Genomic DNA, 114576 nt, shown 5'->3' with positions numbered 1-114576 from the left:
CGACGAGAAGGTGCTGGACGTGCTCGCCTCCTGCCGCTTCGTGAACGGGCCGGAAGTGAGCGCCTTCGAGGAGCAGCTCGCCGCCTTCGCCGGCGCCAAGCATGCCGTGTCCTGCTCCAGCGGCACCGATGCACTGGCCCTGCTGTTGATGGCCTGGGGCGTCAAGCCCGGCGACGCGGTGTTCTGCCCGGCCTTCACCTTCTGCGCCACCGCCGAGGTGGTGCCCTATGTGGGCGCAACCCCGGTGTTCGTGGACGTGAAGGCAGACACCTTCAACATGGACCCCGACAGCCTGGAGCAGGCCATCGCGGTGGCCATTGAGCAGGGGCTGACCCCGCGCGTGGTGATCCCCGTGGACCTGTTCGGCCAGCCGGCGGACTATGACGCGATCCTACCCATCGCCGAGAAGCATGGCCTGAAGGTGCTGTGCGACACCGCGCAGGGCTTCGGCGGCACGTGGAACAACAAGCGCACCGGCTCCATCGGCGATGCCACCGCCACCTCCTTCTTCCCGGCGAAGCCGCTGGGCTGCTACGGCGACGGCGGCGCCATCCTCACCGACGACGCGGAGCTGGTCACCGTGCTCAAGAGCCTGCGCGAGCACGGCCAGGGCGTGGACAAGTACCAGAACGTGCGCATCGGCATGACCGCCCGCCTCGACACCATCCAGGCGGCGGTGCTGATCGAGAAGCTCGCCATCTTCGAGGAGGAGATCGCGGCGCGTGACCGGGTGGCCCGGCGCTACAACGAACTTTTGAAGGATGTCGCCACCGTGCCGGTGGTGGATCCGCGCGCCACCTCGGTATGGGCGCAATACACCATCCGCCTCGCCCCCGGCGTGCGCGACGGCCTCGCCGACCGGTTGAAGGCCCAGGGCGTGCCGACGGCGGTCTACTACCGTCTGCCCATGCACCTGCAGCCGGCCTACAAGCACTACCCATCCGCCGGCGCCATCCTGCCGGTGTGCGAGACTTTGGCGGAGGAGGTCATCTCCCTGCCCATGCACGCTTATCTGGACGAGACCACGCAGGACCGCATCGTCGCCGCGGTGAAGCAGGCCCTCGCCGAAGGCTGAGACAGCCCACTCACGCAAAGACCGCCGGAAGCAGCAGCTTCCGGCGGTCTTTTTGTTTGTGGTGACGGTCCGGCTCAGTCGGTCACGTCAGCCCCGGGCCTCACTTGCCGCGCTTGAAGCTGTTCCAGGTCTTGGTGATGACCCGCTGCACCGCCGGCTCGTTGGTGGTCACGATGAACAGCCGGTCGAACGTTTCCTTGTCCGGGTAGATGGACGGGTTGTTCAGGATATCTTTGTCGATGAACTTCTGCGATTCCAGGTTGCCGTTGGCATAGGAAATGAAATTGGAATTCTTCGCCGCCACTTCAGGCCGCATCATGTAGTTGATGAAGACAAGGGCATTGTCGATATTCTTTGCATCCTTGGGGATGGCGAAATTGTCGAACCACATGAGCGCGCCCTGCTTCGGGATCACATATGCCACGTTCACCGGCGGCTTCTTGGTCTTCTTCGCGGCCTCGGCGGCGCGGGTCTTGGCCTGGAACACGTCACCCGACCAGCCCACCGCCAGGCAGATGTCGCCGCGCGCCAGGGCGTTGATGTAGCCCGAGGAATCGAACTTCTTGATATAGGGGCGGACCGACATGAGCAGTTCGCCGGCCTTGGCGATGTCGTCCGGGTTCTTGGAGTTTGGATCAATCCCCAGATACTTCATGGCGGAGGGGATCACCTCCTCCGGGCCGTCCAGGAAATAGACGCCGCAATCCTTGAGCTTGGAGAGGATTTCCGGCTTGAACACGATGTCCCACGTATTCATGGGAATATCGCCGAGCCGTTCCTTCACCTTGTCCACGTTGTAGCCGATGCCCGTGGTGCCCCACATGTAGTTGACGGCGTGAGCGTTGTCCGGGTCGTAGACGGCGAGGCGCTTGGTCACCTCGGGCCAGGCGTATTGCAGGTTCGGGATCTTCGACTTGTCGAGGGTCAGGAAGATGCCGGCCTTGATCTGGCGCTGCAGGAACGAGCCGGACGGCACCACCACGTCGTAGCCGGTCTTGCCCGCGAGCAGCTTCGTCTCCAGCACCTCGTTGCTGTCGAAGACGTCATAGCGGACCTTGATGCCGGTTTCCTTGGTGAAATCCTCCAGCACCGTCGGATCGATATAGTCGGACCAGTTGAAGACGTTGAGGACCTTGTCCTGGGCCGAGGCCGCGCCGGCCCAGCCCAGCGTGGCACACATGATTGCCGCTACGAAATGACGACGCATCCGCCGTTCTCCTCTGGAAAGGGGGTCATGTTTTGCAAGGTTGCCCTAAAGGTGCCCCCCTGGACCCAAGGCTATGTCGTCGGGCGAGCCCCCTCAACAGGAAACGCCGCGCTTCACAGATACGTTTCGTACTCCAAAGGAAGAATGACCCTGCGGAAGGCCGCCAATTCCTCCCGTTTCATGGCCGCATAGATGCGCCGGTAGTCCACGCCGAAGGTGCGGGCGATGAAATCGGAGGCGGCAAAGCGGTCCACCGCCACCTCCATGTCTGGGGACAGGGGCTCGCCAATCTGCTCGTAGGCGTTGCCTTCGAGCGGCGGAGGCGGCTCGATGCCCCGCTCCAGCCCGTCCAGCATGCCGGCGAGGATGGCCGCGAGCACGAGGTGGGGATGGGCCTCCGCCCCGGCGATGCGGTGCTCCAGCCGGCGGGCGTGGCGCGGCCCGTTGGGCACCCGCACCGCCACCAGCCGGTTGTCGAAGCCCCAGCTCGCCGAGGTCGGCGCATAGCTGCCCGGCACCAGGCGGCGATAGCCGTTGAAGCTGGGCACGAAGATCAGCGTCGCATCGGCCATGCTGGCGAGCAGCCCGCCCGCGGCATGGCGCAGGGCGGTGTCCCCCACCCCGTCCTCCCGGGCGAACAGGTTGCCGCCGCCATGCTCCATCAGGCTTGCATGGACATGCATGCCGTTGCCGGCGAAATCCGCCAGCGGCTTGGCCATGAAGGTGGCCTTCAGCCCGTGGCGGCGCGCCACGCCGTCGATCAGCCGGCGCAGCAGCACCGCATCATCGGCGGCACCCAGCGCATCCACCTTGTGATAGAGATTGACCTCGAACTGGCCGGGAGCAGCCTCCGAGATCACGGTGTCGGCCGGCAGGCCCTGCGTGACGCAGGCGGCGCGCATGTCGTGCAAGACCTCGGCGAAGGCGTCGAGGTCGGACATGGCATACATGTTCTGCCGCGCCTGCCCCGTGGCCTGGAACACCGGCTCGGGCGGCCCGCCCGGCACGTCGGACGGCTTCAGCAGGTAGAATTCCAGCTCGAAGGCGACGCAGGGCGAGAGCCCCCGCGCGGCGAAGCGCTCCACCACGGCGGCAAGTTGCTGGCGCGGATCGAGCTTCCACGGCCTGCCGCGGGCCGAGCCGTCGGGCTCGTGCATGGTGATGAGCACCTGCGCGGTGTGGCGCGACGCCCAGGGCACCGGCTTCAGCGTGCCCGGCACCGGCCAGCACAGGCCGTCCTTGTCGCCGGTCTCCATATGGATCTCGGAGGCCTCCACCTCGCAGCCCCAGACATCAAGGCCGAAGATGGAGAGCGGGATGGCGACCCCGTCCTTCCAGATCTTGCCCATGGCATGGCCTGGAATCCACTTGCCGCGCAGCACCGCCGAGGTGTCGGGCAGGAGCACCTCCACCACCTCCGGCACGCCGAAGGCCGTCACATATTCCGCCGCTTCATCCGCGCCCCCTGGGGCCGCGGCATGGTCGGGTCGTCCGCCTGGAGCCTGGACCTGCATGACACTCCATTCAAAAAAACGTCGATTTCCTGTTCATCCAAGCGCGAAGCTCGGGAACCTTCAAGCGCGACGATGATTATGCACCTGGAGCGGTACTGGGCACATGGCGGGCAGGGCCGCCAGATCGGCGCTCGCGGGACAAGGAACGTGACCACCACATGACCAGGGCGGGACGAAAGCGCGGTTCACTGTCATCGGCGCGGCTCAAGGATGCGCCAGGCGGCCCAGGACCTTCCTTCGCGGAGGCACCATGGCGCTGGTGATGCACGCCACCCGCACTCCGGTCGCCGGGCTGCGCCTTCCTGGCCCGACGCTGCTGCTCATCCTTGGATTTGCGGTTCTCGCGTCCATCAGCGCCATGTCGATCACGCTGGTGTACCGGGCGCAGGACGACGCCCACAGGGTGAACCATACCCTGCGCGTGATGAACGCGATCTCGCAATTGCAGATCATGATCCGGCGGGCGGAAAGCGCCGAGCGCGGCTTTCTCATCACCGGCGGCGAGGGGTTCCTGCGCTTCTACGAGGACTCCAAGGCCCGCGCGCTGCCGACCCTCGACGAGATCGGCGCCCTGACGTTGGACAACCCGGTTCAGCAGGCCCGCGTCGCCGAGGCGCGGCCGCTGCTTCAAAGCCGGTTCGAATCCTTCGAGCGCGGCATCGCCTTGCGCCGGAGCGGCGACGTGGAGGGCGCGCAGGCGGATCTGAAGTCCGACCGCACCGAGGGCGCCATGACCCGCCTCGGCACGATGCTTGTGGAGATGAAGGCGGCCGAGACGCAATTGCTTGGCAGCCGGGACACGGCTTCGCGGCACAGCGCCAGCTGGCTCACCGCCGTGAGCGCCGGCGGCTTCGCCGTGGTGCTCGCCCTCGGCGGCGTTGCGCTCTACCTCAACCGGCGGACCATCTCGGCGCTGGAGACGGCGCAGCAGGACCTGGAGGCCGTCAATGCCGGCCTGGAGCAGCGGGTGGCCGCGCGCACCGCCGACCTCAAGGAAGCCAACGACGAGATCCAGAGCTTCGCCTACATCGTCAGCCACGATCTGCGCTCGCCGCTGGTGAACATCATGGGCTTCACCAGCGAGATCGAGGCCATGCGCACCGACCTGTTCGAGCGCCTCGCCCAGTTGCGCCAGAGGGCCGGCGAGGGACCGGAGGCGGACGGGGAGCTTGCCGCCGATTTCGAGGAGGCCCTCGGCTTCATCAAGACCTCCATCACCCGCATGGACCGCCTGATCCACGCCATCCTCGCCCTGTCGCGGGAGGGACGGAAGGAATTCATGCCCGTGGACGTGGACGTGGGCGAGCTGATCGCCAACATCGCCGGCTCCATGGCGCACCAGACTCAGGAGGCGGGGGCGCAGATCCGGGCGGGGCGGCTCCCCGTCATCCACTCCGACCGCCTGGCGCTGGAGCAGATCTTCACCAACCTCCTCGACAACGCCCTGAAATACCGGCGCGACGGCGTACCCGGGCTGATCGAGGTGAGCGCCGTGGACACGCCCGGCTTCGTCACCTTCACGGTCAAGGACAACGGCCGCGGCATCGATCCCAAGGATCGCGGCCGGGTGTTCGAGCTGTTCCGCCGCTCCGGCCGCCAGGACCGGCCGGGAGAAGGCATCGGCCTTGCCCATGTGCGGGCATTGGTGCGCCGCATGGGCGGGCTGATTTCACTGGATTCCACGCTGGGCGAGGGCTCCACCTTCAAGGTCACGCTGCCGCGCCGCCTGCCGACGGACAACGGAAAAAAGAACAATGACTGAACACGTCACCATCGTGATGGTCGAGGACGACGAGGGCCATGCGCGCCTCATCGAGAAGAACATCCGCCGCGCCGGGGTGCGCAACGACATCCTCCCCTTCACCGACGGCACCAGCGCGGTGCAGTTCCTGTTCGGCGCGGACGGCACCGGGCGCGACCATATCGGCCGGGCGCTGCTGGTGCTGCTCGACCTGAACCTGCCGGACATGACCGGCGTGGAGATTCTCGCCCGCATCAAGCAGAACGAGCATCTCAAGCGCTCGCCCGTGGTGGTGCTGACCACCACCGACGACAAGGTGGAAATCCAGCGCTGCTATGATCTCGGCGCCAACGTCTATGTGACCAAGCCGGTCAATTACGAGAATTTCGCCAACGCCATCCGCCAGCTCGGGCTGTTCTTCTCCGTCATCCAGGTTCCGGAGACCGACTGATGGACGGCTCCGCGCCCGAACCCTCCACCCCGCTCCAGGACGGCACATCCGCGCCGCCGGCGCCGCTGCGCGTCCTGTATGTGGACGATGACCCGGCGCTCGGACGCCTGGTGCAGCGCCAGCTCGGGCGGCTCGGGTTCGAGGTGGTGCTGGCTGGCTCGGGGGAAGACGGGCTGGCCCTGGTGGCGGCGGAGCGCTTCGACGTGGTGGCCCTCGACCATTACATGCCAGGCCAGGACGGCATCACCACCCTGCGCGCCATCCGCGCCCTCGATCGCCCCCCGCCCGTGGTCTACGTCACCGGCGCCCAGGACGGCCGCCTCGCGGTGGCGGCGCTGAAGGCCGGGGCAGCCGACTATGTGGTGAAGGAGGTCCAGGCCGATTTCATCGAGCTGTTGCGCGCCGCCTTCGTGGCGGCGGTGGAGCAGGTGCGCATGCGCCGCGCCCACGAGGCGGCGGAAGCGGAGATCCGCGCCGCCCGCGACCGCTTCGAGGCGCTGGCCGCCGAGCGCGCGCTGCTGCTGCGCGAGATGAACCACCGGGTGGGCAACTCGCTGCAGATCATCGTGTCGTTGCTGAACGTGCAGGCCAGCGCCACCGAAGACGGAAGGGTGAAGGAGGCGCTGAACTCCGCCCGCAACCGCGTCTCGGCCGTGGCACAGGTGCATCGCCGGCTCTATACGTCCGACCAGATCGCCACCGTCGCCCTCGACCAATATATCGGCTCGCTGCTGGACGACCTGCAGGTGTCGGCCCACCGGGACCTCGGCGGCATCACCATCACGCTGGATGCGGACCCGATCCATATCGATCCCGACCGCGCCGTGGCGGTGGGCATCATCGCCACCGAGCTGGTGATCAATGCCATGAAATACGCCTATCCCGGCGGCGAGGGCGCGGTACGGGTGGCGCTGAAGCGTCAGGGCGAACGCATCGATTTCACGGTGGAGGATGACGGGGCGGGCATGGCGGCCCCGAAAGCCGCGGAGACCGGCGCGATTGCGTCCTCAGGGCTCGGCACCCGCATCGTGCGGGCCATGTCCACCAAGCTGGGCTGCGAGCCCACCCTGGATGCGCGGGAGACGGGCACCTGCGTGCGCCTCACCTTCCGCCTCGCCGAGCACGCCTGACGGCCCCGCCGGGTGGCGCCGGCGGATTTCAGACCATCGGCGACGGTCTTCGAGCAATGCCAAGTGGGCACGCTCAGAGGTACCGCGCGGGCTTGACCGATGGCCCGTGAGCAAAGCTCACGGGCCATCGGTCTCAGATGCGCGGAACGATGATCAGCCGTTCCACCGGCTTGCCGCCGAGGAGGTGGGAGGTGACGATCTCGTCGATGTCTTCCGGGGATTTGGGCGTGTACCAGATGCCCTGCGGATAGACGACCATGATGGGGCCGGCCTGGCAGAAGCTGAGGCAGCCCGAGGAGGTCATGGCGATATCGCGACGGCCCGACGCCTCAAGCTTCTTGGCGAGACGGTCCCACAGCGGCGCCGCACCATTGGCCCCGCACGAGCCGCGCGGATGCTGCGGCGGCCGCTGGGTGAAGCAGCAGAACACGTGGTGCGTATAAACCTGCGGGATATCGAGGACTTCGCTTTCGGCAGCTTCGGACATGACGGCTCACGGCTCGGTGGGGGCTGGTCTGGAGCCATTCAAAATGCGTGCCGGAGCCGTGGACGGCTCAAAAGTCCGTTTATCGCCAATATATTGGTGCGGTACGGCCCGACCCTCGGGCGGGTAGGCGCGCCGGCCAAAGCCGACAAGGGCGGGAATGCGACATGGGAGGTCCCCACCCGCCCCTCCCCGCAAGCGGCAGAGGGGTGGGGCCAGCACCTCCCCACTCGTCACCCTCCGGCTTGACCGGAGGGTCCATCTCGCCGCGTTGCCCCCGTCGTGTTATCCCGGCCGGGCCATGGGCCTTCCGGTCAAGCCGGACGGCGACGGTGCTCTATCGTGTTAAGGCGCAGCCCCCTTCGTGCGGAAGGCTCACCGGGCCAGCCCCCCGCACCTCGCGACAGGGCCTCCGCCCGGCTTCGCTCACTCTCCTCCGCTCACTTGGCGGTGAAGAGCGAATCCAGCTTGGCACCGGAGGCGAAATGCTCGGCCTGGAGCTTCTGCCAGCCGCCGAACACGTCCTCCACCTTCACGAGGCGGATCGGCGGGAACTGGGCCTTGAACTCATCGGCAACCTTGGGGTCCACTACCCGGTTGAAGCCCTTGGCGGCCACCGTCTGGCCGGCCGGCGAATAGAGGAATTCGAGATAGGCGGTAGCAGCCGCGCGGGAACCGCGCTTGTCCACCACCTTGTCCACCACCGCCACCGGGAACTCGGCGAGCAGGCTCACGGAGGGCACCACCGTCTCCAGCTTGCGGTCGGGGTAAAGGCCCTCGATGGTGCGGGTCTCGGCCTCGAAGGTCACCAGCACGTCGCCGGTGTCGCGCTCCACGAAGGTGGTGGTGGCGGCGCGGCCGCCGGTGTCGAACACCGGCACGTTGGCCAGCAGCTTCTTCACGAAGGCATCGGCCTTGGCGGCATCGCCCTTGAACTGCTCCAGCGCGAAGGCGTAGGCGGCCAGATAGGTGTAGCGCGCATTGCCCGAGGTCTTCGGGTTGGGGAAGATGACCTTCACGTCGTCGCGCACCAGGTCCGACCAGTCCTTGATGCCCTTGGGGTTGCCGGCGCGCACCAGGAAGGCGGGGAAGGAATAATAGGGCGAGGCATTGTTCGGGAACTTGGCCTGCCAGTCCTTGGCCACGAAGCCGGCCTTGGCCAGCGTATCCACGTCGATCACCTGGTTGAAGGTGACCACGTCCGCCTCCAGCCCCTCGAGGATGGCGCGAGCCTGGCGCGAGGAGCCGGCATGGCTCTGGTTCACGGTCAGCTCCTGCCCGGTCTTGCCCTTCCAGAACGGGATGAACTCGTTGTTCACCGCCGTGAACAGCTCGCGGGAGATGTCGTAGGACACGTTGAGCAGCGTGTTCGGCCCCTGCTGTGCAAAAGCCGGCAGAGTGCCGAGCGGCGCCGTGGCGGCGCCGGCAAGCGCGAGAGCAAGAACGGCGCGGCGGCTGATCATGAGGCTTCTCCCATCCACATTTCACAATCGGTGAAATGCATAATTCACATGAGATATGCATAGCATGTGAAATTTGGGATGTGAACCGCCCTTACGGCAGGTCTGCGCCGCTGTGGATGGAAACGGAGGGGCGGCACCGCCAAAGCCAGCACCGCCCCACGCGCCGTCACAGCCCAAGCAGCGCCATGCCGGCCTCGGGATAGCGCGTGCCCGCCACCGCCTCGGGGGCGAACAGGGCGTCGAGGGTGGCGATCTCCTGCGGCGTCAGGCGGATGGCGGTCGCCGCCACGTTCTCCTCCAGGTACTTGATGCGCCGGGTGCCGGGGATGGGCACCACGTGCTCCTGCTTGCCGATGATCCAGGCCAAAGCGATCTGGGCGCTGGTCGCGCCCTTAGTCGCCGCGAAATCGGCCAGCGCCTCGGTGAGCTTGAGATTCTGCGCCAGCGCCGTCCCGGTGAAGCGGGGGTTGGCGCGGCGGAAATCGTCCGGCGCGAGGCTGTCGGGGCTGGTCACAGCCCCCGTGAGAAAGGAGCGCCCCAAAGGACTGTAGGCGACGAAGGCGATGCCCAACTCGCGGCAGGCGTCCAGCATCTGCGCCTCCGGATCCCGGCTCCACAGCGAATATTCGATCTGCACCGCGCTGATGGGATGCACCGCGTGGGCGCGCCGCAACGTCTCCACCGAGCATTCCGACAAGCCGAGGAAGCGCACCTTGCCCGCCTCCACGAGGCCTTTCATGGCACCCACCGTCTCCTCGATGGGCGTCCTGGGGTCCACGCGGTGCTGGTAATAGAGGTCGATGGTGTCGATGCCGAGCCGCCCGAGGCTGGCATCGCAAGCGGCGCGCACATAGTCCGGCGTGCCGGAAATGCCGAGGCGCTCGCCGTTGGGCCCGCGCACATTGCCGAACTTGGTGGCGAGGATCACCTTGTCGCGCCGGCCCTTGAGGAAGCGCCCGAGCAGACGCTCATTGTGGCCGACGCCGTACATGTCTGCGGTATCGAAGAAATTTATGCCCAGATCGAGGGCGGCTGCTAGGGTTGCCAGCGACTGGTCGTCGTCGCTGGGGCCGTAGAATTCGGACATGCCCATGCAGCCGAGGCCGATGGCGGACACGGACAGACCCGAGCGACCGAGAGGACGGTGGTCCATGGGGGACCTCATGAAGATGAGAGGGAGCGCAAACGGCGCGACAAGCGCTGGCCGTGGATGTAAACTACACCGTACCGTTTACTTTTGTCAATGAGCCGCGCCGAAGCCGCATCCATGCCGACGCCCCCTGCCCCCGCCATTCCCCCGCCGGCCGCCGAAACGACGACCACGGGTGCGACCAGGCCGCGCCGCGACACCCGCGGAACCGCCGCCCGCATCCGCGCCGCGGCCCGCCGCCTGTTTCTGGAGAAGGGCTATGAGGGCACCTCCATGGACGCGGTGGCCGCCGCCGCACCGGTGTCCAAGCGCACGCTCTACCAGCACTTTCCCGGCAAGGCCGACCTGTTCGGCGCGGTGATCGACGAGGCCTGGTCCCACTTCACCCGCGCGCCGCTCATCCCCAGCGAATCCACGGGCGACGCCCGCGCCGTGCTGCGGGCCTATGTGGCCCGGCTGACGGAGCACTGGGCGCGGCCTGACGTGATCCCGCTGCTGCGCCTCGTCATCGCCGAGGCGCCACGCTTTCCAGAATTGTCGCAGGCCTATTTCGCGGCCGGCAAGGAGCCGGCAGTGAAGGGGCTTGCCGCCTATCTCGCCGCCCTCGTCGCCGAGGGCCTGCTGCCGGCGGGGCGCGATCCGCAGCTCATGGCGGCGCAGTTTCTCGGCGCCATCAAGGAGCCCCTGTTCTGGCCGCGCGTGCTCGGCGTGCCGGTGGCATTCGACGCCACGGAGGCGGTGGAACGGGCCATCGACGGGATACTCGGGACGATATAGGCATCTATATACCGCCTCAAAAGCCCTTCCCTTGCTCCTTCAGGCGCCGGCTGCTAAGAGCCGCGCCATCCGCGGACGCCGCGGCATCCCATCCCACCAGCAACAGACAGGACGGTCCCCCATGGCGATCGAGCGCACCTTCTCGATCATCAAGCCCGACGCCACGCGTCGGAACCTCACCGGCGCCGTGAATGCCGTCATCGAGACCGCCGGCCTGCGCATCGTCGCCCAGAAGCGCATCCTGATGACCAAGGCCCAGGCCGAGACCTTCTACGCCGTGCACAGCGCGCGTCCCTTCTTCGGCGACCTCGTGTCCTTCATGACCTCCGGCCCGGTGGTGGTGCAGGTCCTCGAAGCCGAGAACGCCGTTGCCAAGTATCGCGAAGTGATGGGCGCCACCAACCCGGCCAATGCGGCCGAGGGCACCATCCGCAAGCTGTTCGCCGAGTCCATCGAGGCCAATTCCGCCCACGGCTCCGACAGCGTCGAGAACGCCGCGGTGGAAATCGCCCAGTTCTTCGCCGGCAACGAAATCGTCGGCTGAGCGCACAAGTCCCGGCGATGCACCCGCATTTCCGGGACCTCGCTTGAGGCGGTAACAGGCTCGGATGCCGCAGCGCGCCAACGAATGATGCGCTGCGGCATCCGGTTTTACTTGAGACCGGACCTAAGGGCAGGTTAGCGTAGCGTCAAAATCCATAATACGGCGCACAAGACGCAGGATACCACCCGCAGAAAGCGGGGGAACCAAAGGCCCGGGGTGGGTAACATGTCGCTCGATTCACCAGTGCTGTGGCTCGCGCTGCTGCAAATCATATGGATCAACGTTCTTTTGTCGGGCGACAATGCGGTGGTGATCGCGCTGGCATGCCGGTCGCTGCCGGAAAAGGCGCGGCGCATGGGCGTCGTGCTCGGCGCCGGCATCGCGGTGGTGCTGCGCATTCTCTTCACCGGCATCGTCGCCACGCTTCTGGCCCTGCCGTGGCTGAAGCTGGTCGGCTCCCTCGCCCTCATGTGGATCGCGGTGGACCTCGCCGCGCCCAACGAGGGCGGCGATGAGGCCGTGGAGGCCAGCGACAGCCTGTGGAAGGCCGTGGGCACCGTGGTGGTGGCCGACGTGGTGATGAGCCTCGACAATGTGGTGGCGGTGGCCGCCATCGCCGACGGCAACTGGCTGCTCCTCACCTTCGGGCTCGCGATCTCCATCCCTCTCATCATCGCCGGCTCCTCGCTGGTGATGGCGCTCATCAACCGCTTCCCCCTCCTCGTCTGGGCCGGGGCGGCGCTGCTCGGCTGGGTGGCCGGCGACATGCTGCTGGGCGACGTGGCGGTGATCGAGCGGATCGGCGCAGAGACCACGGAGCATCTTCACCGCATCGTCGCTGCGGCGGGGGCCGTGATCGTCGTCGCCATCGCGTTCGGACTTCACCGCTGGAAAGCGGCCCACGGACACACCGACGCCGCAGCCTGAAACAATCGTAGGAAACCGGGGGCCTGGCGGCCCCTTTTTCTTGACCTCACAATGACGTAACGTCATCCAAAGGTTCGCCTCGACTTCCGCTTAGGAATGAGACACGCACACCTGTTGCGGGCGCGTGGTGGTTTACCGCGCTGCATGGAGTGAACGATGGATTTTACCGCCCCCACATTCTGGGTCTCGCTGCTGCAGATCATCTGGATCGATCTCTTGCTGTCCGGCGACAATGCGGTCGTCATCGCGCTGGCCTGCCGGTCGCTGCCGCCCAGCCAGCGCAAGTGGGGCATCCTGCTGGGCGCAGGCGCGGCCGTGGGGCTGCGTATCCTGTTCGCCCTCGCCGTCACCGTGCTGCTGGGCGTGCCGTTCCTGAAGGTGGCGGGCGGCCTGCTGCTGTTCTGGATCGCCATCAAGCTGGTCACCGACAACGACGGCGACAGCCACGAGGTGGCGGCCTCCGACAGCCTGTGGAAGGCGGTGCGCACCATCGCCATCGCCGACGCGGTCATGAGCCTCGACAATGTGGTGGCCATCGCCGCCGCCGCGCGCGGCCATTGGGAATTGTTCGTGTTCGGCCTGTTGCTGACCATCCCGCTCATCATCTTCGGCTCGCAGCTGCTGCTGCGGCTGCTGACCCGCTTCCCCATCCTGATCTGGGCCGGCGCGGCGCTGCTGGGCTGGATCGCCGGCGAGATGCTGGTGGGCGACGTGATGTCCCTCAACGCCCTCCAGCACCTGGACCCGTCGCTGGTGAAGGTGGACGACCACGGCATGCACCCGGCCCCGCTGCCCCATTATCTGGCAAGCGTCATCGGCGCCGCCATCGTGCTGGGCGCCGGCTACGTACTGCGCAACCGGGCGCGGGCCATCGCCCAGGCCGGGCACGGCGCCTGACGCCGGAGCCGAGCCGGCGAGAAAAGAGGGGGCGACGGCGGCCGTCGCCCCCTTTATCCTGAGGGCATGAACGTGCATGCCCCGAACACGTCCCCGCAGGCCGCCGCCACGGCGGCCCGCCCGGTCCAGACGCGCGCCTCCGTGTGCCCCCACGACTGCCCCTCCACCTGCTCCCTGGAGGTGGATGTGATGCCCGACGGTCGCATCGGCCGCGTGCGCGGGGCCAAGGCCCAGAGCTACACAGCCGGCGTGATCTGCGCGAAGGTGGCCCGCTATGCGGAGCGGGCGAACCATCCCGAGCGCCTCACCCATCCGCTGATGCGCACCGGCCCCAAGGGCTCCGGCCAGTTCACCCGCATCTCGTGGGACGAGGCCCTCGACCGCATCGCCGAAGGCCTGCTTGAGGCGGAGCGAGCCCACGGCGCCCAATCGGTCTGGCCCTATTATTATGCCGGCACCATGGGCCTGGTGATGCGCGACGGCATCAACCGGCTGACCCATGCCAAAGGTTATTCGCGCTTCTTCGCCACCATCTGCGTGAACCCGGCCTGGAGCGGCTACATGGCGGGTGCCGGTCGCATCTCCGGCGCCGACCCGCGCGAGATGGCGGCCTCCGACCTGATCACCCTGTGGAGCACCAACGCGGTCGCCACCCAGGTCAATGTGATGACCCACGCCATGCGCGCCCGCAAGGAGCGCGGGGCGAAGCTCGCGGTGGTGGATGTCTATCGCACCCCCACCATGGAGCAGGCGGACATTCCCCTGCTCATCCGTCCCGGCACCGACGGGGCGCTTGCCTGTGCGGTGATGCACGTGCTGTTCCGCGACGGCCATGCCGACCGCGCCTATCTCGACCGCTACGCCCGCGACAGCGAGGCGCTGGAAGCCCACCTGAAGACCCGCACGCCGGAGTGGGCCGCCGCCATCTGCGGGCTCTCGGTGGAGGAGATCGAGGCCTATGCGCGTCTCGTGGGCACCACGCCCCGCGCCTTCTTCCGCATCGGCTACGGCTTCTCCCGCTCCCGCAACGGGGCGCTGAACATGCATGCGGTGGCCTCCATCCCGGTGGTTGCAGGCAGTTGGCAGCATGAGGGCGGCGGGGCGCTGCATTCCCTGTCGGGCACCTATGGCTGGCGCAAGAAGATGATCGAAGGGCTGGACAAGCTCGATCCCCGGACCCGCCAGCTCGACCAGTCCCGCATCGGCCCCGTCCTCATGGGGGAGGAGGACGCGCTGGCCGGCGGGCCGCCGGTGAAGGCGCTGTTCATCCAGAACACCAATCCGGTGGCCATCGCCCCGGACCAGGAGAAGGTGCGGGCCGGCTTCCTGCGCGAGGACTTGTTCGTCGCCGTGCACGAGCAGTTCATGACCGACACGGCGCAGATGGCCGACATCGTGCTGCCCGCCACCATGTTCACCGAGCATGACGACCTCTACCAGGCCGGCGGGCACCCCCACATCCAGCTCGGCCCGAAGCTGGTGGAGCCGCCGGGCGAGTGCCGCTCCAACCATGAGGTCATCGCCGCCCTGGCCCAGCGCCTGGGGGCGGAGCATCCGGGCTTCGCCATGAGCCCGCGCGACCTCATCGACTGGACCCTGCGCGAGAGCGGCCGCGCTCCTGTCGACCAACTGGAGAAGGCGCGCTTCATCGAGGTGGCCCAGAGCTTCGAGGACGCGCACTTCCTCAACGGCTTCGGCCACCGCGACAAACGCTTCCACTTCGCCGTGGACTGGGCCAACCTCGGCTTTCCGGCCCCCGCCAAGTTCGGCCCGGTGGCGGACATGCCGTCTTTGCCCGACCACTGGGCGGTGATCGAGGAGGCGACGGCCGAGCACCCGTTCCGCCTCGTGACCGCGCCGGCGCGGAACTTCCTCAATTCCTCCTTCACCGAGACCCCCACCTCCGTGGCGCGGGAGGGCGAGCCTGCCCTGTTGATCCATCCGGAGGACGCGGCGGCGCTGGGCGTCGCCACCGGCGACCTCGTGGCGGTGGAAAACCCGCGCGGGCGTGTAGTGCTGAAGGCGCGGCTGTTCGACGGCGTGCTGCGGGGCGTGGTGGTGTCGGAGCAGATCCAGCCGGCACGCGCCCATCGCGAGGGCCGCGGCATCAACACGCTGACGGGCGCTGATCCGGTTGCCCCGGTGGGCGGCGCCGCGTTCCACGACAACCGCGTGCGGGTGGAGAAGCTGGCGGACTGACCTCGAATAGCCCCTCTCCGCCCGCGGAGAGGGGGCGCCTCACACCGCCGGCACCACCAGCGGGGCGAGCCCGCCCTTGGCGCCTTCGATAGCGACGCGCTCGTCCTCGACCGTCAGCCGGCCGGCAGCGAGCAGTTCCAGGCCCTTGGGGTAGATCACGTGTTCCTGGGTCAGCACCCGGTCGGCGAGCACGTCCGGCGTGTCGCCGGGCTCGATGGGCACCACGGCCTGCAGGATGATCGGCCCCTCGTCCATCTCCGCGCGGACGAAATGAACCGTACAGCCGTGCACCCGCACCCCGGCCTCCAGCGCACGCTCGTGGGTGTGCAGGCCCTTGAAGCTCGGCAGCAGCGAGGGATGCACGTTGATCATGCGGTTGCGCCAGCGCTCCACCAGCCACGGCGTCAGCAGGCGCATGAAGCCGGCGAGGCAGACGATCTCGATGCCTTCCGCCTTCAGGTGCGCATCCAGCGCCGCGTCGAAAGCGAGGCGGTCGGAATAGCCCTTGTGGGAGAGCACCAGGGTCGGGATGCCGTGCTCCTTGGCAAAATCCAGCCCCGCCGCATCGGCACGGTTGGAGAGAACCAGGGCGATCTCGGCGGGGAAATCCTCCTGCTCGGCCGCGCGCACCAGGGCTGCCATGTTGGAGCCCCGGCCCGAAATGAGGACGGCGGTGCGCCGCGGCGCGTCGCTCGACCCTGCGCTCACGACGCGAATCCGAAATGGGTGGAGCCCTCGTAGGCGACATGGGGGGCGCCCTCGCCGGGCTCGATGACGCCGAGGCGGATGACGCACTCGCCGGCATCGGCGAAGGCGTCGGCCACGGTCTCCTCGTCCTCGGCCGGCACCACCACGGCCATGCCGACGCCGCAGTTGAAGGCGCGCAGCATCTCTTCCGGCGCCACGGCGCCCACGGTGGAGAGCCAGCGGAACACCGGCGGCACCATGAGGTTGGTGAGGTCGATGCGGGCCAGCGTGCCCTTGGGCAGCACCCGCGGCAAATTCTCGGTGATGCCGCCGCCGGTGATGTGGGCCAGCGCCTTCACCGAGCCGGTGGAGCGGATCACCGACAGCACGCTCTTCACATAAAGACGGGTGGGGGTGAGCAGGGCGGCGCCCAGCGTCTGGCCGGCCTCGAACGGCGCGGGATCCGACCAGGCGAGGCCCGAGCGCTCGACCACGCGGCGCACCAGCGAATAGCCGTTGGAATGCACCCCGGCGGAGGCGAGGCCCAGGATCACGTCGCCCGGCGCCACATCCTTGCGGGGCAGCAGGTCGCCACGTTCCACGGCGCCGAGGGAGAAGCCGGCGAGGTCGTAGTCGCCGTCCTTGTACATGCCCGGCATCTCGGCGGTCTCGCCGCCGATGAGGGCGCAGCCGGCGTCCTTGCAGGCGCGGGCGATGCCGGCGACGATATGGGCGCCCACCTCCGGCGCCAGCCGGCCGGTGGCGAAATAGTCGAGGAACAGCAGCGGCTCGGCGCCCTGCACCACCAGGTCGTTCACGCACATGGCGACAAGGTCGATGCCGATGGTGTCGTGCACGCCGGTGTCGATGGCGATCTTGAGCTTGGTGCCCACGCCGTCCGTGGTGGCGATGAGCAGCGGGTCGGCAAAGCCGGCCGCCTTCAGGTCGAACACCCCGCCGAAGCCGCCGATGTCCGCGTCGGCGCCGGGGCGCGCCGTGGCCTTCACCAACGGCTTGATGAGATCGACCAGGCGGTTGCCCGCGTCGATGTCCACGCCCGCGTCGCGGTAGGAAAGTCCGTCCTGAGCCATGAGGTCCTCGTATCTGGCGCGGGGCTTAGCTTTGAATGCGGGGCAAAGCAAGGCAGCGCGTGCAACGGGGCCATGCGCCCCCGGTTTATGCGCCCGGTTTGCGCGCCAGCTTCACGCCCCCGGCCGGCAGGCCCTCACCATGTCCGCCACCGCCTCCACATCCTTGCGGGATGGCAGGGTGCGGCGCCAGACCAGGCCGATGGTGCGCGCCGGCACGGGATCGGGAAAGGGCAGCAGGCGCACTCCCGCCATGCGGCCACCCTCCGCACGCACGAACAGGTCCGGCAGCAGGGTGATGCCCTGCCCGTTCGCCACCAGTTGCGCCAGGGTGGCGAGGCTGGAGGCGCCGAAGCGGCGCAATTGCCGGGCATCCGCCTTGCGGCAGACGTTGAGCGCCTGGTCACGCAGGCAGTGGCCGTCCTCCAGCAGCAGCAGGTCGGCGGCGAGGATGCTGTCGGCGGATGCCTGCGGCCCCGGGAAGTCCGCCGACGCCTCCGGTACCGCCAGGACAAAGCGGTCCTCGAACAGGGCCATGGCTTCCAGCGCGGGATGTTCCACCGGCAGGCTCAGGATGACGAGGTCGAGGTCGCCCTGGACGAGGTCCGCCACCAGATGCTCGGTCTGGCTCTCCCGCAGCGCGATTTCCAGCCCCGGATGGCGGCGCGCCATCTCGGGCAGCAGGCGCGGCAGCAGATAGGGGGCGATGGAGGCGATGACCCCGAGCCGCAAGCGCCCCTCCAGCAGCCGGCCGCTGTCACGGATGGTGCGCTCCATGTCGGCCAGCGCGGCCAGCACGCCCCGCGCCCGGCCGGCCGCCTCCTCCCCCACCGGGGTGAGGCGCACGCCGCCGCGCCCGCGCTCCAAAAGGCGCACGCCCAGCATCTCCTCCATCTCGCGGATCTGCATGGACAAGGCCGGCTGGGTCACCGCGCAATCCTCCGCCGCCCGGCCGAAATGGCGATGCCGGGAGAGGGCCTCGAAATAGCGTAGCTGACGGATGGAGAGCACCTGATCAGATTATCTGATCGATGTTTGAACGCAATCTGATTTGTACTCACTCCAAGAGGCGGCCATCCTGCGGCACGGTTTTCGCCCGGGGAGTCGGACCCGTTCAGGACGCCTGACCGGCAAGTTTGCGTTCCTCAGGCCTTTTCAGGGAGCCCATTCATGACGCGACCCACACTCACCACCACCGCCGGCAACCCCATCGCCGACAACCAGAACTCGCTGACGGCGGGCGAGCGCGGCCCGGTGCTGATGCAGGACTACCAGCTGCTTGAGAAGCTGGCGCACCAGAACCGTGAGCGTATCCCCGAGCGCGTGGTGCATGCCAAGGGCTGGGGCGCCCACGGTACCCTCACCATCACCGGCGACATTTCCAAGTACACCAAGGCGACGGCGCTCCAGCCGGGCGCGCAGACCCCCATGATCGCCCGCTTCTCCACCGTGGCCGGCGAGCTGGGCGCGGCGGATGCCGAGCGCGACGTGCGCGGCTTCGCCCTCAAATTCTATACGCCGGAAGGCAATTGGGACCTGGTGGGCAACAACACGCCGGTGTTCTTCGTGCGCGATCCCTACAAGTTCCCGGACTTCATCCACACCCAGAAGCGCCACCCCAAGACCAACCTGCGCTCGCCCACCGCCATGTGGGATTTCTGGTCCCTGTCGCCGGAGAGCCTGCACCAGGTCACCATCCTGTTCTCCGACCGCGGCCTGCCCGTGGGCGTGCGGAACATGAACGGCTACGGCTCGCACACCTATTCCTTCATCAACGCGGCGGGCGAGCGGTTCTGGGTGAAGTTCCACTTCAAGACCCTGCAGGGCCACAAGCACTGGACCAACGGTGAGGCCACCGAAGTGGTGGGCCGCACCCGCGAATCCACGCAGGAAGACCTGTTCGGCGCCATCGAGGCCGGCGACTTCCCCAAGTGGAAAGTGCAGGTCCAGATCATGCCGGAGCTGGATGCGGAGAAGACCTCCTACAATCCGTTCGACCTCACCAAGGTGTGGCCCCATGGCGAGTATCCGCCCATCGATCTCGGCGTCCTGGAGCTGAACCGCAATCCGGAGAATTATTTCGCGGAGATCGAGCAGGCGGCCTTCTCGCCGTCCAACATCGTGCCCGGCATCTCGTTCTCGCCGGACAAGATGCTGCAGGCCCGCATCTTCTCCTATGCGGATGCGCATCGCCACCGCATCGGCACCCATTACGAGCATCTGCCGGTGAATGCACCCAAGTGCCCCGTCCATCATTACCACAAGGACGGCGCCATGCGGTTCTTCCCGCAGCTGACGGGCAGCACCGACGCCTATTACGAGCCCAATTCGTTCAGCGGCGCGAAGGAGGACGCCAGATACGCCGAGCCGCCGCTGAAGATCTCGGGCGATGCCGAGCGCTACAACCACCGCATCGGCAATGACGACTTCTCCCAGCCGCGGGCGCTGTTCGAGCTGTTCGACGCCGGCCAGCGGGCGCGCCTGTTCTCCAACCTCGCGGCGGGTATGTACGGCATCCCGCAGGAGATTGCGGACCGGCAGATCGCGCTGTTTACGCAGGTCCACCCGGAATACGGGGCGGGGGTGCGCGCGGCACTGGAGCACGAAACCCGCCAGAAGGCGGCGGAGACCGCCCAGCAGCAGAAGAATCCGTCGGGTCCCGTCGCCGCCGAGTGAACGGCCGGGAAGGTGCGGGGGACGCCGGGCAGTTCGCCGCCCGGCGTCCGGAAAGGGGATGGGCTCCGGCCCATCCCCTTTTTGATTCGCAGACGTTGTCACGGACGCTCAGGCACCGCGCAGGCTGATCAAGCGCTGCCTACGCTCAGGCGCCGCGCGGGCTGAACGTGGCCTTCGCTCAAACGCCGCGCGGGCTTGTTGCGTCTACGCTCAGGCGCCGCGCGGGCTTGGAAGGAGGAGGCTCAGTCCTCCAGCACCTTCAGCTTGAACAGCAGGCCGGCAAGATAGGCGCCCACCAGCGGCACCACGATGAACAGCCAGAGCTGGCCGATGGCCTTGCCGCCGGCGAACAGGGCCGGGCCGATGGAGCGGGCCGGGTTCACCGACACGCCGGTGACCGGGATGAACACAATGTGGATCATCACCAGCGACAGGCCGATGGCGAGGCCCGCCGCCTGGGTGATGCCGGCCTTGGACGTGGAGCCGAGGATCACCACCAGGAACACGAAGGTGCCCACCAGTTCCGCCACGATGGCCGCGCCGAGCCCGAAGCCGCCGGCATAGCCCTCGCCCCAGCCGTTCTGGCCGAGGCCGGGGGCCTTAGCCACGTCGAAGCCGGAGAGCTTGCCCGAGGCGATGAAGAACAGGATGGCGGCGCCGGCAATGCCGCCCAGCACCTGGGCGATGATGTAGAAGGGCACCTCGGAGGTGGGCAGACGCCCCGCCGCCCAGACGCCGACAGTGACCGCAGGATTGATGTGGCACCCCGACACATGGCCGATGCCATAGGCCATGGAGGTAACCGCAAGGCCGAAGGCAAAAGCGATGGCGAGCATGCCGATGGGCGCCGAGACATAGCCCGTCAGCACCGCCGAACCACACCCGAACAGCACCAGCACGGCGGTACCGATGAACTCGGCCACATATTTGTTCATGCCTACCCCTCCCAGAACGGCGCACCGGTCAGCCCGGAATTTCAGGCATGGCCCGCGTGCTCCCTCTCCCAAGTGTGGAGCCGGATTCACCCATCGGGCGCAGGGTGCCCTGATCGGATCCGGATCCGGCGCGCAAGATCTCATCAGGCCGGCGCCCCCGCCCAGCGAAATCCGCATCAGGGTTAAGATCAAGCCCACAACCCCAAAGCACCGGAGCTCTCCACCGTATCTTTCCGCGAGCGCGCGACATGGGGGCCGGGATGGGGTCCGGGGTGGGGTCCGGGGTGGGGTCCGGGGCCTGCTCGCGGAAAGATGAACAAATCCTGACCGAGCAGATGCACCCGGTTCAGGTCGGCAGGCGTAAGACACGAGCACGCATCCTCCGTTGGGGGGACGACCGGGGGGTCGGGTCGTCCTATGCCCAGCGAAGAGACGCGCTGTGAAACGCCAATCCCCGGAGCGATGCCGTGCGAAACGGGGGGCGGTTCGGGTGAAGGGAACGCGGCACGACGACAAGACGGATCCGGCCAGATCAGGTCTTCCAGCTCTGGTGTTCCTGGCCGGCGAATCTGCCTTCTGACGAGAACTTGTTCGAGAGACAGCCATGAAACGGTCTTCCATCATCGCCATGGTCGGCGCCACGCTCGTTGCAGCGAGCCTGTTCGGCGGCGACCTCGTGCGGGCGTTCCCGGCCGTGGGCCCGGACGCCGTGGTTGCCACCGGCGGCGCGCCCTACCGGTGGCACGGCTACTGGAGCACCACAGCCGCCGAGCCTGCCGGCACCGGCAGCCTCTGCCCCTTCCGCAAGACCCTATCGGTCTCCTGGGACGGCCCCCAGCTCAAGTGGCAGCGCGCCTGCGGCGCACCGGCCTGACCGGCCGACAGACGGGCGGCGACCCTTCCAGCCCGATCCGCCCATGGGATCGGGAGAGGGATGGGGCCGGCGCCCACCGACATGTGAATGGAACGGTGGTTTGCGCCACAGCAAGGTACCGCTGACGCTTGCCTGCGAACATGCTAGTCCTCCCGCCGTCCCGACGGACTTGGAAGGAAGTGACTTCATGACGCGACTTTGGACCGGCGTCTCGGCCGCCGTCCTCTCCGCCGCCCTGCTCTGGAGCACAAGCGGCCAGGCCCAGCCCGCACCAGCTCCCCAGGGGCAGGATGCAGCCGGCCAGCAGGCGCCCCTGGCGTGGCCGCGGGACTTCACCCTCGCCGGCGATCAGGTGCTCCAGCTCTACCAGCCCCAGGTCGACAGCTGGACCGGCGACGTGATGTCCGGCCGCGCGGCGGTGGCCATCGGTCCCAAGTCCGGCACCCCCACCTACGGCATGGTGCGATTCTCGGCGCGCGTCGCCGTCGACAAGCCCGCCGGCCTCGTCCACCTCGCCACCATCTCCATCGAGGGGGTGGAGGTGCCCACCGAGCCGGCCAAGGCCTCCCTCATCCGCTCCACCCTCCAGTCGCGCCTGCCCGCCAACGGCATGACCGTGCCGCTTGACCAGTTGCAGGCGAGCTACGCGGTGAACCAGGAGCTGGCCAAGCTCAAGTCCCAGCCGGTGGACAACACCCCGCCGCAGATCCTGTTCGCCACCAGCACCACCGTGCTGGTGCCCGTGGCCGGCACGCCGGTGCTGCGGCCCATCTCCGGCGCGCCCACCTTCCAGCGCGTGGTCAACACCCGCCCGCTGCTGCTGCTCGACGAGGCCGGCACCTATCATCTGGAGGCCGGCGGCCACTGGTATGAAAGCCCCAACCTCACCGGCACCTGGATCCTCACCCCCCAGATTTCGGATGCGCTCTCCGCCGCCGCCAAGGCCGCGGCACAGGAGCAGGCCGCCGATCCGCTGCTGGACGGCAAGGGCAAGCCCATCAACCCGGCGCCCGCCATCCTCGTCGCCACCCAGCCGGCCGAGCTGATCCAGTCCAACGGCCCGCCGCAGATGCTGCCGGTGGCCGGCACCAATCTGCTCTCCATGAACAATGCCGACCACGCGGTGTTCATGGAGACCACCTCCAACACCTACTACATCCTGCTGTCCGGCCGCTGGTTCCGTGCCCCCGACCTCAAGGGGCCGTGGGCCTTCGTGGCGAGCAACGCGCTGCCGAAGGATTTCGCGAAGATCTCGCCCAACGATGCCAAGGCCAACGTGCTGGTCTCGGTGGCCGGCACGCCGCAGGCGAAGGAGGCGGTGATCGCCGCCACCATCCCGCAGACCGCCACCGTGAAGCGGGACGTGCCCCTGAAGGTCGCCTTCGACGGCGCGCCGCGCTTCGAGCCCATTCCCGGCACCGGCCTCAACTACGCCATCAACACCCCGACCCCGGTGATCCAGCTCGATACCGAGCGCTATTATGCGGTGAACGACGGCATCTGGTTCGTCGCCGAGACCGCCACTGGCCCCTGGCGCGTGACCGACGTGGTACCGGACGTGATCTATACGATCCCGGTCTCCTCGCCGCTGCATTACGTCACCTATGTGCGGATCTATGCCTCCACCCCGGAAGCGGTAGTGGTGGGCTATACACCGGGCTACATGGGCGTGGTGGTGGCGCCGGGCGGCACCGTGGTCTACGGCACCGGCTACACCTGCCCGGGCTATGTGGGCACCTACTGGGCGTCCTGCCCGGTGACCTATGGCGTCGGCGCCGGCTTCGCGCTCGGCGTGGCGGACGGCTTCGCCTTCGGCTTCGCCGCCGGCTGGCCGTGGGGCGCGGCGGTGACGCCCTATTGGGGTCCGTACTGGGGCGCCGGCTATGGTCCCTACGCAGGACCGTGGGGCGGCCACTGGGGCTATACCAACATCAATCAGGCCAACATCTACGGCCGCTGGGGCGGCGCCGCCACGGTGAACCACGCCTGGGGCACCACCTGGAACGGCACCGAATGGTCCGGCCGCGACTGGCACGGCACCACCGGGGGAGGCACCGGCTTCACCGGCCGCTCGGGCGCCGCGTTCAATCCCTACACCGGCAATTACGCCGCCGGCGCCGAGAACGCCCGCTACAATCCCACAACCGGCGCCCGGGGCGAATCCCGCGCCGGGGTGGAAGGCAACGCCTACACGGGCAATGCCGCCGCAGGCCGCGAATCGGCCGGCTATAACCCCACCACCGGCACCGGCCACGCCTCCCAGACTGCCGTTACCGACCATGACGGCAAGGTGAGCGTGGACAGCCGCGGCGTCGCCGGCAACGTCAAGACTGGCAATGCGGTGGCCTGGAACAACGGCCATGTGGCCGTGGACCACGACGGCCATGTCTACCAGAACACCGATTCCGGCTGGAAACAGCACACCAACTCCGGCTGGCAGAACGTGGATCGCACCGCCGACACCAGCCGCCTCGACGACGAGGAGCGCGCCCGCTCCGTGAGCCAGCAGCGGGTGTCAAGCTACGGCGGCGCGCACTACGGCGGCGAAAGCTACGGCGGGGGAGAGCGCTTCGGCGAGGGCGGCGAGCGTTACGGCTCGGGCGGCTTCGACCGGGGCTTCGGCGGCTATGGCGGCGGCGAACGCTTCGGCGGTGGCGGCTTCCGGGGCGGCGGCGGCTTTCGTCGCTGAGCCAGACGGACGGGCAAGCGAGAAGCGTGCCCGTCCCCAAAACTCCAGCAAAACAAACGCTCCCCGGCCTCCAGCCCGGGGGGCCCTCTATCATCAAGATATCCACCCGGGCGCGACCCTGACTGGGCCGATCCGCGCCTCTATGCTGCCACCCGCGCAGGACGGCTTCAGCTTCAGGCCGCGGCCCGCTCGCGCCGGCTTTCGCCGGAAAGGATGCGCTGCACGTCGCTCGGGGCGAACTCCTCCGGCACGGCGCACAGGCGGGTTTTGACCGCGAAGCGGGCAAAACGGGGATCGGCGGTGGCCACCGTGAACGGAATGGCGAGCACATAGCCCGCCAGCACCGGCGCTGCCCACACGATCAAGCCGGGGGACACCACGGCGAGCCCCGCCGTCACCGAAAGGCCGAACACCGTCTGCGGCCAGAAGGCGCGCGCCGCCGCCATCCAGCTCACCCCATGCCCGTCGCGGGCCTGCGCCATCCAGCCGGAGCGCGCGCGGCCCAGCAACAGGCGAGCGATCTCCAGGGTCACCGCCAGCGCGGTGATGGCCGAGAGCAGGAACGAGAACACCAGCTCCACCGCCACCGACGCCGCAAAGCGCCCTGCCCCGCCATAGCGCGCCACCCCGCCCGGCGTCAGCGCCACGTCGGCGACGCCGGCAAGCTTCGGCGCCAGCGCCATCAGCAGCATCCCGCCATAAAGGCCGATGGCGAGGCCGGCGGGATAATCCGGCATCCCCGCCGCCTGCGCCGCCGCGAACGGCAGGAGCGCGATCAGCAGCGGATGGGCCGGCACGGTCACGAACATGAGGATGGCCCAGACCAGCTGGAACCGGCTCATGGGCTTGAGGCTGGCGCCAAAACCGGGCTGCGCCAGCAGCCGCAGATATTGTAGGTTGCCGAGGCACCAGCGCAGGTCGCGCGACACGAAATCGGTGACGGCCGGCGGGTTCTCCTCATAGCTCTCGCTCTCCACCGGGAGCACCCGCACCTCGTAGCCGGCGCGGCGCATCAAGGCCGCCTCCACCTGGTCATGGGATAGGATCGGGCCGCCCAGGGGCGGGGCGCCGGGCAGGTGCGGCAGATGGCAAAAGGCGCGGAACGGGGTGATGCGGATCAACGCGTTATGGCCCCAGAACGGCCCGCACTCCCCCGCCCACCAACTCGCCCCCAAAGTGTAGCAGCGCATGCCGTGGCGCATGCCGAACTGGAACATGCGGGCAAAGGCGCTCTTCGCCGGCAGCCCCACCACAAGGCTCTGCAGGATGCCGAGGCGGGGATGGGCTGCCATCAGGCGCGCCATGCGCAGGATGGTGGCGGCGCCCATGAGGCTGTCGGCATCCAGCGGCAGCATGAAGTCGTAGCGCGCGCCGGCGGTGAGGCAGAAATCGCGGATGTTGCCGGCCTTGAAGTCAGTGTTCTCCGGCCGACGGCGATAGAAGATACGGGAAACCCCCTCCTCGCTCCGCCATGCGGCCATCTCCCTCTCTTCCGCCGCCGCGATCTCGGGGCGCGAGGTGTCGCTGAGCACATGGAAATCGAACAGGGCGCCGTGGCCGCTGGCATCAAGGTCGGCCTTCACCGCCCTGAGGCGGGCCAGCGCGCGCGCGGGATCCTCGTTGCGCACGGTGAGCAGGATGGCGGTGCGCGCGGTGAGCGGCCCCTGCGGCTCCGGGGCGAGGAAGGGCGCCGCCGCCTCCACCCCGCGCCGGCGCCCGTGCAGCAGCGCGAGACCGGTGATCGCGTTCCAGAACCCGATGGCGTTCCACGGCGTTATGGCGAGGGCGCACAGGAGGATGAGACCATCCACGAGGGTAAATCCGCCATGGATGCCCAGCGCGGCGACCCCCGCCAGCACCACCAGCAGCGTCAGAGCGTTGGCCGCCAGCATGAACAGCCGGCGCCGGCCGAGCGCCGCCATCGGCTGGAGCAGGGCCGGGGTGAAATCGGCGGCAGGGCTCACTTCAGGCGGTGGACCGGACCTCGAAGACATGCATAGCTCCAACTGCCGGACCCGGCTCAAGGCTGAAAACGCATCCCGCACCCGCCGCCAGCAAGGCCGCAGCAGACCCCTGAAGCGCTATACGAAAGCGACGGCATGACAGCCCTTGATGCGTCAAAATGTCTCAAATCCGTCGAGGGCCGGGCACTGTGGACCGTCGGCCCCGGCGCAGCGGCCCTACGCACGGAAGAGCTGCCGCCCCCCTCCCTCGACGAAGCGCGGGTCGCCACCGTGTGGAGCGCCATCAGCCGCGGCACCGAACGCCTCGTGTTTCAGGGCCTCACCGATCCCGTCCACCGCGACCGCATGCGCGCGCCGCTGCAGCAGGGCGACTTCCCCTTCCCGGTAAAATACGGCTATTGCGCGGTCGGCCGGGTGGAGGCGGGTCCAGCCGCATTGGAAGGCCGGCTGGTCTTCGCCCTCGCCCCGCACCAGACGCGCTTCAACGCTCCCGCGTCCATGCTGACGCCGCTGCCGGAGGGCCTGCCGCCGCGCCGCGCGACCCTTGCCGCCAACATGGAAACCGCCCTCAACGCCCTGTGGGATGGCGGTGCCGGCCCCGGCGATCGTATCGTGGTGGTGGGGGCGGGCCTCGTGGGCCTGCTGGTCACCTATCTCGCCGCCCGCCTGCCAGGGGCGGAGGTCACCGCCATCGATCCTGATGAGAGCCGCGCGGGGCTGGCGCGCTCCTTCGGCGCCGCCTTCGCCCCCTCCAGCGCGGGGGTTGCCGATGCCGACCTCGTCTTCCACACCAGCGGCAGCGGCGCGGGGCTGGCGACGGCGCTGGCCTGTTGCGGCGAGGAAGCCCGGGTGGTGGAGATGAGCTGGTATGGTGACAAGGGCGTGAATGCGCAGCTCGGCGGCGCCTTCCACCACCGGCGCCTGCAGATCGTCTCCTCGCAGGTGGGCATGGTGAGCCCCGCCCGCCGCCCGCGCTGGAGCCACCGGCGGCGGCTGGAGAAGGCGCTGGCCCTCCTCGAAGACCCCGCCCTCGATGCGCTCATCACCGACGAGGTGGCCTTCGACGATCTGCCGCAGGCCCTGCCGCGTATCCTTGCGGACGGGGCGGCAGGCATCGCCACGGTGGTGCGCTACAAGTGACGCCGATGGCACCGGCTTCGGGCACGCGCTGCGCGGGCCTGCCCCGGAACCCACGCAAGGGAGTTATGCATGTATGCGGTAGAGGTGCGGGACCACATCATGATCGCCCACAGCTTCAAGGGCGCCCTGTTCGGCCCCGCCCAGGCGCTGCATGGCGCCACCTTCGTGGTGGACGTGGCCTTCTATCGCCGCGAGCTGACGGTGGAGGGGGTGGTGGTGGACATCGCCCGCGCCCACGATGCGCTCAAGGCCGTGCTCGGCCCGCTCAACTACAAGAACCTCGACGAGGTGCCGGACTTCGCCGGCCGCAACACCACCACGGAAGTGCTGTGCCGGCACGTCTTCGACAAGATGGCCCAGGCGGCGCGCGCCGGCGAACTGGGCGCTGGCAGCGAGGCGCTGACCCGCATCCGCGTGATGCTGCACGAATCCCACGTGGCCCGCGCCTGGTACGAGGCCGACCTCGCCGCCGACGACGCCTCCCTCCAGCTTTTGTCCTGAGATCCATGCCCGTCGCCTTCGTCCACCCCGGCCCGCTGGACACACCTACCGGGGGCTATGCCTATGACCGGCGCGTCATCGCCGAGCTTCAGGCCACGGGCCTCGACATCGCGCCCCTTAGCCTCGACGGCGCCTTCCCCACCCCGACCGGGGCCGAGGTGGACGCGGCCCTCGCCCGGCTCGCGGCAACCGCGCCGGACACCATCCTGCTGGGCGACGGCCTCGCCTTCGGCGCCCTGCCGGCGGACCGGCTGAAGGGGCTGGGCCGTCGCCTCGTCGCGCTGGTGCATCATCCGCTGGCGCTGGAGACGGGGCTGCCTGCGGATCTGGCCGAACATCTGTTCCAGAGCGAGAAGGCGGTTCTGAACGCCGCCGATGCGGTCATCACCGTGAGCCCCGAGACCGGCCGTACCCTGGTGGCGCGCTATGGCGTTGCCCCCGAGCGCCTGACATTGGCCGTGCCCGGCACCGAGCCCATGGCCCGCGTGCCCGCCGATGGCGAGCCGCCGCGCCTGATCGCCGTGGGCTCGCTGACCCCGCGCAAGGGCTACGACATCCTGTTCGATGCCCTCGACCTGATCGCCGACCTCGATTTTTCCCTCGCCATCGCCGGCGCCGCCCATCTCGATCCTCCCACGGCGGAGATGGTGGCGGCGCGGGCGGCGGCGGCCCCGCGCGGCAACATCCGTCTGCTCGGCCAGCTCGATCGCGCCGACCTCGATGCCGCCTATGGGGAGGCGGACATCTTCGTGCATCCCTCGCTTTATGAGGGCTATGGCATGGTGCTGGCGGAAGCCATGCGGCGCGGCCTGCCCGTGGTGTGCACCACCGGCGGCGCGGCGGGCGAGACGGTGCCGGACGGCGCCGGCCTGAAGGTGCCGCCGGGCGATGCGGCAGCCTTCGCGGACGCCCTGCGCAGCCTCATCGCCGATCCGGCCCGGCGCCGGGCCTTCGCCGACGCGGCCTTCGCCGCTGGGCAACAATTACCCTCCTGGGCCGACACCGCCGCCACCATCGGCCGGGTGCTGGCGAACACGAGCCGCACGTGACCCTTCCCATCCCCGCCACCTTCTCCGACGACTGGCTCTCGCTCCGCGAGCCGGCCGACCACCGCTCCCGCAACATGGCGCTGGAGGCGGAGCTGGCGCGCTATCTGGAAGAGGTGGAGGAGCAGCGCATCGTCGATCTCGGCGCCGGCTCCGGATCGAACCTCAGGGCGCTGGCGCCGCGCCTTGGTCCACGCCAGCACTGGGTTCTGATGGATCACGACGGCGCTCTCGCCGAGGCCGCCCGCACCCGCCTGAAGGCTTTCGCGGACAGCTGGCGGAAGACGGGCGACACGCTGGTGCTTGCCCTGGGCGCGCGGGAGATCCGGGTGGACTTCGCCATCGCGGACCTTGCCCGCGATCCCGCCGCGCCGCGCGCCTTCGCGCCGCATCTGGTCACCGCCTCGGCGTTCCACGATCTGGTCTCGGCGCAGTGGTGCGAGAGCTTCGCGCAGGGGATGGCCGGCTCGGGCATCCTCGTCCACGCCGCCCTCATCTGCGACGGGCAGGATGCCTGGGCACCACCCCATCCGGCGGACGCCGCCATCGCGGCGGGCTTTGCCGCCCATCAGGGCATCGACAAGGGCTTCGGCCCGGCGCTCGGACCCGACGCCGCGCGGGTGCTCGGCGCGGCGCTGGCACGGGTGGGCTATGAGGTAGGGCAGGCACAGAGCCCGTGGCGGCTCGTTCCCGGCGACCGAGCGCTGATCCAGAAGCTCGCCGCCGGCACGGCCGCAGCGGCGGTGGAGAGCGGTCGCGTCGATGCGGCCACCGCGCAGGACTGGGCGCGCCACCGGGCCGATGCGGAGGCCTGCGCCATCGGCCATCTGGACGTTCTGGCGGTGCCGCGTGCCTGATCTGGCGCGGCGCCGGTAACGCCTTCAGCTTTATGATCCCCACTCGGACGGTGGGGACCGCCGGGCTGCCTCACCGCCTCGCTGCGGCAGCCCGGCTATCACACAAAAGGCGAGAGCGGTTTCCGCTCGCCCTGGCTCACGGAAAACGCTCTAGACTCTCGTCTTGACGCGTTTTCTTCACGCGAACCGGTGCCCACTTCGCTTGAAAACGCTCTACGCGCCCTTGAGGGCGGCCTGGAGCTTTTCTTCCTGCTCGGTGGACAGGCTGGTCTGGAGCACGGTGCCGCCAAACTTGGCCATGTCGGCCACCACCTTGTCCGCGGTCACCTTGCCGACGAGCACGCAGAGCGCCGCCTGATTCGGGCCAAGGGCCGAGCTGGCCTGCTTGATGAAGTCGTCGTTGATGCCCACGTCGGTGAACTTTCCGGCGAGGGCGCCCGCGCCGGCGCCGATGGCCATGCCCAGGAGCGGGTTCAGGAACAAAAGCCCGACGAGGCCGCCCCACAGGCCGCCCGACGCCGCACCGGCAAGGGTCGTGTTCAACAGCTGGTTCAGCTTGATCGAGCCGTCTTCCTGCCGGACCGCCACCACGGCGTCGCCCAGCTCGATCAGATATTCCTTCTGGAGCTTCAGAAGCTCCTGTCGGGCGGCCTCCGCTTTGGCCTCAGACTCATAGGCAATGATAACGAGGTCGGCCATGTCACTCTCCAAGGCAGTGCATCCGGGTTCGTATCGGACCCGCCGCACCGCCATACAGGGCATGTCCGCGCGATACGCAACCCCCGTCGACCGCCGAGGAATGTCCGGCGCGCCCTTCGTCACGAAGACAGGCCGGCCGCGCCCGAGGCCGGCTCCAAAGTCAGGTTGCTGGCGCGCATGGTGCGGCGGCCCTTCAAGGATAAGGCCGCCGGCAAGAGGAGCGCGGCCGCCCAGTCACTGACCGGCGATGATCGCCTCCAGCCTTTGCTTGAGGGCCTGCGGGATCTCCACCCCGGTGGCCGCCGTGCGCAGGCGGGCGCCGGCCCGCCGCGCGCCGGGCAGGCGTGCGCCTTCCTGATCGGCGATGGCCGCGAACAGACGGGCGAGCCGACCAGGCGCCGCCGGTCCCGCCAGTGGCCCCGGATCGATGGCGATGAAGAATTGCCCCGTGCGTGGCGAGCCGCCCGCATTGTCGGCGAAGGACGAGGCCTCGATGGAGAGATTCGCCCCCGTGAGCCAGGCCGCCAGCACCTCCACGAGGAGCGCGAGCCCCGCGCCCTTGTGCCCGCCCATGGGCACCATGCTGCCGCCGGCCAGCGCGGCCTTGGGATCGGTGGTAGGGCGTCCGTCCTTGTCGAGGGCCCAGCCGAGGGGGATCGGTTCGCCGCGCTGGTCGTGCACGACGATCTCGCTCTTGGCGACGACGCTCGAGGACTGGTCGAGGACCAGCGGCTCCTCCCCTGCCCGTGGCACCGCGAAGGCGATGGGATTGGTGCCGAACACCGGCGTGACGCCGCCCACCGGGGCGATGGAGGCCGGCGCGTTCACGAAGCCGAGCGCGACCAGTCCCGCCTTGGCGATCCGCTCCACGTGATAGCCCACCACGCCGCAATTGTAGGAGTTGGTGACCGCCAGCGCGGCGATCCCCTGCCCCCGCGCCGCCTCGATCAGGGCCGGCAGCCCGAGGTCGATGGCCGGATGGGCAAAGCCGTCCGCCGCATCCACCAGGACCTGCCCCGGACGGGGCCGCGACAGGGCCGGCACAGCCTTGCCATCGATCTTGCCCACCTTGGCGTGGGCGCAATAGGTGGGCAGGCGGGCGAGGCCGTGGCTATGCACGCCCTCCGCCTCCGCCGCCACCACGGACGCCGTGACGGAGAGGGCATTGACGCTCGACACCCCGGACGCGACGAGCGCGCGGAAGGTCAGGTCCTCCACCTCCTTCAGGGTGAGGGCCGCCATCGGGATGGAAGGAGATTGGACCGAAGCGTGCGCGCTCATGCGGCCTCTCCGGTGATCTTGCGCGCCTCGGCATCGAGCGCCACCGCGCCGTAGAGCGTGCGCGCGGCCTCCTCGGTCACGAGGCCCTCGGCGAGGTCCTCGGCGAGCCGCGCCGGGTCACGGTCCTCGGGCTTGCCGAAGCCGCCGCCGCCGGAGGTCTTGATGGTCACGGTGTCGCCGGCCGCGAGCGCAATGCCGGAGACCTTGGAGTTGAGGCTCACGGCGGTGCCGTCTGCCTTCGTCACCGTGGTGGAGGAGAGCGAGCCGGGCTTGCCGCCGTTGATGCCGTAGGGCGGGAAGCGGAAGCGCTCGAAATTGGTGGAGAGCGAGCCTTCCGGCGCCTCCAGGCGGAATTCACGCACGAGGCCGAGCCCGCCGCGGTTCTCACCCGCGCCGCCGCTGTCCGGCAGCAGGCCGTAGCGGGTGAACACCACCGGATACTTGGCCTCCACCATCTCGATGGGGGCATTGGTGTTGTTGTGGAGGCCGCAGGACAGGGCGCTTGCGCCGTCGCCGCCCGCATGGCCGCCCCAGCCGCCCACCTCGATGTCGAAATACACCTGCCGCCGGGCGTCCGGCCGCACGATGGAGACCGCATAGACGTAGGAGATGGCGTAATAGGCCGCCGGGATGCGCTCCGGCGCGATCTGGGCCAGCGCCCCGAACACGCAGGTGGCGATGCGGTGGTTCACCACCATGCGGCCAGCCACGGGAGCGGGGAATTGCGCGTTCACCACGCTGCCCTCGGGCAGCGCCACGGTAACCGGCCGGTAGCAGCCGGAATTGGCCGGAATGTCCGAACCGAGCGCCGCGAGCAGCGCGTAATAGACCGCCGAGCAGGTCATAGCCGGGGTGTTGTTCACCGGGCCGCGCACCTGCGGGCTGGAGCCGGCGAAATCGAAGGCGATGGTGTCGCCGCTCTTGGTGATCTTCACCTCGAGACGGATGGGCTCCTGCGACTGGCCGTCGTCATCCACCGTCTCCACGAAGGAGGCTGTGCCATCCGGCAGGGCGGCAATGGCCGCGCGCATCATGCGCTCGGAGCCGTCGAGGATGGCAGACATGGCGGCCGAAAGCGTGCCGCTGCCGTACTTGCGGGCGATGCGCGACACCGCTTTGGCGCCGATGCCGAGCGCCGCGATCTGGGCATTGAGGTCGCCACGGGTCTCTTCCGCCTGGCGCACATTGTAGAGCAGCATCTCGAACACGCCGGTGTTCAGGATGCCCTTCTCCACGAGGCGCAGCGGGGGAATGCGGATGCCTTCGTGGAAGATCTCGGTTGCCGCCGCATAATAGGAGCCGGCCGCGCCGCCGCCCACGTCCACGTGGTGGCACAGGGTGCCGACGATGGCGACGCGCTCCCCGTCCACGAACACCGGGCGGAAGGTCTGGATGTCCGGCAGGTGCTGGCCGCCGGCATAGGGATCGTTGGTGACGATGACGTCGCCCTCGTTCCAGCTGTCCAGCGGAATGAACTTTTCCAGCACGGTCTTCAGGCAGTCGGACATGGAGTTGAGGTGCACCGGGATGCGCGCCGACTGGGCGATGTTGCGGCCCTGGGCATCGAACACGGCGGTGGAGAAATCGAGGATCTCGCGCACGACCGTGGAGCGGCTGGTGCGCCAGATGGTGATGCTCATTTCCTCGGCGGCGGCGACCAGCGCGTTGCGGATCACTTCGAGGCGGACGGGATCGATGGGGCTCATGATGGGTCCTCAAGCTCTCAGTGACGCTGGGTGCGCTCGGCAACGAGGGCGCCCGTGGCGTGGGAACGGATGGTCCAGCCGGCCGGCAGGTAGGTGGCGGTGTAGACCTCCTCCACCACGGCGGGGCCGGCGACGCCTTCGGCGGTCACCGCCTCGCGGGCGACCACGCGGGTCTCGACGAAGCCGCCGCGGCCATAGACCGGGCGGATCTGCTCCGCGCCCGCCACCGCGCCGGTAGCCGGCGCCGGGGTGGGCTTGGCGAGGCGGCCTACAGCGGAGAGGCGCAGCGCCACCACTTCCACCGGCACGGCCGGCTCGTCATAGGAGAAACGCTGGCGGTGCAGGGCGTGGAAGGCTGCTGCCGCCCTGGCGATGCCTTCGGGCGAGAAGTCCGCCTCCGGCAGTTGCACCCGCAGGTCGAAGGCCTGGCCCTGGTAGCGCAGGTCCAGCGCCCATTCGAAGGCGCGGTTCGCGGCGGCCACGCCGTCCTCGGCGAGCAGCCGGTCGCCGTCTTTGGCCAGCGCCACCGCGCGATCGGCAAGGCTCGGGCCGATGTCGGCGAGGAGGCCGATCTGGGTGGAGGCGAGGTCGTGGGTGATATCCGACCACAGGATGCCCCAGGCCGACAGAGTGGAGGCATGGGCCGGGAAGATCACCTTGTTCATGCCCAGCTCCTCGGCCACCTCGCAGGCATGAACGCCGCCGGCGCCGCCGAAGGAGAGCAGGGCGAAGTCTTCCGGGTCCATCCCTTTCTCGAACAGCGAGAGGCGGATGGCGGTGGCGAGGCTGGAATTGGTGACGGCGATGACGCCGGCCGCCGTCTCCTCGGGGGACAGCTTCAGCTTGCCGGCCACATCCACTGCGGCCCGTCCGGCGGCGTCACGGTCGAGGCCCATGCGGCCGCCCATGAAGCTTGATCCATCGAGCCGGCCGAGCAGCAGGTTGGCGTCGGTGACGGTGAGCCGCTCGCCGCCGCGGCCGTAGCAGGCCGGGCCCGGCTCGGCACCGGCGCTGTGGGGGCCGATGCGCAGGCGTCCGCCGTCATCCACCCAGGCGATGGAACCGCCACCGGCGCCGATGGTACGCATCTCGATCATGGGCAGGCGCACGGGCAAGCCGTCCACGTCGCCCTCGTTGACCATGGAGACGACACCGTCATGCACCACCGACACGTCGAAGCTGGTGCCGCCCATGTCCACGGCCACGAGGTTGGGCTCGTCGAGGGCGGCGGAGAGGCGCCGGGCCGCCGCCGCGCCGCCCGAGGGGCCGGAGAGCAGCAAGCGCGCCGGCTCGCGGCCCGCCTTGCCGAGGCCCGCCACGCCGCCGTTGGACTGAACCAGATAGACCTGGGTCTGCGGCACCTCTTCCTTCAGCTTGCCGGCGAGGCGGTCAGTATAGGTCTTCACCACCGGCACCAGGAGCGCATTGAGCAATGTGGTGGACATGCGCTCGTATTCGCGCAGCTCCGGGGAGATGTCGCAGGACAGGGAGACTTCGACGCCCGGCAGCAGCGCCCGCAGGATCTCGCCGGCCCGCCGCTCGTGCACCGCATTGGCGTAGGCATTGAGGAAGCACACCGCCACCGACTTCACACCCGATTGGATCAGCGCGCCGGCCAGCGCCTCCACCGCGGCCTCGTCGAGGGCGGTGATGATGCGCCCGTCCGCGCCGATGCGCTCGGGCACGCCGAAGGACAGGCGCCGCTTCACCAACGCCGGAGGGGGCGAGGCGGTGATGGCGTAGACATCGGTCCGGCCATGGCGGCCGATCTGCATCACGTCCTCGAAGCCGGCGGTGGTCACCACCGCGCCCAGCGGCAGCTTGCGTTCCAGCACCGCGTTGGTGGCGATGGTGGTGCCGTGCAGCAGGTACTGCACCTGGTCGAGGGAGAAGCCGAAGCGCTCGCTCGCCTCGCGGATGCCGGTGAGCAGGCCGATGGAGGGATCGGACGGCGTGCTCGGCGTCTTCATCTGGTGGATTTCGCCGGTCGCCGCATCGAGGATCTCGATGTCGGTGAAGGTGCCGCCAATATCGACGGCGATGCGGATGGGCGCGGTGCTCATGGGATGTCTCGATGCCGGAGTTCAGATGAGGCCTTCGGCGGCAAGGCCGTCGACGAGGGAGGCGAAGGCGGCGCGCACCATGTAGAACTGGGCGCCCACCACGGTGACGGACACGCCATGCTCACGGGCGAAGGCGCGTTCCGGGGCGGTCCAGCAGGGCATGACCCAGGGCTTGCCGGCGGCCTTGGCGGCAGCGGCGATGCGGGCGATGTCCAGCTTGTCGGCGTCGTTGAATGTGTAGCGCAGGTTGCCCGCGGCCATGGACAGGTCGGTGGGGCCGGCGAACAGGCCGTCCACGGTGGGAAGCTGGGCGATAGCCTCCACGTCGGCGAGGGATTCCCGGCTCTCGATCATGGGCCAGCAGGCGGTGCGGGCGTTCTCGTCGGCGCCGTAGGTCGCGCCGGCGGGGCCGTAGCCCACGGTCCGCCCGCCGGCATAGGAGCGCACGCCCAGCGACGGATATTTCGTCGCCGCCGTGACCGCCCGAGCGTGGGCGAGGTCGCCGATATGGGGGATGATGATCGCATCCGCGCCGAAATCGAGCGCCTGCTGGATCGGCTCGGTGAGCGGCCCCAGCACCTTGGCATAGACCTTCATGCCGAGCGCCCGGCAGAAGGGGATGACCCGGTCGAGGTCGTCGAGGTTGAAGGTGCCATGCTCGATATCCAGCACCACGGCGGTGAAGCCGGCGTCCCGCGCGATCTCGATGTGCGGGAAGGTGGGCGCGGTGAGCCAGAAGGCAAATGTCGCGAGCGAACGGGTCACGGAAGACTCCAGGGCGCGGGGTAAGCTCTCCCGTTCCCGCGCAAGGCGGGTCGGGCGAAGGGCGGGATGGCGAAAGCAGGGTGAGGGGGAGGTCCGGCGTCAGCCGCCGGGCCGGCCTGCGGTCATTTGACGAAGGTTCGGGTGAGGCCGACGGTGCGGTCCACCACCACCACGACCACGAGAGTGAGCACCACCAGCAGCACCGAGATGGACGCCGCCATGGGGTCCGCCTGCTGCTCCACGTGGTGATACATGGCCACCGGAAGGGTGGAGAGGCGCGGGCCGGTCATGAACAGCGACAGCACCACCTCGTCGAACGAGACGAGGAAGCACAGCGCCGCCGTGGACACGAGCCCGGAGCGCATCATGGGCAAGGTCACGCGGAAGAACACCGTGAGCGGCCGCGCCCCCAGGGTGGAGGCGGCTTCCTCCACCGGCAACGGCAGGTTGGCGAGGGCGGTGCTGAGCACCCGCACCGCATAGGGCAGCGTCACCACCAGATGGGCGGCCACCAGCCCCTGGAAGGTGCCGAGCAGGCCCAGCGGCGCGAATACCAAGAGGATGGCGAGGCCCAGCACGATGGTGGGCAGCAGCAGCGGCGCCGAGAACAGGTTGGAGAGGATTTCCGCGCCCGGCAGCTTCAGCCGCACCAGCGCATAGGCCGCCGGCAGGCCGACGGCGAGCGACACCAGGGTGACCACCACGGCCAGCGCGAGGGAGACCCAGAAGGCGTTCATCATGGCCGGGTTGGCGAAGATGGCGCCATACCACTTCACGCTCCAGCTCTCAGGCGGAAACGCCATGTAGGCATCGCCGCTGAAGGAGATGGGCACGATCACCAGGAGCGGCGCCAGCAGGAACACGAACATGGCGCCGGCTGCGATCTTGAGGGCGGGGGAGACGGGGCGTTCGTCCATGGATCCCTCCTCAGGCGATGCGCCGCAAGGCGCGGCTGTAGAGAACGAGGGCGACGCCGAACACCACGAGCACGATCATGGAGAGGGCGGCGGCGAGCGGCCAGTTCAGGGTCACGATGGCCTGGTCGTAGATCTCGGTGGCGAGCAGGAACACCCGCCCGCCCCCGAGCAGCTTCGGCGTGACGAAGGACGAGATGGCGAGCACGAAGCACAGCAGCGAGCCCAGCGCCATGCCCGGCGCGGTGAGCGGCACCACCACCCGCCAGAAGGTCTTCAGCGGCGTGGCGCCAAGGGTCAGCGCCGCTTCCTCAAGGCGCGGGTCCAGGCGGCCGAAGCCGGAGAGCAGCGCCAGGATCATGTAGGGCATCAGGATCTCGGTGAGGCCGATGATGACGCCCGTGAGGTTGAACATGAGCCGCGGCGGCTCGGCCATGCCGAGGGCCATCAGCGCATGGGCGACAAGGCCGCGATCCGAGAGGATGGCGATCCAGCCATAGGTGCGCACCACTGCCGAGGTGAGCAGCGGCGCCACCACCAGCACCATCAGCACGGTGCGCCACAGCCCGCTGGAGCGGTGGAGATAGAGCGCGATGGGATAGGAGGCGAGCAGCGTCAAAAGCGTGATGAAGAGGCTGACGCCGACGCTGCTGGCGATGAGATCGAGCGTGAAGCTGTCCTGCAGCGTCGCGCTCCAGGTGGCGAGGCTGAACACGTCGGTGAGCGCGCCGGTGGCGGTGGATTCCCGGAACGACATGCGCAGCAGGTTCATCACCGGCCACAGGAAGCCGATGGCGTTGACGAGCGCGATGGGGGCAAGCAGCAGGCTTGCCGTGCCGAGGGCGCCGAGCCGCCGCGGCTCGCGGGCGGAGAGGACGAGGGCGCTCATGACGCGGCGTACACGAAGGTGTCCTGGGGCCGCCAGGACAGGGTGACAGGCGTGCCGGGGGCGAGCAGGGCTTCGCCGCCGCGGGTGGAGGCTTCCGTCTTGATCACCGTGCCGCCGGCCGCCACCTCATATTCCAGGATGTCGCCGGCGAAGGTGGCGCGGACGATGGTGCCGCCGAGTTGGTGCAGGCTCGCGTCCGAGGGCGAGGTCCCGGCCTGAAGGCCGATGCGGTGGGGCCGCACCATCACCTCCACCTCACCCTCGAAGCCGGGGGCGGCGAAGGTGGTCCCGGCGGCCTGAGCGATGCCACCGGAGGCCCGGCCGGAGAGGCGGTTGATGCGACCCACGAAGCCCGCCACGAAGGCGGTCCGGGGATGCTCGTAGATCTCGTGCGGGGTGCCCAGCTGCTCGAGGCGGCCGTGGTTCATGACCGCCACCTTGTCGCAGATGGTCAGCGCTTCCATCTGGTCGTGGGTGACGAAGATGGCGGTGATGCCGAGCCGCTTCTGGATGTCGCGGATCTCGGTGCGCATCTCGTCGCGCAACTGGGCATCGAGATTGGACAGAGGCTCGTCGAGCAACAGGATGGAGGGCCGCACCACCAAGGCGCGGGCCAGCGCCACCCGCTGCTGCTGGCCACCGGAGAGCTGGGCCGGCCGGTGATGCTCGCGGCCGGAGAGGCGCACCATGGCGATGGCCTCGCGCGCCCGCTCCAGCGCCACCTTCTTCGGCACCTTGCGCATGTCGAGGCCGAAGGCGACGTTCTTCAGAATGTCCATGTGCGGGAACAGGGCATAGGACTGGAACACCAGCCCCATGTCCCGCCGGTAGGGCGGCACGCCGGTCAGGTCCCGGCCGTCCACCACGATGTGGCCGGAAGTGGAAGGCACCAGCCCGGCGATCATGCGCAGGGAGGTGGTCTTGCCGCAGCCCGAGGGGCCGAGGAAGGCGATCAGCTCCCCCCTGGCCACGTCGAGATTGAGGTCGTCCACCGCGGTGAAGTGATCGTAGCGGCGGGTGAGGCCGCGCAGGGAGAGGAAGCCTTGTCCTTGCACCATGCGCTGGATCTCCTTCGGCTCGGCGCGGATCATGGGGTGATCCTCACCGGCTCGCGGGCAGGACGCGGCGGCGCCACTGCTCGCCGATGGCGTCGCGCACCTTGGCGAGGGCGATCCAGTCCACCGGCATCACCTTGTCGAGATGGCTCACGGCGGTGCGCTCCAGCGCCGCCGCGGAGATATCCGCCTTGGCGTTGGTGGGGGCGTAGAACATGGTTTCCGTGAAACTCTTCTGGGCCTCGCCGCCGAGCGCATAGTTCACGAAGGTCTTGGCGGCCTCGGCGGCGGGGCCGTTGGCGACGAGATTGATGGTGTTGATCTGGAAGACGGTGCCTTCCTGCGGAATGCTCGCCTTCAGCTTGCCGCCGGAGAGGTCGCTGTTGACCTGCGCGCGGGCATTCCAGCCGGCGCCCAGGGCGGCCTGGCCGGTGACGATGGAGGCGTAGACCTCGGGCTTGGGGTCCCAGGTCTGCACGTTGGGGGCGATCTCCGTCATGGCGGCGATGCCCTTCTCAACACCCTTGAGATAGTCCGTGCCGCCATGGGCCTTGTCGAGGATAAGCACCAGCGACAGGCCCTGGATGTCCGGTACGCCGGGGATCACCACCTTGCCCTTGAAGGGCGCCTTGGCCATCTCCATCCACGACTTGGGCGTCTCCTTCACGATCTCGGTGTTGTAGAGCAGCACGAGGTTGTCGAAGGTCACGGCGACGCCGGCCACGTCCGGGATGCGGGCGTTGGGGTAGAGGTCCTTGACGTTGGGCGCGTTGGTCTCGTCGATCCTGGTGTAGAGGCCCTCGTCGGTGCCGGCCTTGGAGACGGACACGTCCATGATCACCACGTCCGCCTGCGGCGCCGCCTTCTGGGCGCGCAGGTTGCCCAGCATGGCCGCCGAGGAGGGCAGCGGGAAATAGGTGACCTTGATGTCGGGATGCGCCTTCATGAACGGCTCGATGACCGCCTTGGTGTAGCGCTCCTGGAACAGGCCGGAATAGGCCATGACGGTCAAATTGGTCTCCGCCGCCGCCCCCTGGGTGAGGAGGCCGAGGGCGAGCGCGCAGGCGGCGCCGATCCTGAATGCTGTGGTCATTTTGAAGTCCCTCTGGAAAGGTGACTGGAAGGGGAGCGGGCCGGTTTTCCGGCCTCTTCTCACGCGGTCTGGAGCTTTTGTTCCACCATGGCGCGAGCGCCGGTGATGTCGGGCAGCTTCTCGCCGGCGGCGAGCCGGGCGAGGAGCACGATCTCGGCCTCCTGCATGGCGATGGCGCGGGCGGCGACGGCGGGGGCGTCCGACGGCGCGAGCACCACCACGCCGCTCTCGTCGCAGAGCACGGCATCGCCCGGCGCGATGGTCTGGCCACCCACGTTCACCGGCACGTTGATGGCGCCTTCCAGGCCCAAGAGCTTGGTGGTGATGGGCGAGGGCCCGCGGCACCACATGGGCATGTCCACCCGCACGATCTCGGAGAAATCGGTGGCCGGCCCGTCGATGACGCCGGCGGTCACGCCCGCCAGCTTCATGGCATTGGTGATGACCCCGCCCCAGCAGGCATGGCGGGTGTCGCCGCAGCGCTCGATCACCACCACGTCGCCGGGGCGCACCAGCGCGGTGAGGTAGTGCAGCAGCGTGGAATCGGCGTGGGGAATGCGCAGCGTCACCGCCGTGCCGGCAACGCGCTTGCCGGGCAGCACGGCGCGGATCTCGCGATCGACGAAGCCGGAATGCAGCACGTGGCCGATGGTGGCCACCTCGCACTTTTCGAGCTCCGCCACCAGCTCCGGGGCGATCTGCTGCGGCATGGGATTGACGATGAACATGGGGACAGAGCTCCGCTCAGCCGAGGACGTGGTGGTTGGCGACCGGCACGTTCGCGCGCACGGTGCCGGTGAGGGAAAAGTCGAGCCGGCCGCTGGTGAAGCCCACCTTGTCCGAGCATTGGGCGGTGATGTGGCCCCATGGGTCGATGACCATGGAATGACCCCAGCACCACTTCCTGCCGCCGGCATGGGAGCCGGTCTGGCCCACGGCGAGGAACCAGGTCTGGGTCTCGATGGCGCGGGCGCGGGCCAGCACCTCCCAGTGATCCTTGCCGGTCATGAGGGTGAAGGCGGCGGGCAACACGATCACATCGGCGCCGGCGTCGCGCAGCTTGCGGAACAGCTCGGGGAAGCGGATGTCGTAGCAGATGGCGCAGCCCACCGTGGTCTCGCCGATCCTGTAGGTCACCACCTCCTCGCCCCGCGAGACGGTGTCGGATTCGCGGTAGACGGTGCCGCCGGCGATCTCCACGTCGAACAGGTGGATCTTGCGATAGCGCGCCAGCTCGGCGCCGTCGGGGCCGAACACCACGGTGGTGTTGTAGAAGGAATTGCCCACCTTTTCGGCGACACTGCCGGCGTGGATGGCCACCTTCAGCGTCTTCGCGAGAGAGGACATGAGCTGGTAGGCGGGACCGTCCGGAAAGGTCTCGGCGGCCTCCTGCATCTCGTCCGGGGTCTCGCCGAGGAAGGCGTAATATTCGGGAAGCACCACGAGGTCGGGCTTGTCCGCCGCCACCGCCGCCTCCACCAGGCGCGCCGCCGTGGCGAGATTGGCGGCCTTGTCGCCCTGCGAGTTCATCTGGATCAGCGAAACCTTCACGCCGGCTCTCCCGCTCTTGATGGCAGGAAGCAGAACAGACGCGCCGAGCCCCGACAAACGCGAAATAATTGTCCGCCTTAACAAGCAATGCTTATGAGAAAGGCATAGGCGGCATGCGCCTATTTTATATGCACCGCAGCATGATCCGCTTCGACCTTGTCCGCCTCGGTTTTGGCAGCGGCGATACGCGCGGCCATCTGGGCGATGATGGCGGGCAGCAGCGCGCCGGGGTCCTCGCGGAACACGGCATGGATCTTCAGCGGCGGAACCGCGGCCGCCACGTCGAGCACCGCGAGTTCGCCCCGCTCCAGCATTTCCCGCACCACGGTTTCCGGCAGGACGGCGACGCCCATGCCGTCGCGGACCAGGCGGGTGATGGTGGCCAGCGAATTGGAATTGAGGATGCGCACCAGATGCGGGTCCAGCCCCGCCCGCTCCAGGAGATGCAGGACGTTCTGGTGGGGCTGGGAGCCGCGCGAGAAGGCGAAGACGGGATACGCGGCCACCTCTTCCAGCGCCACCCGCCGCCCTTGCAGGCCGAGCCGCGGCGCGGCCACCCACAGGCAGTCGTAGGCGCACAGCTCGATGTTGCGGCAGCCCGGCGCCAGCACCGGACCGGCGATGAGCGCGAGGTCCACCTGACCGTCCTGGAGCAGGCGCGCCACGGTCAGGCTGTTGTCCACGGTCAGGTCGAGGTCCACGTCCGGATAGGTGGCCTTCACCTCCTCCACCAGCCGCGTCAGCCACGCATAGACCACCGTGTCGATGGTGCCGATGGCCATCCGGCCACGCAGGTGGTGGGTGTCGCCGACGCCGAGCCGCAATTCGTTGGACATGCGCACGATCATCTCGGCCTGGGCGAGCACGCGCGCGCCTGCGGGTGTCAGGCTGACGCTGCGCAGGTCGCGCTCGAACAGGCGCACGCCAAGATCCTTCTCCAGCGTGGCGATACGGTTCGAGACCGCCGCCTGCGTCGTGCACAGCTTGTCCGCCGCGCTCGAAAAGCTCCGCAGGCGCGCCACCCAGATGAAGGTTTCAAGGAACCGGATGTTCATCGGCGCAGTCGCACTCCAAGACGGCGGCGGCGCGGCGCGAACGCCCCCTTGAACCCGGGCGACACGGCACCGCCAGACCAAGGCCTGACATGTCGGCGCCGATCATGACCGGGCTGCGGCGAACTGCAACTCAGGTGCCGGGAGCTTGGCTGCACGGGTCTGCGAGACGCGGGATGCGCACATGATCGGGGGCCGGGTCCATGACCCGCCCGTCACTGGACTGTCTGGCCGGCGCAACAATACCTTCGCCAACGGCCACGGGCGGGACTTGCGCCCGCCCGATCCCATCAGCGCCGAACTCTTCCGGGAACAGCGTGACCCGTCCCCTGCGCCGCCCCGCCCCGCGCGAACCCATGCCCGACGCGGCAATCATGAGGCGCCACGGGTGAGAGCGGACGGCTCCTCCGCGTCCGCCGCCTTCAGGAGGCGCGCCGTCTGGCGGTAGAGCGCGGAGGCGAGGGCCTGGACGCACCGGGGCCGCTCCCGCTCCGCGACCACCGTCCGTGCCAGCGCCTCCAGGATGAAGGCGTCGGCGAGGGGGCGCGATGCGGTAGCCGTGGCCGGCGCACGCTCCAGAAAGGCGCCGAGCACGGCCCGCTCCGCCCGGGCGAGGAAGGCTGCGACCAGCTCGGCCCGAAGCTCCGGGGCATCGCGCGCTGCGCCTGCCTCGCCACCGCCGATGCGGGCGGCGGCCCGTTCCAGCGCCGCCAAAAGCTCGGCCACGTCGCGCCACGGGCTCTGCGGCGCCCGCTCCCCTTCCGGCACGCCTTCCAGGCCGCCAAGGGCACCCACGATCAGCGCATCGCCCCCTGCCACCAGCATGTGGTGGAGGTCGCACCGGCCATGGATGCGGATCAGAGGCAGTGCCGTGCCGGAGTACAGCACGCCGAGCCGCTCGTTCAGCGCGGCGCGCATCCCCTCCAGCTCCGCAAGCCGGGCCGGTCGCACCCCATCCGGCGCAGGCAGGCGGGCGATGGTGTCTAGGGCGGCGGAGTAGGTCGCCTCCGCCCGCGTGCGCCACATGGCCCGCATGCCCACATCGGCGTCCTGCGGCGTGAAGCCGGCGGCGTCGGAGGGCACCGACAGGGCGGCATGCAGCTCGCCGAGGCGCCGGCCCATGTTGCGCACCAGCGCCATCATGCCGGCGATCTCGTCCTCGAAGCGCTGGCGCGCGCCGTCCACGGTGGAGGCGGCGGTGTCGAGGGCGCGCTGGAGCTGGGTCATGGTCCAGTCCGCCGCATTGCCCTGGTGCTGCACGCGCCCGTAGACGAGGGCAAGCGGCGCCCGCGCGCCCTCTCGATCGGTGCGGGTGACCGCACCCAGCAGCGGGGGCACCTGCGGCAGGCCCAGGGTGGTGAGATGGCGCGCCATCTCCTCTTCCGCCGTGTGGCCGAATTTCATGTGGCGGAACAGCTTCACGGCAACATGATCGGTGACCACCAGGTTGGCGGCCGGCTCGTCGGCGTCGATGAACTCCGCCGGCGCGCCCCGCTCCACCGCGATCCCTTCGAGATGGCTGGTGCGCGAGAAGGCGATGGTGCCGCCGTCCGGCAGCGCCACCGGCGCATCCTCCCGAAGCGCCCGCACCACGCCGGCCGCGAGCCCGTCGAGCACCGCCGCATCGGTAAGGAAACCCACCCGGCGGCCCTGCCGGACACGGGTGAGCGCCAGTTGCTCGGCGATGGCCGGCGGGTGCTGGTCCTCCCAGGCGATGCACAGGGGCATGAGGTAGCGCTCGGTGGCGCCCGCGATCTCGGCCTCCACCTCGGCGAGCACCACGTCGCGCTCGGTGCCGGGCAGGCGCATGGCCCAGCCGAGGCGCGTCGCCCCGATATCCTCAGCGCGCCCCTCGAACCAGCGGCGACGGGCAAGATAGTCCGGCAGCGCTTCCCGCTCGATCACGGTACGATGCTGCTCGGACAGCGCGCCCATGAGCCCGTCGCGCACCACCAGGGTGGCGAATTCCGGCAACGCCTCCGGCGCCGGGTCGCGCCAGGACGGCTCCGCCGCCGTCTGCGACAGGCTGAAGGCATAGAAGCCATAGGGCGGCAGGGTGAGGACGAAGGGCGCGCGGCCGAGCGTCGCCAGCGTGGTGCCGCTGACGAGGTCCACCGGCACCCGCCGCTCGAACTCGGCGAGGTGCAGCTCCACCGCCTGCAGCGTGTGGGCAAGATTGGCGACGCACAGCACCGCCTCGCCCTCCAGTTCGCGCAGATAGGCAAGGATGCGCCGGTTGCGCGGGAACAGCAGGCGGAAGGTGCCGCGCCCGAACGCCGCGTGCTGCCGGCGCACGCCGAGGAAGCGCCGCGTCCAGTTGAGCAGCGAATGGGCGTCGCGCGACTGCGCCTCCACATTCACCGCGCCATAGCCGTAGAGCGGGTCCTGGATCACCGGCAGGACGAGCCGCTCGGGATCGGCCCTGGAGAAGCCGCCGTTGCGATCCGGCGACCACTGCATGGGGGTGCGCACGCCGTCGCGGTCGCCGAGATGAATATTGTCGCCCATGCCGATCTCGTCGCCGTAATAGATCACCGGCGTTCCGGGCAAAGTGAGCAGCAGCGAGTTCATCAGCTCCATGCGCCGGCGGTCCCGCTCCAGCAGCGGTGCCAGGCGGCGGCGGATGCCGAGGTTGATGCGCGCCCGACGATCCGCCGCATAGACGCTCCACAGGTAGTCGCGCTCGGAATCCGTCACCGTCTCCAGCGTCAGCTCGTCGTGGTTGCGCAGGAAGATGGCCCATTGGCAGGTGGGCGGGATCTCGGGCGTCTGCCGCAGGATGTCGGTGATGGGGAAGCGGTCTTCCTTGGCGATGGCCATGTACATGCGCGGCATGATGGGGAAGTGGAACGCCATGTGGCATTCGTCCGCGTCGGCGCCGAAATACTGCTGGGTGTCCTCGGGCCACAGGTTCGCTTCGGCCAGCAGCATACGGCCGGTGTAATGGGCGTCCAGATGGGCTCGGATCTGCTTCAGGATGGCGTGGGTCTCCGGCAGGTTGCCGCAGTCCGTGCCCTCCCGCTCCACCAGATAGGGCACGGCGTCGAGCCGCAGCCCGTCCACGCCGAGGTCCAGCCAGAAGCGCATGATGGAGAGCACATGCTCCAGCACCTCCGGATTGTCGAAGTTGAGATCCGGCTGGTGTGAATAGAAGCGGTGCCAGTAGAACTGGCCGGCCACCTCGTCATAGGTCCAGTTGGACTTTTCCACGTCGCAAAAGACGATGGGGACGCCGGGATAGCCCTTGTCGTCGTCCGCCCAGACATAGAAATTGCGCTCGGGGCTGCCCTTGGGCGCCCGTCGCGCGGCCTGGAACCAGGGGTGCTGGTCGGAGGTGTGGTTGATCACCAGCTCGGTGATGACGCGCAGGCCCCGCGCATGGGCCTCGGCGATGAAGCGGCGCGCCTCGTCCATGGTGCCGTAGTCCGGCGACACGCCCTCATAGAGCGAGATGTCGTAGCCGTCGTCGCGGCGCGGTGAGGGATAGAACGGCAGCAGCCAGACCGCGGTGGCGCCGAGGTCGGCGATGTAGTCGAGCTTGGAGATGAGGCCCCGGAAATCGCCGATGCCGTCGTCATTGGCATCGAAGAAGGACTTCACATGGAGCTGGTAGATGATCGCATCCTTGTACCAGAGCGGATCATCCCCGGCGGTGACAGGCTCAAGCATGCGGGAACCTCCCTTGAGGGGGGAGCCGGGCGGACAGGCAGATGCAGGGAATCAGAAAGAAGGGCACGGCAATCCTTGAACCGTCGCGTTTCGGTTTGGCCGTGAAGGCCATGCTTCATGCAACTCTGCTGAAGCTTGGCGGTTCCGCTGCCGATGCGATGGGAGGGCCGAAGCCAATAAACCCCAGAAATGGGGCAGCCGGACGGCATGCGGGGAAATGCCGTCCGGCTGGCGCGCTTTGCCGAGCGGGCATCGTGCACGCCGTTGGTTCTAAACAGCCCTGCGCACCCCACATCCCGAATTTGGAGGATGCGGCGGAATTCCCGCCGCGATCGGCACAAAAAAATATGGAACGGGCGGGAACCGATGGGACTTGCCCGCGTTTTAACGGCTGAGCGGGCTCCGGGAGCCTCCGTGCCTGCTCTTCGGCCATGCCTTGAGCCCCCGGGTCCAAGTCCCGGGGATCCTTCCCCCGAATGCGGGAAGCGCAGAGCGGCGCTGGCCGACACAAGAAGACGTAGCCAACGCGCTGCAACCCATACGGAGGACCGTCCATGTTCGAAGCTGCCCGTCGCCCGCTGAAGATCTGCGTTGATGGCTCCTGCATCGTCCTGCGCTCGTTGGACGATGCCATCGGCTTTGTCCGCTCGCATCCGGTGCGCGAGCATGCCGAGATGCTGCTCGACCAGATGGAAGCCGCCCGCCTGCCCGAACTCCAGCGTCGGGCCTGGGTGGCCTTCGAGACCTTCGCCGATGCGATGAAGCTCGTCCCGGATGCCCCGCGCCGGCTGATGTGATCGATCTGATCCACGGACACCCCGGCGCCCGCGCCGGGTGACGCCCCGCCCGTGGCATGCCACCACCGGCGGGGCTTCCATTCGTCCAAGACAGCGCCCTGCCCCGAAAGGCTAGGCATCAGGCAAGGCCATGCATCAGGCGGGTATCCGTCCGGCTTTAAATGCATTTGGTAATTTTGCTGCACTGCGGCATAAATTGACGCTCAATCATTCGGCGCCCTGCGCCCGAACCGGCTTCCGCCCCATCCGGTGATCGTCATGGCCGCACAGCCTTCCGCACCGTCGCCCGCTCCGGCGCGCGGCAATCCTCGCCTGCCCCTGCTTGCGCTGGGCGCCGCCGCCTTCGGCATCGGCACCACCGAATTCGTCATCATGGGCCTGCTGCCCCAGGTTGCCGGCGACCTTCACGTCACCATTCCGCAAGCCGGCCTGCTGGTGACGGGCTATGCCCTGTCGGTCACCTTCGGCTCGCCCTTCCTCGCGGTGGCGACGGCACGCATGGACCGGCGGCGCGCGCTCCTGGTGCTGATGGGCGTCTTCATCCTCGGCAACCTCATGTGTGCGCTCGCGCCATCCTACTGGCTGCTCATGGGCGCGCGGGTGCTTACCGCCCTGTGCCACGGCGCCTTCTTCGGCCTCGGCGCGGTGGTGGCGTCCGCTCTCGTCTTGCCCGGCCGCAAGGCGCAGGCCATCGCCATGATGTTCGCGGGGCTGACCCTCGCCAACGTGCTGGGTGTGCCGGCGGGGACGGCGCTGGGCGAAGCCATGGGCTGGCGCAGCCCGTTCTTCGTGGTGGTTGGCATCGGCATCGCCGCCGCGGTGGCGCTGGCCGCCTTCCTGCCGCGCACCATCGCGGTCCCGCCCATGAACCTCCGGCGGGAAGCCAAATCGCTGGGCAGCCCGCAGGTGATGTTCGCCATGGCCATGAGCATCGTCTCGTCGGCCAGCCTGTTCAGCGTCTTCACCTACATCACGCCGATCCTCCAGAACGTCACCGGCATCAGCACCCAGGGGGTGACGATGATGCTGCTTTTGTTCGGCGTCGGCCTCACCTGCGGCAATTTCCTCGGCGGCTGGCTGGCCGACTGGCGGCTGATGCCCTCGGTGATCGGCATCATCGCGGTGATCATCCCGCTGCTCGCATCCTTCGCCCTCACCAGCCACGCGGTGGTGCCGGCGGCGCTCACCCTCTTCATCTGGGGCGTGCTCGCCTTCGCCCTCATCGCGCCGCTGCAGTCGCGGGTGGTGACCGAGGCGGCGAAAGCGCCAAACCTTGCCTCCACCCTCAACCAGGGGGCGTTCAACTTCGGCAACGCCATCGGCGCCTGGGCCGGGGGCCTCGCGCTCACCGCCGGACTGCCCTATGCGGACCTGCCCTTCATGGGTGCCACCATCGCCGCGGCGGGGCTCGCCCTCGCAGTCCTCTCCTACGCCCTCGACCTGAAGACGCAACGCGAAGCGGCGACCGACGGCGAACCTGCCGTCAGCCGGTCCTGACATCCGCCGCCGGGCAAAGGCTCAGAACCGCTCCGGCACCCGGTGGCGGGCGTAGTCCGCCTCCACATAGTCCTGGGGCTTCTGGCGCTTGGGCAGCTTGATCTTCTCCCGCGGCACCTCCTCGTAGGGGATGCGCGACAGCAGGTGGGAGATGATGTTGAGGCGCGCCCGCTTCTTGTCGTCCGACTGGGCGACGAACCAGGGCGCCCATTGGGTATCGGTCGCCTCGAACATCTCGTCCCGCGCGCGGGAATAATCATACCAGCGCGCATAGGATTCGAGGTCCATGGGCGACAGCTTCCAGATCTTGCGTGGGTCGTCGATCCGGCTCTCCATGCGCAAGGTTTGTTCTTCCTCGGACACATCAAGCCAGTATTTGAGCAGGATGACCCCGGATTCGACGATAGCCTTCTCCACATAAGGCACCGCGGACAGAAACTTCTTGGTCTGCTCCTCGGTGCAGAAGCCCATGACGCGATCGACGCCGGCTCGGTTGTACCAGGAGCGGTCGAAGATCACGATTTCGCCCCCCGCCGGCAGAAGCGGCAGGTAGCGCTGGATGAACATCTGCGTCTTCTCGCGCTCGGTGGGTGGTGGCAGCGCCATCACCCGGAAGACGCGGGGGCTCACCCGTTCCAGGATCGCCTTGATGACGCCGCCCTTGCCCGCGCCGTCACGCCCCTCGAAGATCACGCAGACCTTGGTGCCGGTTTGCTTCACCCACAGCTGAAGCTTCACCAGTTCGGCATGCAGCGCCTTGAGCTCCTGCTCATACTCCTTGCGCTTCAGCGGCTCTTTCCTCCCGCCGTCGTCATCTTTCCCATGATCATGGGCCATGGCGTTCCTCCTGTTCTTATGGTGCCGGCGCCCGAACCCGTGTGCAGGTCAGGCCCAGCTGAGGAAGAAGCCGATGTCGCCGGGCATGCCGTTCGGCCAGTCGATGACCATGGCCTTCAGCTTGTAGTGGCCGGCGCGCAGGTGGTCGCGCCACAGCTCATAGGCCTGGCGGGGACGGCCGGTGAGGCTCTCGGGCCAGCCCTCCTCCGCATTGTTGATGGCGCGTCCCTTGTCCGAACACAGGGTATTGGGGAAGCGCATCACCATGATCTCGGTCTCACCCCTCTGGGCGGCGAGCCGCATCTTGGTCTGCAGGTTGTTGGTGATCTCGTGCAGCTTCTCTGGAGTGAGGTTGACCGGCTGCGACAGGGTCTTCACCAACTCCTCGCGCGCCTTGTCGGCGCGGTCCATGGCAGCGAGTTCCTTCGACAACTTCGACTGCTCGATTTCCTGCATGTAGGCCTTGAGGTCATCGGCCGACATGAAGGTCTCGTCGCCCAGCTTGGCGTGCAATGCGTTCGGCGCGGCGGTTTCCGACATGGCTCTCTCCCTCTTGTCCTTGGCTATTTGGGCGGGACCGCGCCAGTTTCGACAGGCGCTCCGCGTCGTCATTGTCGGATATCAACACCTTCCTGGCGCCGGAGCAAAGGCGTCGTGCAGGTCGCGCCACCGGTCGGAGGTTTCATCGTAAGGAACGGATCCGAAACGAAAAAGACCGGCGCGGCCAGAGGCCGGCGCCGGTCTTTTCAAAACCGCAGGAAGGTCGCGATCAGACCGCCGCGAACGCCTCGGCGGGGATGCGGAAGAAGCCGCGGCCGTTGGACAGGGTCCGGTAATAAGGAGCAGCATTCAGGTAGAGGCGTTCGAACCAAGCCTTGGGAGCAACGCCCTCGGGCAGGCGGTCGATGGTGAACACTTCGGCGTTGGGGCTGAAGCGGACGTGGATCAGCACGTCATCGGCCTTCTGGACGGGCGCTTCTTCAACCGGCAGCTCAATGCGCTTGGCAACGGCACTCATCACATCGTCTCCTCTGGAAGAGATCAAGAAATCCACTACGGGGCCCTTCGGAATGCGGCCGCGCTACTTTTGAAAAACACTGAGCAACGCCACCCCTGCTGCCCCATGCGAGCTTCTGCCAGCCTGCACGAACGCCGCCGGGCATGCCCCAAGGCCCCGTCAACGATTTCAAGGCTAGGAGACGACGAACGATCATTCTTTGATCATGATCAAACATTGGGCGATGAGGTGCCTGACACCCGAGCGACAGGCGGTCGCATGGGAGCCAAAACCGCCTGATATCCTGCAGGCCACGCAAGCAAACGTGATCGCGGGCGAGGCGCGAAAATTGCTTGATCGGGACTGGATTGCGCCGGCTTCGGCGCTCAATGTCGTTTAGCCGCCTCGTGGGGCGCCGGCGGGAGCTGGGTGCCGGCGGGGCGGGCGGGTCCGGAGGGGTCTTCGCCATGCGCATTCTGATTCTCGGCAGCGGTGTCGTGGGAACAGCGTCCGCCTATTACCTGGCGCAGGCCGGGCACGAGGTGACCGTGCTCGACCGCCAGCCGGCGGCGGGCATGGAGACCTCGTTTGCCAATGCGGGGCAGGTCTCGCCCGGCTATTCCGCACCCTGGGCCGGGCCGGGCATCCCGGTGAAGGCCATCAAGTGGCTGCTCATGCACCACCGACCGCTGGTGGTGTGGCCGAGCCTCGACCCCAAGCTCTACCTGTGGCTGGCCAAGATGCTGGCCAACTGCACCGAGGAGGCCTACCGCCGCAACAAGGCGCGTATGGTCGCCCTCGCCGAATACAGCCGCGACGCCCTCGATGCCCTGAGGTCCGAGACCGGCATCGCCTATGACGAGCGCATGCTGGGCACGCTCCAGCTGTTCCGCACCCAGAAGCAGCTCGACCACGTGCATTCCGACACCGAGGTGCTCGACGCCCACAAGGTCCGCTACGAGCTGCTCGACCCCTCAGGCTGCATCCGCGCCGAGCCGGCGCTCGCCCGGGTGCGGGACAAGTTCGTCGGCGGCCTGCGCCTGCCGGGGGACGAGACCGGCGACGCCCACATCTTCACCCGCAACCTTGCGGACATCTGCGCCCGGCAAGGCGTCACCTTCCGCTATGGCGTCACCGTGGAAGGGCTCCGGCACGAGGCGGGACGCATCACCGGGGTGGCGCTGGCGGGGGGCGAAATCGCCACCGCCGACATCTATGTGGCCGCCATGGGCAGCTATACCCCGGCGCTGCTCGCGCCTTTGGGCATAAGGCTGCCGGTCTATCCGGTGAAGGGCTATTCCCTCACTTTGCCCATCGTGGACCCGAACGCGGCGCCGCGCTCCACCGTGATGGATGAGACCTACAAGGTGGCCATCACCCGCCTCGGCGAGCGCATCCGCGTGGGCGGAACGGCAGAGCTGGCGGGCTTCGACCTGAGTCTCAGGGAACCGCGCCGGGCCACCCTCGCCTATTCGGTGGGCGACCTGTTCCCCGCCGGCGGCGACATCGCCAGGGCCTCGTTCTGGACCGGGCTGCGGCCCATGACGCCGGACGGCACGCCCATCATCGGCCCGACGAAGCTCGACAACCTCTTCACCAATACCGGCCACGGCACGCTGGGCTGGACCATGGCCTGCGGCTCCGGACGGGTGCTCGCCGACCTCATCGGAGGCCGCGCCCCCGACATCGACACCGCCGACCTCTCCGTCGCCCGCTACGCCGAGGCAGCCTGAGGGACGGGGGGCGGCTTTGATGATCGCGTAAGCGCCCTTTTGGACCTTCAAAAGGGTGGAACCGCAATCCCCCCGTCATGGCCGGGCTTGTCCCGGGCATCCACGCTGATCCGCTTGTGACAAGGCACGAAAGCCGCTCCCAGCCTCCCCGCGTGGATGGCCGGGACAAGCCCGGCCATGACGGTGATAAAGCCGCTACGAGCGCCCATCCAGGCGAAATTTCAAACAGGCTTTAGCACGGAGCCGCGCGTGTCGCCGTACATCGGGGCGAGGGCTGCACGGTTCCGATTGCCCGGCACGCTCCCTCGCATGCAACCCCTGGTGATTCGCCCCCTACCCCCTGCCGGGCCTTGAGTGGGCGAGGCGGCCCCACCGCCATCGCGCGCAACCGCAAGTGTTGCGTGCAGTTTTCCCGCGCCCCTCCGCGCCGGCCTTGCCTTGCCGGCGGCGCGGGCGTCTAAGCTCCCGGCCCGGGAGGGCCGCATGCGTTTCATCCACACCTCGGACTGGCAGCTGGGCAAGCCCTTCGGGCGCGCGCCGGAAGAGGCCCGCGCGGCCCTGCAGGAAGCTCGCCTCGGCGCCATCGACACCCTCGCCCGCGCCGCGCAGGCCAACGACGCGCCGCTGGTGCTGGTGGCCGGCGACGTGTTCGACAGCGCCGAGCCCGGTGACCGCGTCTACCGGCAGGCGCTTTCGCGCATGCGGCAGGCGGCGAACGTCACGTGGGTGCTGCTGCCCGGCAACCACGATCCCCTGCGCGCCGACGGCCTGTGGACCCGCCTCAAGGCCGAGACGCCGCCCAACGTCATCGCCGCCATCGCCGCCGAGCCCATCGCCATCGGCGAAAGCGCCGTGCTGCTGCCGGCCCCGCTCACCCACAAGCGCAGCCTGTCCGACCCCACCGCGTGGTTCGACACGGCGGAAACAGCGCCCGGCGCGCTGCGCATCGGGCTGGCCCATGGCTCGGTACAGGCCTTCGGCTCCGATCCCGATACCAACCTGCTCGCCCCCGACCGCGCCCGCCGCGCCGGCCTCGCCTATCTGGCGCTGGGCGACTGGCACGGGCGTCTGCGGATCGACGAGCGCACCCATTACAGCGGCACGCCGGAGCCCGACGATTTCGGCCGCGAGGCCACCGGCCTCGCGCTGCTGGTGGAGCTGGCCGGCCCCGGCGCGCCGCCGCAGGTCACCGACCTTGCCATCGGCCGCCACCACTGGATCGAGGCCGACTGGAGCCTCGCCGCCGCCTCTGATCTCGACGCCCTCCTGGCGGGCCTCGCCCCCGAACGGGCGCTGCAGGACGTGGTGGCGCGGCTACACTTGAGCGGCCTTGTCTCCCTCGGCGACAAGGTGGCGGTGCGCCGCCGGCTGGAGGACGCCCTCGCCCACGAACTGCGCTGGCTGGACCTCGACCTCGGCGGCCTCGTCACCCGCCCCACCGACACCGACCTTGCCGAGATCGACGCCTTCGGCGACCTGCGCGCCGCCGCCGAGCGCCTCAATGCCCTGGCGGCCGAAGGCGGCGCCGAGGGCCGCCTCGCCAGTGCCGCGCTGGAGCGGCTTTACGTGGAGCACCATCGGGCCCAGCGGCCGGGAGAGGCCTGATGCGCATCCGCCGCCTGACCATCGAGAATTTCCGCAAGTTCCGCGCCCCCGTGGTGCTGGAGGGCTTCGCCGACGGCCTCAACCTCGTCTGCGAGCCCAACGAGACCGGCAAGTCCACCGTGCTCGACGCCCTGCGCGCGGCCCTGTTCGAGCGTCACAGCGCCAAGAGCGACCGCATCCGCTCCTTCCGCCCCCAGGGCGACGAGGTGGCGCCCACGGTGGATCTCGCCTTCGACGTAGGCGGCGGGGAATGGCGCCTGTCGAAGCGCTTCCTGGCCGCGCCGCAGGTGACGCTGGAGGGGCCGGACGGACGCTTCTCCTCGGATGCGGCGGAGGAAAAGCTCCAGGCGCTGCTCGGCTTCAACCGCGCCGGCAATCGCGGTGCAGATGAGGACAGCCGCGGCGCCCTCGGCCTGCTGTGGGTGGAACAGGGCCTATCGTTCCAGCTCAGCGCTCCCGCCGAGAGCGCCCGGCGTTCGCTGGAAGAAGCGCTGGCGAGCGAGGTGGGCGCGGTGACCGGCGGGCGGCGGGCAAAGGCCGTGGTCCTGCAGGTGGAAAAGAGCCTCGCCGATTTCTACACCGCCACCGGCCGCGCCACCGGCCGCCTGAAGCAGGCGCAGGAGGCGGCCGATGCCGCCCGCGTCGGGGCCGAGGAGGCCCAGCGCGAACTCACCCAGTTCGAGGGCCTGCTGGAACGGCTGGAGGGCAAGCGCAACGACCAGCGCCGCCTCGTCCGCGACATGGAAAATCCGGAGATCGACGACGATCTGAAACGGCTCGGCGAGGACATAGACCGCGCCAAGCAGGCGGGTCAGGCGCTGCGCATCGCCGACCTCGCCCTGCAACGGGCCTCCGGCGAGCGCACCGCGCTGGAAACCCGCACGACCACCCGCGCGCAAATGCGCGACGCCCTCACCAGAGCCGAGACGGCGGCTCGCAAGGCCGCCGACGATGTCGCCGCCCACGCCGAAACCATGGCCCGCGCCCGGACCGCCGAGCAAGACGCCGCCGCCGCCCTGGAGCGCGCCCGCACCGAGCTGCGCGCCGCCGAGGACGCGCGCGACACCGCCCGCACCGAGCGCGATGCCGCCGAGCGCCGCCGCATGCTCGTCGCCGCCTTCGCCCGGCTGGAGCAGGCCGAGGCGCTGGCCGGCGACATCCGCGTCCGCGAAGCCCGCATCGCCGCCGAGCGTATGGACGAGGCGGCGATGAACCGCCTGCGCCAACTGGAAGACGCCGTCGGCGCCGCCCGCGCCGCGGTGGAAGCGGGCGCCGCCACCTTGCAGGTGGCGCTGGAGCCCGGCGCGCCGACCATCCTCATGGACGGCGGCCCCCTCGCCGATGGGACGACGGTGCGCCTCACCCGCCCCATAGTGCTCGCCATCCCCGGCGTCGGCACCTTCACCCTCACCCCGCCCGCGAGCGGCGCTCCGGCCCTCGCCGGGCTTGAAAATGCCCAGCGCAAGCTCGCCGACTTCCTCGCCGCGTCCGGCCATCCTACGCCAGCGGCGGCGCGCACGGCGGCGCGGGCGCGGGCCATAGACGAGGCGGAGCTGCTGGGGCTGCGCACGCGGCTCAAGGCCGAATGCCCGGCCGATGCCGCCCTCGGCATCCCGGCGGGCCTTGACCCGCTGCGCGGTGCGCTGGCCGGCCTCACCCCTCCGGCGCCGGAAGCGAAGGAAGCGCCAGTGGGCCTTGCCGATCTTGAGACCCGCACCCGCGGCCTGCGCACCGCCGAGACCGAGGCGGCGGCCCGGCGCGAGGCCATGCTGGACGGGCTGAAGGCGGCGCAACTGCGGGAAATGGCCCTCGCCACCGCCCTGGAACGGACCGAGGGCGACCGGTTCCGGCGGGCCGACGACCTCGCCGCCGAAACGGCTGATCTCGCGGACGCCGACCTCGCTGCCGCGCTCGACACCGCGCGGACTGCCGAGGGCCGAGCCCTCATGGATCGCGAGGCGGCCCATCGCGCCGCCGAAGTGCTGGACGAGGCGACCCTCGTGCGCAAGCGCGACGCGTTGCGCAAGCGCCGCGAGACCCTGCAGGGCCAGCTGCCGGCCCTCGCCGGCGAGGTGGCGCGGCTGGAGGAGCAGGCCAAGACTCTGGGCGGCGAAGGCCCCGCGAGCCGCGCCGCCGCCGCGACCGAGGAGGCGGGCGCCGCCGAGGCCGCCTTCCAGCGCCTGAAGCAGGAGGCGGACACGCTGGCGCTCCTCCTCAAGGTGCTGAGGGAGACCCAGCAGGAGGCCGCGCGGCGCTATCTGGAGCCGGTCACACGCCGCATCGAGCCCTATGTGCGCCGGCTGCTGCCCAATGCGAGCCTGGCCTTCGGCGAGACCCTGCGGCCCGAGGCGCTGAGCCGCGGCGGGCGCGAAGAGGCGGCGGACCTGCTCAGCAAGGGCACGCAGGAACAGATCGCCATCCTCACCCGCATCGCCTTCGCCGACCTGCTGATCGCCAAGGGCAAGCCGGCCTCCCTCGTGCTCGACGACGCCCTCGTCTTCGCCGACGACGACCGCTTCGACACCATGATGGAGATCCTCGCCGAGGCGGCCACCCGCATGCAGGTGGTGATCCTGAGCTGCCGCGCCTCCGCCTATCGCGGCGTGGAGGCGACGCGCCTCGCCATCCGCGAGGGGCGGTAGGGCTGCGAAGCGCTCAATAAAGAAGGATGGAGCGGGCGATGGGAATCGAACCCACGACATACAGCTTGGGAAGCTGTCGTTCTACCACTGAACTACGCCCGCGCGCCGGGCGACCATAATCGCAGGCGCCCTCCCCCATCAAGGGCGTTGCACGAAATACCCACCGTCTGGAGCAGGTGCCCCCGCGTGCCGCGAAACGGTACCCAATGCGCCTGATATGGCTCTATGGTTGGCGCGATATCCTTATCCCCAGCTCCGGCCGCCCCGCCCATGACCGTGCACCACAAGACCCCCCACGCCTTCAAGGCCGTGTTCCAGACCTTCGACGACCTCGCCGACGGCGCGGCCGGTCCGGCCCGCCTCGCCGCGCTCCGGGCGGAACTCGCCCGGCTGAACGTCGACGGCTATGTGGTGCCGCGCGCCGACGCCCACCAGAACGAATATGTGCCGCCCTGCGAGGAGCGCCTCGCCTTCCTCACCGGCTTCACCGGCTCGGCCGGCACGGTGATCGTGCTTGAGGACACCGCCGCCCTGTTCGTGGATGGGCGCTATACCCTCCAGGCTCCGGCCCAGGTGGACACGGGCGCCTTCACCGTGGTGCCGCTGTCCCAGACGCGGCCAGATGCATGGGTGGAAGCGAACCTCCGCCGTGGCGCGCGGCTGGCCTACGACCCCTGGCGCACCACCATCGACGGTCGCGACCGGCTGGCCAAGGCGGTGGGGGCGGCCGGCGGCATCCTCGTGCCGCTGGAGGCCGATCCCTTCACCGCCATCTGGCCCGACCGACCGGAGCCGCCCCGCGCGCCGGTGCGGCTGCTCGACCTCTCCGTGGCCGGCGAGGACACGGCGGCCAAGCTCCGGCGCGTGCAGGAGAAGCTCACCGAAGCTAAGCTCGACGGGGCACTGATCTCCGATCCTCACGGCGCGGCCTGGCTGTTCAACATGCGCGGCGGCGACGTGGCCCACACGCCCCTGCCGCTGGCTTGGTGCATCGTGCCGCGCGAGGGCCTGCCGGAGCTGTTCCTCGAACCGCTGAAGCTCTCCCACGAGGTCCGCGCGGCGCTGGCCGGGCATGCGCGCCTCCACGGCACCGGGGACCTCGACACGGTGCTCGCCGCCTTCGCCAAGGACCGCAAGGTCCGGCTGGATCAGGCGACCGCCCCGGTGCGGCTGGCCGGCCTCATCGAGGCGGCGGGTGGCACGGTGGACAAGGGCACCGACCCCATCGCTTTGCTAAAAGCCTCCAAGAACCCGGCCGAGATCGCCGGCATGCGCGCCGCCCATGTGCGCGACGGCCTCGCGCTGGTGCGTTTCCTGGCCTGGTTCGACGCCGAGGCGCCGAAGGGCCATCTCACCGAGATCGAGGCGGTGGAGGCGCTGGAAACCTTCCGGCGCGGCACCGGCAACCTCACCGATGTCTCCTTCCCCACCATCGCGGGCGCGGGGGAGAACGGCGCCATCGTGCATTATCGCGTCACCCGCAAGACCAACCGGTCCATTCATCCCGGCGAGCTGTTCCTGCTGGATTCCGGTGCGCAATACCCGGACGGCACCACCGACATCACCCGCACCCTCGCCGTGGGCACGCCGACGGCCGAGATGCGCCGCCACTACACGCTGGTGCTGAAGGGTCATCTGGCCCTGAGCCGGGCGGTGTTTCCGGACGGCATCAACGGCGCCCAGCTCGATCCGCTGGCGCGGCAATATCTGTGGGCGGCGGGGCTGGATTTCGACCACGGCACCGGCCATGGCGTGGGCGCCGGCCTCTCGGTGCATGAAGGCCCGGCGCGCATTTCCCAGCTCGGGCACCTGGCGCTGGCTGAGGGTATGATCCTCTCCAACGAGCCGGGATATTACCGCACGGGAGCCTACGGCATCCGCATCGAGAACCTGATTTTGGTGGAGCGGCGCGGCGTGGAGGGCGCGGAGAAGCCCTGCCTCGGCTTCTCGACCCTGACGCTGGTGCCCTACGACCGGCGGCTCATCGACCTCAGCCTGCTGGATGGCGCCGAGCGGGAGCAGGTGGACGCCTATCACGCTCTGGTGGCGGAGGCGCTGGCCGGCGACCTCGACGAGGTGGAGCGGGAGTGGCTGACGCAGGCCACCGCACCACTCTGAAAAGAACCAAGCGGGAACTCCACGGTCAGGCTGGCGTTATCATCGGCGAGAGGTGAGACGAAGCTCCGCCGATCGATAAGGGAGGCCGTCCATGTCCACTATTCTGATTATCATCCTCGTGCTGCTGCTCATCGGCGCGCTGCCGCGATGGGGCTACAGCTCCGGCTGGGGCTATGGGCCCGGTGGCATCGTCGGCGTGCTGCTGATCATCGTGATCGTGCTGGCGCTCACGGGACGGCTCTGACCCTCCGCAGGGGTCCGGGCGGGCGGCATCCGCGCCAGCCTCCACTGAACCTGTCATGCCCCGGCCTGTCCGGGGCATGACTGTTTTAAAGGAGGCCGGTGCGTCGGCGCAGGCTCAGGCCACCTTCTCGATGACCCGGCCCAGCTTCTCCACCAGTTCGCCCACCTGGTCCTTGGAGATGATGAGCGGCGGCGTCACCACCAGCGTGTCGCCGGCGATGCGCATCATCAGGCCTTCCTCATGGAAGGCTCGCTCCAGCGCCTCGTAGCCCTTCAGGCCCGGCGCGCCGTCCTTCGGGGCGAGGTCCACGGCGCCGGTGATGCCCACGGTGCGGATGTCGAGCACGCCGGACTTGTCCTTCAGGCTCATGATCGCGTCGGCGAAGAACGGCTCCAGCGCGCGGGCATGGGTGAAGGTGTGCTCCTTGGCGTAGAGGTCGAGGGTGGCAAGGCCCGCCGCGCAGGCCAGAGGATGGGCCGAATAGGTGTAGCCGTGGAACAGCTCCACCACGTGCTCCGGCCCCTTCATGAAGGCATCGTGGATGCCCTTGCGCACCAGCACGCCGCCCATGGGCACGGCGCCCGCGGTGATGCCCTTGGCGAAGGTGATCATGTCCGGCACCACGCCATAGCGCTCGGCAGCGAAGGCATGGCCCAGCCGGCCGAAGCCGGTGATGACCTCGTCGAAGATGAGCAGGATGCCATGCTTGTCGCAGATCTCGCGCAGCCGCTTCAGATAGCCCTTGGGCGTGGGCAGCACGCCGGTGGAGCCGCCCATGGGCTCCACGATCACCGAGGCGATGGTGGAGGCGTCGTGCAGGGCGACGATGCGTTCCAACTCGTCGGCGAAGTGCGCGCCGTAATCCGGCTCGCCCTTGGTGAAGGCCTGGTGCTCGCGGTCATAGGTGGAGCGCAGGTGATCGACGCCGGTGAGCATGGTGCCGAAGGTGCGGCGGTTCGACACGATGCCGCCCACCGAGATGCCGCCGAAGCCGACCCCGTGATAGCCGCGCTCGCGGCCGATGAGGCGGGTGCGGGTGCCGGCGCCCGTGGTCTGGTGATAGGCGAGCGCGATCTTCAGCGCGGTGTCCACCGCCTCCGAGCCGGAATTGCAGAAGAACACGTGGTCGAGATCGCCCGGCGCGAGGTCCGCGATACGGCTGGCGAGACGGAAGGCCTGCGGGTGGCCGTACTGGAAGGTGGGGGCGAAATCCACCTCGGTGGCCGCCTGGCGGATGGCCTCCACGATGGGCTCGCGGTTATGGCCGGGATTGACGCACCACAGCCCGGCGCAGCCGTCGAGAATGGCGCGGCCTTCCGGAGTGTAATAGTGCATGTCCTTGGCTCGGGAGACGAGCCGCGGTCGCTTCTTGAACGAACGGTTGGAGGTGAACGGCATCCAGAAAGCGTCGAGATCGTTGGGGATCGCGTCCGCACCCACACCCGCGCCTTCGGTGACCAGATCGTCCAGAGCCATGATGAAACCTCTCCCGCGCGGCGGCAGCCTCAGGCGAGAGTGGGCCTGCCGGCTGCCATTCTTCGGCCGCGTCGGTGCGGAAGCTAGCAGCGCGCGTGGCCGCTGGAAACACTGGAGCGGGATACTTCTCGACGCACGTGACGCACGATGGGCTTCGAAGGTTGAAGCGGTCTGCGTTCAAGGGATTAGCAGGGGATTCACCGTCTCTTGGGAAACAGCGGCGTTTTCGGTGGGGACGGATCGCACACGGGGGGACCTTCGAGCGGAGCCCCTTGCACGTGTTCGGGTTCTGACCCACAAAGATTGTGACCGTGCGTAAGGATGGTATATTGGTAGAGCAGACGCCAGAGGCCGGCGAGCCGGACGCCGTCGTGGACCTCGACGCTCCGGCAGCCGCGGAAGCCATGCCGCCGGGCGGCAGCGAGGCGGTCCTCGTTCGCGCCGCGCTGGAGCGCGTGCTCGCGGCTCCCGACTTTACCGCCTCGCCCCGCCTCGCGGCCTTCCTGCGTTTCGTCGTGGAGGCAACCCTCGATGGGCGCGCCGACGAGATCAAGGGCTACACCATTGCCGTGGAGGCCCTGGGCCGCCCGCCCTCCTTCGATCCCCAGTCCGATCCCATCGTGCGGGTGGAGGCCACCCGGCTGAGGCGCGCGCTGGAGCGCTATTACACCACGGTGGGCGCCGAGGACCCGCTGGTCATCGACATTCCCAAGGGGGGCTATGTCCCCCTGTTCCGCCCCCGCACCGAAGCGCCAGCCGAGCCGGTGCCGTCCGGGCCGGAGCCGCAGCCCGCGCCGATAGCGCCGGAGGCGCCGCGCGCCACGCCGGCCTGGCAGCGCACCGGGGTGCGGATGGCCGCCGCGGCGCTGGCCGTGGCGCTGGTCGCCGGGCTGGCTCTGCTCGCTCCGCGGCTCAGCCTGCTCAGGTCCGATCGTGGGACCGCGTTGGCGGACCGCATCCGCCTGCCGGTGGTGGAGGTCCGCGCGTTCGAGGCCTCCGGCCCCGGTGCTCCGGCGGAGGCGGAATTGCGCGCCATCGAGGAGCAGATGCGCGACGCCTTCGCCCGCTTCGACTTCGTGGAGGTGAAAGCCGCCGGCGCCACGACCCACGACACGGGGGTGCCCGAGATCTGCTCCGGCCCGCAGTCGCGCTCGGTCTTCGCCCTCGCCGGCCTCGCTGAAGGCCGTGCCGACGGCACCTTCTCCCTGATCACCCGGGTCACCGACCGCTGCGACGGTTCCATCATCTGGTCGGCCTCCCTCGACGGCCTCGCCCAGGGGCCGGCCCTTGCGAACAGCGAGCGACGGGTGGTGCACGATGTCGCCATCGCGATCATGGAAAGCTACGGCGTCATCCCGGTCCGGGCACGGGCGCAGGCCCTGGCCAAGGCCCCGGGTTCCGGCTTCGGCTGCATCGCCGCCGCCATCGCCTATATTCGCGGCGATCCCCAGGGCCAGCGCGGCAACGGGACTGCGTGCCTGGCCGAACTCACCAAGCAGGAGCGGGATTTCGCCCTCGGCTATGCGGTGCGCGCGACGGCGCAGCTCTACGCCACGCTGCACGACGACACCCCCAATCCCACCGCCGAGGAAATGGAGGAATTCCTCGACGAGGCGGAACGGGCGGCCGAACTCGCCCCGGCCAGCGCCTATGCCGCCCGCACCCTAGCGCTGGTGCAGCTCTTCGCCGGCGAACCGGACGACGCCATCTCAACCGCCGAGAAGGCGCTGAAGCTCAATCCGCTCGATTTCGACGTGGCGGCGACGGTGGCCACCGTGTTCATCGGCGCCGGTCGCGTGGAGGAAGGCGAGGCCTTGCTCATGCGCGCGCGGCGCGAAGGCGCGGTCCGCAGCAATCTCCAGGATGCATTCCTGGGCATGGCCGCCTTCATGCGGGACGATGTGCTCGCCGCGCAGGCGCTGGTGCCGCAGCTCACCCTGCATTCGGCCATCGAGAACAAGCTCGCGCTGGCGCTCTGCCTCCACACCCTCGGCCGCGTGAGCGACGGGCGGGAAGTGGTCGGCGCGCTGCTCCACCGCATGCCGGACGGAGCAGAAGGCGTGCGCCGTCTCGTCCGCCGCCTGCTGCCGGCGCCCGGGCTGGCCGACAAGGCCCTCGCCGCACTGGAGACCGCCGGCCTCTCCCGGGAGGCCGTGGCCGGGAAGCCGCCGCGGGGATAGACCGTGCCTCTTGCGAATCAGATGCCGGTTCGCACCGGAAAAACATGTGGGATGAAAACCCGGAGCAGGTTCGGCGCACCCATACGTACCGTAAATGCAAGACCACAACGCAAGAGAACCGGACCGGCCTGAATTGAACAAATCCGAGCCGTGCATGGGGCTCGAAATCGCGGCAAAAGCCCGCGCTGGCTCAGGCCCCTCAAGGGCTGCCCTCTTTGCAGCCCCCCGCAGCGTCGATGAATTTCACCGCCCGAGCCGGGGATATGAGATGTCACCAGCGGTCTATGTTACCCGTCCGCACCTCGACGTTGGGCACGGATTCACCTAAAACACCGCGGGTTCTTGTTTTCATGCCTTTTTACCATGCAGTATCCGGACTCACTCCTACCTGAAACGCTCCAGAGACCGGATCGGTAGCTTGATCTAGTTTAACCATCAGGTACTCTTACCATAGCATTTTACCACGAACACATGCCATGATTGTAAATCCCTCGGCCCCCCAGACCGACCGGCGCACCTGCGTTCTGGTCTGCGACCCGGAAGCGGGCGTGCGCACCATGATGCGTGCCGCGTTCGCCCGGCGCGATGCCCTGCATGTGCTGGAAGCGGAGGATCTCGCCGCGGCCTTGCCCCTGGCGCCGCGCTGCGCGTCCATCCTGCTGGCGGCGGACCACCCGGAAGAGGCGACCCGGCGGCTGCGGGCTGCCGGCTTTGCGGGAACGCTGGTGGTGGCGCTGGCCCGCGGGGCTTCGGTGGCGGATGCCGTGGCGGCCATGCGCTCCGGCGCCGACGACGTGGTGATCAAGCCCATCGGCCCCGAGGACGTGGTGGACCGCCTTCTGGCATCCACGCCCGCCCGCCGGCCGGAGCGGCGGCGGCGCGACCGGCCGCAACTGCCGCGCAACGGCGACTTCTGCGGCTTCCTCGGCCGCTCGCCGGCCATGCAGGCGGTTTATGAACAGATCGAGCGGCTGGCGGCCTCGCGCGCGCCAGTGTTCGTGACCGGGGAGAGCGGGACCGGCAAGGGGCTCGCCGCCTCCGCCCTGCACGTGGCCTCGACCCGGCAGGAAGGCCCCTTCAACGCCCTCAACTGCGCCGCCATCCCGGCGGCCTATATGGAACAGGCCGTGTTCGGCCTGACCGGCCCCGGCGCCATCGAGCGCGCCCACGGCGGCACGCTGCTGCTCGAGGAGGTGGCGGAGCTGAACAGCGCCACCCAAAACAAGCTGCTCCATTTCCTGGAGAAAGGCCGCTTCCGCCGGGCCGGCGAGACGGACGAGCGCAAGAGCGATGTCCGCCTGGTCTGCGCCACGGGCCGCGATCCGCTGGAGGATGTGCGGACCGGCCGCCTGCGCGAGGACCTGTTCTACCGGCTGAACGTCCTCACCCTGGCCCTGCCGCCCCTGCGCGAGCGCGACGACGACGTGATTCTCCTGGCGGAAGCCTTCCTGGCCCGCTTCGCCGGCGAGGAAGGGCGGCCCATTTCGCGGCTCGGCCCCGGCGCGGCCGAGGTGCTGCGGGCCCGGCCCTTCCCCGGCAACGTGCGGGAATTGCAGAACCTGATGCGGCGCGCGGTCATTCTGGGCGACGGCGGATTGCTCGGACCCGACTTGTTCGAGGAGACCGAGCCGGCGCAGCCGGACGAGGCGCCCAACGCCCAGGTGGCCGCCATGCTGATCGATGCGGCGCAAGGCGGCACGTTCGGCCGGGTCGAGCCCTTCGCCATCGTGGAGCGGCGGGTTATCGAGGCGGCCATCGCCGCCTTCGACGGCAACATCCCGCTGGCGGCCGCCGCCCTCGACCTCAGCCCCTCGACCCTCTACCGCAAGAAGCTCGCCTGGCAGGACCGGCGCCGGCTCTCGTGAGAGGCCGGCGCCGGTCCTGCGCGAGAGGATCCTGCGCGAGAGGATCCCGCCTCAGAGGATGAAGCGGCTCAGGTCGGCGTTGCGGGCGAGGTCGGCGACGCGGGAGCGCACATATTCCGCATCCACCACGACCGTCTCGCCGGAGCGGTCGGGGGCGGAGAAGGACAGGTCGTCCAGCACCCGCTCGATGACGGTCTGGAGCCGCCGGGCGCCGATATTCTCCACATTGGAATTCACCTCCACCGCAGCATCGGCGATGGCCTCCACCGCGTCGGCGGTGACGGTGAGGGTCACGCCCTCGGTGCCCATGAGCGCCACCGACTGCTTGACGAGGCTGGCCTCGGTCTCGGTGAGGATGCGCACGAAATCGGCCCGCGTCAGCGCCTCCAGCTCCACCCGGATGGGCAGGCGGCCCTGAAGCTCCGGCAGCAGGTCCGACGGCTTGGAGACGTGGAAGGCGCCCGAGGCGATGAACAGGATGTGGTCGGTCTTCACCGGCCCGTGCTTGGTGGAGACCGTGGTGCCCTCGATGAGGGGGAGCAGGTCGCGCTGCACACCCTCGCGCGAGACATCCGCGCCTGAGCGGCCCTCGCGGCCGGCGATCTTGTCGATCTCGTCGAGGAAGACGATGCCGTTGTTCTCCACCTGGTGGATGGCATCCTGGACGATGGCGTCCTGGTCGATGAGCTTGTCCGCTTCCTCCGCGAGAAGGAGGGGATGGGCCTCCTTCACATTGACGCGGCGCGGCTTGGAGCGGCCGCCGAAGGCCTTGCCCAGCATGTCGCCCAGATTGACGGCGCCCATCTGGCTGCCTGGCATGCCGGGGATCTCGAACATGGGCATGCCCTGGCCGCCGGCCTGGATCTCGATCTCCACTTCCTTGTCGTCCAGCTCGCCCGCGCGCAGGCGCTTGCGGAAGGCGTCGCGGGTGGCGGGAGAGGCGGTGGCGCCCACCAGGGCGTCGAGCACCCGGTTCTCGGCGGCGAGGTGGGCTTTCGCCTGCACATCCTTGCGCCTCGCCTCGCGCACCAGGCCGATGCCCACCTCCACGAGGTCGCGCACGATCTGCTCCACGTCGCGGCCCACATAGCCCACTTCCGTGAACTTGGTGGCTTCCACCTTGAGGAAGGGCGCGCCGGCAAGCCGGGCGAGGCGGCGGGAAATCTCGGTCTTGCCGACGCCGGTAGGGCCGATCATGAGGATGTTCTTGGGCAGCACCTCCTCGCGCAGCTTGTCGTCCAGCTGCTGGCGCCGCCAGCGGTTGCGCAGGGCGATGGCCACCGCCCTCTTCGCATTGGCCTGGCCGACGATGTGGCGGTCCAGCTCGGAGACGATCTCGCGGGGGGAAAAGTCGCTCATGAAGGGTCGCTCATGGAATCTGGTGGCGTTCGGGTCGCGGTCCATCGCGCCATCGGGGCGCGAACGGGGCCTCAGGCGCCGATGGTTTCCACCACGATGTTGCGGTTGGTGTAGACGCAGATGTCGGCGGCGATCTCCAGAGACCGGCGCACGATGGCTTCCGGGTCCTCCTCGCGGTCGAGCAGGGCCCGCGCGGCGGCCAGCGCGAACATGCCGCCCGAGCCAATGCCGGCCACGCCAACCTCCGGCTCCAGCACGTCGCCGGTGCCGGTGAGCACGAGGGAGATGGAGGCATCCGCCACGATCATCATGGCTTCCAGCCGGCGCAGGTAGCGGTCGGTGCGCCAGTCCTTGGCGAGTTCCACGGCGGCACGCTGGAGCTGCCCGGGATATTGCTCAAGCTTGGCTTCCAGACGCTCGAACAGGGTGAAGGCATCCGCCGTCGCGCCGGCGAAGCCCCCGATCACATCCCCCCGGCCGAGCCGGCGCACCTTGCGCGCATTGGACTTCAGCACGGTCTGGCCGAGCGTCACCTGCCCGTCGCCGGCGATGGCGACGCGGTTGCCCTTGCGGACCGTGACGATGGTGGTGCCGTAAATGGTATCCGGGGAATGCTGCATGAAAAGCTCCGCTCGGGGCCTTACTTAGGGCGTTCCGGCGCGGACGCAACCGAGCGGCGGCATTCTGTGCCGTCAACTGCCCTTCAGGAAGGCGCGGACGGTGGTGGCGAAATTCTCCGGGGCCTCCACCATGGGGCAGTGCCCACTGTCGAGGATCTCATCCAGCGCCGCGCCGTGGATGCCGTCGGCGATCTCCCGCACCATGTGGGGCGAGAACATGCGGTCGTCGTCGCAATAGATGGCAAGGGTCGGGGCCGAGATGCGGCCGAGCCGCGCGATGGTGTCGACCTTGGCGCAGACATCGAGCTGGCGCAGGAAGGCGTCCTTCTCCTGGTAAAGCCCGGCATCCAGAGATTGCTGCACCGCAGCAAAGAGCGGGATCTTCTTCAGCGTGCCCATGCCCAGCACGAACGTGGTGAGCGCCGCCCCGAAGGTCAGCTCGTTGTCGAGCTGGAGCCGCAGTTCCTTGAGCAGGCGCATGATCTCGGTGGTGTAGAGATCGTTGCGGGCGATGGTGTTGGAGAGCACCAGCCGGTCCACGCGCTGCGGCGTCATGAGGGCCAGCTCCTGGGCGATCATGCCGCCCATGGAATGACCGACGACATGCGCCTTCGGGATGCCCGCCGCGTCGAGCACGGCGAGGGCGTCGCGCGCCATGTCGGCGGCGTCATACGGCCCCTTGGCCCGCGCGCTCTTGCCGATGTCGCGGTTGTCGAACTCGATGAGGGTGAAGCCAGACAGCAGCGGCCGCGTCAGCGCCCAGAACGAGCGCTCGGCGGACAAGCCGGAAATGATCAGGACCGGCGGCCCCTCCCCGCTCACCTGATAGGCAAGTTCGAGCCCGTCGTTCTGCGTCGTCGGCATCGGCATCCCCCATGCGCTGGCGCTGGTGCTATGCCACATCCACCCATCCGCGGCGAGGAGACGATCGGACGCCGAAAACGTCATCTGCTTGCCATATGGCAATGCAGCGAGGTTGCTGATAGAACCCGCGGCCTTGGAGGAGTTCCATGCGCAAGGCCGACATCGTCCGCGAAACCAAGGAGACCCGCGTTGCCCTCACCGTCGATCTCGACGGAACGGGCCGCTCTGCCATCTCCACGGGGATCGGCTTCCTGGACCATATGCTGGACCTTCTGGCCCGGCACGCCCGCTTCGACCTCGAGATCAAGGCCGTGGGCGACCTTCACGTGGATTTCCACCACACCACCGAGGATGTGGGCATCGTGCTCGGCCAGGCGCTGAAGAAGGCGCTCGGCGACATGCGCGGCATCACCCGCTACGCCGACGTGCTGCTGCCCATGGACGAGACGCTGACCCGCGTCGCCCTCGATATCTCGGGCCGGCCCTTCCTGGTGTTCCGCACCGAATTCGCGGTGCCCAAGATCGGCGAGTTCGACACCGAGCTGGTGCGCGAGTTCTTCCAGGCCTTCGCCTCCAGCGCCGGGGTGACCCTGCATGTGGAGACGCTGTACGGCGTGAACGCCCACCACATCGCGGAAAGCTGCTTCAAGGGCCTTGCCCGGGTGCTGCGGGCGGCGGTGGCGGTGGACCCGGCGGCGGAGGGGGAGATTCCCTCCACCAAGGGCGCGCTGGGAACCTGAGGAGCCGGACGATGGGCATCTGGACGGTCCTGAGCAGGACGGAACCCGGCGACACCGCCGAGGCGATGGCTGGCCGCACCGTGTTCGTGCGCGAGAAATTCTCGTGGGCGACCCTGTTTTTCGCGCCATTCGTGCTGGCGCGCTTCCGGCTGTGGCTGCCGCTTGCCGCCTATGTGGCGGTGGTAGTGGTGCTCCAGCTCACCGCCCACTTCGCCGGCGTCGCCCAGGCGGTGACCGACGTGGTAATGGCGGGCTTCCACCTGCTGCTGGCCTTCGAGCTGCCGGCCCTGCGCCAGCGCAAGCTGGCGCGGCAGGGCTATGAGGAAGCCGGCGTGGTGATCGCTCCCAACCGGGACGAGGCTGAGCAGCGCTTCTTCGCGGACTGGGCGGGAACCCGTCCCGCCCCGCTGGCACGCGCCGACCTGCCGGCCATCCGCCCCATGGCGACCCCCGCCTTCCCGGGCGGCCAGTCCGGCGTCATCGGCGCCTTTCCGGGGACCTGAGCGATGAGCGTCGCGATCATCGACTATAATTCCGGCAACCTGCACTCCGCCGCCAAGGCCATGGAGCGCGCCGCGCTCGATCTGGGCGCGGAACGGGTGGTCGTCACCAGCGATCCAGAGATCGTGCGCACCGCCGATCGGGTGGTGCTACCGGGCGTCGGCGCTTTCGCCGACTGCCGCGCCGGCCTCGACGCCGTCGCCGGCATGGTGGAAGCCATGACCGAGGCGGTGAAGGAGCGCGGCCGCCCCTTCCTCGGCATCTGCGTCGGCCTCCAGTTGCTCGCCGAGCGCGGGCTGGAGCATGGGGTGACCGAAGGCCTCGGCTGGATCCGCGGCGAGGTGGAGCGCATCACCCCGTCCGACCCTGAGCTGAAGATCCCGCACATGGGCTGGAACACCCTCCAGACCGCGCGCGAGCACCCGCTGCTTGCCGGCATTCCCACCGGGGAAGGCGGGTTGCATGCCTATTTCGTGCATTCCTACCACCTGAAGCCGGCCGACGGCATCGACCTCGTCGCCACCACGGACTATGGCAGCACCATCACCGCCATGGTCGCGCGCGACAACGTGGCCGGCACCCAGTTCCATCCCGAGAAGAGCCAGAGGCTCGGCCTCGCGCTCCTCGCGAATTTCCTGAAGTGGCATCCGTGATCCTTTTTCCGGCCATCGACCTCAAGGACGGCCTCGCTGTGCGCCTCGAACAGGGCGACATGGCGCGGGCCACCGTGTTCAACCGCGATCCCGCCGCCCAGGCGGCGGAGTTCGAGACCCTTGGCTTTCGCTACCTGCATCTCGTGGACCTCGACGGCGCCTTCGCCGGCAAGCCGGTCAACGCGGCGGCGGTGGAGCGGATCCTGGAGACCGTCTCCATCCCCGTGCAGCTCGGCGGCGGCATCCGCGACCTGAAGACCGTCGAGGCCTGGCTGGAGAAGGGGGTGACCCGCGTCATCCTCGGCACCGCCGCGGTGCGCGACCCGGACTTCGTGAAGCAGGCGGCGAAGGCCCATCCCGGCCGCATCGTGGTGGGCCTTGATGCCCGCGACGGCCGCGTCGCCGTGGAGGGCTGGGCCGAGACCTCGGACATCGCCGCCGTGGACATCGCCAAGCGGTTCGAGGATGCCGGCGTCACCGCCATCATCTACACCGACATCGCGCGAGACGGACTGCTGAAGGGGCTGAACCTCGACGCCACCGTGGCGCTCTCTGAAGCAGTGAACCTGCCGGTGATCGCCTCCGGGGGCCTCGCCTCCCTCGCCGACATCGAGGCGCTGCTCACCCCGCGCGCGAAGAAGCTTCAGGGCGCCATTACCGGCCGCGCCCTCTATGACGGCCGGCTCGATGCCCGCGAGGCGCTGGCGCTGGTGGCAGGACGATAGGTGTGCCATGCTGAAAGTCCGCGTCATCCCCTGCCTCGACGTGAAGGACGGCCGCGTGGTGAAGGGTGTCCAGTTCGTGGACCTGCGCGACGCCGGCGATCCGGTGGAGGCGGCACGCGCCTATGACCTCGCCGGCGCGGACGAGCTGACCTTCCTCGACATCACCGCCAGCCACGAGAACCGCGGCACCATCCTCGACGTGGTGCGCCGCACCGCCGAGCAGTGCTTCATGCCGCTGACCGTGGGCGGCGGCGTGCGCACCGTGGACGACGTGCGCACCCTGCTCCATGCCGGCGCGGACAAGGTCTCCATCAACACCGCCGCCGTGAACCGCCGCGCCTTCGTGGGCGAGGCGGCGGAGAAGTTCGGCGAGCAGTGCATCGTGGTGGCCATCGACGCCAAGCGCGTGAGCAAAGAGGGCGAAGAGAACCGCTGGGAGATCTTCACCCATGGCGGTCGCACCCCCACCGGCATCGACGCCATAAATTTCGCCCGCGAGGTGGTGGACCTCGGCGCCGGCGAGATCCTGCTCACCTCCATGGACCGGGACGGCACCGGCCAGGGCTTCGACTGCGCCCTCACCCGCGCGGTGGCCGATGCGGTGCACGTGCCGGTGATCGCCTCCGGCGGCGTCGGCACCCTCGACCATCTGGTGGACGGCATCCGCGAGGGCGGCGCCTCGGCAGTGCTGGCCGCCTCCATCTTCCATTTCGGCACCTTCACCATCCGCGAGGCCAAGGAACGCCTTGCGGAAGCGGGGCTGCCGGTACGCCTCGACGTCTAGGCCGCGCGCCTTAACGCCTCCTCCCTGCCCTCCGTCTCCGGGCCACCTTGATGAGCGACAGCTTCACCCTCGCCGACCTCGAAGCCATCGTCGCGGCGCGCGCCTCGGCGGATGCGGGGGCGTCCTATACCCGCTCGCTGCTCGACAAGGGCGTCGAGAAATGCGCCCAGAAGCTGGGCGAGGAGGCGGTGGAGACGGTCATTGCCGCCCTTACCGGCGACGAGAAGGCGCTCGTCGCGGAAACCAGCGATCTGCTCTACCATCTCCTCGTGCTGTTGAAGGCGCGCGGGGTGCCGCTGGCCGAGATCCATGCGGAGCTTGCACGCCGAACGGGCCAGTCCGGCCTCGCCGAAAAAGCCGCCCGGCAGCACGGCTGAGAAGAGCACGAGGCACAAGATGGATCGACGGCTCGACCCTGGCCTCTCGCCCTACCGCACCTTCTCGCGCGCCGAATGGGCCGCGCTGAGGCGCGACACGCCCATGACCCTGCGCCCGGACGAGATCACCCGGCTGGAGGGTCTCGGCGTCCACCTCTCCATGCAGGAGGTAGAGGAGATCTACCTCCCGCTGTCGCGGTTGCTATCGCTTTACGTTGCGGCAACTCAAAAGCTCTTCCGCGCCATGAGCCACTTCCTCGACCAACGCGACAGCGAGGCGAACGGGGACGGCAAGATGCCCTACATCATCGGGGTGGCCGGATCGGTGGCGGTGGGCAAGTCAACCACCGCCCGCGTGCTCCAGGCGCTTCTGGCGCGCTGGCCCAACACGCCCAAGGTGGATCTCGTCACCACCGACGGCTTCCTCCTGCCCAACGCCATCCTCGAGCGCGAGGGGCTGATGGACAAGAAGGGCTTCCCCGAGAGCTACGACCTGCCGCTGCTGCTGCGCTTCCTCACCGACATCAAGGCGGGCCGGCGGCCGGTGCGCGCGCCGCTCTATTCGCACTTCTTCTACGATGTGATGCCCGACCAGTATGTGGAGATCGACCGGCCGGACATCCTGATCGTCGAAGGCCTCAACGTGCTGCAGACCACCCGCCCGCCGAAGGACGGCAAGGCCATTCCCTTCGTCTCCGACTTCTTCGACTTCTCGGTCTATATCGACGGCGACGAGGACGTGATCGAGCGCTGGTACGTGGAGCGCTTCATGCGGCTGCGGGCCACCGCCTTCAAGGACCCTTTGTCCTACTTCCACCGCTACTCGCAGCTTACGGAAGACCAGGCCCGCGCCACCGCCCTGTCCATCTGGCGCGGCATCAATCTGCCCAACCTCATGGACAATGTGCTGCCCACCCGCCAGCGCGCCGACCTCATCCTGCGCAAGACCGGCGAGCACGAGGTGGCGGAGGTGAGCCTGCGCCGCCTGTGACGGCGCAGTTAGGATCTCTCAGAAGTTGCGCTGGATTCGCACCGCGCCGGAAACCGCATTGGCCGATCCGCCCACCAGGGTGGGGATGACGCCGCCGCTGGCCGAGACAGCGCTGGCGATGCCCAGCGGCCGGCTGCCGTCGACGGCGGTGTAGACCACCTCCGCGCCGATATCGAGATTGCGCACCGGCGACCAGAAGGTGTTCACGCCCGCCTGCCACATGGCGAAGCTCGCCGCCCCCACCACATTGGTCGGCACATCCACGCTGACATAGCCGCCGAACACGGCGGAGCGCACCTGCGGCACCCAGAAATGCCGGAACTGGCCCTGGATCGCCCAGGCGCCGACCATCTCGTAGGATCCGTCCGGACCCATCACGGCGTCGGCGAGGGGATAATAGGCGCCGCTCATGAGGCCGACGCTGTTGAGCGGAACAAAGCCGATGGCCTGCAGCCGGTTCTGGTTGCCGGCGGCAAGGCCGGCATAATTGAGGGCGCCAAGGGAATAGTTGGCCTGGAGGTAAAGGCTGTCGCCCGCGGCGATGAAGGGCAGCTTGATTTCGCTATAGGCGCCCAGCGCATAGCCCCACTGGCCGGTGCTGGAACTGCCGATGAACGCCGCGCCGAGATAGGCGGGGGGCATCGCCTCCACCTGGTGCAGCGCCCCGGCCAGTTGCACCATCCCCCACGACCCCTCGGCCCGCAGGTTGGCGACGATGTCAGGCGTTTGCTGGCCAGCCTGGTAGTTGGAATAGAGCAAGGGGGCGCCGGTGCCGCCGCTCACGAACGGAAAGTCGGACGGCGAGGTCACGCCGGTGATGCTCACGCCCGTCGCCTGGACGCCGGTGGTGCGGTTGGCCGCATCCTCCACGGCGAGCGAGGCGGAGAAGCCGTTGCCGAACTCGGCCGTGTAGGCCGCCGTGGTGTTCCACGTGTTCGAGCCCGCGAACAGGGTCGCGATGGAATAGCCGATGCCGGTGTCGAAGAACGACTGGGTATAGCCGAACGTCAGCCCCCCGAACTGGATGAAGGCGCGCTCCACATAGAGGGCGGGGCCGGGGCCGTTGCCGGGGCCGGTCTGGGAATCCCATTCGGCGCCGCCACGGAAATAGGAGCGCAACGTGCCATAATCGGTCTGCGTCCGCGCATCGATTTCCGCGACACCGCGCCCCTGGGTGAAGTAATCGGCGTCATGCTTATCCCGGAAAGGAAAGGCGAACGGCGAATATCCCGGCCCGCCGAACGCCGAGCCCTGCGAGAAGATCGCGGCGACGTTCATGTAGGTGTCCATGCGGGCCCACCCGCCGACCCTGAGGCAGGTGTCCGTGCCGGGAATGTAGTAAAATCCGGGGCCGTAGGCCGCGCAGACCTTCACATTCTCCGCGGCCTGGGCCTTGACCGGCAGGTCGGCCGCCTCGGCCACGCGCGGCGCAAACAGCGCTGTCAGGCACACAAGGCTTATGGCGCCATGCGGCGCCCAGGAACGTCCGGTCATTTCCCCCCCCGCTCGGTCTTCCCCCGAACGCGTGGTCGGGGCGAAGCCGCTCTTCCTTCCATCCGGGCCGGGCTGAGGTAACCGAGGGCCAATGCAGCAGGCGGGGATGGCAGAGGTGGCCAATGTAGGCGAACGCGCCGCGGCGCGCCTAGTGCAGGAACAGCTCATGCTGAATCAAACGCAGTGGAAATCCGCCTCTAACCTTGAGTCAGGTGCGCAAAGCAGATTTTTGACGGTATCGAGATGCAATTTCGCTGGAAGGTGGCGGTGTCATGCGTGGAGACCACTCCTGCCCGGCACTGCCGCCGGGCGGAGGATACCGCGCCTGCAGGGCGGATCGACGGCCAGTCTGCCCTTACCCCAATGGGTCGGTCCATTGAAGGGAAAGCGTGCCCCCTCTCCTTGAATGCCTATGCCCCAGGCTTATGAGGCGCCGGCGAACTGGTCGAGCAGCGCGTCCCGTGCCTCGGCGATGCGCCGATACCGCTCGTCGCTGCCGCCGGCGTCCGGGTGCGCGCTCTTGGCCAGGCGCCGGAAGGCGGCATTGATCTCCGACGGCTTGAGCGCACCCTCCGTGGGCAGGTCCAGGGCCTCGCGGTGCTCCTTGTCGTCGTCATCGACATTCAGCCGGGACAGGAAGGCCTGGCGCTTCTTCCGCGCCTCGATGCGCAGCTCCACCTGATCCTGCTGCCACCTCGCCCGCGACATGACGAGGCACTCGCCGAAGGCGATCCGGCCCTTCGTTTCCAGCTCATCCAGGCTGAACGGGCCAACGACGCCATAGGGCGGGGCGAGACAGGCAGTCCGCCCGCCCGCGCCCTGCTCGACCAGACCGATGGTCACCGTATCGAGGACACCCAGGGAGCCGTTCCAGACGACCCATTGCTCTTTGTCCGTCATGCCACGTGCTTCCATGCATGAGCCGGCGCCGCGCCCCGTTTTGTCCGAAAGGGTTCGCGGCCACTGGACCGTCGGTGCGTGCATGCATGTTTGAAGCCAGCGGCCGGTGGATCGTCTGGCCGTGGGCGGGCGCGCCACTTGCTTCGACGCGGCAGGCCTCAGTTATCGGAACACGATCGGACACGCATGGCCGCTCCGATCTGACGCCCCCCGCGCAGAGGACACGGACGCAATGATCGCGACCCAACCTCAACTCCCTATTTTCGTTGACATTTCGCGACAAACACCCGGCGGTACAGGCCAGCCCGGCGACAGCCGCCCCCCTGCTCCCCGCGCCGCGCGGTTGAACCGGCGGCGCGAATTGATATGAGTGCCCCCATGACGTTTTGCGCCCTCCCCGCAGGGCGGTCGCCGCGATGACGGCGCCCGCCAAGGTATCCATCGACCTCGGTACCCGCGCGGGCGGGGACACGGCCGTGCTGGACCTGGAGGAACTGCTGGCCACGCGCCTGCTGGTGCAGGGCAATTCCGGCTCCGGCAAGTCGCACCTGCTGCGCCGGCTGCTGGAGCAGAGCGCGCCCTGGGTGCAGCAGGCGATCATCGACCCGGAGGGCGATTTCGTCACCTTGGCGGATCGCTACGGCCATGTGGTGGTGGACGCCCAGCGCGGCGAGGCAGACCTCCAGCGTATCGCCGCCCGGGTGCGCCAGCACCGGGTCTCGGTGGTGCTCAACCTGGAAGGGCTCGACGCCGAGCAGCAGATGCGCGCCGCCGCCGCCTTCCTGGGCGGCCTGTTCGATGCCGATCGCGATGTCTGGTACCCGGTTCTGGTGGTGGTGGACGAAGCCCAATTGTTCGCCCCCACCGCCGCGGGCGAGGTGTCGGACGAGGCCCGCAAGGTGTCGCTGGGCGCCATGACCAATCTCATGTCCCGCGGCCGCAAGCGCGGCCTTGCCGGGGTCATCGCCACCCAGCGCCTCGCCAAGCTTGCCAAGAACGTGGCGGCTGAGGCCTCCAACTTCCTCATGGGCCGCACCTTCCTCGACATCGACATGGCCCGTGCCGCCGACTTGCTGGGCATGGAGCGGCGCCAGGCCGAGATGTTCCGCGATCTGCAGAGCGGCCATTTCATCGCCCTCGGGCCAGCCTTGGCGCGTCGGCCACTGCCGATCCACATCGGCCCGGTGGAGACCTCCGCGCGCTCCACCAGCCCCAAGCTGGTGCCGCTGCCGGAGCCCGCCGCCGCCGAGGACGCCCACGACCTGATCTTCATGCCCGGCGCCGACGAGGTCCGCCCGCTGGTGCCGCGCCGTCCGCCGGCGGTGGCGCCCACGGCGGACGTGCTGGCCCAACTCGCGCGCAGCGGCCCTCCGGCCCCGCCCCCGCCGGCCGCGCCGCAGGCGCCCACCCTCTCGCCCGAGCAGCGCCAGGCCGCCATCGATTCGGCGCTGCGCGAGATCCTGAGCGAGCGCGACGCCGGCTTTCGCACCATCTCGGTGCTCTACCAGGACTTCCTGGTGCGCTGCCGGATTCGCAGGATCGGCGGGGAGGCCCTCAGCCTGTCGGCCTTCCGCCGCCGGCTGGCGGTGGCCCATGCGGGCATCGATGCCGCCGAGGCGGAAGCCGAGGATTCCCCTTGGGCCGAGGTTCTGGCCATGGCCGGTACCCTGCCGGAGGACATGCAGGGCGTGTTCCTCTCCCTTGCCCGCGCCGCGTTCGACCACCGCACCTGCCCCTCCGACGCCGACGTGGCCCGCGCCTACGGCAGCCGCTCCCCCGGCCGGGCGCGGCGGCTTCTGGCCTATATGGAGGAGCGCCAGGTGATCGTGTGCCGGCTCGACAGCCAGGGCCGGCGCATCGTGGCCATTCCCGGCCTCGCCTGGGAAACCGAACCCGGCGATCCCAACGCTGCCACCAGCGCGAGCGTGCCCGAGGCAACGCCGGCGGATTGAAGCGCGACGCGCCCCGCCTCCCCGATGCTCCCACCTGCAACCGGCGGACGGCGATGGGAGTCCGAGCCGGCTCACAGCTCTGATTTTAAAGGGGGCTTCAGACGTTACGAGACGCCTCTGGATGGCAAACTGGTGTCCCGGAAGGGATTCGAACCCCTGACCTGCGGTTTAGGAAACCGCTGCTCTATCCTGCTGAGCTACCGGGACACAGCCTCCTTCTAGAACGAGCCGCGGCAGGAGGAAAGGGCGTCGGACGGGGGGTGGACAGGGGCCGGTGGAAAGGGGGTGTAAGCAGAGTTGATCGCGGGTGCCTTCATGCGCCCGCCCCTATCGGCTATCGTCTTGGCATGCACCTGCGCACCCACGACACCCGCTTCGCCCGCAGCCGCGCGCAGGCACCGGACGCAAAGCGGGAATGGGGTTTGCGCCGCGTGGGGACGGGTCTTCTCGCCATCGCCGCAACCGCGATCGCCCTCGCGGGCGCCGCCACCGGAGCGGAGCCAACCGCGTCGGACGCCGTCTGTGTGCCGGCGGAGCAGGACCGCCTGGAAGGCGTTTCCGGCCTTGCGGCCGATTGGTCCGATGCGGGCGCCCTCATCCTCTCCGACGGGCGGCGGCTGGTACCGGAAGGCATCGCCCTGCCCTCGCGGCTCGCGAGCGATGCGGCGCTGCCCCGCGCGGCCGAACGCGCGGCGCGCGCCGCCCTCGCCTCCTGCCTTGTGCGGCCCGCCGCCGGGCGCACCGACCGACACGGCCGTTTGTCGGCGGCCGGCTGGGTGGCCTGTCCGGCGCGAAACGAGCCGGCGGAGGAAGACCTCGCCACGGCACTGCTGCGCGCAGGCGCCGGCTATGCCCAGCCCACGGCACAGGATGAAGGATGCCTCGCCCAGCGGCTTGCGGCCGAGACGCAGGCCCGGACGGCCCGGCGCGGCATCTGGGCCGAGCCAACGGCGGTGGCGCCTGCCGCCGACGAGGAGGCCATGGCCATCCGCTCCGGCCTGTTCACCGTAGCAGAGGGGCGTGTGCTCGCAGCCGGTGGAACGCGGGATCGGATTTTTATCAATTTCGGGTCAAGCTGGCGGCAAGATTTCACTGCGATGATGGAAAGGGAGGATTTCGCCACAATCATGGGCGATAGCCTTGAACCAGCCATGTTGCGCGGCACCCTGGTGCGGGTGCGCGGCGTGGTACGCGCGGAAGGGGGGCCTGCCATCATGCTGCGGCGGCCGGGCGAGATCGCCCTTCTGGCCGGCGCGCAGGCGCGGGCAGCGCGCGGAAAGCGCGGCGGCGAGTGACACAGTTGCATGAGGTTTCGGTGCGGGATGTGAGTCAACAGCGGCCAGGCGGCAAGACGGAGCGGGCGACGCAGCCCGCGTCCGGGCGCGCCACATGCCGTTGGGGCATGCGCCATTGGGGCACCTTCGCCCGCGCGCTGCCGCTGCTGTTCCCGCTGTGGCTGTCGGCCTGCGCCGGCCTCGACCTCGACCAGGCGAGCGTGCCTTTGACCTCGCCCGCCTCGGCGTCCGAATACGCCGACATGTCGCCCAACCAGCGCCGCGAGCATGAGCGCCTGGTGGCAAGCTATGGCGGCGCCTACAACGATCCCGAGCTGAAAGCCCTGATCCAGCAGGTGGTGGAGCGCCTGGTCGCCGCCTCCGAGCGGCCCGACCTGAAATATCGCGTCACCGTGCTCAACTCGCCGGCCATCAACGCCTTCGCCTTGCCGGACGGCTCCCTCTACGTCACCCGCGGCCTGCTCTCGCTCGCCAACGACACGTCCGAGCTGTCCTCGGTGCTGGCCCACGAGATGGCCCATGTCATCGCCCGCCACGCCACCATCCGCGAGGACCAGGTGAAGCAGGCGGTGCTGGTCAGCCGCGTCATCTCCGACGTGGTCAACGATCCCGACCTCGGGGCTCTGGCCATGCAGAAGAGCCGGCGGACGCTCGCCTCGTTCTCGCGCGGGCAGGAGTTGGAGGCGGACGCCATCGGGGTGGGCATCGCCGCGCGCGCGGGCTTTGATCCCTACGGCGCCTCGCGCTTCCTCACCGACATGGGCCGGTTCGGCGACCTGAAGAGCGCGGCCTTTTCCGGCTCGTCCTCCACCACGCCGGACATGGACTTCCTGTCCTCTCATCCGGCCACGCCCGAGCGCATCTCCATCGCCATCGCCAATGCCCGGCAATATGCCAACGGCGCCCCCCAGGGCGACGGCGAGCGCGACCGCAACGCCTATTTCTCCGCCATCGACGGCATGGTCTATGGCGATGATCCCAAGGAAGGCTTCGTGCGCGGGCGCAAGTTCTTCCATCCCAAGCTGGGCTTCACCTTCACCGCGCCCGAGGGCTTCTCCCTGGAGAACACCTCCCAGGCGGTGCTGGGCGCCACCCAGACCGGGCGGGAGGCGCTGCGCCTCGACGCGGTGCGGGTCGCCCCGGACCAGTCCCTGGCGCAGTATCTGTCCTCCGGCTGGGTCGAAGGGGTGGAGATCAACACGGTGGAAAGCCTCACCGTGAACGGATTTACCGCCGCCACCGCCATCGCCCGCGGCGACCAATGGTCGTTCCGCATGTTCGCCATCCGCTTCGGATCGGATGTCTACCGCCTCATCTTTGCGGCGCGGGAGCTGACCCCGGAGCTGGACAAGCAGTTCCGCGCCGCCGCCGACACCTTCCGCCGAGTCTCCTCCGGCGAGGCGGAGACGGTGAAGCCGCTGCGGGTGCGCATCGTCACCGCCGGGCTGGGCGACAACCTGGAGAAGGTGGCCAACCGCATGCAGGTGCCGGACCGGCCCATGGAGCGCTTCCTGATCCTCAACGGGCTCGATGCGGCAGCCAAGCTCAAGTACGGCGAGAAGGTGAAGATCATCTCCGAGTGAGGCGGGGCGCAGAGATGCTGCGTCAAAGCACGCCCGCTCCCGCCGAGTTGATCAACCTCAAGCCGCGGCCGATCCGACCTTTGCTATCATCGCGTCTCCCGAAAGGGGGAGAAGACGATGTACAAGAACATCCTCGTCGCCACCGACGGCTCGGCCCTTTCCGATCTCGCCGTCACCCAGGCTGTGGACCTGGCCGCAGCGCTCCACGCCCGCCTCGTCCTCATCACCGCCAGCGAGCCGTTCCACCTGCTCACCACCGAGGCGGAGCAGATCGCCGATACGGAAGACATCTACCGCCGCACCATGCAGCATCGCGCCGATCGCATCCTCGGCGCGGCGGCAGAGAAGGCCGCGGCGAGCGGCGTGGAGGCTGCGACGGTTCACGTGGAGAACGACCACCCGTTTGAGGCCATCATCGCCACCGCCGAGCGCGAAAAGTGCGATCTCATCGTCATGGCCTCCCACGGCCGGCGGGGCTTCTCCGCCCTGGTTCTCGGCAGCCAGACCACCAAGGTGCTCACCCATTCGACCATTCCCGTGCTGGTGGTCCGGGCCGAAGCGGCACCGGCCGAGCATGTGGCTGCGGCTGGACACGCCTCTCCCGGCGCCGCCTTGTCGGCACGCCGGGACTGATCCTTCCCAATCCCTGAGACGGATCGGGATCCTCCCCTTCCCAACTGCCCCCGCGGGTGGGAAAGGGGAGACGGCGAGGTCGATCCGGCGCGGGATTACCGCTCAGGCGCTCCAGCGCGCTCCATCCGGTACCAGCCCTTGCGTTGAAGGGGCTTTTGGACTATCTCAGCGCCGGTCCGAGGCTGCGCTCCTTCAAAAGCAGGAAGCTGCCCGGGCGGGCAGGGGTACGCGGGATACGCGGCCCTGATCGTCGGAGGCAGCCCGCCCTGGCTTTCGCTGAGCGCACAGCGCGACACCCAATTCATCGTCCGTACCGCCCGGCTCATGCGCCGGCCCGCCGCTTTGCCGGCGGCCGTTCGTCCTTCCTCATGGAAAGACGGACACCCGAGCGGTTCGGACCTCGCAACGCGAGATGCCGGCGCAAGAAGTCTGGAGCGTGAATGTCCGCCGTAGAAACCACCCGTGAAGATTTCGCCGCCCTACTCGACGAGAGCTTCGGCCGCGCCGACATGCAGGAAGGTGCCGTCGTCAAGGGCATCGTGGTCGCCATCGAGAAAGATCTGGCGATCATCGACATCGGTCTGAAGACCGAAGGCCGCGTGGCGCTGCGCGAATTCGCCGGCCCCGGCCGCGAGAACCCCATCCAGGTGGGCGACGAGGTCGAGGTCTATCTCGAGCGCGTCGAGAACGCCATGGGCGAAGCCGTCCTCTCTCGCGACAAGGCGCGCCGTGAGGAAAGCTGGATCAAGCTCGAGAAGGCGTTCACCGCCAACGAGAAGGTCTTCGGCGTGATCTTCAACCAGGTGAAGGGCGGCTTCACCGTCGATCTCGACGGCGCCGTGGCCTTCCTGCCGCGCTCCCAGGTGGACATCCGCCCGATCCGCGACGTCGGCCCGCTGATGCACAACCAGCAGCCGTTCCAGATCCTCAAGATGGACCGCCGCCGCGGCAACATCGTGGTCTCCCGCCGCACCGTGCTGGAAGAGACCCGCGCCGAGCAGCGCCACGAGCTGGTCCAGAACCTCGAGGAAGGCCAGGCCATCGACGGCGTGGTGAAGAACATCACCGACTACGGTGCGTTCGTTGACCTCGGCGGCATCGACGGCCTGCTGCACGTCACCGACATCGCCTGGCGCCGCGTGAACCACCCCACCGAGGTGCTCAACATCGGCCAGACGGTCAAGGTCAAGATCATCAAGATCAACCACGAGACCCACCGCATCTCGCTCGGCATGAAGCAGCTTCTGGGCGATCCCTGGGAGGGCATCGAGGCCAAGTATCCGGTGGAGGCCCGCTTCAAGGGTCGCGTCACCAACATCACCGACTACGGCGCGTTCGTGGAACTGGAGCCGGGCATCGAAGGCCTGATCCACGTCTCCGAAATGTCGTGGACCAAGAAGAACGTCCACCCCGGCAAGATCGTCTCCACCTCCCAGGAGGTCGAGGTCCAGGTGCTGGAAGTGGACAGCGCCAAGCGCCGCATCTCGCTCGGTCTCAAGCAGACCCTCCAGAACCCCTGGGAGGCCTTCGCCGAGAAGTATGCCCCCGGCGCGGTGGTGGAAGGCGAGGTCAAGAACAAGACCGAGTTCGGCCTGTTCCTCGGCCTCGACGGCGATGTGGACGGCATGGTCCACCTCTCCGACCTCGACTGGAACCGTCCGGGCGAGCAGGTGATCGACGAATACCGCAAGGGCGACATGGTCAAGGCCGTGGTGCTCGACGTGGACGTCGAGAAGGAGCGCATCTCCCTCGGCATCAAGCAGCTTGCCGGCGATCCCTTCGCCGAGGCCGGCGAGGTGAAGAAGGGTGCCATCGTCACCTGCGAAGTCACCGACGTGAAGGACGGCGGCATCGAGGTGAAGCTCACCGGCACCGATCTCTCCGCCTTCATCAAGCGGTCGGAACTGGCCCGCGAGCGCAACGACCAGCGCCCCGAGCGCTTCTCGGTGGGCGACAAGCTGGATGCCCGCGTCACCCTGTTCGACCGCAAGGCGCGCAAGGTGCAGGTCTCCGTCAAGGCGCTCGAGATCGCTGAGGAGAAGGAGGCCGTGGCCACCTACGGCTCGCAGGATTCGGGCGCTTCGCTCGGTGACATCCTCGGCGCCGCGCTCAAGCAGCGTGCCGCCGGCGGCGATGCCGACGAGAAGGAAGAGGCCAAGGAAGACTGATCGCATCCTTGCGATCGGCAGAAACGGAAAGGGCCGGCGCACTGCGCCGGCCCTTTTTTGCGTTGGAGCGGTCGGACGTCCGACGGCCGTTGGCGTCATATACCGTTACGCCGCAATTCTTCCGGCAGAGGGGTAGACCATCGGCCTCGATCTTGGACCGACGCCAAGTGGGTTACGCTCAAACGCCCACGCGGGCTTGACCGATGGCGGGGGAGAGAAGCTCACCCGCCATCGCTATCAGTTGAGCCGCAGCAGGAAGCGCCTGTTCACGGCCTGGAGCGGCCGGGCGTTCATGGGGAAGATGGCGCGGAAGGCGGCGATGTCAGCCTCCCCAACCGTGATGGGTTCGGCGAAGACGTTCCAGTCCACCACCTCCGAGCACGGCGGCGTGGTCAGCGAGCCCTCGTAGCGATAGGTGGCCCGCTGCGCCGGCAGCAATGCCGTGGGATCGAGCGGCGCCTTGAGCGGGGCGGCGCCCTCGGCACGCGGTGCGCTCGCCATCAGCTCCGAGAAGCCGGCATTGGGCGCGCCCGGCTTCAGGAACACCCCCACCACGAGCAGGCCGCCTCCGGGCACGTCATGGACGAAATGCGCCTCCATGGCCGTGCGCTCCCCGTTCAGGGCATGCTCGCTCGGCGCGTGGAAGTGGAACTGGCGCAGGGTGTAGGTCTTGCCGCCCATGGTGGCCGTTCCCGCATCCCCCACCACGTCGGCCTGGATGGTGTGGCCGTTGTTGACGATCTTGAAGGCGTCGGGCTTCCAGGCCAGCGTCGGCCCGTCTCCGGCGGCCTGCACGGCCCCTTCCAGATTGATGGGCGACTGCTGGCTTCCCACCGCGCAGGCCTGGAAGCTGCTTTCCAGCGACCCCCATTCCTGCGGGCCGCCGTGGCCCTCATACGTCCAGTGCGCTCCGGCCGCGTGCGCGGCACTGGCGCAGACCGGGCACGAGACGAGGCCCGCGAGCAAAGTACGACGTGTAACGGCCATGGCGTTTCCCCCTTACGACATCCGAATTCCATCGGTCTGCGAAAGCTAGAGCACGAGAGGTGCGAATGGAAATGGTGCTGGTGCCATTTCGCCGGCAAATCACGCTCGAAATCTTGGCCTGAAGCCAGATACGCTTCGTTCCAGCCCGAAATGGCACCAGACGCCTTTGCGTTAACCTACCCCGCTCCCACCGCCTGCCGCAGGGCGGCGCCCGCCTCCGCCGCATTACCCCGCCAGGCAAGATAGCCGTCCGGACGCACCAGCACCGCCTCGCCCGCGCCGAGCCCGTAGGCGGCGGCAAAGCCCCCCGCCTCGTCCGCTATAAGGCTCACCCCATAGGGATCGGAAAGGTCGGCCCCCGCCGGAGCTACCGCGACCACCCGGACCGGCACGCTGCTTCCGGCCAGTTCCGCGCCAAGGGCCTCCGTGGCCGCGAGGGCGGCGGGCGTCCCGTCGAGAGCGACGACGGCCACGAAATCCGTGCCGCGCAGGAGATCGAACATCCTGAGCGGCGCACCCACACCCCGCCGCCTGAGGCCCGCGGCATCCGGCGCCCGGTCGCCAGCCACCGGGAGCCGGTCGCCGGGGAGCCCTTCGGGCGCGGCCGCGCCGCCCGCCACCGCCGCGCCGGCAAGGCCGGCATAGGACACCCGGATCTGGGTGTCGGCGAGCCGGTCGCGGGCGCCACCGGAAGCGCCGATATTGACGCTTTCGGCGACGGTGCGGGCGATCACGTCCTGCGCCACCGGCCGGCGCTCGGCTTCGTAGCTGTCGAGCAGCGCGGCGGGCGCCCTGCCCCGCATCACCAGCGCCAGCTTCCAGGCGAGGTTGTAGGCATCCTGGATGCCGGTGTTCATCCCCTGCCCGCCGGTGGGCGGATGGATGTGGCAGGCATCCCCCGCCAGGAACACCTGGCCTTCGCGATAGCGCGCCGCCAGCCGCATGGAGATGCGGAACTGGGACGACCAGCGCAGGTCGCCGACGACGATCTGCCCCGGCGCGATGCGATCGGCCACCGCCTGGAGGTCTGCCAGCGACGGCCCCGGCCGCTCGGACTGGATGCCGTGGGCCTCGCCCGATCCCGCAGTGGCCAGGCTCTCCGGCGCCAGCATGGAGACCCGGTAGCGCCCGTGCTCCGGCAGCGGGATGGCGATGAACAGGTCCGGCGCCGTATCCTCGCGCAGGCGCATGAGGCGCAGGGCGATGCCGCGCGCCGGCTTCAGGTCGCCCGGGAAGGCAAGATGCACGTCGCCCAGCATGAAGGGATAGGGAAAGGCATCGCCCTCGAACGGGATGCCGAGGGCATGGCGCACGAAGCTGTGGGCGCCATCACACCCCACCACGAAGCGGGCATGGGCGAAATCCTCCCGCCCGTCCGGCCCGACGAGGTCGAGCCGCACCTTCTCCCCCGCCTGCACGAGGCCGTTCACCGCGACGCCCCGCTCCACTTCAATGCCGAAGCCCACAAGATGCTCGGTGAGGATGCGCTCGGTCACCGGCTGAGGGATACCGATCATGCCGTAAGGCAGGTCCGACAGGTCGGGGGCGATGGTCCGCGCCGGCGCCCCGTCCACCGCTAGGCAGAGCCCCTCGAACCACAGGCCGGCGTCGATCATGGCGCGGACGACGCCCATGTCCTCATAGACTTCCAGGGTCCGGGGCGTGACGCCCAGCGCGCGGCAATAGATGGACGGTGCGGCGGCCTTCTCCAGGACGCGACAGCGCACCCCGTGGCGCGCCAGCTCCGCCGCCAGCGTGAGCCCCACCGGGCCGGCGCCGACCACGATCACATCCGCCGGTCCCCGCACTGAATCCTGCCCCGATCGCTGCCCCATGCCCGCCTCCCCCGTTTCGGGCAAGGTTCAGCTTTTGGCCCGCGCATGCAAGGCCGCATCGGGATCGGACTCGCTCTTGGGGGCCTTTCCGCGCCACGCTGCCAGGAGGGCCGAAAACTCCGCAGCCGGATCCTCCGCCCCCATCACCGAGCCCATGACGGCGAGCCCCGCGGCGCCGGCGTCGCGGCAAGAGCGGGCATTGGCGGGCGCGATGCCCGCAAGGGCGATCACCGGAACCGGAGAGGCGGCAGCGAAGGCCGCCAGTCCCGCCATCCCCAGCGCCGGGCCATAGCCGGGCTTGGACGCGGTGAGAAAGACGGGGCTCGCGGTGATGTAGTCGAGGCTGGCCCGGTCGGCAGATTCCGCCTCGGCCAAAGTGTGGATGGAGAGCCCCACCAGCGCATCCGGACCCAGCAGCGCCCGTGCGTCTCCCGCATGCCCGCCACCGGACAGGTGCACCCCGTCCGCCCCGGCGGCGCGCGCCAGTTCAGCCGGGCCGTGGAGCGTCAGGCGGGGACGGAAGGCGTGTGTCGCCTCCCGAAGGTGCGCGAACAGGGCGATCTGCTCCACCGCCGGCAGGTCCTTTTCCCGAAGGCTGATCCAGCGGCATCCGCCGGCGCAGGCCTCCACCGCCACCTGCGCGAGATCCCTCCGCGCCAGCGCGCGGGCGGTGATCAGCAGCAGCGGCGGCTCGGGCAGCACGCGGCGCTCAGCTCCCCACCAGCCCGAACTCGGGGCTGGACGCCTCCGCATGCAGCTTCTTCGGAATGCGGCCCGACAGGCGGGCGAGGCGGCCGCCCTCCACGGCGTAGCGGAAGGCGGTGGCCATGCGCACCGGATCGTGCGCCTTCGACACCGCCGTGTTGAGCAGCACGGCGGAGCAGCCCAGCTCCATGGCCAAAGCCGCGTCGGAGGCGGTGCCGATGCCGGCATCCAGCACCACCGGCACCGGCGAGCGGGCGCAGATCAGCTCGATCATGTGCGGGTTGGCGATGCCGAGCCCGGTGCCGATCATGGAGCCCAGCGGCATCACCGTGGCGGCGCCGAGATCGGCCAGCTTCTGGCAGGTGACGGGATCATCATTGCAATAGGGCAGCACCACGAAGCCCCGCGACACCAGTTCCTCGGTGGCCTTCAGCAGCTCCTCCACATTGGGATAGAGCAGCTCGCGGTCGCCGATGACCTCCAGCTTCACCCAGTCCGTCTCCAGCGCCTCGCGGGCAAGCTCTGCTGTGAGCACGGCGTCCTTGGCGGTCTGGCAACCGGCGGTGTTGGGCAGGATATGGACGCGGCCGGAGAGCAGGTCGGTCAGGCTCTCCTCATAGCCGGCGAGGCTGATGCGGCGGATGGAGGCGGTGGCCATCTCAGACCCCGACGCCTCCAGCGCATCGAGAAACACCTTCTGGTTGGGATACCCCGCCGTGCCGAGGAACAGGCGCGAGGAGAACGCGCGCCCGGCGATGACGAGCGGGTCGTTGGGAGACTGGGAGACGGCGCTCATGGTGATGCTTCCCGGCGCCGCCATGGGGCGCCTCTTGGAGTTTCGTCCCGGCGTCGTCGGGCGACGCCTGTTGTTATGGCCGGGCGGTCGCGGCGGTCAGCCGCCCTGCTCAGCCACCTTGCTTGGCCTCGATGATCTCCACCGCGTCACCGGCGGCAAGCGCCGCCTCGCCCCAGGTGCGGCGCGGCACCACGGCGCCGTTCACCGCCACCGCGATGCCCTTGCGCTCAGGGTCGAGCCCCTTGGAGCGCAGCAGGTCGGCGACCGTCGCCGCCTGATGGTCCTCGGGCGCTCCGTTCACCTTCAGGGCGAGCGTCATCGCGCTCACTCCGCAGCCGCGCGCGGGGCAAAGCGCGCCGCGCCGAAGGGGACCGCCACGTCCGCCATGCGGCCCGACAGGACATAATCGGCGATGACTTGCGTAGTGACCGGCAAGAGCAGGATGCCGTTGCGGTGGTGGCCGGTGGCATAGATGAGGCCGTCCACCTCCTCGCTCGGGCCGAGGATGGGGGCATCGTCCCGGCTGCCGGGCCGGAAGCCGACCCATTGCTCGATAATGGTCAACTCCTCCAGGGTCGGCAGGGCACGCCACGCATTGGTGAGCAGCGCGAGCTGTCCGCCGGCGGTGAGGTCGGTATCGAAGCCCTTCTCCTCAGTGGTGGCGCCGATGATGAGGCGGCCATCGTGGCGCGGCACCAGATAGGCGCCCGGCGCCCACAGCACATGGGAGAGGATGGGGGCGGCGGGGTCCATGCGCAGCGCCAGCATCTGGCCCTTGATGGGCCGCACCGGCAGCGGCGTGGCGGGGGCGATGTCGATGCCCCGGCTCCAGGCCCCGGCGGCCAGCACCACCACGTCGGCGGGGTGAACCGCGTCGCCTGCCACCAGGCCGGTGACGCGGCCGCCGACAGTCTCCACCCGCGAGACGGGCGTGTGCTCGTGGATATTCACGCCGGCCTTCAGCGCCGCCACCTTGAGCGCGGCAGCCACCTTGCGGTTGTCCACCTGATGGTCCTCAAGGGTCAGGATGCCGCCGGCAAGCTTGGGCGAGAGATAGGGCTCGCGCCGCCGCACCTGCGCCGCCGTGAGCCATTCCACCGGCAGGCCGAGGGACTGCTGGAGGGCGAACAGGTGCCGCAGCCGCGCAAGATCGTCGGCGGTGAGGGCGATGGTGAGCGTGCCTTCGGTGCGCAGGTCCACGGGCGAACCGGCCGCCTGCTCCAGCTCCGCGGCAAATGCGGGCCACAGGACCTGGCTGGCACGGTTGAGGGCGAGGAGGCCCTCCTCCCCCGGCTCGGCCTCGGCGCAGGCGGCGAGCATGCCGGCGGCAGCGCGGCTCGCGCCCTGGCCGGTTTCCCCCGCCTCGAAGACATCCACGGGGCAGCCCGCCTCGGCGAGCCGCCATGCGAGGGCGAGGCCGATGACCCCGCCGCCAGCGATGGCGACGCGCGGGCGCGCAGATGCCGGACCAGTGGCTCTCGAGCCGGCTGAAGAAGAACTGGACGTAAAGGTCGACAAGCTGGCGCTCATCGGCGTCTCCCTACGCTGGAATGACCCAGACAGGTTCGATGGGTGTGATCTCAGCCGCGCATGATGCGTGGCACCCCAGGCCGTTCTGGTATTATCCATGCCTGAGCCGGGATCGCAAGGCCCCAAAACCGACTCGACGCCCCCAATTGTTCCCTATATGTTCCTGTCCAGCACTAGCGGAGGAGCAGCATGAAACTCTATTGGGCGCCACACACCCGGGCCTTCCGCATCCTCTGGCTGATGGAGGAGGCCGGCGCGCCCTATGAGCGGGAGCTGGTGGATATCCGCACGGGGGCGCAGGACGATCCAGCCTTCCGCCGCATCAATCCCATGGGCAAGGTGCCGGCGCTGAGCGATGGCGATGCCCATCTCGCCGAGAGCGGCGCCATCTGCGCCTATGTGGCGGAACAGGTGCCAGCGGCCCATCTTGCCCCGCCAGTGGGCGATCCACTGCGGGCGCGCTACCTCCACTGGATGTTCTTTTCCGCCGGCTGCATGGAGCCGGCCTTCCTGCAAAAGATGAAAGGCATCGAGCTGCCCAAGAGCGCCGCCGGCTGGGGCAGCTTCGACCTTGTGATGGAGGTGGTGGACGAGGCGCTGAAGGACGGCCCCTATCTGCTGGGCGAAGCCTTTACCGCCGCCGACATCATGCTGGCCATGGACCTGTGGTACGCCATTCACCTGCTCAAGGTGGTCACGCCCACGCCGCGGATGGCCGCCTATGTGGCGCGCTGCACCGCCCGCCCCGCCTTCCAGCGCGCCGAGGCCATCGAGGCGGCAGAACTGGCGGCCCGGGCGGTCGCGGCCGGATAGGCCCCGCGCGTACCCCGCATGCCGCGCGCGAATCGCGAGGCGCACTGAGCCGGCTTCGGCTATGCTTGGATCATGCTTCCGCTGTTCCACTTCCTCCGGCGCCTGCGCCACGGCATGACGCTCGGGGTGCGCGTGCTCGCCGTGGACGATGCGGAGCGGGTGCTGCTGGTGCGGCATTCCTATGTGGCGGGCTGGCACCTGCCGGGCGGCGGCGTCGATGTGGGCGAGAGCGCGGAGGCGGCGGCACGGCGCGAGCTGAAGGAAGAGGCCAATGTGGAGGCCGACGGGCCGCTCGCCCTGGCCGGTGTCTTCTTCAATCCCCGCGTGGGTGGGCGCGACCATGTGGTGCTGTACCGCACGTCCGGGCTCATCGTCGGCCCCCGGCCGGAGCGCAACCTGGAGATCGTTGCGGCCGAGTTCTTTGCACCCGATGCCCTGCCGGAGGATATGTCCCCCGCCACCGGGCGGCGCGTGGCCGAATGGCGCGGCGCGCCGGCCAGCGACCGCTGGTGAACGCTCCGGCCACGGTGACGGGACGGGACGCCGCGGGAACCGCTTGCCGAATGCCGGGTTCCGCCCGTGGCTCCGGGGGACACCTTGACCACGAGTGCCTTGCCAACCCCGGGCCACCTGCTTAAGTGCGGCCCATCGGTCTTGTCCGCCTGCGGCGGCCGGTGTGCCCTGAAGGAGCTGAGTCATGTCGCTCGACGCGGACCAGATCGTCGAACGCCGCCGCCTGCGGCGGAAGGTTACTTTCTGGCGCACCCTCGGCGTGCTCGCCGCCGTCGCCGCCCTCGCGGTGGGGGTGGCCTCCGTGGCGGGCGACGGCGTCTCGGCCTCATCGCCCCATGTGGCGCGGGTGACCATCGGCGGCATCATCCGCAACGACCGTGCGCGGGTCGAACTGCTGGAGGAGATCGGCCGCTCGCGGGCGCGGGCGGTGATCTTGTCCATCGACAGCCCCGGCGGCACGGTCACCGGCTCCGAGCAATTGTTCGACGCCCTGCGTCGCCTCGCCGAAAAGAAGCCGGTGGTCGCGGTGGTGGAAGGCATCGCCGCATCGGGGGCCTACATCGCGGCGCTGGGCGCCGACCACATCGTGGCCCGGCGCAACGCGCTGGTGGGCTCGGTGGGGGTGATCTACCAGTATCCCAACGTCACCGAGCTGCTGAAGACCGTGGGCGTGGCCATGGAGGACATCAAGTCCTCCCCGCTCAAGGCCTCGCCCAATCCCTACACCCCCACCACGCCGGAAGCGCGGGCGGCGGTGGAATCGCTGGTGAAGGACAGCTACGCCTGGTTCAAGGGCCTGGTGAGCGAGCGGCGCAAGATGTCCGACGACAAGCTCGCCACGGTGACGGACGGGCGCGTCTTCACCGGCCACCAGGGCCTCGACCTTCAACTGGTGGATGAACTGGGCGACGAGCGCACCGCCCGGGCCTGGCTCGCCCGCGAGAAGGGCGTGCCGGAAAATCTCAGGGTCCGCAGCTGGCGCACACGGGAGGTGGATTCCGAGTTCGGCTGGCTGCTCGGCGCCGCGCGCGGCACTGTGGCGGCGCTGGGCTTCCCCCAGGCCGCCGAGTTCCTCACCCAGACCGCCCGCGGCGCGCTGGAGCGCGCCCAGCTTGACGGTCTACTGGCCCTCTGGCACCCTCGGAGCGACGGGTGACAAGGGCTTGAGGCTCCTGCATTAAACGCGGCAATCCGTCGCCGGAAGGCGGCCTTTCCGCCAAACCCAGCGGATCGTTCTCAAGGGACATGCGGCCATCATGATCAAGTCCGAACTCGTCCAGAAGATCGCCGAGGCCAACCCGCACCTCTACCAGCGGGATGTGGAGAACATCGTCAACGCCATCCTGGAGCAGGTGGCCTCCGCCCTCGAGCGTGGCGACCGGGTGGAGCTGCGCGGCTTCGGCGCCTTCTCGGTGAAGAAGCGCGACGCCCGCGTCGGCCGCAACCCGCGCACCGGCAAGCAGGTGGACGTGAGCGAGAAGACCGTTCCTTACTTCAAGACCGGAAAAGAGATGCGCGAGCGTCTCAACACCGGAAAGTAGGCGCCCGTGGCCCGCATCCTCTCCATCCTCATCGGCCTGCCGCTCTCCATCGTCGCGGTGGCCCTCGCCGTGGCGAACCGCAAGAACGTCACCCTGTCCCTCGACCCGTTCTCGCCGGATGCGCCCGCGCTGTCGGTGACGCTGCCCCTGTTCGCGCTGGTGTTCGCCGCGCTGATCGTGGGCGTGCTGGCCGGCGGCATCGTGGTGTGGGCCCGGCAGGGCCGCTTCCGCCGCGCGGCGCGCGAAGCCAAGCGCGAGTTGAAGCGGGTCGCGCCGGCTCAGCAGCCCTCCTCCACCGCCCTCGGCCTGCCGGCCCCGCGCGGCTGAATTCGGGCAGGTGAATTCGGGCAGGCCCGGTTCGCACGACGCGTGTGTCAGTGCCCCGGCCGCCTGGCCGGGACCCGCTCTTCGCGCGAGCGCTCAGCGCGCTCGATGAGATATTTCGCCACCAGTGTGAACAGCGCCACGCCGGCCAGAACCGTCGCGGCGGCGAAGGCGGCGACGACGTGGCTGTCCTGGTACAAAAGCTCGATCTGCAGAGCCAGGGTCGAGGTCTGCCCGCGAATGTTGCCCGACACCACCGAGACCGCGCCGAACTCGCCCATCACCCGCGCGTTGCACAAGGCCGCGCCATAGAGCAGGGCGAAGCGCACGTTGGGCAGGGTGACGAGGCGCAGCACGTCGAAGCCGTTGGCGCCCAGGCTCACCGCCGCCTCTTCCTCGTCGCGCCCCTGCGCCATCATCAGCGGCGCCAGCTCGCGCACCACGAACGGCGCAGTGACGAACAGGCTGGCGAGAATGATGGCCGGCAGCGCAAATATGATCTTGATGTCGTGGGCCTGCAGGAATGGCCCGAACAACCCCTGCCCACCGAAGACGAACAGGAAGGCCACGCCGGCCACGATGGGCGAGATGGAGAAAGGCAGCTCCACCACCGCCAGCAGCAGGTTGCGGCCGGGGAAGCTGAACTTGGTCACCGCCCAGGCGGCAGCGATACCGAAGCCGACGTTCACCGGCACGCAGACCAGCGCGGTGATGATCGTGAGGCCGACGGCGTGCAGCGTATCCGGCCGCGCCAGCGCCTCGGCATAGGCTGAAAAGCCGCGCGCGAACGCCTCGGAGAAGATGACCGCCAGCGGCGCGATGAGGGCCACCGCCGTGGTGGCGAGCACCAAGGTGAGAAGCGCCGCCCGCGTGCGCACCCCATCGCCCACGCGGCGGCGGTTGCGGTTGACCGGGGCCGCCATCTCAGCCCTCCCCCAGCGCGCTGCGCTGGTGCCAGGCCTGCACGGCGTTGACCACCAGCAGCATGAGGAAGGCGAGCGCCAGCATGGTCACGGCAATGGCCGCGGCGGCCGCATAGTCATATTCCTCCAGCCGGATGAAGGTGAGCAGCGCCACGATCTCGGTGCGGAAGGGCTGGTTGCCGGCGATGAACACCACCGCGCCGAACTCCCCCAGCGAGCGGGCGAAGGCGAGCGAGGTGCCGGCGAGGAAGGCGGGAAAAAGCGTCGGGAAGATCACCGAGCGGAAGATGCGCAGGTCCGAGGCGCCCAGCGTCGCCGCCGCCTCCTCCAGCTCCGGCTCCATGTCCTCCAGCACCGGCTGAACAGTGCGCACCACGAAGGGGATGGAGGTGAAGGCCATGGCGCAGACGATGCCCGCAGGCGCATAGGCCACCTGGATGCCCCATTGGGCCAGCGGCGCGCCGAACCAGCCGTTTTTCGCGAACAGGGTGGTGAGCGCGAGGCCCGCCACCGCCGTGGGCAGGGCGAAGGGCACGTCCACCATGGCGTCCAGCAGGCGCTTGCCGGGAAACTCGTAGCGCACCAGCACCCAGGCAAGGCCCAGGCCGTACACCGCATTGAACAGGGCGGCGGCGGCCGCGGTGGTGATGGTGATCTGGAACGAGGCCAGCGTGCGCGGCGAGGTGATGATGGCGATATAGCCCCAGAACCCCACGTCCGCCGCCTTCAGCAGCAGCGCGGCGATGGGCAAAAGCACGATCAGGCCGAGGTAGAGCAGCGTCAGCCCCAGGGAGAGGCGGAAGCCGGGAATGACGCTGCGCGGGGCCCGGCCGGCCCCGGCCGGAAACGCGAAACGAAGGCGGGGCATGAACGCGGCCCTGTCGGCTGTCTGGCTTGAAAGAGCGCGGCACGGCCGCAATCGAAGGGGCGTTATGGCGTGGCGCGCGCCAAATGTCATTCCGTTACGGGAGAAAATTTATCTCACGTTAGATCGATGTGTTTATCGGGCACAAAAAAAGGCCGCGCTCCTGCGGCCCTCTTTCCGTGCGCCTTGATAGGGCGGATCAGAAGCCCGGCAACTCGAACGGGCCAGGCAGCGGCGAGCGGATGCCGCTGATGGGCCCGGTACCGGAGGCGCCGCCGCCATCATAGGTCGGGTAGAACCAGCCGGGAGGCAGGGCATAGTCCAGATAGGACTTGGAACCAGGCTTCACCACGGTGCCGGCGTCCAGATAGGAGCGGCGGGTGATCTCGATGCGGCTGCGCTTCTTGACGGTGGTCTGCGCCGAGGCGTCATCCGCCGAAACGACAGAGGCGACGCCCGTCAGCGCCACCGCGGACGTCACCGCGAGCGCCAGCCGGAACGCCGCGGCGATGGTGAAGTACGGCGCGACACGCATGACATCCTCCCGAAACGGCACAGCCGCCGCCCCTGCCTGAATTAGGACACTCTTGGCCCTGGTGCAAGGAAACGCAGGGGCGCAGGGGGATGTTCCCCGAACGTCCGGCACCGCGCGTTGCGTTGGCGCAACAGTTCGCCTGACATGCGGAACCTCGCGCTCGCGGAATCTTCAATTTGCAAGCGCGGGCCGTTCGGCCTAAAACCCCCGTTCCGGCTAACAGGGCCGGCAGATCCCGAGGAATATCATGGGTTACAAGGTCGCCGTCGTCGGCGCCACGGGCAACGTGGGCCGGGAGATCCTCTCGATCCTCGCCGAGCGGGGCTTTCCCGCGGACGAGGTTGTGGCGCTTGCTTCGCGCCGCTCGCAGGGCGTGGAAGTCTCCTTCGGTGACAAAACCCTCAAGGTGAAGGCGCTCGAAACCTACGACTTCTCCGACACCGACATCTGCCTGATGTCGGCCGGCGGTTCCGTGTCGAAGGAATGGTCGCCGAAGATCGGCGCGCAGGGCTGCGTCGTCATCGACAATTCGTCCCAGTGGCGCATGGATCCGGACGTGCCGCTGATCGTGCCCGAGGTGAATGCGGACGACATCGTCGGCTTCACCAAGAAGAACATCATCGCCAATCCCAACTGCTCCACGGCGCAGCTGGTGGTGGCGCTGAAGCCGCTGCACGATGCCGCCACCATCAAGCGCGTGGTGGTCTCCACCTACCAGTCCGTCTCCGGCGCCGGCAAGGACGCCATGGACGAGCTGTTCACCCAGACCCGGGCCATCTTCGTGTCGGATCCGGTGGAGCCGAAGAAGTTCCCCAAGCGCATCGCCTTCAACCTCATTCCCCAGATCGACGTCTTCCTCGACGACGGCTCGACCAAGGAAGAGTGGAAGATGGTGGCCGAGACCAAGAAGATCCTCGATCCGAAGATCAAGCTGACGGCCACCTGCGTACGCGTGCCGGTGTTCATCTCCCACTCGGAATCGGTGAACGTCGAGTTCGAGAAGGAGCTTTCCGCCGAGGACGCGCGCAAGATCCTGCGCGAGGCCCCGGGCATCCTCGTCATCGACACCCGCGAGCCGGGCGGCTACGCCACCCCGCACGAGGCTGCCGGCGAGGACGCCACCTTCATCTCGCGCCTGCGCGACGACCCGACCGTGGACAACGCCATCAACTTCTGGTGCGTGTCCGACAACCTGCGCAAGGGCGCGGCGCTCAACGCGGTGCAGATCGCCGAGGTGCTGGTGAACCGCAAGCTCATCACCGCCCGCAGCAAGGCTGCCTGATCGCACCTGCGCTTTCCCTGACGAATGTGAACGGCCCTCCTCGGAGGGCCGTTTTCGTTTTGGGCCTCAGGCAGGTCCCGCCGGATCGGCGGCAGGGGCCGGCGCCCGCCGCCGTCCCGCCCGCTGAGCCAGCGCCACCACCACCGCCACGCCAAGAGCGAACAGCAGCGTCTCGGCATCGGGCCGCTCGCCGTTGATGGGCCAGGCGAGGCCCACGGTGACAAAAGTCTGGAGCAGTTGCACCTGCCCCACCCGCGCGATGCCGCCCAGCGCCAGCCCGGCATTCCAGAAGAAGAAGCCGATGAACTGGCTGAACAGGCCGAGATAGACCAGTGCCGCCCACGATTCGCCCACCACCGTCCGCCCCCACGGAAAGGTCAGGATCGCCGCCGGCACCGTGACCGGCAGGGCGAGGATGAGCATGAAGGCGATCACCTCCCAGCCCGCCATGCGCCGGGCGAGCCGTCCGGAGACCGCATAGCCGGCGGCGCAGATGACCACGGCGAGGAAGAGCAGCGTGTCGCCATAGCCGAACCCGCCCGTCGCGCCGTTGCGCAGGGCGAAAGCGGCCACCAGCCCCGCCCCCGCCGCGCTGGCCGCGAACAGGCCGAGGCCGGGGCGCTCCCCGGCGAGCACGGTGGCGGCAATGGCGGTGCACAACGGCAGGAGGCCGAGCACGATGCCGCCATGGGCCGCCGGGACGGTCTGGGTGGCAACCCCGATGAGGATGGGGAAGCCGAACACCAAAGCAAGGGTGGCCAGCACCAGGTCGCGCCGGGTTTCTCGCGCCCCGAACGGCCACGGCCGGCGCAGGACGAGCACCACCGCGAGCGCGCAGAAGCCGGCCAGCGCCGCGCGGCCGAAGCTGATGAACCAGGGGCTGAGATCGTGCAGGGCGAGCCGCGTCATGGGCAGCGTCGCGCCGAACATGACGACGGCGACGAGGCCCAGGACAAGCCCCAGGGGCGATTGGCGATTCGGGCGGCGGTCCATGGATGCCTTGTAACAATTTACATTGGGGCGGCGGTGGTCCCCCGCTGCTTAGGGGACTGGCCGCCCTGGCGATAACGAATCCGGCTGATGGCTGCATCAGCGTGCCTGATGGATCGGACCAGATTGGGGGTGAAACGCCCGCCCGCCCCCGCTATGGTGGCACCGCCCCGCCGCGGGGCGATCCGGCGCAGCTTCGCGTTTCTTCGTGACGTGGGCCCGCGCCGGCTGGTGTCCAATGCGTTTTCTGCACGCGAGCCGGTCTGCGCCTCGCCTGAAGACGCCCTGACGAGTGTTGCGATGATCCAAGCCCAGCGCCCCGGCCACGACGTGGACCCCAAGCTGCTCGAAATCCTGGTGTGCCCCCTCACCAAGGCGCCGCTGGAATATGACCGCGAGCGCCAGGAGCTGGTCTCCCGCGCCGCGCGCCTCGCCTATCCCATCCGCGACGGCATCCCGATCATGCTGGCCGACGAGGCCCGCAAGCTCGACGAGAGCGAACTCTCCCGCTGAGGGCGCGTTATCCGTTCAACTGACAGGGTAGGCTGAACGGGTCGTGCTCCGGAACACGACCCGAGCAAATCGAACCCATCCGCTCGGGTCGGCACACCGTCTTTGCGACGGGCCCGGCGCTTTCAGCGCTGCCCGCAATTGTCCGGCGCAGGCTGGCCGGCGAAGCGCGCGGCCATCCAGGCGACCGCATCGGCTGCGGTGTCGCGCGCGATGAAAAGGTGGCCGACTTTCGCAAGCAGGACGAAGTCCACCCGATTGCCCGCCTTGCAGAGCCGGTCGCGATAGGCCTCGGTGATGGAGGGTCGCACCAGCGGGTCGCTCGCCCCCTGGGCGAGAAAGACCGGGATATGGGCGGGCAGCGGGCCGGGGGAGTTTTCTGCCAGCAGCCGGCGCCATGGCTCGCGGTCTGCAAGATTGTCGACCTTCAGAAAACCCTTCTTCAGCCCCTCGGTCGGGCCCAGTCGCGAGAAGGCGTCGGACAGACTCTCCAGACACAGGCCGGCAAGGTGGTCGACCACCGGCTCGGCTTGCGCGGTGACGACCGCATCCAACGGCGCGCCATAGACCCGCGACCACGACCACAGCGTCATCGCCGTGACGTTGTTGCCGCCGCTGGTGCCCATGTCGTCGCTCATGAGGGTGGCGAGATCGGTCGCCGGGGCGGCGGCCGCGACGCCGACGAGCTTGAGCTCGGGAGCGTAGCGGGCCGCGATGATACCGGTGAACAATGCGGCGTGGCCGCCCTGCGAATGGCCCCAGACGACGAACCTGTCGCCTGCATGCGTTCCGGCGAGCCCGCGCGCGGCGCGGACGGTATCGATGACCGCGCGGGCCTCGCTCTCGCCAACCAGATAGGGATGAACCTCAGGCGTGCCCAGGCCGGGATAATCGGTGGCGGTGACGACGAAGCCCTTCTGCAGCATCTCGCCAAGCCCCTGTACGGAGCCGAAGAAGCCTGACGCAAGCGAGGGCGCGCAGCGGCTGACGACACCCGTGGTCGGATGCGCCCATGCGACCACCGGGCGCCCGCCTGCAGGCGGTTCGCCGGCGGGCGAGATGATCACGCCGGAGACCTTCACCGGTTCGCCGGACAGGCTCGTGGACCAGTAGATCACCCGAACGGCTTGCGCACCCTCGGGCCCGCCGGGCATGGCCTCGGCGCTGACCAGCGCGCCCGGCGACGTATCCGAGCGCGCCGCGCGCGGGAACGCGAGCAACGCGAGGAGGAGCAACAGGCACGGCCCGACGACGCGCAGCGCGCTTCCTCGCCGCCAAGACGAGGCTTCGAACGGCATGCGAATGACCCGCACACCCGAAGTTGCAGTTCTCATGTATGGATTTCCTTGCCAGAGGGGCCGGCCGGCCCCCAGCAGCCCGCGCCGGCGCGTCTTCGCCGCGAGAGCGTTTTCCGTTCGCCTTCGCTTACGGCAATCGCTCTCGGCTCTCGCGTTGACGCGTTTTCTTCACGCGAACCGGTATCCACTTCGCTCGAAAACGCTTTAAAGCGCCTCGCCGCGCAGCAGCTTCGGCACCTGGCCGGTGAGGCCTGCCGCATCGCGGATGAACAGGCCCTTGAGGCGCGGCATGCGGTCCACCAGGCCGAGGCCGAGGTCACGCACCGCGCGCAGCGCGTCGGAGCGGTTGGAGAACAGGCGGTTGAGCCCGTCCGTCGCCACGCCCATGGCCAGGGTGTCGAACCGCCGCCAGCGCTGGTAGCGCTCCAGCACCGCCGGGCCGGCGAAATCGAGCCCCACCCGCGCCGCATCCGTCACCGCCTCGGCCAGCGCCGCCACGTCGCGCAGGCCCATGTTCAGCCCCTGCCCGGCGATGGGGTGGATGAGATGGGCCGCATCCCCCACCAGAGCGAGGCGCTCGCCGATGAAGCTGCGCGCCATGGCGAAGCCCAAAGGATAGGCACGCGGCTTGGTCACCGGCTTCACCCAGCCGAGGCGATGGCCGAACCGCTGCTCCAGTTCCTCCTGGAAGACGATGGCCGGCAACGCCACGATGCGGTCGGCATCCTCCGTGCGCTCGGTCCACACGATGGAGGAGCGGTTGCCCGGCAGGGGCAGGATGGCGAACGGGCCGGGGGGCAGGAAATGCTCTTCCGCCCGGCCCTCGTGGGGCCGCTCGTGTTCCACCGCGAAGGTGATGCCGCTCTGGCCATAGCCCCAGGCCACGTTGGCGATGCCGGCCATGCCGCGAATGCGCGATTTGGCGCCGTCGCAGGCCACCAGAAGCTGGGCCCTGAGCGCCGGCGCGCCGGCGGCCGAAAGGCTCACGCCGGAGCGGTCGGCGGTAAAATCGTCCACCGATTGGGCGCGCAGATCGATGCCGGCGGAGCGCGCCGCATCGATGAGGGCATATTGCAGGTCGGCGTTGGGCACCATGTGGGCGAAGGCCTCGCCCGGCTCCACATCGCCGTCGAAAGTGAGGAAGGTGGGGCGCGCCACGTCCTTGGTGCGGCTGTCGGTCACCACCATGGCCTGGATGGGCTGGGCCTTGGCCCCCACGTGCTGCCACACGCCGAGGGTGGTGAGCATGCGCCGCGCGCCGGCGGCGATGGCCGAGCAACGACCGTCATCCACCGTGGCGTGGGAGAGATAGGGGTCGAACAGCACGATATCGGCATCCGGCCCGAGCCCCTGGCGCAGGGCCAGCGCAAGGCTGAGGCCGGCGAGCCCGCCCCCGACGATGGCCACGTCCGCCCGCGGCGCGGCCGCGGTGGCGGCAAAGCCGGCTCCGGCGTGCGGCATCTCGGCCTGGGGCTCGGACATGTTCAGCCCGGTCATCGCTTCACTCCTTAGAACCTTTTTCCCGGCGGGCCCGCCCGGCCGGCACCGATCCTGTATCCGTTCCGCTGCTCTTCGTCCCGCCCTATAGGGAAGTCGCCTGACGCAAAGGGACTTGACGCGATCCGCACGAGCGTGGCGTGTTCGGACCCCATCCCTTCCCTCCGGAGCGCGCCGCGCGCCGGCCTTCAGCGAGCCAAGCCCTATGACCGGATCACCGTCCGACGTGGATACGCTTCTGGGCATCCTCGACCTGGAACCCCTTGAGATCAACCTGTTCCGCGGTCGCACCGTCACCCCGGACGGGGGCCGGGTGTTCGGCGGGCAGGTGGTGGCGCAGGCGCTGGTGGCGGCGCGGCGCACGGTGGAAGCCGAGCGCGTCACCCATTCGCTCCACGGTTATTTCCTGCTGGGCGGCGATCCGCGCGTGCCCATCATCTACGACGTGGACCGCATCCGCGACGGGCGTTCCTTCACCACCCGCCGCGTGGTGGCGATCCAGCACGGCCAGGCCATCTTCAGCATGTCCGTTTCGTTCCAGGTGGTGGAAGACGGGCTGCACCATCAGGGCGCCATGCCGGATGTGCCGACGCCGGAGGACCTGCCCTCCGACGACTCCTGGCGCGACAAGCTGATGGCGCGCTTTCCCTCCGCCGCCAAGCGCGACTGGATGGCGCTGCGGCCGCTGGAGGTGAAGCCCACCAGCCTAGACCCTGCCTATCTGGGTGCGCCCGGCGCGCGACCCAGCATGTGGCTGCGCACCCGCGGCCCTCTGCCGGACGATCTGCCCACACATCAGGCGGTGCTTGCCTACGCTTCGGACCTCGCCCTGCTCCAGGCCGCACTCCTGCCGCACGGCAAGTCGGTGTTCGACCGCGACATGCAGGTGGCGAGCCTCGACCATGCCCTGTGGTTCCACCGCCCGTTCCGGGCCGACGACTGGCTGCTCTACACCCAGGAGAGCCCCACGGCCGCCGGCGCGCGCGGATTTTGCCGTGGTGAAATCTTCACCCGTGACGGCACGCTGGTGGCTTCAGCGGCACAGGAAGGCCTGATGCGCCCCGTCACCCCCCGCTAAAGGCACTGAAAAGGTATTTCAGCACTCCATCTCGCGACTGCGAAGATAAGATGCCGATCTATTGGGCTTAACGACCAATAAGTAGGCAAAAAAAGCGGCAAGTCAGCGGCAAAGCAACGGCCTTACGTTGCGTGGCCTAAAAATAGGCACGCCGAACCCCCATCCTTATGACTTGGCACGGTACTTGATTCCCTCCTGCGCAGGCTTGCCAGCCGCGGCGCGGATCTCCCCGACCCGCTCAGCGAAGCCGCCGCGAGAAAACAGCCGACACGCGTCATTTGCGGCGCATCGGCATCAGGGAACAGGGACCGATCCATGAAGATCGTCATGGCCATCATCAAGCCATTCAAGCTGGAGGAGGTGCGCGACGCCCTCACCGGTATCGGTGTGCACGGTCTGACCGTGACCGAGGTGAAGGGATACGGCCGTCAGAAGGGCCACACCGAGATCTACCGCGGCGCTGAATACGCCGTCAGCTTCCTGCCGAAGCTGAAGATCGAGGTCGCAGTGTCCGCCGACCAGGTCTCCAAGGTGGTGGAAGCCATCACCGCTTCCGCCAAGACCGGCCAGATCGGCGACGGAAAGATTTTCGTCCTGCCGATCGAGCACGCCGTGCGCATCCGCACGGGCGAGACCGACGCCGACGCGCTTTGAGCCTTTCTCATTCGACGGAGCTTTCATCCATGACGTCCAAGACGTGGTCCCGCGTGGGGATTCCCGCGCTTCTCCTGGCAACGGCATTCGCCTTGCCGGTGCTGGCCCAGACGGCCGCACCTGCCGCCGACGCCACCACGACCGCCGCAGCCGCCGCGGCGGCCCCCACCGTGAACAAGGGCGACGTGGCGTGGATGCTCACGTCCGCGCTGCTCGTGCTCATGATGTCGGTGCCCGGCCTGTTCCTGTTCTACGGTGGCCTCCTGCGCGCCAAGAACATGCTGTCCATGCTCATGCAGGTCGGCTACTGCGTGGCCATCGTCGGCCTCATCTGGGTGCTGTACGGCTACTCCCTCGCCTTCACCGGCGGCTCGCCCTTCATCGGCGGCTTCTCCAAGGCGTTCCTGTCGGGCGTGACCGGCGAATCGCTGGCCGCCACCTTCTCGGTGGGCGTGGCCATTCCAGAGCTGGTGTACATCGCGTTCCAGATGACCTTCGCGATGATCACCCCCGCGCTGATCTTCGGCGCGTTCGCGGAGCGCACCAAGTTCACCGCCGTGGTGCTGTTCGTGCCGCTGTGGGTGACCTTCGTGTACTTCCCGGTCGCGCACATGGTCTGGTACTGGGCCGGCCCGGATGCCATCGACGCCGCCGCCAAGGCCGTGGCTGCCGCCGCTGACGGCGCCGCCAAGACCGCCGCCCAGGCCGCCCTCGACAGCGTGCTCGCCGACGCCGGCTACATCTTCTCCCTCGGCGCCATCGACTTCGCCGGCGGCACCGTGGTGCACATCAACGCCGGCATCGCCGGCCTCGTCGCCTGCCTCATGGTCGGCAAGCGCCTGGGCTACGGCAAGGAGGCGCTCTCGCCCCACTCGCTGACGCTCACCATGGTCGGCGCCTCCCTGCTGTGGGTCGGCTGGTTCGGCTTCAACGCCGGCTCCAACCTCGAGGCCAACGCGGTCACCGCGCTCGCCATGATGAACACCTTCATCGCCACCTGCGCCGCGGCCATCTCCTGGATGTTCGTGGAATGGCTGGTGAAGGGTAAGCCCTCCATGCTGGGCCTCGCCTCGGGCATCGTCGCCGGCCTCGTGGCCGTCACGCCGCCGTCGGGCTTCGCCGGCATCATGGGCTCGCTGGTGCTGGGCCTCATCGTCAGCCCCATCTGCTTCATCTTCTGCACGGCCATCAAGAACGCGTTCGGCTATGACGACGCGCTCGACGTGTTCGGCGTGCATGGCGTGGGCGGCATCGTCGGCGCCATCGCCACCGGCATCCTGGTGAGCCCGGCCCTCGGCGGCACCGGCATCTTCGACTACACCACCGGCGCCGTTGCCCCGTACGACATGGCCACCCAGGTCATTGCCCAGCTCAAGGCCGTCGGCGTCACCGTCGTGTGGTCGGGTGTCGGCACCGCGGTGATCTTGTTCATCATCTCCGTGGTCGTCGGCCTGCGTCCCACCACCGACGTGGAGCGCGAGGGCCTCGACATCAACGAGCACGGCGAGCGCGCCTACCACTCGTGATCTTTCCGGGGCGACGCGCCTTCGGGTGCGCCGCCCCGCCGGTATAAAAGAGGGGAACGAAGAAGAGCCTCGGCACCTTGGTGCCGGGGCTTTTTTCATGGCGGCTTTCATGGCTGCGAAGGGGACCTGTACCGGGCGCAGCAGGGGCCTTGCCCCTCCGCCGGCTCCCGCTGCGCCCATCTGCGGGCTTTTCGCGGCGCGGGGCGCCTGCTAGAAGCCGGGCCATGTGCGGATCTTTTCAGTGCGGCGGGGCGCTCCCCCGCCCCGGCACGCCCCGCGTGGCGCGAATTATCGGCCCGGCCCCCCGCCGGCGCGCCTGAGCGCGCGGGGGCCGCCGGGTTTGTTTCGCCTGATCCGACATTTCATGCCCCGAGCATTCCATGACCGCACCTGACACGTCCGCACCTGACACGTCCGCACCTGAAACTTCCACGGCTGAGGCGTCCACCGCCCCGGACTATTCCAAGACCCTGCTCCTGCCGCAGACCCAATTCCCCATGCGCGCGGGCCTGCCGAAGCTGGAGCCGGAGTTGCTCGCCCGTTGGGCCCGCACCGACCTCTACGGTCGCCTGCGCGAGCAGGGCCGGGGCCGCTCCCGCTTCGTGCTGCACGACGGCCCGCCCTATGCCAACGGCAACATCCATATCGGCCACGCGCTCAACAAGATCCTGAAGGACGTGGTGACGCGCTCCCAGCAGATGCTGGGCTATGACTCGAACTACGTGCCCGGCTGGGACTGCCACGGCCTGCCCATCGAGTGGAAGATCGAGGAAGACAATTACCGCAAGAAGGGCAAGACCAAGCCCGACTTCACCGACGCGGCCGCCATGGTGGCCTTCCGCCAGGAATGCCGCGCCTATGCCGAAGAGTGGGTGGGCAAGCAGCGCGAGGAATTCAAGCGCCTCGGCGTGGAAGGCGACTGGGACCACCCCTACACCACCATGGCGTTCGCGGCGGAAGCCCAGATCGCCCGCGAGATCATGAAGTTCGCCGAGAACGGGCTGCTCTATCGCGGTTCCAAGCCGGTGATGTGGTCCGTGGTTGAGAAGACCGCCCTGGCAGAGGCCGAGGTGGAGTATCAGGATTTCACCAGCGATACGGTCTGGGTGAAGTTTCCGGTTGCCTCCGAAGGCGACCTGAATGGCGCCACCGTCGTCATCTGGACCACCACGCCCTGGACCATGCCCGGGAACCGGGCGGTGACCTATTCCCCGAAGATCGCCTATGGCCTCTATGAGGTGACGGACGCCCCGGCCGACAACTGGGCCAAGGCCGGCGACCGCCTGATCCTCGCCGACAAGCTGGCGGACGACGTGTTCAAGTCGGCCCGCGTCACCGCCTTCGCGCGGCGCGGCGACGTGCCGGCGGAGGTGCTGGCGACGCTCATCCTGGCCCACCCGCTCGCCGAGCTCGGGCTCGGTGGCTACACCTTCAAGGTGCCGCTGCTGGAGGCCGAGCACGTCACCGACGACGCTGGCACGGGCTTCGTCCACACCGCCCCCGGCCATGGCCGGGAGGACTTCGAGGCGTGGGTGAGCCACCGCCGCTGGCTGGAGGAGCGCGGCATCAGCCCCGCCATCCCCTACACGGTGGACGCGGACAGCCTCTACACCGCGCAGGCCCCCGGCTTCGAGGGCAGGCGCGTCATCACCGAAAAGGGCGAGAAGGGCGATGCCAACGGCGCCGTCATCGAGGCGCTCATCAAGGCCGGCAACCTGCTGGCGCGCGGCCGGGTGAAGCACCAGTATCCGCACTCCTGGCGCTCCAAGAAGCCGGTGATCTTCCGCAACACGCCGCAATGGTTCATCGCCATGGACCAGGACATCCGCACTGCGGACGGGGCGATCGCTCCGCGCCCGGCGACCCTGGCGGGCAACGTGCCCGACACCCTGCGCGAGCGCGCGCTCGCCGGCATCAGGACGGTGGAATGGGTGCCGGCGGCGGGCGAGAACCGCATCACCGGCATGATCGCCAACCGGCCGGACTGGGTGGTCTCGCGCCAGCGCGCCTGGGGCGTGCCCATCGCCGTGTTCGTGAAGGAAAATGCCTACGGCGAAGTGGTGATCCTGAAGGACCCGCAGGTCAACGCCCGCATCGCCGAGGCCTTCGCCGCCGAGGGCGCCGACGCCTGGTTCAAGGAAGGCGCAAAGGAGCGCTTCCTCTCGGGTATCGTTGAGAAGCCCGACGATTGGGAAATGGTCCGGGACGTGCTCGACGTGTGGTTCGACAGTGGCTCCACCCACGCCTTCACGCTTGAAGTGCGCGAGGACCTGAAGGCCAGCCGCCCGCCCGAAGGCGACGACCGGGTGATGTATCTGGAAGGCTCGGACCAGCATCGCGGCTGGTTCCACTCCTCGCTGCTGGAAAGCTGCGGCACCCGCGGCCGCCCGCCCTACGACGTGGTGCTGACCCACGGATTCGTCCTCGACGAGGACGGCCGCAAGATGTCGAAGTCGCTGGGCAACGTCACCTCGCCGCAGGACGTGATCAAGCAGTCCGGCGCCGACATCCTGCGCCTGTGGGTTTGCGCCTCCGACTATGCGGACGATTTGCGCATCGGCCCGGAAATCCTGAAGACCACCGCCGACACCTACCGCAAGCTGCGCAACACCATCCGCTGGCTGCTGGGCTCCCTGCACCACGACCGGCCGGAAGAGCACGTAGCGTTAGCCGAGATGCCGGCGCTGGAGCGCTACATCCTCCACCGCCTCGTCGAGCTGGACGGCGAGATCCGCGCCGCCTACCGCGCCTTCGACTACAAGAAGGTCAATGCGGCGCTCACCCAGTTCATGAATATCGAGCTGTCGGCCTTCTATTTCGACATCCGCAAGGACGCGCTCTATTGCGATCCGCTGTCCTCGGTGACGCGCAAGGCCTGCCTCACCGTGCTGGACGCGGTGTTCGCGCGGCTCATCACGTGGCTGGCGCCCATCCTGCCCTTCACCTGCGAAGAGGCCTACATCGCCCGCACCGGCGATGAGGAGGGCTCCGTGCACCTCCTCGGCTTCCCGGACACCCCGATCGACTGGCGGGACGACGCGCTGGCGGAGAAGTGGCGCCGGGTGCGCGTCATCCGCCGGGTGGTGCTGGGGGCGCTGGAGGTGGAGCGCGCGGCCAAGCGCATGGGCTCCTCGCTGGAGGCTGCGCCGGAGGTCTATGTGAGCGATTCCGCGCTGGCCGATGCCCTCGACGGGCTGGACCTTGCCGAAATCACCATCACCAGCGCCGCCACCCTCATCCGGTCCGAGGGGCCGGCGGACGCCTTCCGCCTGCCCGACGTGCCGGGCGTGGCGGTGGTGCCGGTGCGCGCCGAGGGCCGCAAATGCGCCCGCTCCTGGAAGATCTCCGCCGAGGTGGGCACCGATCCTGAGTTCCCGGATGTCACCCCGCGCGACGCGGCAGCCCTGCGGGAATTCTACGCCGCCCAGACCGCGGCTCAGTGAGGTGACGATGGGCCGACGCCACATCTTCTTCGGCCTTTTCGTCGCGGTCCTCGTCCTGGTGGCGGACCAGGCGACCAAGAGCCTCGTCCTCGCATGGTCGCACCAGTGGACGGACCCGCTCCACACGGTGGCGCCGGGGCTCGATTTCGTCGCGCTGTGGAACAGCGGCATCAGCTACGGCCTGTTCCCGCAGGGCGAAACCGGGCGCTGGGTGCTGGTGGCCATCAAGGTGGCCGCCGCTTTGCTCTTCACCGTCTGGCTGACGCGGGCGCGGGGGCGGCTGGAAGCTTTCTCCCTCGGCCTCCTCATCGGCGGGGCCATCGGCAATGCGGTGGACCGGGTGGTCTATGGCGCGGTGTTCGACTTCGTCTCGCTCCACGCCTTCGGCTACCGCTGGTACGTGTTCAACCTGGCCGACGTGGCCGTGGTTGTGGGGGTAGGGCTGCTTCTTTATGATGCGTTTTTAGGTCGCGCCTCAAAATTGCCGCCCTCGGTCCCGCCAATGGCGGCGAAATCCGAAGCTGAGCGTGAGCGAAGCTGAACGCGAGCTCTGAAAGGCTGCCCAAAGGCCTCAGGGAAACCAGGACGTCGGGGAACAGGAACCATGCGCGTGAGCTCGAATTTTTCACGCGGCATCGCCGCCGAGCGGGCCGCAGGCGATCTTTCCGCCGTCTCTCTTTCCAGCAGCTTCGCGATGCCGCTGCGGCACTCCCGCCTTCTGGCTGCGGCCCTGCTGGGCGCTGGCCTCCTCGCGACGGCCGCCCCCCGGCCGGCAGCCGCCCAGACCTTCGATGGGTCATCGAGCCTCATGGAGAGCACCATGCAGCTCCTGGGCCTGAAGGACGAGGAGCCCAAGCCCGAGATCGACTATCGCGAGCGCGCCCCGCTCGTGGTGCCCCCGAAGGTGCCGGAGACCTTGCCCCCGCCCCAGGCCAGCGCGGCGGACGCCCATCCCAACTGGCCGAAGGACCCCGACGTCCAGCGCCGCAAGCGCGAGGCGGAAACGTCCAAGACGCCCATCGTGCGCGACGATCCCGGCCGTCCGCTGCTGCCCTCGGAGCTGAAGGGCGGCAAGCGCAAGAATATTGGCAATTCGTCCTCGCCCACCGAGCCCGTGGGCGCGGAATCCAAGCGCGACGTGCTGCTGCCCGACCAGCTCGGCTTCACCAGCTGGATGGGCGGCCTGGGCGGCAAGCAGGAACAGCTCTCCTTCAACGGCGAGCCGGAGCGCGAGAACCTGATCCAGCCCCCGCCGGGCTACCAGACGCCGGCCCCCAACGCCCCCTACGGCGTGGTGGAGCCGAAGAAAGAGACCTTCAAGTTCCCCACCCTGTTCGACCGGCAGTGACGGACGGACCACAGCTCTTTGATCTGGTGGATTAATTTTCGAACCGGATAGGGACCGTCCATTTCGAAAAGTTAATCCACCGGGCGGGGCGATCTTGACGGGCGCAACCTTTGCTTCCGCGCCCGGCTTCCTATCTTTCCTTGACGTGCCCGTCGTTCGGCGCGTCGAATGACGGAAGATCGCCACGTGTTCATGAGCCGCCTCACCATGATTGCTATTCTCGCCGCCACCGCGGCCACAGCCGCCCCCCGCATTGCTGACGCGGCAGGGCCGGAAGTCACCCAGTTCCAGCTCGACAACGGCCTTCAGGTCATGGTCATCCCGGACCACCGCACGCCGGTGGTCACCCACATGGTGTGGTACAAGGTGGGATCGGCCGACGAGCAGGCCGGCAAGTCCGGCATTGCCCATTTCCTCGAGCACCTGATGTTCAAGGGCACCGACGCCCACCCGCAGGGCCAGTTCTCGGCCGAGGTGGCGCGCCTCGGCGGCCAGGAGAATGCCTTCACCTCGCAGGACTACACCGCCTATTTCCAGCGCGTCGCCAAGGAGCACCTGGAAAAGGTGATGGGCTTCGAGGCTGACCGCATGACCGGCCTCAAGCTCTCCGACGAGGTGGTGCTGCCCGAGCGCGACGTGGTGCTGGAAGAGCGCCGCATGCGCACCGACAACGACCCCGGCGCGCGCCTCTCCGAGGTGCTGCAGGCCACGACTTATGTGAACCATCCCTACCAGCACCCCATCATCGGCTGGGAGCACGAGATCAAGGGGCTGAACCGCGAGGACGCCCTCGCCTTCTACCGCCGCTATTACGCGCCCAACAACGCGCTCCTGGTGGTGGCCGGCGACGTGGACCCGGACACCGTCCGCACCCTCGCCGAGAAGACCTACGGCAAGGTGGCCCGCGCCGACACCCCGCCCCGCAACCGCCCGCAGGAGCCCGAGCCCCAGGCCCACCGCCGGGTGGCGCTGTCCGACCCGCGCGTGGCCCAGCCCAGCCTGCAGCGCTCTTATCTCGTGCCCTCCTCCCGCACTGCCCAGCCCGGCGAGGCCGAGGCACTGGAAGTGCTCGGCCAGATCCTCGGCGGCGGCCAGACCAGCCGCCTCTACCGCGCCCTGGTGGCGGAGAAGGGCATCGCCGCCGGCTCCGGATCCTGGTATCAAAGCACCGCATATGATGCCACCCGCTTCGTGACCTACGCCTCGCCCCGCCCCGGCGTGAGCCTGGAGGACCTTGAGGCGGCGGTGGACGGCGTGATCGCGGAGCTGCAGGAGAAGGGCGTGGACGACCTGGAACTCGCCCGCGCCAAGACCCGGCTTACCGCCGACACCATCTATTCGCAGGACAACCAGGCCACCCTCGCCCGCATCTACGGCGCCTCCTGGGCCACCGGCATGTCGGCCGACGATGTGCGGGCCTGGCCCGACCGCATCAAGGCGGTGACCGCCGAACAGGTGAAGGACGTGGCGCGCCGCTATCTCATCACCGATCGCGCCGTCACCGGCTACCTGAAGCAGTCGGAGCCCAAAAAGGAAGCGGCCCCGAAAAGCGAAATCAAGAAGGACGACCGCTCGTGAGGGCTGGCCCCGCCCCCCTTTCCGACCGGACCGGCAGCGCCATGCGCGCCGGTCGTCTCCTCTTTGCGATGGTAACCATGGCCCTTTCCCTTCTTTCCGCCACCGCGGCGCAGTCCCAGTCCAGCCGGATCACCGAGGTGACGAGCCCCGGCGGCATCAAGGCGTGGCTGGTGCACGACACCACCCTGCCCCTGATCGCCGTGGAGTTTGCCTTCCTCGGCGGCGCCTCCCAGGACGGCAAGGACCTGCCCGGCCTTGCCAACCTCACCGCCTCGCTGTTCGACGAGGGGGCGGGCGCCCTTGATGCCCACGCCTTCCAGAGCGCCCTCGCCGACCATGCGGTGGAACTGCATTTCGACGCCGGGCGCGACGAGATCCGCGGCTCGCTGCGCACCCTGTCCGAGAATCGCGAGAAGGCGTTCGAGCTGTTGTGCCTCTCGGTGACCGAGCCGCGCTTCGACACCGAGGCGGTGGAACGCATCCGCGCCTCCCAACTCGCCATGCTGCGCCGGCGCTCCACCGAGCCCAACGCCCTCGCCAACGACCGCTGGTTCGCCCTCGCCTTCCCGGACCATCCCTATGGCCGGCCGGTGGACGGCACGCTGGAGACGGTCGCCCGCATCAGCCGCGACGACATCGCCGGCTTCGCCAGGCGCGCCATCGCCCGCTCCAACCTGCGGGTGGCGGTGGTGGGCGACATCAGCGCGGAGGAACTGGGCAAGCGGCTCGACGCCGTGTTCGGCACCCTGCCGGCCACCGCCACCCTGGTCCCCGTGCCCCATGTGGAGCCGCAGAAGATCGGCACCGTGGACGTCATTCCCCTCGACGTGCCCCAGTCGGTGGTGGTGATGGGCACCGGCGGCCTTGAGCGGCGCGACCCGGACTTCATCCCCGCCTTCGTGCTCAACCACATCCTCGGCGGCAGCGCATTTTCCTCGCGCCTGTTCAAGGAAGTGCGCGAGGCCCGCGGGCTGGCCTATTCGGTCTATTCCTACCAGGTGGCCCTCGGCCATACCGGCCTGTGGTTCGCCGGCACCGCCACCAAGAACGAGCGGGCGGGCGAATCCATCGCCATCATCACCGACGAGTTCCGCAAGATCCTGAAGGACGGGCCGAGCCAGACCGAGCTGGACGAGGCCAAGAGCTATCTCATGGGCAGCTATGCCCTGCGCTTCGACACCTCCTCCAAGGTGGCCGGTCAGCTGCTCCAGATCCAGCTGGACGAACTGGGCATCGACTATGTGGACCGGCGCAACGCCCTCATCGGCGCCGTCACCCTCGACGACCTGAAGCGCGTGGCGGCGCGCCTCGCCACCGCCCGCGACGCCCTCGTGGTGGTGGTGGGCAAGCCGGCGGGCCTGGGCGGCTAGGCCTGGCACCGAGGCTTCTCCCAGACCCGACAGCCCCGGCCCCGGCCTGGGCACACGGTTGCGCCGGGTAACCTTAATCCGCACGAGAACCGGTGACGCCCCTGGAAACGCCGGGGGGCGGTTCCCGAGCCCTTGCCCCCTTTGCTATAAGGCAGTCTGATCGGGGGCGCCCACGGAGTTGATGGACATGGTGCGCGCACAACAGGCCGGTGCATTTGGAACGGCTGCGGACACTCGCGCGGCGGATGGCGCGCGCGCCCGCCGCTTTTCGCGCCTGCCTCGGCTCGCCCTGCCGGCAATGCTCGCCGTGGCGCTCGCCGGCTGCGCCGGGGGCGAGGGGTTGGACGGCGCGTTCGGCGCGCAGGACACCGGCGTGGCCCGCACGGGCGGCACCTCCGCCGGCGTGGTCAACAGCGCTACCACCGGTGCCCTTATCGTGGGCACCGGCCCCGACGCCGTGACCTACGACTGCCCGCCGGTCACCGTGCGCACCGGTGCCGGCTCGTGGCAGGTCACTGCCGGCGGGGGGCTGCGTTATCAGGGCACGCTGGGCCGCCTGGCCCGGGAATGCTCCGTCTCCGGCGGCACCATGATGGTCCGCGTCGGCATCGAGGGCCGCATCCTGATGGGCGAGAAGGGTACGCCCGGTCAGGTCAAGGTGCCGATCCGCATCGCCGTGGTGCAGGAGGGGCCTTCCCCCAAGAACATCACCACCAAATTCTTCAACGTGGCCGTGGACGTGCCCGCTGATCCGGGCCACGCCGCCTTCACCGTGGTGGAGGAGCAGATCGCCTTCCCTCTGCTGAAGCCGGCGGAGATGGAGCGCCACGTGATCTATGTGGGCTTCGACCCGCAGGGCACCGAGGCGAAGGAGCGCAAGCCCGCCCCCGCCGCCAAGCCGAAGCCCCGGCCCAGGCCGGCGGCCGACACCTCCGAAGCGCCCGCCGCACCCGCCGCGAAGAAGCCGGCGGCGGCGCAGAAGCCCGCGTCCGGCGGCAGCGCGCCCCAGGGCGACGTGTTCGGCCCGCCCCCCGGCAGCAGCGGCACCCTGACGCCGGCGCCCTCCACCGGCGGCTTCGAGGCGCCGCCTTCCACCAGCACCTTCTCGCCGCCCCCGCGTTGAAGCAAGGTCCGGTGAAGCAGGGCGCGTTGACGCACGGCGCCATTGGCTTATGCTGCACGCGCGCTCGGGCCTCGGCTCGGGCGTGATCGGACGATCCCTGCGGGAGAGACCGGCGACCGCAAGGTACGCCGGCGCCGAAGGCGCAACCGCCCCGGAACCGCTCAGGCCAAAGGACCGCAGGGGGACGAATCTCTGGAAAGCAGCGCCGGTGCTGCGCGGCAACGCGCATCTTCGGCGCTCACCGAAGGAGTAAGCCGTGCCCTTCCACGAGGCGCGGTGAAATCTCTCAGGTCCTAAGACAGAGGGGGCGCCGCGCGGACCCGCGTCTTGCGTCGTGATGACCCGTTGGGTCGTGACGCGCGGGACGGGTTCGGACATTGGCGCTGTCGTCCGGGAGTCCCCCTTGGATCATTCCGAGCCTCTGCTCGAAACCCCGCTATTCTCCGCCCATCGCGCCCTCGGCGCGCGCATGGTGCCCTTCGCCGGCTACCAGATGCCGGTGCAATATCCCGACGGCATCCTCGCGGAGCACGGCTGGACCCGCACCCACGCTGGCCTGTTCGATGTCTCCCACATGGGCCAGGCCCTGCTGAAGGGACCCGACCACGCCACCACCACCCGCGCCCTCGAAGCCCTCGCCCCGGCGGATTTCCTGAATCTCGCGCCCGGCCGGCAGCGCTATTCCCAGTTGCTGGCTGAGGACGGCGGCATCATCGACGACTTCATGGTGACGCGGCCGCTGGCGCCGGAGGCGGACGGCACCCTCATCCTCGTGGTCAACGCCGCCTGCAAGGCCGGCGACTTCGCCCACATCGCCGCCCACCTGCCGGAGGGCGTCACCCTCATCGAGCGCCCGGAACGCGCGCTGCTCGCCCTGCAGGGTCCGGAAGCGGCGGCCGTCATGGCCCGCCACTGCCCACCGGCGGCGGCGCTGGACTTCATGGCGGCCATCCCGACTGAATTCGACGGGATCCCGGTGGAGGTCTCCCGTTCCGGCTATACCGGCGAGGACGGTTTCGAGATTTCGGTCGAGAACGAGAGCGCCCCCCTGCTGTGGGCCGCCCTGCTCGCCGAACCGGAGGTGAAGGCCATCGGCCTCGGCGCCCGCGACAGCCTGCGCCTTGAGGCCGGGCTATGCCTCTATGGCCACGACATCGATCTTTCCACCTCCCCCATCGAGGCGGCGTTGAACTGGTCCATCCAGAAGCGGCGGCGCAGCGAGGGTGGATTCCCCGGCGCCGGGCGCATCCAGGACGAACTGGCGCAGGGCCCGGCCCGCGTCCGGGTGGGGTTGAGGCTTGAGGGCCGCGCGCCGGCCCGCGAGGGGGCCGAGATCGCATCCGATGGCGCCGTGGTGGGGCGCGTCACCTCCGGCGGCTTCGCGCCGACGCTCGCTGCCCCCATCGCCATGGGCTACGTGCCGCCGGCCCTGTCCGCGCCCGGTACCCGCCTCGACGTTCTCGTGCGCGGCAAGGCCCTGGCGGCCACCGTCGCATCCCTCCCGTTCGTGCCGACGCGCTATGCGCGCAAACCTAAAGCTGGGGCCTGATCCATGACGAGCGTGCGCTACACGAAGGACCACGAATATGTGCGCGTCGAAGGCGACGTGGCCGTGGTGGGCATCTCCGACTACGCCCAGCAGCAGCTCGGCGACGTAGTGTTCGTCGAGCTGCCGGAGATCGGCAAGATCGTGACCAAGGGCGGCGAGGCCGCCGTGGTGGAGAGCGTGAAGGCGGCGAGCGAGGTCTATGCCCCCCTCTCCGGCGAGGTGGTGGAGGTGAACAGCGAGCTGGAAGGCGCCCCCGGCCTCGTGAACGAGGCCGCGGAGGGCAAGGGCTGGTTCATGAAGCTGAAGCTCTCCAACCCCGCCGAGCTGGACGAGCTTTTGAACGAGCACGCCTACAAGGACTTCCTGGACACCCTGGCCTGACCATGGCGAGCGACCACAAAGCGACCATCCGCTGGGCGCGGGGCGATGCCGTCTTCACCGATGGGCGCTATGCCCGCGCCCATGTCTGGGCGTTCGACGGCCTTGAGGTGCCCGGCTCGTCGGCGCCGTCTTCCGTGCGCGTGCCGCTCTCCCGTGAGGACGCGGTGGACCCGGAAGAGGCGCTGGTGGCCTCGGCCGCCAGCTGCCACATGCTGTTCGCGCTGGATTTCGCCCGACGCGCTGGCTTCCGCGTGGACAGCTACGAGGATGCTGCCGTGGGCGAGATGACGCCCAACGAGAAGGGCAAGCTCTTCATCTCCCGCATCACCCTCACGCCCGTAATGGTCTTCTCCGGCGACAAGCTGCCCTCCGCGGCGGATGTGGAGGCCATCCATCACCGGGCGCACGAGGAATGCTTCATCGCCCATTCCGTGCGCGCAGACATCATCATCACGCCGCGCTTCACCACCGCCTGACCCGGGATTCCCATGCGCTATCTCCCCCTCACCCCCGAGGACCGCGCCGAGATGCTGGCGCGGATCGGCGTCGCCTCGGTGGATGGGCTGTTCGCCGATATCCCCGCCGACAAGCGCGAGACCGCGCTGCCGCGCCTCGCCCTCCACACCGGCGAGTTGGAGGTGGAGCGGACGCTGGCCCGCCTCGCCGGGCAGAATGTGCCGGCCGGCTCCGTGCCCTTCTTCGTGGGCGCGGGGGCCTATCGCCACCATGTGCCGGCCACCGTGGACCACCTGATCCAGCGCTCGGAATTCCTCACCTCCTACACGCCGTATCAGCCCGAGATCGCCCAGGGCACGCTGCAATATCTGTTCGAGTTCCAGACCCAGGTGGCGGAGCTGACCGCCATGGAGGTGGCGAACGCCTCCATGTATGACGGCTCCACCGCCGCCGCCGAGGCGGTGCTCATGGCCCACCGCATCACCAAGCGCCGCAAGGCGGTGCTGGCGGGCAACCTGCATCCCCATTATCGCGCCACCATCGAGACCCTCTCGCGCTACGCCGCCGACGAAGTGGTGGCGCTGCCGCCCGCCCCGTTCGGCGAGGAAGACCTCATCACCCCCATCGACGACACGGTCTCCTGCGTGGTGGTGCAGTCACCGGACGTGTTCGGCAACCTCGTGGACCTGAAGCCCATCGCCGAAGCCGCCCACAAGGCCGGCGCGCTGCTGGTGACTGTGTTC

Annotated in this window: 101 protein-coding genes, 2 tRNA genes and 3 riboswitches (2 of these 106 cut by a window edge); of the genes, 57 read left to right on the top strand and 46 right to left on the bottom strand. The window is 68.9% G+C overall.

Features of this window, described 5'->3' with window-relative positions; genetic code table 11:
- On the top strand, positions 1–1075 hold the 3' portion of the coding sequence (locus FZ033_RS10530) for a DegT/DnrJ/EryC1/StrS family aminotransferase (RefSeq protein WP_232847424.1). Its footprint begins 122 nt before the window's first position; the window shows 1075 of its 1197 coding nt (coding positions 123–1197); the start codon falls outside the window, past its left edge; the stop codon is at positions 1073–1075.
- Positions 1076–1175: 100 nt separating this feature from the next.
- On the opposite strand, the gene FZ033_RS10525 is transcribed toward FZ033_RS10530, so the two are convergent.
- Positions 1176–2282, bottom strand: a complete 1107-nt coding sequence (locus FZ033_RS10525; RefSeq protein WP_149576076.1) for a polyamine ABC transporter substrate-binding protein — start codon at positions 2280–2282, stop codon at positions 1176–1178.
- 113 nt (positions 2283–2395) lie between these two features.
- A complete protein-coding gene (locus FZ033_RS10520) occupies positions 2396–3721 on the bottom strand; it encodes a glutamine synthetase family protein (RefSeq protein ID WP_232847423.1) in 1326 nt (441 codons plus the stop codon).
- Positions 3722–4046: 325 nt separating this feature from the next.
- Here FZ033_RS10520 and FZ033_RS10515 point away from each other — a divergent pair, with 325 nt between their 5' ends.
- The 3 genes from FZ033_RS10515 to FZ033_RS10505 are packed head-to-tail and all read left to right on the top strand — an operon-like array spanning position 4047 to position 7118.
- The gene (locus FZ033_RS10515) at positions 4047–5558 is read left to right on the top strand and encodes a sensor histidine kinase (protein WP_331251173.1); all 1512 of its coding nucleotides are present in this window, start codon (positions 4047–4049) and stop codon (positions 5556–5558) included.
- A complete protein-coding gene (locus FZ033_RS10510) occupies positions 5551–5988 on the top strand; it encodes a response regulator (protein ID WP_138400417.1) in 438 nt (145 codons plus the stop codon). The genes FZ033_RS10515 and FZ033_RS10510 overlap by 8 nt, the downstream gene beginning before the upstream one ends.
- Positions 5988–7118 (top strand): response regulator, encoded by a 1131-nt coding sequence (locus FZ033_RS10505; protein ID WP_149576074.1) that lies wholly within the window; start codon positions 5988–5990, stop codon positions 7116–7118. The genes FZ033_RS10510 and FZ033_RS10505 overlap by 1 nt, the downstream gene beginning before the upstream one ends.
- A 133-nt stretch (positions 7119–7251) precedes the next feature.
- Here FZ033_RS10505 and FZ033_RS10500 read toward each other — a convergent pair whose 3' ends face one another.
- From FZ033_RS10500 to FZ033_RS10490, 3 genes are all read right to left on the bottom strand, one after another.
- A complete protein-coding gene (locus FZ033_RS10500) occupies positions 7252–7605 on the bottom strand; it encodes a (2Fe-2S) ferredoxin domain-containing protein (RefSeq protein WP_138400415.1) in 354 nt (117 codons plus the stop codon).
- A 437-nt stretch (positions 7606–8042) separates the two neighbouring features.
- A complete protein-coding gene (locus FZ033_RS10495; RefSeq protein ID WP_188079417.1) occupies positions 8043–9065 on the bottom strand; it encodes a sulfate ABC transporter substrate-binding protein in 1023 nt (340 codons plus the stop codon).
- A 166-nt stretch (positions 9066–9231) separates the two neighbouring features.
- The gene (locus FZ033_RS10490) at positions 9232–10218 is read right to left on the bottom strand and encodes an aldo/keto reductase (RefSeq protein WP_149576073.1); all 987 of its coding nucleotides are present in this window, start codon (positions 10216–10218) and stop codon (positions 9232–9234) included.
- Between the two features lie 114 nt (positions 10219–10332).
- Here FZ033_RS10490 and FZ033_RS10485 point away from each other — a divergent pair, with 114 nt between their 5' ends.
- The 5 genes from FZ033_RS10485 to FZ033_RS10465 all read left to right on the top strand — a co-directional run bounded on the left by FZ033_RS10485 (position 10333) and on the right by FZ033_RS10465 (position 15559).
- Positions 10333–10992, top strand: coding sequence for a TetR/AcrR family transcriptional regulator (locus FZ033_RS10485; protein WP_188079416.1), 660 nt, complete (start codon positions 10333–10335; stop codon positions 10990–10992).
- A 121-nt stretch (positions 10993–11113) separates the two neighbouring features.
- Entirely contained in the window at positions 11114–11536 is a 423-nt protein-coding gene (gene ndk / locus FZ033_RS10480) for a nucleoside-diphosphate kinase (protein WP_138400411.1), read from the top strand.
- Positions 11537–11761: 225 nt separating this feature from the next.
- Positions 11762–12463: a TerC family protein gene (locus tag FZ033_RS10475; protein WP_149576071.1), complete on the top strand. Its 702-nt coding sequence runs from the start codon at positions 11762–11764 to the stop codon at positions 12461–12463.
- A gap of 156 nt (positions 12464–12619) precedes the next feature.
- Complete coding sequence (locus FZ033_RS10470; protein WP_149576070.1) at positions 12620–13360, top strand: TerC family protein; 741 nt, start codon at positions 12620–12622, stop codon at positions 13358–13360.
- A 66-nt stretch (positions 13361–13426) separates the two neighbouring features.
- On the top strand, positions 13427–15559 hold the full coding sequence (locus FZ033_RS10465) for a molybdopterin-containing oxidoreductase family protein (protein WP_232847422.1): 2133 nt from the start codon (positions 13427–13429) through the stop codon (positions 15557–15559).
- A gap of 39 nt (positions 15560–15598) precedes the next feature.
- On the opposite strand, the gene purN is transcribed toward FZ033_RS10465, so the two are convergent.
- From purN to FZ033_RS10450, 3 genes are all read right to left on the bottom strand, one after another.
- Positions 15599–16267, bottom strand: coding sequence for a phosphoribosylglycinamide formyltransferase (purN, locus tag FZ033_RS10460; RefSeq protein WP_149576069.1), 669 nt, complete (start codon positions 16265–16267; stop codon positions 15599–15601).
- Complete coding sequence (gene purM, locus FZ033_RS10455; RefSeq protein ID WP_149576068.1) at positions 16264–17337, bottom strand: phosphoribosylformylglycinamidine cyclo-ligase; 1074 nt, start codon at positions 17335–17337, stop codon at positions 16264–16266. The genes purN and purM overlap by 4 nt, the downstream gene beginning before the upstream one ends.
- 111 nt (positions 17338–17448) lie before the next feature.
- Complete coding sequence (locus FZ033_RS10450) at positions 17449–18345, bottom strand: hydrogen peroxide-inducible genes activator (RefSeq protein ID WP_149576067.1); 897 nt, start codon at positions 18343–18345, stop codon at positions 17449–17451.
- A 159-nt stretch (positions 18346–18504) separates the two neighbouring features.
- Here FZ033_RS10450 and FZ033_RS10445 point away from each other — a divergent pair, with 159 nt between their 5' ends.
- Positions 18505–20010: a catalase gene (locus FZ033_RS10445; protein WP_149576066.1), complete on the top strand. Its 1506-nt coding sequence runs from the start codon at positions 18505–18507 to the stop codon at positions 20008–20010.
- Positions 20011–20252: 242 nt separating this feature from the next.
- Here FZ033_RS10445 and aqpZ read toward each other — a convergent pair whose 3' ends face one another.
- A complete protein-coding gene (aqpZ, locus tag FZ033_RS10440) occupies positions 20253–20945 on the bottom strand; it encodes an aquaporin Z (protein ID WP_149576065.1) in 693 nt (230 codons plus the stop codon).
- Between the two features lie 604 nt (positions 20946–21549).
- Between aqpZ and FZ033_RS10435 the strand changes: the two genes are divergently transcribed.
- Positions 21550–21819, top strand: coding sequence for a hypothetical protein (locus FZ033_RS10435; RefSeq protein WP_149576064.1), 270 nt, complete (start codon positions 21550–21552; stop codon positions 21817–21819).
- A gap of 187 nt (positions 21820–22006) precedes the next feature.
- Positions 22007–24508 (top strand): DUF3300 domain-containing protein, encoded by a 2502-nt coding sequence (locus tag FZ033_RS10430; protein ID WP_149576063.1) that lies wholly within the window; start codon positions 22007–22009, stop codon positions 24506–24508.
- Between the two features lie 173 nt (positions 24509–24681).
- Here FZ033_RS10430 and mdoH read toward each other — a convergent pair whose 3' ends face one another.
- Positions 24682–26553, bottom strand: coding sequence for a glucans biosynthesis glucosyltransferase MdoH (gene mdoH / locus FZ033_RS10425; RefSeq protein ID WP_331251172.1), 1872 nt, complete (start codon positions 26551–26553; stop codon positions 24682–24684).
- 54 nt (positions 26554–26607) lie between these two features.
- Here mdoH and FZ033_RS10420 point away from each other — a divergent pair, with 54 nt between their 5' ends.
- The 4 genes from FZ033_RS10420 (at position 26608) to FZ033_RS10405 (ending at position 30016) form a co-directional block, all read left to right on the top strand.
- On the top strand, positions 26608–27612 hold the full coding sequence (locus FZ033_RS10420; protein ID WP_188079415.1) for a zinc-dependent alcohol dehydrogenase: 1005 nt from the start codon (positions 26608–26610) through the stop codon (positions 27610–27612).
- A gap of 69 nt (positions 27613–27681) precedes the next feature.
- Positions 27682–28113 carry a 6-pyruvoyl trahydropterin synthase family protein gene (locus FZ033_RS10415; protein WP_149576061.1) on the top strand — a complete coding sequence of 144 codons (432 nt, stop codon included), beginning with the start codon at positions 27682–27684 and terminating at the stop codon, positions 28111–28113.
- 5 nt (positions 28114–28118) lie between these two features.
- On the top strand, positions 28119–29162 hold the full coding sequence (locus FZ033_RS10410) for a glycosyltransferase family 4 protein (protein WP_149576060.1): 1044 nt from the start codon (positions 28119–28121) through the stop codon (positions 29160–29162).
- Positions 29159–30016: a class I SAM-dependent methyltransferase gene (locus FZ033_RS10405; RefSeq protein WP_149576059.1), complete on the top strand. Its 858-nt coding sequence runs from the start codon at positions 29159–29161 to the stop codon at positions 30014–30016. The genes FZ033_RS10410 and FZ033_RS10405 overlap by 4 nt, the downstream gene beginning before the upstream one ends.
- Before the next feature lie 213 nt (positions 30017–30229).
- Here FZ033_RS10405 and FZ033_RS10395 read toward each other — a convergent pair whose 3' ends face one another.
- The 13 genes from FZ033_RS10395 to treS all read right to left on the bottom strand — a co-directional run bounded on the left by FZ033_RS10395 (position 30230) and on the right by treS (position 46753).
- Positions 30230–30715 carry a DUF1269 domain-containing protein gene (locus tag FZ033_RS10395; RefSeq protein ID WP_149576057.1) on the bottom strand — a complete coding sequence of 162 codons (486 nt, stop codon included), beginning with the start codon at positions 30713–30715 and terminating at the stop codon, positions 30230–30232.
- Between the two features lie 234 nt (positions 30716–30949).
- Positions 30950–31996, bottom strand: a complete 1047-nt coding sequence (locus FZ033_RS10390) for an Ldh family oxidoreductase (RefSeq protein WP_232847421.1) — start codon at positions 31994–31996, stop codon at positions 30950–30952.
- Positions 31993–33702 carry a hydantoinase B/oxoprolinase family protein gene (locus FZ033_RS10385; protein WP_149576056.1) on the bottom strand — a complete coding sequence of 570 codons (1710 nt, stop codon included), beginning with the start codon at positions 33700–33702 and terminating at the stop codon, positions 31993–31995. Before FZ033_RS10385 ends, FZ033_RS10390 begins: the two co-directional genes overlap by 4 nt.
- A 17-nt stretch (positions 33703–33719) precedes the next feature.
- On the bottom strand, positions 33720–35765 hold the full coding sequence (locus FZ033_RS10380) for a hydantoinase/oxoprolinase family protein (protein ID WP_149576055.1): 2046 nt from the start codon (positions 35763–35765) through the stop codon (positions 33720–33722).
- A gap of 21 nt (positions 35766–35786) precedes the next feature.
- Positions 35787–36530: an aldolase/citrate lyase family protein gene (locus tag FZ033_RS10375; RefSeq protein WP_188079414.1), complete on the bottom strand. Its 744-nt coding sequence runs from the start codon at positions 36528–36530 to the stop codon at positions 35787–35789.
- A 122-nt stretch (positions 36531–36652) separates the two neighbouring features.
- Positions 36653–37447: an ABC transporter permease gene (locus FZ033_RS10370; protein WP_149576053.1), complete on the bottom strand. Its 795-nt coding sequence runs from the start codon at positions 37445–37447 to the stop codon at positions 36653–36655.
- 10 nt (positions 37448–37457) lie between these two features.
- Positions 37458–38333, bottom strand: coding sequence for an ABC transporter permease (locus FZ033_RS10365; protein WP_149576052.1), 876 nt, complete (start codon positions 38331–38333; stop codon positions 37458–37460).
- Complete coding sequence (locus tag FZ033_RS10360; RefSeq protein ID WP_232847420.1) at positions 38330–39424, bottom strand: ABC transporter ATP-binding protein; 1095 nt, start codon at positions 39422–39424, stop codon at positions 38330–38332. The genes FZ033_RS10365 and FZ033_RS10360 overlap by 4 nt, the downstream gene beginning before the upstream one ends.
- Positions 39425–39434: 10 nt before the next feature.
- The gene (locus FZ033_RS10355) at positions 39435–40481 is read right to left on the bottom strand and encodes an ABC transporter substrate-binding protein (protein WP_149576051.1); all 1047 of its coding nucleotides are present in this window, start codon (positions 40479–40481) and stop codon (positions 39435–39437) included.
- 59 nt (positions 40482–40540) lie between these two features.
- A complete protein-coding gene (locus FZ033_RS10350) occupies positions 40541–41209 on the bottom strand; it encodes an RraA family protein (protein ID WP_149576050.1) in 669 nt (222 codons plus the stop codon).
- Positions 41210–41225: 16 nt separating this feature from the next.
- Positions 41226–42032 (bottom strand): carbon-nitrogen hydrolase family protein, encoded by an 807-nt coding sequence (locus tag FZ033_RS10345; RefSeq protein ID WP_149576049.1) that lies wholly within the window; start codon positions 42030–42032, stop codon positions 41226–41228.
- Between the two features lie 119 nt (positions 42033–42151).
- Positions 42152–43087 (bottom strand): LysR family transcriptional regulator, encoded by a 936-nt coding sequence (locus tag FZ033_RS10340; RefSeq protein ID WP_149576048.1) that lies wholly within the window; start codon positions 43085–43087, stop codon positions 42152–42154.
- Positions 43088–43456: 369 nt separating this feature from the next.
- Complete coding sequence (gene treS, locus FZ033_RS10335; protein WP_149576047.1) at positions 43457–46753, bottom strand: maltose alpha-D-glucosyltransferase; 3297 nt, start codon at positions 46751–46753, stop codon at positions 43457–43459.
- Between the two features lie 554 nt (positions 46754–47307).
- Between treS and FZ033_RS10330 the strand changes: the two genes are divergently transcribed.
- Both FZ033_RS10330 and FZ033_RS10325 read left to right on the top strand, forming a co-directional pair.
- The gene (locus FZ033_RS10330) at positions 47308–47550 is read left to right on the top strand and encodes a hypothetical protein (RefSeq protein WP_012114329.1); all 243 of its coding nucleotides are present in this window, start codon (positions 47308–47310) and stop codon (positions 47548–47550) included.
- Positions 47551–47808: 258 nt separating this feature from the next.
- Positions 47809–49047 carry an MFS transporter gene (locus tag FZ033_RS10325; protein WP_149576046.1) on the top strand — a complete coding sequence of 413 codons (1239 nt, stop codon included), beginning with the start codon at positions 47809–47811 and terminating at the stop codon, positions 49045–49047.
- A 21-nt stretch (positions 49048–49068) separates the two neighbouring features.
- On the opposite strand, the gene ppk2 is transcribed toward FZ033_RS10325, so the two are convergent.
- The 3 genes from ppk2 to FZ033_RS10310 all read right to left on the bottom strand — a co-directional run bounded on the left by ppk2 (position 49069) and on the right by FZ033_RS10310 (position 50902).
- Positions 49069–49884 (bottom strand): polyphosphate kinase 2, encoded by an 816-nt coding sequence (gene ppk2, locus FZ033_RS10320; protein ID WP_149576045.1) that lies wholly within the window; start codon positions 49882–49884, stop codon positions 49069–49071.
- A gap of 48 nt (positions 49885–49932) precedes the next feature.
- Positions 49933–50424: a hypothetical protein gene (locus tag FZ033_RS10315; RefSeq protein WP_149576044.1), complete on the bottom strand. Its 492-nt coding sequence runs from the start codon at positions 50422–50424 to the stop codon at positions 49933–49935.
- A gap of 229 nt (positions 50425–50653) precedes the next feature.
- Positions 50654–50902 (bottom strand): hypothetical protein, encoded by a 249-nt coding sequence (locus FZ033_RS10310; RefSeq protein ID WP_149576043.1) that lies wholly within the window; start codon positions 50900–50902, stop codon positions 50654–50656.
- Positions 50903–51348: 446 nt separating this feature from the next.
- Between FZ033_RS10310 and FZ033_RS10305 the strand changes: the two genes are divergently transcribed.
- From FZ033_RS10305 to FZ033_RS10295, 3 genes are all read left to right on the top strand, one after another.
- Entirely contained in the window at positions 51349–52614 is a 1266-nt protein-coding gene (locus FZ033_RS10305; RefSeq protein ID WP_149576042.1) for a D-amino acid dehydrogenase, read from the top strand.
- Between the two features lie 483 nt (positions 52615–53097).
- The gene (locus FZ033_RS10300) at positions 53098–54219 is read left to right on the top strand and encodes a metallophosphoesterase family protein (protein ID WP_149576041.1); all 1122 of its coding nucleotides are present in this window, start codon (positions 53098–53100) and stop codon (positions 54217–54219) included.
- Positions 54219–56861 carry an AAA family ATPase gene (locus tag FZ033_RS10295; protein WP_149576040.1) on the top strand — a complete coding sequence of 881 codons (2643 nt, stop codon included), beginning with the start codon at positions 54219–54221 and terminating at the stop codon, positions 56859–56861. The genes FZ033_RS10300 and FZ033_RS10295 overlap by 1 nt, the downstream gene beginning before the upstream one ends.
- A 27-nt stretch (positions 56862–56888) precedes the next feature.
- Here FZ033_RS10295 and FZ033_RS10290 read toward each other — a convergent pair.
- Positions 56889–56963: transfer RNA gene (locus FZ033_RS10290), tRNA-Gly, on the bottom strand.
- A gap of 168 nt (positions 56964–57131) precedes the next feature.
- On the opposite strand from FZ033_RS10290, the gene FZ033_RS10285 reads away from it, so the two are divergent.
- A complete protein-coding gene (locus FZ033_RS10285) occupies positions 57132–58979 on the top strand; it encodes an aminopeptidase P family protein (RefSeq protein WP_149576039.1) in 1848 nt (615 codons plus the stop codon).
- A 91-nt stretch (positions 58980–59070) separates the two neighbouring features.
- Positions 59071–59223: a DUF3309 family protein gene (locus tag FZ033_RS10280; RefSeq protein ID WP_038192509.1), complete on the top strand. Its 153-nt coding sequence runs from the start codon at positions 59071–59073 to the stop codon at positions 59221–59223.
- A 114-nt stretch (positions 59224–59337) separates the two neighbouring features.
- Here FZ033_RS10280 and FZ033_RS10275 read toward each other — a convergent pair whose 3' ends face one another.
- Entirely contained in the window at positions 59338–60699 is a 1362-nt protein-coding gene (locus FZ033_RS10275; RefSeq protein ID WP_149576038.1) for an aspartate aminotransferase family protein, read from the bottom strand.
- Between the two features lie 311 nt (positions 60700–61010).
- Here FZ033_RS10275 and FZ033_RS10270 point away from each other — a divergent pair, with 311 nt between their 5' ends.
- Complete coding sequence (locus FZ033_RS10270; protein ID WP_149576037.1) at positions 61011–62879, top strand: tetratricopeptide repeat protein; 1869 nt, start codon at positions 61011–61013, stop codon at positions 62877–62879.
- A gap of 476 nt (positions 62880–63355) precedes the next feature.
- Positions 63356–64744 (top strand): sigma-54-dependent transcriptional regulator, encoded by a 1389-nt coding sequence (locus FZ033_RS10265; protein ID WP_149576036.1) that lies wholly within the window; start codon positions 63356–63358, stop codon positions 64742–64744.
- Between the two features lie 51 nt (positions 64745–64795).
- On the opposite strand, the gene hslU is transcribed toward FZ033_RS10265, so the two are convergent.
- From hslU to FZ033_RS10250, 3 genes are all read right to left on the bottom strand, one after another.
- Positions 64796–66103: an ATP-dependent protease ATPase subunit HslU gene (gene hslU / locus FZ033_RS10260; RefSeq protein WP_149576035.1), complete on the bottom strand. Its 1308-nt coding sequence runs from the start codon at positions 66101–66103 to the stop codon at positions 64796–64798.
- A 71-nt stretch (positions 66104–66174) separates the two neighbouring features.
- Positions 66175–66723, bottom strand: coding sequence for an ATP-dependent protease subunit HslV (gene hslV / locus FZ033_RS10255; RefSeq protein ID WP_149576034.1), 549 nt, complete (start codon positions 66721–66723; stop codon positions 66175–66177).
- Positions 66724–66795: 72 nt separating this feature from the next.
- Positions 66796–67587 (bottom strand): alpha/beta fold hydrolase, encoded by a 792-nt coding sequence (locus FZ033_RS10250; RefSeq protein WP_188079413.1) that lies wholly within the window; start codon positions 67585–67587, stop codon positions 66796–66798.
- 146 nt (positions 67588–67733) lie between these two features.
- On the opposite strand from FZ033_RS10250, the gene hisB reads away from it, so the two are divergent.
- From hisB to coaA, 7 genes are read left to right on the top strand one after another with little or no spacing between them, the layout of a single operon-like run.
- Complete coding sequence (hisB, locus tag FZ033_RS10245; protein WP_149576032.1) at positions 67734–68327, top strand: imidazoleglycerol-phosphate dehydratase HisB; 594 nt, start codon at positions 67734–67736, stop codon at positions 68325–68327.
- 11 nt (positions 68328–68338) lie between these two features.
- The gene (locus FZ033_RS10240; protein ID WP_149576031.1) at positions 68339–68830 is read left to right on the top strand and encodes a DUF2628 domain-containing protein; all 492 of its coding nucleotides are present in this window, start codon (positions 68339–68341) and stop codon (positions 68828–68830) included.
- Positions 68831–68833: 3 nt separating this feature from the next.
- The gene (gene hisH, locus FZ033_RS10235; RefSeq protein ID WP_149576030.1) at positions 68834–69481 is read left to right on the top strand and encodes an imidazole glycerol phosphate synthase subunit HisH; all 648 of its coding nucleotides are present in this window, start codon (positions 68834–68836) and stop codon (positions 69479–69481) included.
- Complete coding sequence (gene hisA / locus FZ033_RS10230; RefSeq protein WP_149576029.1) at positions 69469–70206, top strand: 1-(5-phosphoribosyl)-5-[(5-phosphoribosylamino)methylideneamino]imidazole-4-carboxamide isomerase; 738 nt, start codon at positions 69469–69471, stop codon at positions 70204–70206. The genes hisH and hisA overlap by 13 nt, the downstream gene beginning before the upstream one ends.
- 7 nt (positions 70207–70213) lie before the next feature.
- Positions 70214–70990 carry an imidazole glycerol phosphate synthase subunit HisF gene (gene hisF / locus FZ033_RS10225; RefSeq protein ID WP_149576028.1) on the top strand — a complete coding sequence of 259 codons (777 nt, stop codon included), beginning with the start codon at positions 70214–70216 and terminating at the stop codon, positions 70988–70990.
- A gap of 50 nt (positions 70991–71040) precedes the next feature.
- Positions 71041–71367, top strand: coding sequence for a phosphoribosyl-ATP diphosphatase (locus tag FZ033_RS10220; RefSeq protein ID WP_149576027.1), 327 nt, complete (start codon positions 71041–71043; stop codon positions 71365–71367).
- A 19-nt stretch (positions 71368–71386) separates the two neighbouring features.
- On the top strand, positions 71387–72358 hold the full coding sequence (coaA, locus tag FZ033_RS10215) for a type I pantothenate kinase (protein WP_149576026.1): 972 nt from the start codon (positions 71387–71389) through the stop codon (positions 72356–72358).
- Positions 72359–72376: 18 nt separating this feature from the next.
- Here the strand turns inward: coaA and FZ033_RS10210 are convergent, their stop codons facing one another.
- Both FZ033_RS10210 and FZ033_RS10205 read right to left on the bottom strand, forming a co-directional pair.
- Entirely contained in the window at positions 72377–73852 is a 1476-nt protein-coding gene (locus tag FZ033_RS10210; protein WP_149576025.1) for a porin, read from the bottom strand.
- A gap of 423 nt (positions 73853–74275) precedes the next feature.
- Positions 74276–74752, bottom strand: a complete 477-nt coding sequence (locus FZ033_RS10205) for a J domain-containing protein (RefSeq protein ID WP_149576024.1) — start codon at positions 74750–74752, stop codon at positions 74276–74278.
- A 416-nt stretch (positions 74753–75168) separates the two neighbouring features.
- Here FZ033_RS10205 and FZ033_RS10200 point away from each other — a divergent pair, with 416 nt between their 5' ends.
- Positions 75169–76704: an ATP-binding protein gene (locus FZ033_RS10200; protein WP_149576023.1), complete on the top strand. Its 1536-nt coding sequence runs from the start codon at positions 75169–75171 to the stop codon at positions 76702–76704.
- Between the two features lie 130 nt (positions 76705–76834).
- Here FZ033_RS10200 and FZ033_RS10195 read toward each other — a convergent pair.
- Positions 76835–76911, bottom strand: a tRNA-Arg gene (locus FZ033_RS10195).
- Positions 76912–77051: 140 nt separating this feature from the next.
- Between FZ033_RS10195 and FZ033_RS10190 the strand changes: the two genes are divergently transcribed.
- The 4 genes from FZ033_RS10190 (at position 77052) to rpsA (ending at position 82383) form a co-directional block, all read left to right on the top strand.
- Positions 77052–77999 carry a hypothetical protein gene (locus FZ033_RS10190; RefSeq protein WP_149576022.1) on the top strand — a complete coding sequence of 316 codons (948 nt, stop codon included), beginning with the start codon at positions 77052–77054 and terminating at the stop codon, positions 77997–77999.
- A gap of 107 nt (positions 78000–78106) precedes the next feature.
- Positions 78107–79582: a M48 family metalloprotease gene (locus FZ033_RS10185; RefSeq protein WP_149576021.1), complete on the top strand. Its 1476-nt coding sequence runs from the start codon at positions 78107–78109 to the stop codon at positions 79580–79582.
- Between the two features lie 117 nt (positions 79583–79699).
- Complete coding sequence (locus FZ033_RS10180) at positions 79700–80215, top strand: universal stress protein (RefSeq protein ID WP_149576020.1); 516 nt, start codon at positions 79700–79702, stop codon at positions 80213–80215.
- Between the two features lie 440 nt (positions 80216–80655).
- Positions 80656–82383 (top strand): 30S ribosomal protein S1, encoded by a 1728-nt coding sequence (gene rpsA / locus FZ033_RS10175; protein ID WP_149576019.1) that lies wholly within the window; start codon positions 80656–80658, stop codon positions 82381–82383.
- A gap of 237 nt (positions 82384–82620) precedes the next feature.
- Here rpsA and FZ033_RS10170 read toward each other — a convergent pair whose 3' ends face one another.
- From FZ033_RS10170 to thiO, 6 genes are all read right to left on the bottom strand, one after another.
- Complete coding sequence (locus FZ033_RS10170; protein ID WP_149576018.1) at positions 82621–83370, bottom strand: carbonic anhydrase; 750 nt, start codon at positions 83368–83370, stop codon at positions 82621–82623.
- Between the two features lie 176 nt (positions 83371–83546).
- Positions 83547–85205: an FAD-dependent monooxygenase gene (locus tag FZ033_RS10165; protein ID WP_149576017.1), complete on the bottom strand. Its 1659-nt coding sequence runs from the start codon at positions 85203–85205 to the stop codon at positions 83547–83549.
- A 27-nt stretch (positions 85206–85232) separates the two neighbouring features.
- Positions 85233–85907, bottom strand: coding sequence for a thiamine phosphate synthase (locus FZ033_RS10160; protein ID WP_232847419.1), 675 nt, complete (start codon positions 85905–85907; stop codon positions 85233–85235).
- A 7-nt stretch (positions 85908–85914) separates the two neighbouring features.
- Positions 85915–86730, bottom strand: a complete 816-nt coding sequence (gene thiG, locus FZ033_RS10155; protein WP_408068476.1) for a thiazole synthase — start codon at positions 86728–86730, stop codon at positions 85915–85917.
- A gap of 85 nt (positions 86731–86815) precedes the next feature.
- On the bottom strand, positions 86816–87025 hold the full coding sequence (gene thiS / locus FZ033_RS10150; protein ID WP_149576015.1) for a sulfur carrier protein ThiS: 210 nt from the start codon (positions 87023–87025) through the stop codon (positions 86816–86818).
- Between the two features lie 5 nt (positions 87026–87030).
- On the bottom strand, positions 87031–88236 hold the full coding sequence (gene thiO / locus FZ033_RS10145) for a glycine oxidase ThiO (RefSeq protein WP_188079412.1): 1206 nt from the start codon (positions 88234–88236) through the stop codon (positions 87031–87033).
- Positions 88225–88324: riboswitch (TPP riboswitch) on the bottom strand. (Overlaps the previous gene by 12 nt.)
- A 101-nt stretch (positions 88325–88425) precedes the next feature.
- On the opposite strand from thiO, the gene FZ033_RS10140 reads away from it, so the two are divergent.
- The 5 genes from FZ033_RS10140 to FZ033_RS10120 all read left to right on the top strand — a co-directional run bounded on the left by FZ033_RS10140 (position 88426) and on the right by FZ033_RS10120 (position 91430).
- Positions 88426–89049, top strand: a complete 624-nt coding sequence (locus FZ033_RS10140; protein WP_149576014.1) for a glutathione S-transferase family protein — start codon at positions 88426–88428, stop codon at positions 89047–89049.
- A 72-nt stretch (positions 89050–89121) separates the two neighbouring features.
- Positions 89122–89562: an NUDIX domain-containing protein gene (locus tag FZ033_RS10135; RefSeq protein ID WP_149576013.1), complete on the top strand. Its 441-nt coding sequence runs from the start codon at positions 89122–89124 to the stop codon at positions 89560–89562.
- A 184-nt stretch (positions 89563–89746) separates the two neighbouring features.
- Positions 89747–90718: a signal peptide peptidase SppA gene (gene sppA, locus FZ033_RS10130; protein ID WP_149576012.1), complete on the top strand. Its 972-nt coding sequence runs from the start codon at positions 89747–89749 to the stop codon at positions 90716–90718.
- 100 nt (positions 90719–90818) lie between these two features.
- On the top strand, positions 90819–91103 hold the full coding sequence (gene ihfB, locus FZ033_RS10125; protein WP_012114247.1) for an integration host factor subunit beta: 285 nt from the start codon (positions 90819–90821) through the stop codon (positions 91101–91103).
- A gap of 6 nt (positions 91104–91109) precedes the next feature.
- On the top strand, positions 91110–91430 hold the full coding sequence (locus FZ033_RS10120; RefSeq protein WP_149576011.1) for a lipopolysaccharide assembly protein LapA domain-containing protein: 321 nt from the start codon (positions 91110–91112) through the stop codon (positions 91428–91430).
- A gap of 47 nt (positions 91431–91477) precedes the next feature.
- Here the strand turns inward: FZ033_RS10120 and cysW are convergent, their stop codons facing one another.
- The 3 genes from cysW to FZ033_RS10105 form a co-directional block, all read right to left on the bottom strand.
- Positions 91478–92350, bottom strand: a complete 873-nt coding sequence (cysW, locus tag FZ033_RS10115; protein ID WP_149576010.1) for a sulfate ABC transporter permease subunit CysW — start codon at positions 92348–92350, stop codon at positions 91478–91480.
- Between the two features lies 1 nt (position 92351).
- Entirely contained in the window at positions 92352–93218 is an 867-nt protein-coding gene (gene cysT, locus FZ033_RS10110) for a sulfate ABC transporter permease subunit CysT (protein WP_149576009.1), read from the bottom strand.
- 196 nt (positions 93219–93414) lie between these two features.
- Positions 93415–93750, bottom strand: coding sequence for a hypothetical protein (locus FZ033_RS10105; protein WP_149576008.1), 336 nt, complete (start codon positions 93748–93750; stop codon positions 93415–93417).
- 247 nt (positions 93751–93997) lie between these two features.
- Here FZ033_RS10105 and FZ033_RS10100 point away from each other — a divergent pair, with 247 nt between their 5' ends.
- Positions 93998–95032 (top strand): aspartate-semialdehyde dehydrogenase, encoded by a 1035-nt coding sequence (locus FZ033_RS10100; protein WP_149576007.1) that lies wholly within the window; start codon positions 93998–94000, stop codon positions 95030–95032.
- Positions 95033–95098: 66 nt separating this feature from the next.
- Here FZ033_RS10100 and FZ033_RS10095 read toward each other — a convergent pair whose 3' ends face one another.
- On the bottom strand, positions 95099–96025 hold the full coding sequence (locus FZ033_RS10095; protein WP_149576006.1) for a DMT family transporter: 927 nt from the start codon (positions 96023–96025) through the stop codon (positions 95099–95101).
- 297 nt (positions 96026–96322) lie between these two features.
- Between FZ033_RS10095 and FZ033_RS10090 the strand changes: the two genes are divergently transcribed.
- A complete protein-coding gene (locus FZ033_RS10090) occupies positions 96323–96535 on the top strand; it encodes a Trm112 family protein (RefSeq protein WP_041576750.1) in 213 nt (70 codons plus the stop codon).
- Between the two features lie 122 nt (positions 96536–96657).
- Here the strand turns inward: FZ033_RS10090 and FZ033_RS10085 are convergent, their stop codons facing one another.
- Both FZ033_RS10085 and FZ033_RS10080 read right to left on the bottom strand, forming a co-directional pair.
- The gene (locus FZ033_RS10085) at positions 96658–97830 is read right to left on the bottom strand and encodes an alpha/beta fold hydrolase (protein WP_188079411.1); all 1173 of its coding nucleotides are present in this window, start codon (positions 97828–97830) and stop codon (positions 96658–96660) included.
- 204 nt (positions 97831–98034) lie between these two features.
- Entirely contained in the window at positions 98035–99291 is a 1257-nt protein-coding gene (locus FZ033_RS10080; RefSeq protein WP_188079426.1) for a ubiquinone biosynthesis hydroxylase, read from the bottom strand.
- Positions 99292–99532: 241 nt separating this feature from the next.
- Here FZ033_RS10080 and tesB point away from each other — a divergent pair, with 241 nt between their 5' ends.
- From tesB to gcvPA, 13 genes are all read left to right on the top strand, one after another.
- Positions 99533–100405 carry an acyl-CoA thioesterase II gene (gene tesB / locus FZ033_RS10075; protein WP_149576003.1) on the top strand — a complete coding sequence of 291 codons (873 nt, stop codon included), beginning with the start codon at positions 99533–99535 and terminating at the stop codon, positions 100403–100405.
- 315 nt (positions 100406–100720) lie between these two features.
- Complete coding sequence (locus tag FZ033_RS10070; protein ID WP_012114237.1) at positions 100721–101059, top strand: P-II family nitrogen regulator; 339 nt, start codon at positions 100721–100723, stop codon at positions 101057–101059.
- A 29-nt stretch (positions 101060–101088) separates the two neighbouring features.
- Positions 101089–102585: an ammonium transporter gene (locus FZ033_RS10065; protein WP_149576002.1), complete on the top strand. Its 1497-nt coding sequence runs from the start codon at positions 101089–101091 to the stop codon at positions 102583–102585.
- Positions 102586–102965: 380 nt separating this feature from the next.
- Positions 102966–106028 carry an isoleucine--tRNA ligase gene (ileS, locus tag FZ033_RS10060; protein ID WP_149576001.1) on the top strand — a complete coding sequence of 1021 codons (3063 nt, stop codon included), beginning with the start codon at positions 102966–102968 and terminating at the stop codon, positions 106026–106028.
- A gap of 7 nt (positions 106029–106035) precedes the next feature.
- Positions 106036–106569, top strand: a complete 534-nt coding sequence (gene lspA / locus FZ033_RS10055) for a signal peptidase II (protein WP_149576000.1) — start codon at positions 106036–106038, stop codon at positions 106567–106569.
- Positions 106570–106632: 63 nt separating this feature from the next.
- A complete protein-coding gene (locus FZ033_RS10050) occupies positions 106633–107376 on the top strand; it encodes a hypothetical protein (protein ID WP_149575999.1) in 744 nt (247 codons plus the stop codon).
- A gap of 168 nt (positions 107377–107544) precedes the next feature.
- Entirely contained in the window at positions 107545–108954 is a 1410-nt protein-coding gene (locus FZ033_RS10045) for a M16 family metallopeptidase (RefSeq protein ID WP_149575998.1), read from the top strand.
- 77 nt (positions 108955–109031) lie between these two features.
- Complete coding sequence (locus FZ033_RS10040) at positions 109032–110324, top strand: M16 family metallopeptidase (RefSeq protein ID WP_232847418.1); 1293 nt, start codon at positions 109032–109034, stop codon at positions 110322–110324.
- A gap of 187 nt (positions 110325–110511) precedes the next feature.
- Positions 110512–111447: a hypothetical protein gene (locus FZ033_RS10035; protein WP_149575996.1), complete on the top strand. Its 936-nt coding sequence runs from the start codon at positions 110512–110514 to the stop codon at positions 111445–111447.
- 90 nt (positions 111448–111537) lie between these two features.
- Positions 111538–111634: riboswitch (glycine riboswitch) on the top strand.
- A 3-nt stretch (positions 111635–111637) separates the two neighbouring features.
- Positions 111638–111751, top strand: a riboswitch (glycine riboswitch).
- A 99-nt stretch (positions 111752–111850) separates the two neighbouring features.
- On the top strand, positions 111851–112996 hold the full coding sequence (gene gcvT, locus FZ033_RS10030; protein ID WP_149575995.1) for a glycine cleavage system aminomethyltransferase GcvT: 1146 nt from the start codon (positions 111851–111853) through the stop codon (positions 112994–112996).
- A gap of 3 nt (positions 112997–112999) precedes the next feature.
- Entirely contained in the window at positions 113000–113377 is a 378-nt protein-coding gene (gene gcvH / locus FZ033_RS10025; RefSeq protein WP_149575994.1) for a glycine cleavage system protein GcvH, read from the top strand.
- Positions 113378–113379: 2 nt separating this feature from the next.
- Complete coding sequence (locus FZ033_RS10020) at positions 113380–113853, top strand: OsmC family protein (protein WP_149575993.1); 474 nt, start codon at positions 113380–113382, stop codon at positions 113851–113853.
- A 12-nt stretch (positions 113854–113865) separates the two neighbouring features.
- Positions 113866–114576 carry the 5' portion of an aminomethyl-transferring glycine dehydrogenase subunit GcvPA gene (gene gcvPA, locus FZ033_RS10015; RefSeq protein ID WP_149575992.1) on the top strand. The gene runs 630 nt beyond the window's last position, so 711 of the gene's 1341 nt are visible here — the first part of the coding sequence; it begins with the start codon at positions 113866–113868; the stop codon falls past the right edge of the window.

The sequence above is a fragment of the Xanthobacter oligotrophicus genome (genome assembly GCF_008364685.1).
Classification (GTDB): Bacteria; Pseudomonadota; Alphaproteobacteria; order Rhizobiales; family Xanthobacteraceae; genus Xanthobacter; species Xanthobacter oligotrophicus.
Note: the sequence above shows the minus strand (reverse complement) of the source record. Positions and strands in the feature narration are given on the sequence as shown.

Coding starts and splice junctions, on each gene's coding strand:
- ileS (WP_149576001.1), top strand. CDS start 102,966: ATGACCGCACCTGACACGTCCGCACCTGACACGTCCGCACCTGAAACT.
- FZ033_RS10510 (WP_138400417.1), top strand. CDS start 5,551: ATGACTGAACACGTCACCATCGTGATGGTCGAGGACGACGAGGGCCAT.
- FZ033_RS10360 (WP_232847420.1), bottom strand. CDS start 39,424: ATGATCCGCGCCGAGCCGAAGGAGATCCAGCGCATGGTGCAAGGACAA.
- FZ033_RS10490 (WP_149576073.1), bottom strand. CDS start 10,218: ATGGACCACCGTCCTCTCGGTCGCTCGGGTCTGTCCGTGTCCGCCATC.
- FZ033_RS10380 (WP_149576055.1), bottom strand. CDS start 35,765: ATGAGCACCGCGCCCATCCGCATCGCCGTCGATATTGGCGGCACCTTC.
- FZ033_RS10470 (WP_149576070.1), top strand. CDS start 12,620: ATGGATTTTACCGCCCCCACATTCTGGGTCTCGCTGCTGCAGATCATC.
- FZ033_RS10210 (WP_149576025.1), bottom strand. CDS start 73,852: ATGACCGGACGTTCCTGGGCGCCGCATGGCGCCATAAGCCTTGTGTGC.
- FZ033_RS10325 (WP_149576046.1), top strand. CDS start 47,809: ATGGCCGCACAGCCTTCCGCACCGTCGCCCGCTCCGGCGCGCGGCAAT.
- FZ033_RS10395 (WP_149576057.1), bottom strand. CDS start 30,715: ATGGCCGACCTCGTTATCATTGCCTATGAGTCTGAGGCCAAAGCGGAG.
- FZ033_RS10020 (WP_149575993.1), top strand. CDS start 113,380: ATGGCGAGCGACCACAAAGCGACCATCCGCTGGGCGCGGGGCGATGCC.
- FZ033_RS10300 (WP_149576041.1), top strand. CDS start 53,098: ATGCGTTTCATCCACACCTCGGACTGGCAGCTGGGCAAGCCCTTCGGG.
- FZ033_RS10505 (WP_149576074.1), top strand. CDS start 5,988: ATGGACGGCTCCGCGCCCGAACCCTCCACCCCGCTCCAGGACGGCACA.
- FZ033_RS10135 (WP_149576013.1), top strand. CDS start 89,122: ATGCTTCCGCTGTTCCACTTCCTCCGGCGCCTGCGCCACGGCATGACG.
- FZ033_RS10465 (WP_232847422.1), top strand. CDS start 13,427: ATGAACGTGCATGCCCCGAACACGTCCCCGCAGGCCGCCGCCACGGCG.
- FZ033_RS10475 (WP_149576071.1), top strand. CDS start 11,762: ATGTCGCTCGATTCACCAGTGCTGTGGCTCGCGCTGCTGCAAATCATA.
- FZ033_RS10070 (WP_012114237.1), top strand. CDS start 100,721: ATGAAGATCGTCATGGCCATCATCAAGCCATTCAAGCTGGAGGAGGTG.
- hisH (WP_149576030.1), top strand. CDS start 68,834: ATGAGCGTCGCGATCATCGACTATAATTCCGGCAACCTGCACTCCGCC.
- FZ033_RS10420 (WP_188079415.1), top strand. CDS start 26,608: ATGACAGCCCTTGATGCGTCAAAATGTCTCAAATCCGTCGAGGGCCGG.
- FZ033_RS10495 (WP_188079417.1), bottom strand. CDS start 9,065: ATGATCAGCCGCCGCGCCGTTCTTGCTCTCGCGCTTGCCGGCGCCGCC.
- FZ033_RS10100 (WP_149576007.1), top strand. CDS start 93,998: ATGGGTTACAAGGTCGCCGTCGTCGGCGCCACGGGCAACGTGGGCCGG.
- FZ033_RS10190 (WP_149576022.1), top strand. CDS start 77,052: ATGCACCTGCGCACCCACGACACCCGCTTCGCCCGCAGCCGCGCGCAG.
- FZ033_RS10085 (WP_188079411.1), bottom strand. CDS start 97,830: ATGCCGTTCGAAGCCTCGTCTTGGCGGCGAGGAAGCGCGCTGCGCGTC.
- coaA (WP_149576026.1), top strand. CDS start 71,387: ATGGATCGACGGCTCGACCCTGGCCTCTCGCCCTACCGCACCTTCTCG.
- hisF (WP_149576028.1), top strand. CDS start 70,214: ATGCTGAAAGTCCGCGTCATCCCCTGCCTCGACGTGAAGGACGGCCGC.
- FZ033_RS10295 (WP_149576040.1), top strand. CDS start 54,219: ATGCGCATCCGCCGCCTGACCATCGAGAATTTCCGCAAGTTCCGCGCC.
- FZ033_RS10170 (WP_149576018.1), bottom strand. CDS start 83,370: ATGGCCGTTACACGTCGTACTTTGCTCGCGGGCCTCGTCTCGTGCCCG.
- hisB (WP_149576032.1), top strand. CDS start 67,734: ATGCGCAAGGCCGACATCGTCCGCGAAACCAAGGAGACCCGCGTTGCC.
- FZ033_RS10305 (WP_149576042.1), top strand. CDS start 51,349: ATGCGCATTCTGATTCTCGGCAGCGGTGTCGTGGGAACAGCGTCCGCC.
- sppA (WP_149576012.1), top strand. CDS start 89,747: ATGTCGCTCGACGCGGACCAGATCGTCGAACGCCGCCGCCTGCGGCGG.
- FZ033_RS10435 (WP_149576064.1), top strand. CDS start 21,550: ATGAAACGGTCTTCCATCATCGCCATGGTCGGCGCCACGCTCGTTGCA.
- FZ033_RS10385 (WP_149576056.1), bottom strand. CDS start 33,702: ATGAGCCCCATCGATCCCGTCCGCCTCGAAGTGATCCGCAACGCGCTG.
- hslU (WP_149576035.1), bottom strand. CDS start 66,103: ATGAGCGACTTTTCCCCCCGCGAGATCGTCTCCGAGCTGGACCGCCAC.
- cysT (WP_149576009.1), bottom strand. CDS start 93,218: ATGCCCCGCCTTCGTTTCGCGTTTCCGGCCGGGGCCGGCCGGGCCCCG.
- FZ033_RS10040 (WP_232847418.1), top strand. CDS start 109,032: ATGGCCCTTTCCCTTCTTTCCGCCACCGCGGCGCAGTCCCAGTCCAGC.
- FZ033_RS10140 (WP_149576014.1), top strand. CDS start 88,426: ATGAAACTCTATTGGGCGCCACACACCCGGGCCTTCCGCATCCTCTGG.
- FZ033_RS10280 (WP_038192509.1), top strand. CDS start 59,071: ATGTCCACTATTCTGATTATCATCCTCGTGCTGCTGCTCATCGGCGCG.
- FZ033_RS10240 (WP_149576031.1), top strand. CDS start 68,339: ATGGGCATCTGGACGGTCCTGAGCAGGACGGAACCCGGCGACACCGCC.
- FZ033_RS10265 (WP_149576036.1), top strand. CDS start 63,356: ATGATTGTAAATCCCTCGGCCCCCCAGACCGACCGGCGCACCTGCGTT.
- FZ033_RS10205 (WP_149576024.1), bottom strand. CDS start 74,752: ATGACGGACAAAGAGCAATGGGTCGTCTGGAACGGCTCCCTGGGTGTC.
- FZ033_RS10330 (WP_012114329.1), top strand. CDS start 47,308: ATGTTCGAAGCTGCCCGTCGCCCGCTGAAGATCTGCGTTGATGGCTCC.
- FZ033_RS10525 (WP_149576076.1), bottom strand. CDS start 2,282: ATGCGTCGTCATTTCGTAGCGGCAATCATGTGTGCCACGCTGGGCTGG.
- FZ033_RS10035 (WP_149575996.1), top strand. CDS start 110,512: ATGGTGCGCGCACAACAGGCCGGTGCATTTGGAACGGCTGCGGACACT.
- FZ033_RS10350 (WP_149576050.1), bottom strand. CDS start 41,209: ATGTTCATCGTCAATCCCATGCCGCAGCAGATCGCCCCGGAGCTGGTG.
- FZ033_RS10220 (WP_149576027.1), top strand. CDS start 71,041: ATGAGCGACAGCTTCACCCTCGCCGACCTCGAAGCCATCGTCGCGGCG.
- FZ033_RS10090 (WP_041576750.1), top strand. CDS start 96,323: ATGATCCAAGCCCAGCGCCCCGGCCACGACGTGGACCCCAAGCTGCTC.
- FZ033_RS10365 (WP_149576052.1), bottom strand. CDS start 38,333: ATGAGCGCCCTCGTCCTCTCCGCCCGCGAGCCGCGGCGGCTCGGCGCC.
- aqpZ (WP_149576065.1), bottom strand. CDS start 20,945: ATGAACAAATATGTGGCCGAGTTCATCGGTACCGCCGTGCTGGTGCTG.
- rpsA (WP_149576019.1), top strand. CDS start 80,656: ATGTCCGCCGTAGAAACCACCCGTGAAGATTTCGCCGCCCTACTCGAC.
- FZ033_RS10185 (WP_149576021.1), top strand. CDS start 78,107: ATGCGCCATTGGGGCACCTTCGCCCGCGCGCTGCCGCTGCTGTTCCCG.
- FZ033_RS10095 (WP_149576006.1), bottom strand. CDS start 96,025: ATGGACCGCCGCCCGAATCGCCAATCGCCCCTGGGGCTTGTCCTGGGC.
- ppk2 (WP_149576045.1), bottom strand. CDS start 49,884: ATGGCCCATGATCATGGGAAAGATGACGACGGCGGGAGGAAAGAGCCG.
- FZ033_RS10390 (WP_232847421.1), bottom strand. CDS start 31,996: ATGAGCGCGCACGCTTCGGTCCAATCTCCTTCCATCCCGATGGCGGCC.
- FZ033_RS10410 (WP_149576060.1), top strand. CDS start 28,119: ATGCCCGTCGCCTTCGTCCACCCCGGCCCGCTGGACACACCTACCGGG.
- thiO (WP_188079412.1), bottom strand. CDS start 88,236: ATGAGCGCCAGCTTGTCGACCTTTACGTCCAGTTCTTCTTCAGCCGGC.
- FZ033_RS10065 (WP_149576002.1), top strand. CDS start 101,089: ATGACGTCCAAGACGTGGTCCCGCGTGGGGATTCCCGCGCTTCTCCTG.
- FZ033_RS10050 (WP_149575999.1), top strand. CDS start 106,633: ATGCGCGTGAGCTCGAATTTTTCACGCGGCATCGCCGCCGAGCGGGCC.
- thiS (WP_149576015.1), bottom strand. CDS start 87,025: ATGACGCTCGCCCTGAAGGTGAACGGAGCGCCCGAGGACCATCAGGCG.
- lspA (WP_149576000.1), top strand. CDS start 106,036: ATGGGCCGACGCCACATCTTCTTCGGCCTTTTCGTCGCGGTCCTCGTC.
- FZ033_RS10485 (WP_188079416.1), top strand. CDS start 10,333: ATGCCGACGCCCCCTGCCCCCGCCATTCCCCCGCCGGCCGCCGAAACG.
- FZ033_RS10180 (WP_149576020.1), top strand. CDS start 79,700: ATGTACAAGAACATCCTCGTCGCCACCGACGGCTCGGCCCTTTCCGAT.
- treS (WP_149576047.1), bottom strand. CDS start 46,753: ATGCTTGAGCCTGTCACCGCCGGGGATGATCCGCTCTGGTACAAGGAT.
- thiG (WP_408068476.1), bottom strand. CDS start 86,730: ATGGCGGCGCCGGGAAGCATCACCATGAGCGCCGTCTCCCAGTCTCCC.
- gcvH (WP_149575994.1), top strand. CDS start 113,000: ATGACGAGCGTGCGCTACACGAAGGACCACGAATATGTGCGCGTCGAA.
- FZ033_RS10285 (WP_149576039.1), top strand. CDS start 57,132: ATGACCGTGCACCACAAGACCCCCCACGCCTTCAAGGCCGTGTTCCAG.
- FZ033_RS10370 (WP_149576053.1), bottom strand. CDS start 37,447: ATGGACGAACGCCCCGTCTCCCCCGCCCTCAAGATCGCAGCCGGCGCC.
- FZ033_RS10080 (WP_188079426.1), bottom strand. CDS start 99,291: ATGCCGCACGCCGGAGCCGGCTTTGCCGCCACCGCGGCCGCGCCGCGG.
- purM (WP_149576068.1), bottom strand. CDS start 17,337: ATGGCTCAGGACGGACTTTCCTACCGCGACGCGGGCGTGGACATCGAC.
- FZ033_RS10275 (WP_149576038.1), bottom strand. CDS start 60,699: ATGGCTCTGGACGATCTGGTCACCGAAGGCGCGGGTGTGGGTGCGGAC.
- ndk (WP_138400411.1), top strand. CDS start 11,114: ATGGCGATCGAGCGCACCTTCTCGATCATCAAGCCCGACGCCACGCGT.
- cysW (WP_149576010.1), bottom strand. CDS start 92,350: ATGGCGGCCCCGGTCAACCGCAACCGCCGCCGCGTGGGCGATGGGGTG.
- hslV (WP_149576034.1), bottom strand. CDS start 66,723: ATGCAGCATTCCCCGGATACCATTTACGGCACCACCATCGTCACGGTC.
- ihfB (WP_012114247.1), top strand. CDS start 90,819: ATGATCAAGTCCGAACTCGTCCAGAAGATCGCCGAGGCCAACCCGCAC.
- tesB (WP_149576003.1), top strand. CDS start 99,533: ATGACCGGATCACCGTCCGACGTGGATACGCTTCTGGGCATCCTCGAC.
- FZ033_RS10045 (WP_149575998.1), top strand. CDS start 107,545: ATGACGGAAGATCGCCACGTGTTCATGAGCCGCCTCACCATGATTGCT.
- FZ033_RS10445 (WP_149576066.1), top strand. CDS start 18,505: ATGACGCGACCCACACTCACCACCACCGCCGGCAACCCCATCGCCGAC.
- FZ033_RS10430 (WP_149576063.1), top strand. CDS start 22,007: ATGACGCGACTTTGGACCGGCGTCTCGGCCGCCGTCCTCTCCGCCGCC.
- FZ033_RS10105 (WP_149576008.1), bottom strand. CDS start 93,750: ATGCGTGTCGCGCCGTACTTCACCATCGCCGCGGCGTTCCGGCTGGCG.
- FZ033_RS10515 (WP_331251173.1), top strand. CDS start 4,047: ATGGCGCTGGTGATGCACGCCACCCGCACTCCGGTCGCCGGGCTGCGC.
- FZ033_RS10355 (WP_149576051.1), bottom strand. CDS start 40,481: ATGACCACAGCATTCAGGATCGGCGCCGCCTGCGCGCTCGCCCTCGGC.
- FZ033_RS10165 (WP_149576017.1), bottom strand. CDS start 85,205: ATGGGGCAGCGATCGGGGCAGGATTCAGTGCGGGGACCGGCGGATGTG.
- FZ033_RS10310 (WP_149576043.1), bottom strand. CDS start 50,902: ATGAGTGCCGTTGCCAAGCGCATTGAGCTGCCGGTTGAAGAAGCGCCC.
- FZ033_RS10250 (WP_188079413.1), bottom strand. CDS start 67,587: ATGCCGACGACGCAGAACGACGGGCTCGAACTTGCCTATCAGGTGAGC.
- FZ033_RS10340 (WP_149576048.1), bottom strand. CDS start 43,087: ATGAACATCCGGTTCCTTGAAACCTTCATCTGGGTGGCGCGCCTGCGG.
- FZ033_RS10415 (WP_149576061.1), top strand. CDS start 27,682: ATGTATGCGGTAGAGGTGCGGGACCACATCATGATCGCCCACAGCTTC.
- FZ033_RS10200 (WP_149576023.1), top strand. CDS start 75,169: ATGACGGCGCCCGCCAAGGTATCCATCGACCTCGGTACCCGCGCGGGC.
- FZ033_RS10500 (WP_138400415.1), bottom strand. CDS start 7,605: ATGTCCGAAGCTGCCGAAAGCGAAGTCCTCGATATCCCGCAGGTTTAT.
- FZ033_RS10315 (WP_149576044.1), bottom strand. CDS start 50,424: ATGTCGGAAACCGCCGCGCCGAACGCATTGCACGCCAAGCTGGGCGAC.